Genomic DNA, 115,343 nt, shown 5'->3' on the forward strand with positions numbered 1-115,343 from the left:
TTAATGCTAGTCGTCAACGCTTCCAGGATTTTGCACAAACAGCAAGTGACTGGTTTTGGGAGCTTGATAATGCGTTTCAGCTCACGTATCTATCTTCGCCTAATACAGATATCCATATTGATGCCGAGGCATTGCTGGCGAAAATAAAATCAGATAAAGAATTAAAAGCACGGCTTGAACAGCTTATATCCCGCGAAGAATCTTTTAGTGACATTGAGTGGCATATTGCATCTCGTGCGCATGACTACTGGGTAAGCCTCTCTGGCCGACCTTGCTACAATAAAAAAGGGCAATTGTCAGGCTATCGCGGCACCGCCAAAGATATTACCGCCACCAAGCGTCGCGTTGTCGAGCTGCAACAAGCGCGTCGTCAGGCTGAACTGGCCAATAACGCCAAATCACAGTTTCTTGCTGTAATGAGCCACGAAATACGAACGCCGCTAAATGCGGTATTGGGCTTGATTGATGCACTACAACATTCGCGGCTAACCTTAGAGCAAAAGGAGTGGGTAGGGCAGATGGATAAATCCGCTCAACTGCTATTGACATTAATCAGTGATGTGCTTGATTTATCTAAAATTGAGTCAAATCGTTTTTCCCTCTCTCCCTCCTTAATGAAGCCAAGTGACTGTGTCACTAACGTTTATCAACAGCTCATTGAACGTGCCGATAAAAAACGTATCCATTTATCCGCATCAGTGTCTCCCTCTGTCCCTGATACGCTTTATATGGATGAGAATCGCTTTACTCAGATTTTACTTAACCTAATAGCCAACGCATTAAAGTTTACCGATCAAGGCGGTGTGACAGTGTCACTTAATACGAATGGTGATGTACTGATCCTGAGGGTAAAAGACACGGGAATTGGCATTGATGAAAGCCAGATTGGACGCATTTTCGATCCCTTTACCCAAGCAGACGGCAGCATTACTCGTCGGTTTGGTGGAACAGGCCTTGGTTTATCCATCTGTAAAAAACTGGTTGAGATGATGGGTGGACGTATCGATGTAGACAGTGAGCTTGGCCAGGGCACAGACTTTTGTGTTCGCTTGCCCATTGTTGCGACCCCACAAGATGCCGAAAAACATCAGCCAACGCCGGCGATACCGGCAGGCAATGTGCAACCTATGGTGATTTTAGTCGCTGAAGATAGCCGCGCCAATCAGATGGTTGTGCGTTTGATGTTAGAAAAGCAAGGCCACACTGTGGTGCTTGCAGCAAACGGCGAAGAAGCGCTAGAGCATGTAAAGCAGACTGAATTTGATATTATTTTAATGGATATGTCGATGCCAGTCATGGATGGCATTGCCGCAACAAAAGCGTTACGCGCATCTGGCTTTAAGCAGCCCATTATTGCTTTAACCGCCAATGCCATGGACGAGGACAAGCAACGCTGTGTTCGGGCTGGCATGAACGACTTTGTCACTAAGCCAGTGCGAGCAGCGAGTCTGAGTGCGGTGCTTTACACGCATCAGCCGTTAACGCTTTCTGATCACTAATTACCGCTGAGTTGAATCGAATTAGACCAAACGTGTTGGAATAATGACGATTAAAGGAAGTAGTAATTAGCTATTTTATGGTAAATTGCTAATTACGTTCAATGGCAACCAAAAAGAGCAGTGCGCGATAGCATGACCCCACATGGAAACCTTATCCAATACCATATTTAACATAATATATATAATGCGCACCAAGGCGCGATTTGTTAACACATGCCGGATATTTTGCGCGACATCCTCACCAGCCCCCGAATAATCAGCCTTTCATTGATATTCTTGTTTTTTCTCTGCCTTGGTTTCTGTATCTTTCGCCTGTGCCGCGTTTTTGCCTGTTTTGTCTGGTTTTTCCCTTGCGCGGCCGTTAATCGTTTTTTCCGATTACTTGTGCGCGCATCAATCGAAAAAATCCACAAAAACCGATTTCATTTTGTGAGGTTGATCGATGTTGATTGATTCTTTTCGCGCGCTTTTTTGGCGTGAGTTCGACTCTTTAGAGGCTGGCGCGCAGTATTTCCACGTCAAAGCCGTGACCGTCAAACGCTGGTTAGACGGGACCACGCCGCCCAACCCTATGGCTGAAAAGCTGCTGATTATCAAAGCGCGCGGCTATTTGCCGAATGATAGCCGCTGGGCGGGGTTTCGGGTTGATGAAGAAAACGGGTTTTTAGTGACGCCCGAGGGTCACACATTTAACCCCAAAGACTTGGACGCTTACCCGATTTGGCGTGGTGAGTATTTGGAATTGTTACGGCGTCACGGCCACATCAAAGGCCGCGTTCCGGTGCAGCCGCCGCGCGCGCATCCCGCGCCGTTTCGCGGTGGCCGTCGCGCCAAGGCCGCGCCGTGGATCCCCACCCGCGACAAACTGAAAAAGTGATGTTTGTCACATCTTGGGATATTTCGTGCGAATCGCACTAGACGCGGTGCGAATCGCACGATACAGTTAACACACATTCAGCAACACAAGGTAAACATTATGAAACATCGTAACGCACTATCTATCGAAACCGTTTTTTTAGATGGCGTTAAATACGCACGTATCACGCCAATTCGCCACCCTTACCAGTTTGTAGATATTGAGTGGGATCACGCGCTGGAATGGCTGGACAATTACGACATGATCGAATGTGATGATTTAGCGCAAGTTGTTTCTGACATATAAACAAGGTAACGATTATGAGCGACATTATAAAACGGATTGATTCGCGCATTGCTGCATTAAATGTCGGTTATTCAGCTGATATTTTTGGCTGTGATGACTTTCAACAGCGTATCATTGATGCGTATTACGACGGCGCTATTGATGAATTAAAAAAGTTAAAGTCAGAAATTGAGGCAGACGAGGCAGACAATGCAGCTTTTAACCATGACTGAGATTATCGCGCGGCTGGGCAGCCGCGCCGAGGCCGCCAACATTATTAAAGAGTTGACCGGCTACGCGATTTCGCCAAGCACAATTGGCCGCATCGAGCGCGGCGAATGCAAAGCAGGCATCGACCATTTGACGCGCTACGCATTAACGCGCTTTTTAACTGACGAACGCAAAAAGGTACTTACTATGTCAATCACACCGCTTTTTCAAGTTGACGACCACGATATTGAATCTTTTACTGACGAAAATGACGTTAATTTATATGAAATGGTGACATTTAATTTAATCACTGACATGGGGATCGTGCGGCTTTCGGAAAACCTGAACCGTGACGATGAAGGCAACATCACAGGCGTTGAGCGCGTCGAAAGTAATATCTTAATGAATCAAAGTGATGAATTAGCGTCCGTATTTGATATGCGCGATCATTTAGGCTTACAGCCGATTGATGATTATTTGCCGTTTGATGAAATTATCACCGAAGTTGAGAATATGATTTTCGAACTGCGTAAAAAAAGCGGCCGTGGCCGCTTAAAATAACTTACCTTGCTTTTTTGCGCGTGCGCCTTTCTTTCCGGCGGCGCGCAATTTTTTGCGCATTTGTGCCGCCCAACGCTTATTATTTTTCCATTTTTTCGCCGTTGCTTGGCCGCCTTTGCGGCCTGCCTGGCGAACGGTCATTGACTTACTTGCCACAGCTTACCCCCTCAATCTTTCGCAAACGCTTTTCATGATCTTCCAGCGTGTTTTTCATCCAGCGAATATCGACTTTTAACGCGACCACGGTTGCAACGCTGGTCATTAAGCCCGTTACACCGGACATGATCAAATATTGTGTTAATTCCATAAGCTCCCCCGCTTAGGCCCAGCCGCTTTTAATACAGCAAGCGTCAGCCAAAACAGAAACAGCATTAATAAAAATTCACTGTTTGCCATGCTGCGCGCTCCGGTATTCGTTGCGCGCCACTTCATACGCGCCGATTAAGGTAGGCACGGCCACGCCAAGCACGCCGCCGAACTGTAAGCCGTCATTGGCGACCGACACGGACACTAAATCACCGTACCCGAGCACGCCCGCCGCCGCACTGCCAAGCAGTGCAAGCCCTTTCCACGTGCTGCCCTGGCTAATGTATTCTTTGAAAAATTGCGCAATCACTAGATCACCCCGTTTGCTTTGAGTTGTTTAATGATGATGGTTCCCGCCACCATCGTGATAATACCGACCGCCACGCGCGCGGTTAGCTCTTTGCTTTTCATGCTAGCTGTACCCCTTTGGCTATCGTGTCTGTGTCGTAGTAGCTGGCATACTCCGCGCCGTTTTCAAACGCGACCATTGCCGCGAGCACTGACACCAAATTACTTTCATCAATCACGCTGTTCGGCGTTAAACCGGTTTTATCTGCTACATAGCCGATATAGGCAGCGGTGTTATTTTCGCTTTTGGGTGCCCAGCGGCCGATCACGCCTGCCAAGGTGTCGAGGCCGTATTTTTCGCGGTAATTGGCGATAATCCGCGCCGCTGCGCGAAAGCCGTAAACGGGACTGGAAAAAATGGCAAAACGGCCGTCATGGCCTATTTGTCCGTGCCAATCGTTATGTTTGGAGTATTCGATATTGAGCGGATTTTTATTGCGAATGCCGCGCTCTTTGTCACTTAATACCGTCATTGGGTTTTTTCCTTTGTTAAGCCGCGCCAGCATCAATACAGCGGCGAACGCGGCAATTGTCAGCGTGATTTTAACTTGGTAGTGCATATGTCGGTAATTCTAAATTTTGCTCCGGTCCAGATAGCACAACATCAAAATGGCGGCGCGGGTACTTTATATTCAGGCCACTTATTATATATTTGCCCTCGAACTTTTCCGCCTGCTCGTCGCTTAGCTCCGCCACTGGTGTGATTAGCATTTCTAGCGGCTTCCAGATTGGCTCTGACTCTTGACCTGACGGCAATTCAATTACATTTTCTAAATCAAAGTTGATTAACGCCGACCCCGCGCCACTCAATCGCAAATAATCCGAATAACTGCTAGATTGATTTAAAAACCCTTTGCACGGCAACACTGATAAAATTTCGGTGCTCGACTCATCCTTGCCTTTTAGACGTAAAATCACATAAAGACTTTCCAGCTCTTTTTTCATTGCTCCTATGTCGTCGTCTTTATGAAATTCGAACCCAAACGAAAAATCATAATTCATTAACAAGCGGTATTTTGTAGATATATTATCTATTGCTTCCTCCATCGGGTTCTTAACACTTTTTACATAGTCTTCGACGTCTTTTGCGCTCCAATCGCCAAACCCTAAAAACTTATTGGCTGGATAAAAATTATCTTTTCTTATCAATTGCTCATACTTCGCGCCCATCGCATCCACAATGCTGAATGCGTTCGTCTTTGGATTGGTTACCGGATAAAGCTGCTTAAAGCGCGGCGGCGTTAGGTTGCGCGCGATCCATTCTATCTTGTTACGGTTTGAGCCTTCCGGCATTCCTTCAGGTAACGATTTTTTATTCATTGGCAAAATTCCGTGATTGTGATTTCTGTTTCCGCGTCACCGACAAACACAAGGCCGCCTGTCACGGTGGTTTCAAATTCTTGGTTAATCGGTAGGCCGTTCGTTTTTGCGCTGGCATCGTCGGCGCTCGGGTATGCCGTCACCGCTGCCGCTGTCGTGATGGTCATCGACAAGCGCGCGGCGTTGGCGTCCAACTCTGCGCGTCCGCTCTCGTCGAGCGTGAGCGTTTGCGTTTGCCAGTGGCTTGGCTTCACGGGTCGCACGTTTAGCGGGTTTTTGGCATACACGGCCACGGCTTGTCCGTTTTCAATTTTTACGCGCGGCAATTCGCTCACCTTGACCGGTGGCAAGTCTTCGACACTTACTGCGGGGAGGCTTTCAACTGCCACCCCTGGCAGGCTTTTAACTGCCACCGCTGGCAGGCTTTTAACTGCCACCCCTGGCAGGCTTTCCACTGCTACAGGTGGCATTTCGCGCACTTTAACGCCCATATTTTCCGGCGAGGGCTCAAACTGGCCAAAGCCGTAACGCACACGCACCCAGCCCGCATCGCCAAGGTTTTGCACGGTTACTGAGCCGCGTAAGTTTAAATTGCTGATTTGGTCGCGCGCGTAAAGCGTTTGCACGGTATCGCCTGCTTTTACCAACAGCCCCGACGCTGGCGCTTCCATGATGTATAAAAACGTGCCGGACACTGGAAAATCAAAGGTTTCGCGCGCTTGTACAAATTTCTCAAACATTGTTGATACTCCGAACGGCCATAAATGTTACCGCCGACATCCCGACTACTGACAACGCGACGATCCAAACGAACGTTTGTTGCGCTGACTCGTTGCCGCCGCTTTCTTGATCGCGTTTTTTCTGTGCTAGCTCTTTTAGCGCCTTAATGCTTTTTGCGTTTTGCTCGGCTTGATTGCCTGCTAGACCTTGCAGCATTTGCATTGATTCCGAGCTTTGCACGGCTTGCGCTTGCATCGCGTCTTGCTGTGCCTCGGTTACTGCGTTTAATGATTCCTCGGCAAACTCAAACGATTTACTCATTGAGTTGTCAGCTAAATCAAACGAGCGATTAACCGCATTGTGATCCGTGACCGTGGCGTTAATGGTCGAGCCATTGACGCCGGAAATCGCCACGCCCAGGTTATCGCCTTGTATGGCATTCTGGCCGCTGACATTGGTGTTATAGTTTTTTGCTGCACTGCTACTTGATGAACCGCCCATGTTTAAAGCTCCAATTTATGCAAAGTGAGTGGCGGCAAGCCCTCGCCCTGCTCTATTTGTGACACCGTCACACCTTCAAACACGGCTTGCAGCCGCCGCACGCCGCGCTTTGCCGTCTCCCACACAATCGCCTCAAATCCGGCTTTTTTGGCTTGTGCAATTAGCGCATTAATGCCACGGCGTAGGCCGCGACCGCCAACGGCTAGCAAGTGGTAATCGTTGCCGACGGTCTCCCCGACGATATAAAGCGCGGTTTTGTCGTCGTGCGCGAGATACACCCCCGCCGCGCCGCTTGAGATCATTTTGCAAATATCGGCAAAGTGCTTTTGACCGTTTTCAAGGTGCGAGTAGGCGCGCCGCAACTGCACGGCGGCGGCGCTGGCCTCTGGTGTGTTGGGTGTGATGAAGGTTAGATGTGTTTCCATGCGTACCACCCGCCCAAAGCAATCAAGGCAATCAGGAACCACGCCGGAAACAGCACGTTACCTAAATGGATATTTCCGGCGTTCTGCGTGTTGCTGGTCTGGCCGTAGGCACTCGACGGCCCCGCGCCCCAGTCAAGGCTATTCCCTTTCGCGCCCTTGGCGAGCGCGCCCATCGTTGCTGGATCCATAGCGCCCCCTTATTTTTTCTGGTACAGGTAGTAAAGCGCGGCCAACAGCAAGAAAAGCCAAAGCTTTTTGGACAGTTCAGAGCCAAACCACAGCCCCAAACCGCCCGCCGTGGCGGCCACGGCCGCGTAACCCAACGGAATTGCAAACGGCATCGCTATTACTCCTTTACCAACAGAACGAGGATGATTAGCACCAGCAAGCCAAACCCGCCGCCGATCACGTACGGATTCGACATGCTAAAACCTTGCTTGAGCGGCTGGCCGTTGGGTGTTTGTGCTGGCTCTGGTACGCGGTTATTTTCCGGATTGGCCGATTGGGCCGCCGCTTTTTGGTTATCAAACCAGCTTCCGGCGGCTTCTTTGCCAATATCGGCAGCATCTTCATATATGCCGCCAACCAGTTCGCCCGTCGTTTCTAAAATCCCGTCCAGCCAGCTCACATCGCCTTTCACGTCTGCATCATTGGTGTTTTTTTTCGAGATCGCCATTCATCCCCCCTTAATTTCGGTTTGGTAATGGCTTGACCTGCTTGATGCCTTCCACCAACACGTTAATCGGGCCGATTTCTTCTAAATCCAGCTCAAAGCCGAGTTGGCGCTGTGCTGCTGTATTGAGCTTGCCTTCTGAGCCAAACCCGTGTCGCACAAAGTCCAGCGAGAAATAACCGCTGTTTTGCTCAAGGCCCATCACACGCAAGTCGAATCCGTTATCTTCGCGCGTCACGTTGATTTCTTCGACGTCATCACGCACGACACGAACGCGCGCAATATCATCGGTTTGAAAGTGCATGCGCTTAATCGAGTTAAAGGGGCTGCGCTCGGGGTAATCGAACATCTGTCGGCCAACTTTCGACCCGTTCCAGGTGAACGTTTTCAGCTCGGGCAGAAAATAACGCTCTGCCTGGGCGGCGGTGGTGTGCGCGCGCGCTTCAATCATCGGCGGCGCGGCGTTGCCGTCTTTGTTTTTGAGTTGGATATACAGCATCCATAACTCGCCAGGCAGCGTGACCAATTCGCCATGACGCATGCCCTGTTTCGTCTTCATGGTCAGATCAGCAAATGGGATGGTATAGCGTCCATCTTCGACGTAGTTGCCGCGATGCTCTTGGATGTCTACCAAGTCTTGACCTGTCACATCAACAACGGGCGAGCCGTTAAGCGTGAGCCGTACATAGTCAATATCGGCGGGGTCTTTGATATTCGTCACCAGCTCAATTTGCTGATACGTTGGGCCCGTTACCAAGCGCAAATGCGCTTGGCGTCCCCAATAAACGCCCTCAACCGGATCTAGCTCTTTTGGTCGTGGATTGTAAAACATGCTTTGCGCTCCTTACCCGATCGCGTCTTCAACTGCATCAACGTTATTGGATGCCCAAACGACAACCGCAGCGACAACCGCTGCAATCGTGATAGTGGTCATAGTGGTTTTTTTCATGGTTTCGCCCTTTGTCTAAAAAAAAGCAGTGATTAACGAGCCACTATTGCAACACCCCGCGCCGCCATACTTTCAAGCAAAAAAAAGGGCGGGAGCCTATAGCCCTCGCCCTTTCTACTTTGTGACTTTCATCACGTTTTAGAAGCGGATTTTTCCGCGCGTCCAGTCCTTGCCGTCCTGCTCGATGTATTCGAGCTGGGCAAGTGTCGCGATTTCTTCGGCGGGAATGCCGGTTTTTTGCTGGATGTAGCGCGCCGAGTCCTCGGTTTTTTGCATCAGCACCGCGCAGCGGCGGCAGTTATCTAAAATGGTTTTTGATACTTCTTGGCCGCGCTGAAACAAATTGATCGTGTGAATGTTAAATTTTCGCCCCACGCGCAATATCTGGCCGTGGTAGCCGCTGGCCTTGCCTGCGGTCTCGGAATGCTCCGCGACTTCTTCGAGTAGCACTTTTAACGGCTGTTTGTTGCCGTCGCCAAGCGCCCACGCGAGCTGGCAAAACTTGTCAAAATCGGCGGGTTTGGTGGCGCGTTTGGGGTGCCATGCGATACGAAAGCCGGATTGTTTCGCGCGCGCCGCGTTGGCCGCTTGGTACACATCGGCGAGCTTATCAAACGTGCGCACGCTCAAGCCTGCTAGCTTGCCCTCGTAATCGCCGAACGGGTCAAAAATCAGGACGTGATCGGTTTTTTCGAGCGTATGCTTTTTCGCATAGCTGGTTTTTCCGCTCTCCGACATGCCAGCGATCCAGATATGGCCGTTTCTTAGCGCGTTGTTCGCGTTGATGGGTTGCATTATGCCGCGTCCTCCTTGGTCTCGTCGTCGGTCTCGTCGTCATCGTTGGCCGCTTCATCGGCCTGCATCGCGGCCAGCGCGGCGTTATCTTCGGCCTGTAGGCGTTTCACCTGGCCGACTGATTCAATGGTTAGACCGCCAACGGCTTTAACCGCCATGATTTCGGCCTCGTATTCGGCCAGCCATTGCGGCAAGATTGCGCCGTACTTAATGAGTGCTGGCGCACAATCGCGCGCGACTTGTTCGCGGCGCTCGTCGCTGATTTCAAAGCGCGGATGCACAAACGCTTTGATCGCCTGCTCAATCCCCATCAATGCAAACATGGCCGACATTGGGGCCATTTCGGCGGCGGCCTGTTCGGCCTCGGCTTCGGCCTGCTCGGCCTGCTCTGCCTGCTCGGTTTCGGCCTTAATGTTTGGATCGTTGGCGGCGTCATAGGCCGCGAGTTCTTCTAATAGCGCGTCATGCTGCGCGCTTTCTTGCTCTGTGTTTTCCATACCTAGCCCTATTATTTTTTATGTTTGTGGTGTTTCTTTGAGTTTGGCGGCCAAGGCCAATAGGCCAACAAGGCCGCCCACGATAGCGGCCACAAGGGCGAACGGTGCCGCCCCCGTCTTGCCCTCGGTTTCGGCCTCAGTCGCCATCATTTCGTCATCGTTGGCGGCCTCTACCGCCATGATTTCCGCCCCTGTTTCGCCCCCTGTTTCGGTCTCTTGGCCTAATGCTGGCGCGGCCTCGCTGGCCGCCAAGGCTTCGAGGCTGTCAACGTGATCGGCAAAAAACGCCTGCGGCGCGTCGCCGTTGCGCTGGTCAACGCCGCATTTATCGCAAATGCTATAAAGCGTCCCCGCGCGGGTTCCGGCCGCGCGGTGAATGGTCATCACGTCACCACAGCCGCAGCGTTTAACGCCTATGGCTTCGTTTTTGGTTTTGCGTTTGGGTAGTGTCATTGGCGCGCCTCCAATTCGTCCAACCGTTCTTTGATGTGTTTCAACTCACTCACAACGCCGCGCATCCACACGATTAACAGCCGCAGCGGTGCCGCGACTTTTACGCCGATCATCGGCGCGGTGCTTAGCGTTTGCGTTTCTTTTTCTAGCTCGTTGATTAACTGACGTTGGTTATCCATAACTGCTCTCTGTTGTTTTTAGTTGTTCGACACTCTCAGCAAAGCGCCGCGCGGCGTCTTTGCTGCCTAGCTCTTGTGCCGCTTGCTGGCGTATTGGCTGCCAGTCGAGCGCGCAATAGTGCGCGCCGCTGTCTTTGTCTAATCGCGTTTCGGCCATGCTCCAGCCTTTCGCACCGGCGGCATAGACTAAAAAGCTATTGAGATTCAACTCAGCGTGCGCGCCGTCAAAGTGTACTAACGGATGGTCACGCGAAACAGTCACGCCGCGCGCTTTGATTTCGGCGTTGATAGCGTCTATCTGGCTATCTGCTTGTTTTAGCCGCGCTTTTAATTTTTCTAGCCGTGTATCGATTTGCGCTTGCGTGAGTTTTTTGGACTTTTTCACAATCGAATACGCCCGAGCACTGGCCGCCACCTGCTTTTTGAGCTTGGAACGTGCTTTTAACCTGGGCGCTTTCCAGGCTTCCAACTGATCGCGCAATCCGGCGATAACTGCGCCCATTCTTTCGGCCTCAAAGCTGGCGACCACTTCAAAGGCAGGGGCGCGGCTGGCGCGCGCGATGTTATAGCGGTTGCCGCGTATCAACCCTTGCTCTGCGTTGGCACCTTTCGCCGCATAGCCTACCGCTTTAATGATGTAGGTTCCGGCGGCCATTGGCTGACGGATGCGCTCTAGCTTGGCGAATCCATGGCCCCAAATCCCTTCTAAACGCGCCGCCCAGTTAGAGAAAAACGGCTTTTCGACGTCCCAGCGCATTAAAAGATGCACATGCGGGTTAGGCTCGCCGTCTTCGTTCGCTGGACACTCCGCGACCCACATATAGTGAAAATCGGCGTCACGGCCTGCGCCGTCGATTTTGGTTGGCTGGCTGTCAATCGGACAGTAAAGGCGGCCGCTTTCCGCGTCGCGCGCGGTCTGGTAGGTTGACGTCCAGCCGCGTTGATACATTTTTTTGGCACCATCCAAAAAGCGCGACACTTCGCGGCCGATGGTCGTTTCTGGCTCTGCGTCATCGGCGCAAAAAAGCCGTTGGCGCGTTTGCTCGTCAAAAGTGAGCGTTAAAAACGTGGTAAAACCACCGTGACACGTCGCCACATATGCCGCCGCTTCAAAAATTTTTCTTACCGCGTTAGCGGTCAGGTTTTCAGTAAAGCGCGCGCCGGTTTGCGCGTCTGGCGCGTCCGTTGGCCGTGGCTGCACATGGATTCCGGCGCGCCATTTGCCTGACCACTCTTGATGCGAGACCACAAAGCGGCGGTTTTTCTCCGGTGCGCTGGCGCTGCCGTCGCTCCACTTTTCCGCGTGAACCGGATCCACAAGGTTTTTTCCCGTTTCACGGTCAATCGATTTTTTTAGCATGCGCGATTTGTGCAAAATCGCTTTTTTCTTATTGCTCTGTCCTGTCGGACTTTCGCACCCTTTGACTAGCCTATGCTCTCCGGCACTTCGTGCCGCCGCTGCGCGGGCGGTTTCGCGCTCGTTGTCACTGAGTGCAAAATTTTGGCGGTGATAATACTGGTGACGGTGTAACTCATGATTTTTGGATACAAAAAAAGCCGCTGGCGTGGAGCCTTCGGCTAGTTGCGGATTTAAGATATTTTTTCGCATCTTGGCGGGGTCACTTTTGACGATCCCCGCCGTGGCGAATAGGACGGCGTTTTGGTCTAGCATGACTTCCTTACTGCTGCCTTTTCAACCAGAGAAAAATCCCCGTTTTCATCAAAAACCCTGTTCATCAAATTGGCCTCGACGTGCTCCACCTCTTTGCAAAACTCCGCCCCGAGCGCCGTCGATATTAAAATCTCTGCATTCAACACCTTAAAACCGGATTCAAGCATCTCAGCGATTAAATTTCGGCAATCATTTGTCAATTGCTCAATAGTTCTATTCCTGCGCGCGGCCGTCGCCTCACTGGCTGCCTGTATCGCGTAATCGCTGGCCTCGTCGCGGTCCATTCCACAATCGACGATACAACACGCGATTTCTTCCAAATCTTTTACTGTCAGCTCAAAGCGCATGCTCATAGCTCGCTATCCTCCACGACCAGAACGCCGACTTGCCGAAACGCCCCCAACATCTCAAACATCAAGACGCTTTCCACCATGACGCCGATAGGCTCCAAGCTCTCTGGCGTGTAAATCGCCATCAGCGCGGGTTCGCGGCCTTTATCGCAGTAGAACACCTGACACGGCGCGATAAAAATCACGCCGCCGACGAACTCCGCGACAAAGCGCGCTTGGTCGCCTTGCTCGTAGATTTGGTATTCGTTGCCGGACGCGGCGCAACGCCATGTGAAGTGGCTTTGCGGCTCACAAGGAGCCGCGCCGCCTGACGTTTCCGCGTGAGCGAAACTGTGTGACGTGGTTGCACTCATACCGCCCCCAAAAAGCGCGCGCGCTTCGCCTGTGCGGCACGTTTGGCCGCGATTTGGTATTCGCGCGAGTAGCGGCGGTCAGGACAACCGCGACGGGTATGTTTTGGTTTTGGTAAGTCGAGATCGCGCCGGATTTTATCAATCCATGCTTTGCCGTTGGCTGGTTCCATGCTGTTGATCCTCTTTGCTCGAGTTCACGAAAACGTCACCGAGCATTAAACATCAACTACTATTCGCATATCAACTGCCATTCCACTATGGATATGATCATTTTGTCAGCCTATTATTTAACAAATGGCATCAATTGACGGTTGAGTAATGAGCGTAATCACTGAATTAATGGACAAAGCAAAAGCCAGGCAGAATCTACCCTCGGACTATGCTTTATCGAAAAAACTAAACTTGAAACACTCCACGGTTTCAAAATGGCGAGTTAATAAAAGTATTCCTAACTGGGAAGCAATCTTTTTACTGGTCGATTTGGCGGGGGAAAGCGATCAAAATGTTGTCTATCGCGTACTGGAAGAAAAAGAGGAAAATGCCCGTCTAATCAAGACGTTAGAGGGTGGCGCACGCCCTGCCCATTGATTTACCACCCTATATATAATGCGCACTGATGTTGGGAGTGTAAATGAGTCATTTAGTCATGTCTGGTTTGAGCCATTCACGCCGTATTGCCTCGATGCTCAATGTGTGCATTGTAATTACTTGAATGACTGATGCGGGAACACATTTTTAATTCGTTGCTGAGTACGATGATCAATACTGCGCGACAGCACGACTTTTGCGGGCTTAAACCGATTGCTATATACCTTTACTGTCCCCGTAAACGGATGACGTTTAGCTATATCTTGGCAATCATGTAAAAAACCTTTGGGTACTTTGCCTTTATGACGCACTAATTGGCCATCCTTAAACGCTATCACCAGCAATGGCCGGTCGATCAACATAAATGCGAAAAATATGGCAAAAGAAATCAGTAAAAAGTAGCCCATACTGCATGCTCACTTATTGATAAAAGGTTTTACATATCCAGCAAGTTGCTAAGATCTTGCTTTAGCGTATCCACTTGCTTATTGGCACTTTCTGAGCGGTTAGCCTCAGACAACAAATATTCAATCGTGTCAGACAAGGTCGCATCAAGCTCATGGGCCTTTTGCGACAGCTTTTCCCATACGCGATAGTCTAAATCGATCGACTTTTTACGCGTTTGCTCTTGCTCAGCATTAAAGTGGCGTTTTCGCTTGGCACGAATGGCTTGTTTGAGTTTTTTATCTAATGATGGCGCCATGTGCTTGTCAATCCACTGTTCAACTCGCGTGGGTTCATGCTCAAGGGCCAGCAACGCATTAACGGCAGTATTTGCCTCGTCTGCGTCGATGTATTTTGTGACAGCGTCACCATCTTTCCATTTTTTTACCAAATAGGCCCATTTCCAGCCTGCTTCAAGGTTTTCGAGTTGTTGATATTTCATATGCCAAGCTTCAGTCACGCCAATGAGTGACAGCGTAACACTAACTCGCTGCCTGTTCAATTATCACACACCTAGATACGCACCCTACCCGTTGGTTATTTATCCCTTCGTTATGGCGCCATTTTATTACCGTAGTGTGTTATCCTTTATGCTTTAACCATTCTAATCTTAGTCAGTAATCATAGACATGCATGAAGTTGATTGGCGTGATGCCAAACCACATTATTCTCAGTTTTCCCCAGACATCGCACAGTTTGAGTATTTAGAGGCCGCCACGCTACTGTCGCTGCAGTCACGTTTAACCCAGGCTCTGCAGTGGTTGATGTCATCTTCGTGCCCGACACGTTGCCTGACCGTCATGTCTGCTGATCTTCCACACTATCTTAATGCATATCGGGATGAGCTAGTCGCAAAATGCCCGAGTTCGCCTGTTTTAATTGGTGAGGCCGTTACAGAGTCGACGCTATTCGGGTTTGCTTATGATAATAATAAAAATGTGACAGCGTCACAAAAAAAATCGGGCTTACTCCATCAAGCCAACGGTGGCGTTTTAATTTTAAAAGTTTCCGATATTTTGCAACAACCTCGTGTTTGGGTGCGTCTGAAGCAATTTTTATCGACAGGTAATCTGGCTTGGCAAACAGCGCGTCCCGATCAAATAACCGAATTGCCCGATGAAAGCCTCGATGTTCGACTGGTATTGGTTGGCGATAGGCAGTGGCTGGCCGATTTTGAAACTAACGAGCCTGACCTTTACGATGGCTTATCTGCTTATGCTGAGTATGAACAAGATATTGAGCTCAACGCAAGTAATATCACGCCCTACTTTTCTTGGTTAAAAGGTATTGTCACCACACTGACCGCTTTAAGTGTCTCCGACTCCGCGCTGGTGCGTTTACTCCAAGCGGGTGCACGAGAAAGTGAAGATCAGTTACGTATGCCACTTTGTCCTATTTGGTATCATCAATTATTGGCTGAATCACTGATGACGGTCGATGAGGTATTAGACGGCAATGCGATTGATGCGGCCATTACGCGCCGTTATCAGCGAGCTGCGTATTTGCCAGAGCGTGCCATTGAAGACATACACAAAGGACAAGTTTTTATTGATACGCGTGGTGAACATATTGGTCAAATCAATGGTCTCACTGTGATTGAAGTGCCCGGTCATCCATTGAGCTACGGCGAGCCAGCTCGGATATCATGTGTGGTTCACTCTGGTGACGGTGATATTGCCGATGTTGAGCGCAAAGCGGAATTAGCCGGCAATATTCACGCCAAAGGAATGATGATTATGCAAGCCTTTGTGAGCGTGGCCCTAAATCTTGATGATCCCCTGCCTTATTCGGCATCCATTGTGTTTGAGCAATCTTATAGCGAAGTCGATGGAGACAGTGCATCATTGGCTGAACTGTGTGCTTTTGTAAGCGCCCTTTCTCAACAACCGATTAATCAAGCCATTGCGATAACGGGAGCCGTCGATCAATTTGGTCGCGTTCAGGCCGTTGGCGGAATCAACGAAAAAATTGAGGGATACTATCAAGTTTGCGCACACCGAGGATTAACTGGCCAGCAAGGTGTGGTGTTGCCGAAAACGAATCTATCATCCCTTTGTTTACGCAATGATGTCGTTGAAGCCATTAAAGCTGGACAGTTTCATATTTGGGCGGTAGATGATGTCGAGCAGGCTCTACCTCTTGTGACGGGTCTCCCATTCTCAGGAGAAGAAGACGAGACATTACTAAGAAAAATATCTAATCGAATAAATCATTTTCATACTGATGAAAAACAAAGCTGCAACAGTTTGTTTAAACGCGTAAAAAACTGGTTTGGCCAGTACTGATCCGAGTTGTTTGGCGTACACGTGTACGCTAAACTGCTCGCAATTGAATAAGGAGCAGTTTAGATATAATGAAACGCCAAAATTCCTATAATCGCGATGATCTACTCGCATCGAGCCAAGGTGAGCTTTTTGGTCCAGGACGTCCACAGCTTCCTGCCCCTAACATGTTGATGATGGACCGTATCACCAACATTACCGATCAAGGCGGTGACTTTGATAAAGGCATAATTGTCGCTGAATTGGATATCAATCCCGATCTATGGTTTTTCGATTGTCATTTCCCTGGTGACCCTGTTATGCCTGGTTGTCTGGGTTTGGATGCGATGTGGCAGCTGGTTGGCTTTTTCTTAGGCTGGATCGGTGGCGAAGGCAAAGGCCGAGCCCTCGGGGTTGGCGAAGTAAAATTCACAGGCCAAGTTCTCCCTACTGCTAAACGCGTTCGTTATGAGATTCATATGAAGCGTGTAATTAATCGCAAACTGGTAATGGGTGTTGGTGATGGCCATGTCTTTGTCGATGATAAAGAGATTTACGTCGCTAAAGATTTAAAAGTCGGTCTATTCCAAGACACATCGGCATTCTAAGCGTTTCAGTAAAGCCGGTGCCTTCGCCGGCTTTACTATTATTTGTTCTCCCCCGTTAATTTTCCCTTTCCCTTTCCCTTTCGAGACTTACGTTAATGTGATAATGATTTTCAGAATTTTCATATAGGTAATTAATGAAATAGGATTATACGTATAAAGTTATAGTGCGTTAGGTGGGTATTAAAAAGGCCTTATCTAATGATAAGGCCAAACATATTACGGAAATGGACTACTTCATCATCTCTGATTTACTTGTTCTGCCTTCGCGCCACCCGCCAAGCCAGTAGCTTCTTGCATCAGTTTGTTGGTAAGGACATATCTCAGACGATCGACCGTTTACTCCCGCTTGAAAGCCTTTTGACTGTGCGCGTTCCAAACGATCTCGCTTCTGTCTTTTCATAGGGTCGCCCTCTTCATTCCATCTTGTTCAATGCTGCGCTTGCTATTCGCAAGAATGCTCCCGTCCATGACGTTTTTATGAAGCATCAACTACAGCTTCGATCATGAACATTTTTTAATCAAGCACTATCGCTGCTGTAAAAGACAAACTGTGAGTCATCTCCCCCCAAAAGTGACACCGTCACTCACTCTCTTGTTGCATTGCCTCCAAGGCTTCCCAACGTTCAAACGCTTGCTCAAGCTCGTGTTCCGCCTCTGCCAATCGGGTAAGTTTAGGCTGAGTAATCTCCTGACTTTTCGAGAAAAAATCAGGATCATTCATCTCTGATTGCAAGACTTCAATTTCGTTTTCTAATGCTTCAAGCTGCGCAGGTAAACCTTCCAATTCACGCTGTAATTTGTACGAAAGCTTCCGCGGTTTACTTTTCGGTTTTGCCGTCTTTTGTTCCGTATCAGCGTGACGGTTTGATGGGGTACCTTTATCATTTGGGGTAATCGCTTTGAGGTATTGCTCACGTTGTTGCTGCGCATCGTGATAGCCACCCACAAACTTATTGATCGTGCCGTCCCCTTCAAATATCCAACTGTGGGTCACCGTATTATCAACAAACTGTCGATCGTGACTGACTAACAACAAGGTTCCTTGGAACTGAGAGAGTAAGTCTTCCAGCAGCTCTAACGTCTCAATGTCCAAATCGTTTGTTGGCTCATCAAGCACTAAGAGATTCGCAGGCTTGAGGAAAAGTTTGGCTAACAGTAAGCGATTTTTCTCTCCTCCCGAGAGGGCCTTTACCGGAGTTTGTGCACGTCGTGGATGGAATAAGAAATCTTGCAGATACCCCATCACGTGGCGCTTACGTCCACCGACTTCAACTTCTGTTTTTCCTCCCGCCAAGTTATCAATCACGGTCTTTTCCGGATCGAGTTTTTCGCGGTATTGGTCAAAGTAGGCCACATCCAGCTTGGTGCCAACATGTAAAGAGCCACTGTCGGGCGTCAGCGTCTCTAGCATCAGTTTTAGCAGTGTGCTTTTTCCGCATCCGTTGGGGCCGATTAGCGCGATGCGATCACCACGCATCACCGTAAAGCTCAGCGGTTTAATTAACGGTTCATCTTGATAAGTGAATGTCACGTTTTCAGCTTCAAAAACAATTTTTCCTGAACGCGTTGCATCATCCAGTTGCAAGTTGGCGTTACCTTGTAACTCTACGCGGTTAGCGCGCTCTTGACGTAACGCTTTCAGTTCTCGCACCCTTCCCTCATTACGAGTACGACGTGCTTTAATACCTTGACGAATCCATGATTCTTCTTGGGCCAGTTTTTTATCAAACTCAGCGTTTTGCTCAGCTTCAACCCGTAGTGCCTCTTCTTTACCATCAAGGTAGGCTTGATAATTCCCCGGCCAGGATGTCAGCTTACCGCGATCTAAGTCGACAATGCGTGTTGCCATGGCGCCGATGAACGAACGATCGTGTGAGATAAATACGATCGCGCCCCGAAAGTCTTTCAAAAATTGCTCTAACCACAGAATGGTCGATACATCAAGATGGTTAGTCGGCTCGTCGAGGAGCAATACATCGGGCTCGCAAACCAGAGCCCGGGCTAATGCTGCCTTGCGCTGCCAGCCACCTGACAACGCGTTGAGCGCGGTATTACCATCCAGCCCAAGGGCACCAAGAACCACCATAATTTGGTTATCAAAGCGCCATGCATCGGCATGATCTAGCGCTTCTTGTACCTTTGCCAGCTCGGCGATGTTTCGATCGCTAGGATCGGTTTCGATCGTTGCGATCAGTTGATGGTATTGCTTAAGCTTATCGCCCGCATCGGCAAGCCCTTCCGCGACATAGTCAAACACGGAACCTGGGCTATCTCGAGGTGGATCTTGCTCCAGTCGTGAGACTTTAAGCTCGGATTGACTTTGAATAGTGCCATCATCAAGTTGCACTTGTCCGTCGATGACCTTCATCAACGTAGACTTGCCTGCGCCATTACGTCCAACCAAACAAACACGCTCTCCAGGCTGAAGAATGAAGTCTGTTTTGTCTAACAATGGATTGTCGCCATACGCTAACTGCGCAGCGGTAATTTTAATTAATGCCATGTTGCGATAACCAAGCTTGTAGTTGTATGTGATCAAACGGCCAGCCTAACTCTGCGCTCACCTCTCCTGCTTGATTGCGAATTGCAATCACCGGAATAGTGACGCCGTAACGCTCAAAGAGCGTATCGTCAAAGGCAATATCTTGGGTTGCAAGTGGCGTTTGATAACCGAGTGATTGATAAAGTGACCAGGCTTGCTCACACAGATGACAGCCTTCGGTACTGAATAACACGAGTGTCATGCAACCACGTCCTGATGCTGAATAATCCAACAATTGTGAATATGGGGATTACGTGCAAAGTCTTCTGGGATCGAACGCTTACTCATATTTTCTGCATTAAGTCCGGCATCGGCCAATCGCTCAAGATCCATCTTAAAGTGGCGTTTGTTATTAGAGAAAATAATTTCGCCCCCTTGACGCAACCGTGCTTTGAGAGCCAATAGTAAATCGATGTGATCGCGTTGCACGTCAAAGGTTGTCTGCATCCGCTTCGAGTTAGAGAAAGTCGGTGGATCAACAAAAATAAGATCAAATTGTTGGTCCGATTGCTCTATCCACTGCAAGCAGTCGGCCTGTTCAAACTGATGCTGACGCCCGACCATTCCGTTAAGCTTCATATTGCGCTCAGCCCACGCAAGATACGTTTTCGACATATCCACGGTGGTCGTTGACCGTGCACCACCGACCGCTGCATGTACCGATGCACTTCCCGTATAAGCAAACAGGTTAAGTACATCTTTTCCAGCCGCTTTCTCGCCAATTAGTCGACGTGTGTAGCGATGATCGAGAAACAAGCCGGTATCGAGGTAGTCATAAAGATTAACCTCAAGTGTTACACCGTATTCCTGTACGGTCATAGTATGCGCGGCACCTGACAGCTTTTGGTATTGATTATTACCTTTTTGCTTCTCACGCGTTTTGAGCACAACTTTATTCGCATCAACACCTGTGACAGCAATGGCAGCACGCACCATATCCAGCAATCGCCGACGTGCCTTTTCTGGGGCGATCGTCTTAGGTGCCGCATATTCTTGGATCACTAAAAAGTCGCGATAGCGATCAATCGCGGCTTTGTAATCCGGCAGGTCAGCATCATAGAGTCGATAACACTCGATGGCCTCTTTTTTCGCCCATTTATCCAATTTTGTCATGTTTTTACGGAGCCGATTAGCAAAGTCAGGAGCAACGTCAACCGTCGGGGCTGCATCTCCTGCCTCTTTCACGCCACGTGCGGTAATGGCATACGTTTTCATTACACAATCAAGGGCGCCATTGCGCAGTGCAAACTTGTCATCGGCACGCATCCGCAGACAACTAAGCAGCTCGTCCGAGCCGGAATATAAAGAGACAGTGTTACCTGCAAACGCGAGCTTAAGATGGTCACCCAGCTGCGTGTACAACGCAATCAGTCCAGGCGTCGTGCCTAAACGCTCACCGTAAGGGGGGTTTGAGATAATATGCCCTCCGGTGAAGTCTTCTGGCGGGACCACCTCAGTGGCATCTGCGACATTAAATTCGATCAATTCTGCGACACCCGCGCGTCGGGCGTTTGCCCGGGCCGTCTCAATCATACGTGCATCATTGTCTGTCCCATAAAAACGCGTTTGGCATTGGCTCACCCCGCGTTTAGCTTTAACGCTCGCCTCTGCTTTGATCGTTTTAAAAGCCTCGTCATCAAAACCAAGCAGTGATTCAAAGCCCCAACGTTTGCGCTTAAGCCCAGGAGCGACATTCGCGGCAATCATCGCCCCTTCAATCAGAAGCGTTCCGGAACCACACATGATATCCATCATAGGTTGCCCGCTTTGCCACCCACTGCGTAACACTAACGCTGCTGCATGGGTTTCGCGTAAAGGAGCCGCCCCTGCCTGAGTACGATATCCTCGTTGGTGCAAACCACTGCCAACCATATCAATACCGAGCACACCTTTATCTTTCGACAAGCGCATGTGAATGCGTAAGTCTGGTTGCTCACGATCAATACTTGGCCGTGGCAGATTGGCTTTTTCAAATTTATCGACAATCGCATCTTTGACTTTTAAGGCACCATATTGGCTATTGCGAATCTCTTGGTTAGTACCGTTAAAGTCAACCGCTATGCGCTGGCTGGAATGGAAATGATCCGGCCAATTAATCGCCGTAGCGCCAAGGTATAAATCCATATCATCGCGAACCGCGAACTCACCCAGCACCAGCACAAAACGGGATGCAACCCGACTCCACAAACAACATTGATAAAGCGTGGAATCGTCGGCTTTAAATTTTACACCGGCATGGACTTGCTTAAGGCTGGATGCACCAAGCTGTTCAAGCTCCTGAGCCAACAAATGCTCGAGACCTCGAGCGGTTATAGCGAGATAGTGTTTCATTGAGTCTCTACACCCTCTGGGCGTGGTTGTCATAATGGCGCCGATTATACATCAATCTGACCCGCCCCGTTGACCCAAGGCGAAACAATCTCCGTTGAATGGTGAATTAATCGCCACCCCACTGTTTCTGTAAAGAATCAACCACCCGATGATTATTGTTTCCCTCAGGAATCCTATCTCAGCAAACCCTGACTGACTACGTTTCCTGGTGGAAACACGACCTAATCAAGGCGCGCCACGTCTAGCATGGAGCGTTAGAAAATATAACGTGTAAGCATTCACTTTGCCTTGAGAGGCGAGTTATGGCGGGTTGATAGGCGTGTAGAATTCGATTATTTCCCACTAGGAATTAGGTTAGACCCTAAAAAACTGGTATATACCAGGCGGCAGTTAAGGAAAGAATTGTTGCTGTAAAACAGGAAAAAGCGGTAAAGATTTGCCGTTAAAGCGGATAAAAACGCGACGAAAATACCCAATTTTAGACATTATTGGTGCACGTTTTTTGCTCAAACGTGAAGAGAGATCACAGGTTTTAGACGCACCTGTTTGGTATCAGAAACATTAATCGCGCAAAAAGAAGTGGGAATAGTGACGTCAAATCTAGGGGAAAGGTTGGATAAAAGAAAACGTGAGCTGAGTGAAAGCCACTCAGCCCACTAACGCAAAGCGACCTTTTTGGCTATTAGTTTGGTGTTTAGATTGCGATAGCCGGTCGTTCATTACTTTAATCGCACCACAAAACGCCATGGTTTTATTTGCGCTCAGTTCAAAATCGGCTTCGCGAGCGAGCATGCATAGCGAGGCTGAACCGGCGTTTTCTATAATAATAAATGGCGCCCTGTCCCCGGTTTGGCTCGTGAGTTCGACAATCTGCCCCCACTCGGGTGCGGCGATCGTTTCTTGTTGCGTCTCAAAAAACCAACTTTTGGGTAGCACAGGTTTGTGGAAGCGATGGGCTGCCACTGCGTTCAAAGCAAGCTCTGCCCGGCGCGGCCCGGACAGTGACAGTAATGACAGAGGATCTGTCAGATACTGAAAAAGCGATGCGTCCTCAACTGAAAATGGGGATGTCGAGAACGCATCAGGGATGAGATGTTTGGCATTGATCGCCACGCGAAAAACCATGTCATCACCCAAATCGAGCATCAGTGATGTCGATGCATCATCGAAATACCATCTCCATGCATTGTTAGGTTTTAACATACTTCAGCTCCCGCGAAGACTCAAAAACTGGGGGTCTGGCGATATCAAGACTGCCATTGACTGAAGTGTAATGGGTTGAGGGCAAAAAAAAAGGGAAGAAACCCTCCCCCTTTTCGCCTTAAGACTTTATTTTTTAAATTAAATATGACGAACGATTTGCTTCACTAAGCCTGGACCTTGATAAATAAGTCCTGAATAGAGTTGCACTAAATCAGCTCCAGCCTCCAACTTTTCACGTGCCGCTGTCACTGAGTCAATACCGCCAACGCCAATGATCGGCATTGCTCCATTGAGTGCGCGATGAAGTTGACGAATCACTTCCGTACTTTTCAACTGTACCGGCCGGCCACTTAATCCACCAGCTTCACGGTAGTGCGGCATCCCATCCACCAGCGAACGCTCTAACGTCGTATTGGTCGCAATCACGCCATCAATGTTATGGCGAACCAAACTATCAGCGACGTGTTGGATCTCATCACAACTTAAATCAGGTGCAATCTTCACTGCAAGGGGGACATATTTGCCGTGTGTTTCGGCTAATTGACCTTGTTCCTTTTTTAACGCACTGAGCAACTCGTCAAATATGTTGCCATATTGCAAACTTCGTAACCCGGGAGTGTTCGGTGAGGAAATGTTAACCGCAATATAATCAGCATACGGATATACTTTTTGCATGCAGGCAATGTAGTCATCGGTGCCCTGCTCAATGGGTGTATCTTTATTTTTACCGATATTAATACCGAGCACACCCGTAAAATTTTTCGCCTGTTTCACGTTTTCAATCAGGGCCTCAACACCATGATTGTTAAACCCCATTCGGTTAATAATTCCTTCCGCCGCTTTAAGGCGAAAGAGGCGCGGTTTATCATTACCTGGTTGGGCGCGTGGGGTAACCGTCCCCACTTCCACAAAGCCAAACCCCATGGCGCCAAACGCTTCTATACACTCACCATTTTTATCTAACCCTGCGGCTAAGCCTACTGGATTGGTAAAATGCAGTCCCATGACAGTCACTGGGCGAGGAGGAAGATGCTGAGAGTATAAAAAGCGAAGCGGTGTGTGATGGAAACGGGAAAGCGTTTTGATGGTTAAGTCGTGTGCTTTTTCTGGATCTAACTGAAAGATAGCCGGTCTGGCGAGGCGGTATAGCATTATCCCTCCTAATAAAAAAGCCCCGTTATAAACGGGGCTAGATTATTGCGTTATTGGCGCACTAATTCAATTTAAATTTAGTAACGACAATTCACGCAGCGCGACAGAGAACTTGGCAAACTCATGCATAGAACCGACTTTGAACTCATCGACAATGCTTTGCCAACGGCTCAGGATTACAGCATGATCATCCATCCACTGCGTTAACCCTGTCTCGGCATCGTGTTGTGAATCCATCTCTGAAACGATGCGAGCGGTCAATAAGCGCTGTTGCCAGTCAAGATCTTCACGGAACGAGGCGCGGGCAAGCGCTTGCCAGTGGTTATCAACCGGCTGGTTATTGATTTGCTTCAAGAACCAGTGCAGTGATAAACGATCACCCAGTACATAGTACAAGCGCGCCACTAGCTCGAATGGCTTGTCGAGTTGTTCTGACACTTGGGCAAGATCTAATCCCGAGAACACGCTCGTCAGGCGACAAACCTTGTTCGCAAGCGCATCAGGTACACCCGCTTTTATCAATGCCTCCGCTTGTTGATCATGCTCGGTGATCTCACCCTCAACCAAATACTGATCGAGGTGATCCACCAAGTTTTGCAATGCGGGACGATAAAAGCCAACTTGAGCCTCAATACTCTCTCCTTTGCGTTTGTTACGTAACATCCAACGGGTTGCACGGCGTAACATTCGGCGACAGCGGAATATGATGTCATACTGCACTTTGGCGCTCACATGATTATCGAGCTCGCGCACATCATCAAATAGCTGCTCAAAACCAAACACCTCTCTGGCAATGGCATAAGACTTAGCAATATCACTCACACTGGCGCCGGTCTCATCTTGCATGCGGGTCACAAAGTTAAAACCCATGTCATTCGACATTTGATTCGCCAGTGCGGTGGCAATGATCTCACCACGCAGTGGATGAGATTCCATCTCGCCTCTATAGTGACGTTGTAACTCTTTAGGGAAGTAACTAGGGAGTAGCTGTCCGAAGTGAGCATCTTGCGTGACATCATCAACAACCAGCTGCTCTTTGAGAACCATTTTGCCGTAGGCAACCAATACAGCAATTTCTGGGCGCGTTAAACCGGTGCCACGCAAGTTACGTTCAGACAAGGTTTCATCGTCTGGCAGATATTCAAGCGCCCGATCGAGCTTACCCTCTTTCTCTAAATAGTGAATAAACCGGATTTGCTCTTTTAACAGAGCGGCCTGCTGGTTATGGGTGACAGAGATCGACTCACTTTGACTATAAGCATCCTCGAGCACGATGTCAGACACTTCGTCTTCCATTCGCTCCAGCAACTCATTGCGCTTTTTCATGGTCAGATCACCGGCCGCCACCAGCCCATTAAGCAGGATCTTGATGTTGACCTCGTTATCCGAGCAATCGACACCACCGACATTATCAATAAAGTCGGTATTCACTCGACCGCCGTTAAGCGCATACTCAATTCGCCCTAATTGGGTCATGCCAAGGTTACCGCCCTCACCAATGATACGAGCACCCACTTCATTGCCGTTGACACGCAAACCATCATTAGCACGGTCACCTACCGAGGTATGGGTTTCGCTCGATGACTTAACATAGGTGCCGATACCGCCATTCCAAAGCAGATCAACCTTGGCTTTTACGATCTGTTTAATCAGATCGTTAGGCGCCATCGTCTGCTTACGGGTGCCGAGCAGCTTTTGTATCTCCGGCGTTAAGGTGATTGATTTCGCACGGCGAGAAAACACCCCCCCACCTTTGGCTATCAACTGAGTATCGTAGTCTTCCCAAGTTGACCGCGGCAAATTGAAGAGACGTTGGCGCTCTTCCCAGCTTTTCGCGGCATCTGGATCGGGATCAATAAAGATATGCATGTGGTTAAACGCTGCGACTAAGCGAATATGCTTGGAAAGCAGCATGCCATTACCAAACACATCGCCGCCCATATCGCCAATGCCGACACAGGTAAAGTCCGTGGTTTGACAGTTAATATCAATTTCACGGAAGTGGCGTTTTACCGATTCCCAAGCACCTGCGGCCGTAATCCCCATTTTTTTGTGGTCATACCCATTCGAGCCACCGGACGCAAAAGCATCTCCCAGCCAAAAGTTATATTGCGCTGAGACACTGTTCGCTAAATCAGAGAAAGTTGCCGTTCCCTTATCTGCCGCGACGACTAAATAGGCGTCATCGTCGTCATGACGGACCACATGGTCAGGCGGCGTCAAGGTGCCTTCGACAATGTTATCGGTAATATCAAGTAACCCTTGGATAAAGATTCGATAGCATCGCTTACCCTCAGCAATGATCGCATCCCGCTCAGTTAACTGATGTTGACGCTTGCAGACAAAGCCCCCTTTCGCCCCGACTGGCACAATCACGGTGTTTTTGACCTGCTGCGCTTTCACCAAGCCTAAGACTTCGGTACGGAAGTCTTCTTGGCGATCGGACCAACGAAGTCCACCACGCGCGACTTTACCACCGCGTAAGTGCACCCCTTCTACATCGGGGGAGTAAACAAAGATCTCAAACGCGGGAACCGGCTTAGGCATATCCGGAATATCCGATGCTTGCAGTTTTAGCGATAGATAGGGTTTGTCTTGGCCATTGTCCGGATCTTTCTGGAAAAAGTTTGTGCGCATGGTCGCGAGCATGATTTCCATGTATCGACGAATAATACGGTCATCATCCAAACTCTCAACATTGTCGAGTGCCTCTTCAATCTCGTGAATAATCGCATCTCGTTCTCGCTTGTTTTGCTTACCCGCAGGGTCAAAGCGTCGATTAAACAACCTGACCAAGAACCCAGCAAGATGCGGGTGCGAAGCTAATGTATCCTCGATATACGCCTGACTGAAAGGAAAGCCAATCTGGCGCATATACCGAGCATAGGCGCGTAGAATCGTGACTTCTCGTCCGGATAACCCCGCGTTTAATACCAAGCGGTTAAAACCGTCATTATCCAAGCGGCCATGCCAAATGTCGGCAAATGCATGTTGGAAGCGATCGCGCGCATTACCAAGATCAAACGCTGCTCCCGCACTGTGCAACATAGAGAAGTCGAGAATCCAATACACATCCCCCTGGCTGGTTTCAACCTCATACGGCGATTCGCCGATCACACGCAGCCCTAGATTTTCTAGCATCGGCATTACATCCGATAAATGGATCGGCTCCCCCTTTTGGAAAAGCTTTAGGCTAATGGCATTAGATTGATGGCTAACTTCTTGCGGCCTGTAGAGCAACATATCGAGTTTATTGTCATCACTGAGCCCTTCTAGGCGCTCAATATCCGCCACTGCTGACCCTGGTAACATCGCTTCTTTGTAGGAACGCGGAAACGCACGCAAATACCGTTTCGCGATCGGTGTACCACGATTTTCACCAAAATTAGCAATCACGGCTTCTTGTAAACGATCATCCCACGATGACGCTGCCTCTGTGAGGTTTTGTTCGATTTTTTTCACATCAATATCGAAGTTATTATTTTCCACTCGGACAATATAATGCGTCCGCGCCAGCGGGCTTTCCGAGAAAAAAGTGGTAAATTCAACCGTCTGATCTGATCCAAAGTATTGCTGAAAAATACGCTGGGTTTGACGACGGAACTCGGTGTTATAGCGCTCTCGGGTGATATACACCATGCACGAAAAAAAACGACCAAACGGATCACGACGCACAAATACACGGAGCATGTCGCGGTCTTGCATTTGTACCACGCCCATTCCCACATTGCGCATTTCGTCTTCTGTCGCTTGGAACAGCTCATCACGCGGGTAGTTTTCTAGGATATTAGCCAGCGCTTTCCACGCGTGTGATTCGCGATAAAAACCGCTGTTATCAAGGATACGGCGTACTTTATTACGCAGCACCGGAATGCTAGCGGTAGACTGGTTATAAGCAGACGATGCATAGAGCCCAGTAAACCGGTGCTCGCCGATCACATTACCGTTGCTATCAAACTTTTTGATCCCGATATAATCGACATAAGCCGGACGGTGAACCCGAGATTTCGCATTACTTTTGGTAAGCACTAACAGCTCTTTTTTCAGCGCTTCTGCTCGGGCTGACTCAGGCATTTCGGATAAACGCAGAGCCTGGGGGGATTTGTGCTTTTTAGCTAAACCTAGTGCGTCACAGTCACTGCTTGCGCGAAGCTCGTAATCGCCTTCAACCGGAACCAGGTCAAAGCACTTGTAGCCCATAAAGGTAAAGTTATTGTCCGTGATCCAACTTAGGAACTCGACAGCTTCTTGGCGGCGCTCATCATCAATCGGTAATTGGGTGTCTTTTAATGATGCTAATAGCTCAAGCATTTGCGCGCGCATTGGCTTCCAGTCGTTCACCACCATTACGACATCGGTCAAGGTTTCAGAGAGCTCAGATTCAAGTGCTGCCATCTCTGAGTCATCTGACATCTTGTCGATTTCAATATGGAACGTGCTTTGGAATTGGCCGTCCTCACTGCCAATGCCGACCACATCTCCCTGCTCATTCTTGCGCGCTTTGATCGGGCTATTCAGCATCAAGTGCGTTGTGATACCTAAGCGATTAAGGGCCATACGCACAGAATCGACAAGGAAGGGGGCATCTGGAGCGAGGATTTCAACAATCGTGTGGGTTGATTGCCATCCATTTCCGCTCAGGCTTGGGTTAAAAACTTTAACAAAGACTTTATCTTGTTCAAACGTGTTGAGATGGTGCCATAAGCTCATTACTGCACCATAAAGATCTGACTCATTGCGTTCCTGCAAATCGTCATCAGATACTTGACCCAATATCCTTTTGGCTAACGCATCGACAAGTGGTTGTTGAGGATCATCGAGTTTATCAGCGATGAGTTGATAAACCTTCTCAAGTAACACTGGTACTATAGGGTCACGCGAGGTCATTCTGGCACTCCGTTGTCCTTTTTAGAACATTATCATTGTGAGTCGTCATCAGAGGTAAACATTGCGTTAACAAACGCACTGTCTAGTGTAAGGCTTGGATAGCAAAAACGTTATAGATAAACGGCTGGATTTACGCGATTTTCGCGAGAATGTGACTGGTGTGGCTATTTAATTAGAGATTGGATGAGGCTTTAACCAACGCCTATTAAGCAACGCGCATTAACGATTGAAAGCGGTGGTGCGCGTCCGTCGTCAGTTTAAAACGCCCCCTAATGCCAAGCTGTGAAAGAAAAGGCCGAAAGCGAGACGCCGGGATTTGTAAGCGCAGCCCTTGGTCCGTGGTCACAACCACATTCGCAGCTGCACCACTGTAGTAATGCTGATACTCAGAATAGGCAATATAGACGCTAAAAAAGTACTCCATGGTTCACTTTTTAATCCGCTCATAAGTTTATTCGTTAAAAAGCCGCCCAACCAGGCGGCTTTTGAGGTTCACTTGTCGTACGTCTTGATTTTATCCCAACTTATTGGTTACTGCTCAAGTGTTTTTTCCACTTTTTCATACAAATCGTTCGCCAAGTTATCCATATCGGCGAGCTCTTGCAGTACATTACGCATTTGCTGTTGACGCGCTGAGTCGTAGTACGCCAGTTTCAATAGCGGATCAATCAAGCGCGACGCCACTTGCGGGTTAGACTGGTTTAACGTCACCAAGATCTCTTTTAAGAATCGATACCCTGCACCATCTTTAGCATGAAAACGTGCCGGGTTACGATTACAAAATGCGCCAATTAAACTCCGTATACGGTTAGGGTTTTTCAACGTAAATGCTGGGTGCGACATTTGCGCTTTTACTTGCTCTAACGCATTATCGGCTGGATTGGCGCCTTGCAGCATAAACCATTTATCCATCACCAACCCATCATGCTGCCACTGATCACTGAAGCCTTTCATCAGCGGCTCTCGGCAAGGCAATTGTGCACTGTTTGCTGCGCTCAGGGCTGCCATGGTATCTGTCATATTGTGCGCTTCTTGATAATGCTGCTCAACATAGCCATTGCCATTTTCTGTATGGGCCAAGTAACTCAAACAGGCATTACGCAAGGCACGCTCACCCATCGCTTTGTGTGTGATTTGATAATCCGTTTGTGCATACTGACGATACACAGCAGCAAGCTCATCCACCATATGATCAGCAAACTGCTGTTTAAACGCTGCCATCACTTGGTGAATAGCATCCACGTCGACCGTTTCAAACCAACCTGCTACCTCTGTCTCTGAAGGTAAATTGAGCACTTCAGCAATCAAGGCAGGATCGGTATTGTCACTCAGCAACACACCACGGAAGGCATCAACTACGGATAAGGGCACATCGATCGGTTGGTCATCTTGCACACGCGCTACATTCGCTTTGATATGCTTAGCCAGTAAGCTTTGGCCCGCATCCCAGCGCGCAAAGTCATTCCGAGCGTGCTGCAATAAGAACGCCAACTCATCGTCCTGATAATCATATTCGAGTTTAACCGGTGCTGAGAATTCGCGTAGTAGCGATAGGACCGGTTGCTCATCGACATGATCAAACAGATAGGTTTGCTCTGCTTGTGTGACCGCCAATACGTTAGAAACCGACTCTCCGTGACGCTGTAACTCAATCACACTGCCATCTTGACGGTACATTTCGATATCGAGCGGAATATACAGCGGCTGCTTTTCTTGCTGATCAGCCGTCGCCGGCGTGTGCTGTGTCACATGCAGCGCCAGTTGCTTGGTAGCCGCATCATAGGTGGATGAAACGGTCAGCACCGGTGTACCTGACTGGCTATACCACAGACGGAACTGGGTAAGATCAATGCCTGATGCCTCTTCCATCGCTTGGACGAAATCATCACAGGTCGATGCGGTACCATCATGGCGTTCAAAATACAGCTTCATCCCTTTTTGGAAAGCAGATTCACCGAGAATGGTGTGCATCATACGAATGACTTCACTACCCTTTTCGTACACAGTTAGGGTGTAGAAGTTATTCATCTCAATCACCTTTTCAGGGCGGATTGGATGAGACATGGGGCTTGCATCTTCAGCAAATTGCGGGCCACGCACGATGCGTGCATTGCTGATGCGGTTGACGGAGCGCGACCCCAAGTCAGAGGAGAACTCTTGATCACGGAAAACCGTTAACCCTTCTTTGAGGCTAAGTTGAAACCAATCCCGACAGGTAACACGGTTGCCTGTCCAATTGTGGAAGTATTCGTGGCCAATCACCGCTTCAATCCCCAGGTAATCGGTATCGGTTGCCGTCTCTGCATTGGCAAGCACATACTTGGAGTTAAAGATATTTAGGCCTTTGTTCTCCATCGCGCCCATATTGAAAAAGTCGACGGCAACAATCATGTAGATATCGAGATCGTATTCTAAGTCAAATCGCTCTTCGTCCCACTTCATGGCGTTTTTCAGTGACACCATGGCGTGGTCGGCACGATCTAAATTGCCTTTATCGACGAATATTTCTAACGCGACATTGCGCCCCGAGCGCGTTTCAAACGTGTCTCGCAAGACATCAAAATCACCGCCCACCAAGGCGAATAGATAGCTTGGTTTAGCATGGGGATCGTGCCATTCAACCCAGTGACGGCCGTCATCAAGATCACCCGCCGCCATTTTATTACCGTTACTAAGCAAATAAGGGTACGTCGCTTTATCCGCAATCACTTTGGTGGTAAATCGCGCCAGTACATCAGGACGGTCTAAGTAGTAGGTGATACGACGGAAGCCTTCTGCTTCACACTGGGTACAGTACGCACCGCCAGAAATGTATAACCCTTCTAACGCAGAGTTATTCTCCGGATCTAGCTGGGTTTGAATGGTTAAAGTAAAGGCGGCGGGGACATCGCGAATAATCAATTTACCCGCTTCTTCGCTGTATGCCGTCCAGGTGTCACCATTAATATCCAGGCGCACCAGAGTCAGATCATCACCATCGAGTACGAGATCCGTCGCGCGTTCATTAAGACGTTTTACCTGACTGACTGCTGTCACCAGGGTCTTATTCGGATCAAGATCGAACTCAAGATTGATATCCGTGATAGTAAAGTCCGGTGCGCGGTAGTCATCACGGTATTTGGCGGTAGGTTGTTGAGACATGTTATTTCCTTTTTATCGGGTGTACCTCAGCCAACGAATTGTATTCATTCGCGTTTAGGACGATGTGCATGCCATACCATACCGCGGCTGAGCAAAGATGACTATAGGTTTAACAGTTTGTTATCAAATGTTTGCGTTTACATTTAACGCGATGGCGACAAAGGATTAACGCCCGCTCAATGGGAGACAGACAAAGACACGTCGCTGTACTAAAAACAAACGGTAGTGGTTAAAAGCGCAACAAAATGTCAACGAAGCCTGCCAATCCATGCGGAAATATAATGTGACGACGGTTAAATTTTTTGAAAATTACGGTACTATGAAGCCAATTTCGTTTTGTAACCCGTAAGGCGTTCCTCACGCATGCACAATCCGATCATCACATCGCTTTTGGATACTGATGCTTATAAACTGAATATGCAGCAGGCTGTCTTTCATCATTACCCTGACGTTCATGTCAGTGCGGACTTTTATTGCCGCAGTGATGAAAACCTTGCCTATCTGCGCGAGCAGCTTATCGACCATATTCACCACATGGGGACACTCCGTTTCCAAGCGGACGAGATTGATTATCTCGCCTCGTTAGATTTGTATCAGGCTGATTTTCTCGCCTACCTCTCGCACTTCCAGCTCAACCCTCAACAGGTGACGGTGTCCATTGAAGAGGGACAACTTGCTGTGCATATCGATGGGCCATGGTGTGACGTTATTCTGTGGGAAGTGCCACTGCTTGCGATTATCTGTGAGCTACGCAATCGCGCTTGCTATCCAGAATTGGGAGTCGCGGATGCCTTAGCACGCCTTGACGACAAACTGGCACACTTACCGGTCGATGGCTACTCGGATGACTTCCATCTGGTTGATTTTGGTACGCGCCGTCGTTTTTCGCACGATGTCCATCAGGCTATCGTCACGCGTTTACACGCCGTTTATCCACCGCTAAAGGGGACCTCGAATTGCTGGTTAGCAAAACAGCTAGGGCTTCCTCCGGTTGGCACACAAGCGCATGAGTGGTTTCAAGCCCACCAACAACTGGCGGGCGATCTAGCAGATTCTCAACAGCTCGCGCTTAATGTATGGTTACGCGAGTATCCGAATAGTCTTGGGATCGCCCTTACCGACTGTATCAATATGGATGCCTTTTTGCGCGATCTTGATGCGTCTCTATCTCAGGCATTCAGTGGCTTACGTCACGACAGCGGCGATCCCATCATCTGGGGCGAAAAAGCCATTGCGCACTATCGCCACCACCATATCGATCCCAAAGATAAAACACTCGTTTTTTCAGATAGCTTGACACTGGCTAAAGCCATTCACATTTATCAACACTTTGCAGGTAAGGCGAGTACGTCGTTTGGGATTGGCACACAACTGACTTGTGATCTACCCAATGTGAAAACACTAAATGTGGTGATCAAGCTGACCAGCTGCCAAGGCAAACCGGTTGCCAAAATATCGGATGAACCGAACAAGGCGATTTGTAAGGATGAGGCGCATTTATCGGCACTAAAGGCCGCATTTAATTTGTCGCCGTGAATCACGGCTTTGGCCCGTAAAATGCCGTGACGATAACCGACTTTTACGGGCTGAACGATTCTTGACACTGCTATTCTTGGCGTTGCCGTTGTAATACCGCTTCCATACCAAATACATCATTGGTTAATCGCAAAGTATCAGCGGCCAGTTGGTATTGCGACGAATGACGCCCTTCTTTGTAAATCAACATTAAGTGATCCCCCTCGACCAAATAGACGCCTCGATGGGTCACTGAACGGCCACTATCGCCTCTTACTTGCATCGCAAACAAAAAGTCTGGACGCAACTTTAGCGACACACCGTCTACGTCTTCGCTAACATCATCACCTTCAATACTGTTTGAACGCCACAAACCACTCAGGTTGTCTGGAAGCAACTTCGTAAAGATAGCCCCCTGTAATTGCAACTGGTGATGATTCAGTTGATAAGCATGTACCTGATCCGTGCCATTCTCATCATAAAGCCTCAGTGTTTGCTGAGTAACGCTATATTGGCCGGCCGCTGTTTCCAGCTTTCCGTTACGACGTAACATATCGATACGAAATTCATAGTGGGAGTTAAAGGAGATATTAATTGCTTTATAAGGATGAGGGGTTGATGTTTCGCTTGCTTCACTAAACCAGTACCATTGCCCCAGCAGCAAAGGCACGTCAAAGCGCCCTAAATCCTCGCTATGCACTGGCCATGCCATAAACATGGCAAGTGTGATCCCGTAGAAATAACGCATACCTTCCCCCTACTGATGGTGATGCCTTATTACTAAGATTAGACCTAGTTCTCATTTTGAGTGAAAAAAAGCCCAGGTCGGATGACCCAGGCTTGTAGTGATCACAGTCGTGTCTTTTTCGGGCGCACTACTCGTTAAGAGATGACTTGTTAAGCGATGTCGTGAGATTAACCAGATCTCGCGTAATACTGGCGGCTTCGTCTAGGTAGGCATCGGGCTCTTCATACTCTTTAGGTACATCATCGAGTGACTTGAAGCGAGGCTCACCCATGGCTTCTTGACGTGCATTTAAACGCGCTAAGCGGTCTGCATCTTCGTCATCCATCTCTTGACGTCGTACTTTCTCATTTAAAGACAAGGTATTGTCGTCCTTCTCTTTTTGATAGCGCGCGATATCTTGACGAATAAAACCGAACTCTCGATCGTCAGCAATCCTTGCTTGATGACGTTGCGCGAGGGTATCAATCACTGATTCAGGCAAAGACTGTGCCTGATAATCGGCTTTTTCAATACGATCCCAAGGCAATGCATTGTCTTCCATACTTTCACCGGTTTCATCAGGCGATACAGGCGATGGAAACGCAATGTCAGGTACGACACCTTTATTTTGGGTACTGCCGCCACTGATGCGATAAAACTTTTGGATTGTATATTGCACGTAACCCAGTGGGTTATCGAACAAATCGTAAATATGGTTGAGCGAACGATGCTGTTGCACTGTTCCTTTACCAAACGATTGTTCGCCAATCACTACCGCTCGATCATAATCCTGCATGGCAGCGGCAAAAATTTCCGACGCAGAGGCACTATAGCGATTTATCAGCACGGTCATTGGGCCATCGTAATAGCTTTTGCCATCACTGTCGGCGTTGACTTTCACTCGACCGTAGCTGTCTCTTACTTGCACAATCGGGCCTTTGTCGATGAACAAACCACTGAGCGCCGTTGCTTCACTCAGCGCCCCGCCACCGTTATTACGTAAATCGACAACGATGCCACTGACATCTTTCTCTTGTAAGTTTGCCAGTTCTTTTTTGGTATCGTCGGCTAAGCCGACATAAAACCCCGGTACCGTGAGTACACCAATTTTATCTTCGCCGCGCGCGATCACTTCCGACTTCACCGCACGATCTTCAAGACGAATTTTATCGCGGGTTAACGTGACGTTGTAACTTTTAGCATTAGCGCCTTCAGGAAGAATTTTGAGTTGAACCTCGCTCCCTTTCGGGCCTTTGATCAGTTCCACCACGTCATCCAGACGCCAGCCAATAACGTCGACAACCGATTCGTCTTCCTGGCCAACACCAATAATGCGGTCACCTGGTGACAACTGTTTTGACTTGGACGCAGGACCACCAGCAACCAGAGAACGAATGACGGTATATTCGTTTTTAACCTGTAAAACGGCACCAATCCCTTCAAGAGACAGGTTCATTTCCGATTGAAATTGTTCGGCATTACGGGGAGATAAGTAGCTCGTATGCGGATCAACCTCACGGGCGAAGGCGTTCATGTAGACTTGAAACACATCTTCACTATGGCTTTGTGTGAGACGTTTTAACGCACTGTTATACCGTTTCCCTAGGGTGTCGCGGATCGCATCATCCTCTTTCCCTGCTAGGCGTAAGTTCAATGCGTCATTTTTGACTCGCTTGTCCCAAATCGTATCAAGCTCCGCTTGATTTGCCGCCCATGGTCGCTCAGTACGATCCAGTACCATGCTCTCATCTGCGGAAAAATCAAACGGTTTATCGAGTACTTTTAAAGCGTACTGATAGCGTTCAAAGCGCTTTTTGAGAACCCGGTTATAAATCGCATACGCGGCTTCTGTTTCACCCGCCTTTAATTGGTCATCTAAACGATCTTTCCAACGCGATAGCGTGTCGACATCATCCTGAGTCAAAAAGACACGGTTATAGTCCAGCGTTTCAAGGTAGCGTTTAAAAATAGCCGCTGAGAACGCGTCATCGAGCGTAAACTGCTTGTAGTGCGATCGGGTAAAACGAGAGGTTACCCGCTTAGAAGCGGTTTCATGTTGAGGTTCAGCAGAGAGTGAAGGTAACTCACTGAGTTGAAAATCGGCCTCTATGGCCTGGGCAGATGCTGCCAGCATGAGGCTGGCAGCAATCGCCGAAACGCGGCGTCGACAAAACATGCGTCGAGGAGTCTCCTTTAGGCGCTGAGGTGCTCCGCTTTTACTAACATAGTTAATCCGTTAGTTAGGCGAACCCGCACCTCATCCTTATTAATTTCAACAATGGTCGCAGGTAAATTACCATTGCCCATGTTCACATTTACGTCTTTGCCTACGACAACGTCGTTGGCGCTGAGTTCGCGACGTGGCTCACTCTCTTTCTTAGTCATTTTAGCGGGCTTTGGTTTACTTGTACGGCCTTTTGCCGATTGCGCTGCCGCTTTTTTGCCTTTGACTGGCGCTTTTTCACCGTTTTTCGCCTGAGACTCCGCTTTTTTCGCCTGTTGTTGCTTACGACGCTCAGCGGCCCGTGCTTTACTTTCTGCTAGAGCCTGAGCCGCATGATCAATATGCTCTTGCTCTAACTCGCCGCACGCATTGCCATCTAAATCGACGCGTGACGCACCGGGTTTCACGCTGTGCAGATAACGCCAGGAAGACGTGTACTGACGAAGCGCGGCGCGCAATTGGGTTTTGCTTACCTTGGGATCGCCGTCAAGACGAGTCGCAAGATCTTGAAAAATACCAATTTTTAATGGCTTGGCTTCGCCTTCAACAGTAAAACATTTAGGGAAACGTTCAGCAATATAGGCAATGACTTCTTTGCTGTTCGCGAGCTTTTCAGTATTTTCCATGTTTTTTCCTGGCCTGCTGCAGCAAAACTGCAGCAGCGTATCTACGTGTATTTAAGTATGAAAGTGGTGCGTATTATAGATACCTGATATTAAAAAACTACCAAGATTGGCGAAATCATAAGTGTTTTTGCATTTCTTTGACCAAGGTAGCCAGTCCATGCTCATCTTCTTGGTCAAATCGACCGATACTTGGACTATCAATATCGAGTACCGCATGCCGTTGTCCGTTTACCTGTACTGGCAGAACAATTTCAGCGTTACTGGCGGCATCACAGGCGATATGTCCTTCAAAAGCATGGACATCTTCAACTCGCATGACAATATCTTGTCGATAAGCCGCACCGCATACACCTTTATCAAAAGGAATACGAACACACGCGGGTTGGCCTTGAAATGGTCCAAGCACTAACTCGTCACCGTCATCCAGATAAAATCCTACCCAGTTGATATCGTCAAGTTGGCTATTTAGCAAGGCGCTCACATTAGCAAGCTTAGCGATAAGGTTAGGCTCACCTTCACATAAAGCCACCGCTTGTTGCGTTAACAAACGATAAAAATCCGCTTTGTTTTCCATAAATCACTGCATCTCAATCAACAAGACCATTACAATAGAAAGAATCCAAAGACATTTCAATTGAGTATCTTGATTTATGATCACTTGGCGCTGGCTTCTTGACCAAGCACGACCTCATCGAACGCGGCTAATCTGGGCAAACGTGGTCGCCATTGCTGCCACGCTCATCAGTGTGCCAATTCCGCTATTGATGCCATTGTTGGTCGACGAGGTGCTACTCGACAAACCCGATTGGGGGCTGTCGGTACTTAACACAATACTGCCACAAAGCTGGCAACAGGCTGCGTACTATATCGCTGCTGTCTTAGTGATCGTGATATTAATGCGCACTATCAGCCAAGGGTTGAACATCTTACAAGGTCGCCAATTTACGCTGGTGGGTAAAGCCATCACCTATAAAATCCGTCAGCACCTGATTGCAAAACTCGGCCGTATCAGCATGCGAGAGTACGAACTTCGTGGCAGTGGCGGGCTGACTTCTCACCTTGTCACCGATGTGGAAACCATCGATAAGTTTATCGGGACCACGCTGAGTAAATTTATTATCGGGATCCTCACTGTCACCGGGACAGCGGTGGTTTTGCTTTGGATTGACTGGCGATTAGGCTTGTTTATCTTATTGATTAATCCCATTGTGGTGGCGCTGAGTCGTGCCCTAGGCCAACGCGTAAAACACCTTAAAACGCGCGAAAACCGAGCCTTTGAACAGTTCCAACAGCGACTGGTCGATACCCTAGACGGATTATATCAACTTCGCGCCGCTAACCGAGAGCGGACCTATTTAAAGCAACTTGATGACAGTGCCAATGATATTAAAGTGAGCGCCGATAAATACGCGTGGCAATCTGAGGCGGCGGGTCGTCTTTCGTTCTTAATGTTTTTAGTCGGCTTTGAACTCTTTCGCGCGGTCGCGATGGGCATGGTCTTTTTTAGTGATCTTTCTATCGGCTTGATGTTTGCCGTGTTTGGCTATCTATGGTTTATGCTCGGGCCAGTTCAAGAGCTACTCGGGATACAGTTTGCGTGGTATAGCGCCAAAGCAGCGATGACTCGGATTAACGAGGTCTTGCAATTACCCGAAGAAACTCGGCGTCCAGAGGGGATCGATCCAGGTGAGCTCGTTTCAGGGAGGGAGAACCCGCAAGCAATCGATGTTGAGATAGATAATCTTCACTTTGCGTATGATGATGACAAAGCGGTTCTCGATGGTCTCACCATGCAGATCCCGGCCGGACAACGCGTGGCCCTCGTCGGCGCAAGTGGAGGCGGTAAATCAACCCTCATTCAGCTGTTGTTAGGGCTCTACTCTGTAGAACAGGGGGATATTCGCTTTAATGGCCATTCCATTCATGACATCAAGATGGATGCGCTTCGTCATCAAATTGCCGTGGTATTGCAACAGCCCATACTGTTTAATGATACCTTAAGAAATAATTTAAGTCTGGGGCGTGAGTTTGATGATGCGACGCTCTGGCAAGCGTTGGAGCGCGCACAGCTCGGCGATGTCGTGAATCAGCTGACTCAGGGCTTAGAGACCCCACTGGGACGCCAAGGGGTGCGCTTATCAGGCGGTCAGCGCCAGCGTGTTGCAATTGCGCGTATGCTGCTCGGCGATCCTAAACTGGTGATTTTAGATGAAGCCACGTCGGCACTCGATACTGCCACTGAGCACGCGCTGCATCAAGCAATGCAAACCTTTTTAGCCGGTCGTACGACACTGATTGTTGCGCATCGGCTGTCAGCGGTTAAAGAAGCCGATCTGATTTATGTGCTCGATGAAGGTCAGGTCAGTCAACAAGGGACACACACCGAACTGGTGAATGCACCCGGTGTGTATCAAACCTTATATGGGCAACTTCAACAGGTGGCAGGGAAATAATCGTGATAACGCAACCACCAGATAACACCCTGTCGGTATCTTATCCAAGTCAGATAAGGTGCCCGGGTTGTGATCAGGTGCTACAAGGCTGCCAAACGGGTTACGACCACCTTGCCATTTGCCCACGCTGCGCGACCAAACTCGCACAGGGTCGACGCTTATCATTTAATAGTGAAATCGCGTTAACCTTGACGATACTTATCCTTTTCTTGCCAGCCCATCTCCAACCTTTGCTATCGATAGATTTATTAGGTTCAACGATCAACGCCTCAGTATTGACCGGTGCTGCGCGCCTTTGGTCCGACTTTCCTTTTGTGGCTGCGCTCGTGGTGATTTGTGCCTCTCTAGGGCCACTTATCTTTACCAGCGCTTTACTCACTTTACACCTTGCACGACGACGTCAAGCGATTCGGTGCTTTCGTCTTGCGGTCAAGGTAGTTGACCATAGTCGTCATTGGGTCATGGCGGATGTTTTGATGGTCAGTTTGGCCATCGCTTGTTTTAAAATTCAAGACTATGCCTCCCTGCATTTCTCCATCGGCCTCGCCTGTTACGCGGTTATCCAGATCTTGCTCTCTGTGCTGCTGGTCAGAGTGAATACACAAAGATACTGGGATACTTTTTCTTTAGCTGCGACACCTTCGGACAATGCGTCCACACTCATTCGTTGTGGTCACTGTGGCTTAACACAGACCGCAGACCAAGGCGCGTGCCAGCGCTGCCACCAGCCCCTTTATCGGCGTGTCATTCGCAGTGAGCAAAAGACATGGGCATGTTTGATCACGGCCAGTATTTTTTTGTTTCCAGCCAACGTGTATCCGATCTCAATTTTATTTTCTAACGGTATTCGGCTTGAAGACACCATCTTCTCTGGGGTGGCGAGCTTAATCAATAATGGCATGCCTGGTATTGCCGTGATCATTTTCACCGCCAGCATCATCGTTCCAGTGGCCAAAATCTTGGGGCTAGGATTAATACTAATCAGTTTTCGGCGCCGCACTGCCATTACACCTCGTCAGCATATGTGGCTATATCGTGGGGTTAAGTGGATCGGAAAATGGTCAATGATGGACTTATTCGTCATTGCATTTATGGTGGCATTAATTGATCGTGGCCGCATTATGGACTTTACCCCCGGGCCGGGCGCCATCGCGTTTGGCATTGTCGTGGTATTAACCATGCTCGCCACCGAATTTCTTGATACGCGTTTGATATGGGATCATCATGAGCGACAAACAAGACCTACCCTCACCGATAATTAAAACCACCTATGGCCTGTCTCCACTATGGATACTCCCTATACTGGCGCTAGGTTTAGCCGCATGGTTGGTGTTTCAGTCAATCAATGAAGCCGGGCAACGGATCCAGATTCTTTTTAGTGATGCACAAGGATTAGAGGCTGGGCGGACCATTATCCGCTATCAAGGGCTGGAGGTCGGCAAGGTGCGCAATATTACCTTGGCTGACGATCTTGATGGTATTTATGTCGATGCCAATATCTATCCAGAAGCCACACAGCTTTTAACCTCTGGGACCGAATTTTGGCTGGTCAAGCCTCGCGCCTCCATCACTGGGATCAGTGGCTTAGAAACCTTAGTATCCGGTAACTACATTGCTTTGCAGCCAGGAAAAGGTGAGCCTCGCCTGACATTTACCGCACGCGACGAGCCACCGACAGATATGGCCGAAAAGGCGGGGACGACGGTGAAACTGCGAGCACCAACCCTGGGCTCTCTTAATGTCGGCTCTCCCCTTTATTACCGTAAAATTCAAGTCGGCGAGGTTTATAGCTATCGGCTCGACAGTGACGCGCAAGGCGTGACGCTCTCAGCGTTGATTGAACCCCAATTCGCACACTTACTAAAAGAGCAGACACGTTTCTGGTCGGTCAGTGGGCTTAAAACACGAATCGATGCTTCTGGCGTTGAACTCGAATTAGATAGCGTGGCAAGTTTAATTGCGGGAGGCATTGCGTTCGACTCTCCCAATAACAGCCCTCGTTCGGATGCGAATCAGCCATTTCAATTGTATTCGAGTCTCGCGCATGCCGCGCGGGGGCAAACATTAAACATCGCTTTACCCGCTGATCACGGTCTGCCGGGCCGAGGCACACGGATCACCTACCAAGGATTAGAAGTGGGTGAAATTACGCGTATTGAGATCACAGACAATTATCCTGGTCCTATCGCCACCGCCAAACTCGATCCCAGTATGACCTGGCTACTGAACAAAGACACGCGTATAAAAATCGAGCAACCACAAATTGGCTTTGATGGCTTGAAAAACATCGGTAACCTCGTACTTGGCAATTATTTATCGATTGAGCCAGGTTCTGCGGACGCAGATTCCGTTACATCGGACCATCTATTCACCGCTGCCAACCGCCATCAACAACGTAAACAACAAGACAATGCCTTAACCGTCACCCTGACCGCAGACGATGCCTATGGTCTCTCTCAACATACAAAAGTGTTACACCGCGGCATAGAGGTCGGCTTTATTGACCATATCGGCTTCAATAAAAGTGACAATGTCACGATAGATGTGGTGATCGACCCGCAATATCGTCACCTCGTCAAACAAGCATCGCAATTTTTCATCCTGGGCGGCATTACTGGTGAGCTAACGGGTAAAGGGCTCGACGTGGTTGTGCCTGCAATGGAACAAATTGCCGATCCGGCGCTTAGCTTCACCAGCGAGGGGGCGAAAGGCGCCAACGATACCTATCCGCTTTACACGTCATCCATTCAAGCAAAACATGCCAACCAAAGCGCACAAGGCCAAACGCGCTTTACGCTTGTCGCTGACCGCTTACCCAGTATCAGTGAAGGTAGCCCCGTGATGTATCGTAACTTTATTGTCGGTCAAGTGGAGGGTTACCAATTAAACGGTCAGAGCGTCACCATCGCCATCGCTGTCAATAACCGCTACAAGCACTTAATTCATCGCAATACAGTGTTTTGGAACCAATCCGGACTGGATATCAAAGCCAATTTACGTGGCGTTGAAATTAATACAGGCTCGGTCCGTTCGCTACTCAATGGTGGCATCGCGTTTGGCGACATGCCGGGGATCAGTAATCAACGCAACGGAGAGTGGAAGCTCTACCCTTCCAAACAAGACGCAGCCCAATATGGTGTTGATATTATGCTGACAGTCGACCAAGCCAATGGGGTAAAAGTAGGCAGTGCGATTCGCTATCAAGGCGTCGATGTGGGTGAAGTGATCGACATGTCGCCAGATTTCAGCCAGGAGAAGGTGCGTATACAGGCAAGGGTCTACCCGAAATATAAACGCGCATTGGCGCGTCAAGGGAGTTACTTTTGGTTGACGCAACCCGTACTAAGTCTGACCAAGACCGAAAACTTAGACTCTTTATTTGGAACTTATATCTCCGTCGAGCCCGGCCAAGGTGAGTTTTCCCAGCAGTTTGTCCTGCATGAGACGCCAAAGTATCCGCAAGGACTCACTTTGATATTAGAAAGCGATGCGCGCCATTCAGTGACCCGAGGTACGCCTGTGTTGTATCGAGAAATAGAAGTAGGCACTGTCGCTAAAATAACACTGGGTGAACTCGCTGATCGCGTTTTATTCGAGTTACACATTGCTCCCGACTATGCCTATTTAGTACGCGAGAACTCTGTATTTTGGAATCAATCAGGCGTGGATGTCTCGATAGGATTAACCGGTGCCGATTTAAAAAGCGGAACCATTGATAGTTTGCTAAAAGGCGGGATTGCTTTCTCAACCCCTGAGGAAAAGCCGCTTCAGCCTATCGCTCAGGATCAACAGCATTTTTTACTCCATGATGAAGGGAAAACCGCATGGAAAGCGTGGCGGACAACGATTCCCAAGCCATGATCCCCAGGGTATCGCGCGTCTGTCGCGATACCCTTTTATCTTCATTTCCACGCCCGCATTATTTTCTTCATGCGCTGGAAAATCACTAATGACAAACTACACTATAAGAAACAAAGTTGAATTGGCATCGGGCTCCAATGAGCCTTTTCCCTAAGCCCGGAACAGGACGTACCGGGCATTTTTTTGTCATGTTAATCGAACTTAGTTAAGTAAATGCCATCGTGTTCGATCCGGATTTGTCGCTGCTTATACAAGCCACCCAGTGTCTTTTTAAAGGTTGCCTTGCTCGTACGAAATAAAGCAAAAATAGCATCAGGCGAACTTTTATCATTCAGCGGTAAGAAGCCGTCTTTGTTTTCCAGCGTACGTAAGATTTTATCGCCTAACTCATCGACCCGGGCTTTACCTGGTTTTTGTAGCGATAAATCCATTTTGCCATCGTCGCGTACATGTTTGACGTAGGCGCTGAGTTTTTTGCCAATAAACAACTTACCAAACGCTTCAGCGCGATAAATCAGTCCCCAGTGTTGATTGTCGACCACACACTTATAGCCCAGATCGGTGTTATCCGTGATCAGTACCGTGACTTTATCTCCCTGTTGCATTTTGGGCTGTGCGTCGCTAATAAACTTATTAAATTTACGACTCGCCACAATGCGCCCTGATGCATTGTCGGTATAAACGCGCACAACATACGGTTTGCCCTCTTCCATACGCGTGCGTTGCTCACTAAATGGCACCAGCAAGTCTTTAGTCAGCCCCCAGTCAACAAACGCGCCCACTGAGTTCACCCCAACACAACGCAAGGATGCAAACTCACCCACTTGCACATAAGGCGTTTCGGTGGTCGCTATGATGTCATCTTCAGAATCGAAATAAATAAACACATCAAGGTCGTCGCCAAGCTGAGTATTCTGCGGTACATAACGCTTGGGGAGGAGAATATTGCCGTAGTCATCTCCATCCAGAAACACCCCAAAGTCTACCTGTTTGACCACAGTAAGCGTATTAAATTGGCCTAGTTTAATCATTGTCTCAACACGATAAAAAATAATGCCCCCAAGTATACGCAATTTACACGTAAGATGCGTTGTTGATCCGACGCGTCGCAGAAAAAATACCCTTACTTTCTGTCTCTTGTTAGTCGTCGTAACCCTGTTAGGCTGGCTAAAGCAAATAAGGGGGAAACATGGCAGTATTTAATGGCGAACACATTCGGTTTAGTTTTAGCCAGTTGGGCAGCGCATTCGGTAAGTCCGTTACACCAACGCCGCTAGATAACGGGCGAATTTTAACCTATGACGCCACCTTGGCGGAAAAACTCGGCTTAACCGATGCAGACATCAAAAGCGATACCTTTCGCGCGTTATTATCGGCAGAGCAACCCTTGGCCGGCCGCACGCCTTTTGCCATGAAATACACGGGGCACCAGTTTGGTCAATACAATCCAGCGCTCGGTGATGGGCGTGGCGTATTACTGGGCGAGTGGCGTGATAACAGCGGCACACTGTGGGATTGGCATCTAAAAGGGGCCGGTAAAACACCTTATAGTCGCCATGGTGATGGTCGGGCCGTGTTACGATCAACGCTCCGTGAATACTTAGCCAGTGCAGCAATGCGCGGACTTGGCATCCCAACCACGCACGCCCTCGCCATGGCCACGAGCGACACGCCCGTCATGCGTGAGCGAATGGAAACCGCAGCAACGTTATTGCGGGTGACAGAAAGCCATGTCCGTTTTGGTCATTTTGAGTATTTATTTTTTAGCCAACAACATGACGCGCTGCGTACACTGGCCGACTATGTAATTGCGCGTCATTTCCCTGAACTTGCCAAAGCCGAGCAACCGTATGCGGCATTGCTGCAAGAAATTGTCGAGCGCACCGCTGGAATGATCGCTCAATGGCAAGCCGTTGGTTTTAACCATGGCGTGATGAATACCGACAATATGTCGATCCTGGGCCAAACCTTTGACTATGGCCCCTACGCATTTTTAGATGATTTCAATCCCAGCAATATTTGCAATCATACGGATCACACCGGACGCTACGCCTTCAACCAACAACCCGCCATTGGACTTTGGAACCTCTCCGCATTGGGTTACGCATTCACGCCACTTCTCGACAGCGCGGTGATCAACGACATTCTTGGCGGCTATGAACATCATTTGCAAGTGGCATACAGCAAAGCAATGCGTGATAAATTGGGCTTATCGGACGCACAGCAGGGTGATAGCCATTTATTTAATGCGCTCTTTTCATTGCTTGAGAGCGAAGGGGTCGATTATACCCTTTTCTTTCGCCGGCTCAGCGAGATTGAAAACGACGCCCTACTCACCGCACCAAGCCTCAGTCAGTTTTCAGACATGATTGCCGATACCGACAGCTTGAGTGAATGGCTAAGCGATTACCATCAACGTATCCATCATCTTGATTCGCTTGAACGACTAAACCGTATGCGAGCAACAAACCCTGGATTTATTTTGCGTAACTCTCTGGCTCAGCAAGCCATTGATGCCGCAGAACAAGGTAACATGCAACCTACGCACGATCTTATCACTGTATTAGCCGCTCCCTTTGATGCACATCCGGCATTGGCCCATCTCGCACAACGGCCCGCGGAAGAAGACAAAGATCTCACCTTGAGTTGTTCATCCTAGTGCTGAGTATTAAACACACAGATTGATCAAGGGATTGAGTGACAGGGTCACATAATAACCTTCATTCAATCCGTCAATCATCGTCACGCGTAACCTGTTGGTAGGCGTGACACCTTGCCGCTCTGGAAGAAAAAATCCAACAGATATCACATTGATGCTTTCACAGGCCGCTTTTTTTGCTATCTTACTGGCTTCGCAACAGATAAAAATGTGAGGAAGGCTGTCCTCTATGCCACTGAAAACCGACGAGCTTCGAACCCGTGTGGTCGATACCATGCCTACGCCTGCAGAGGTGGAAGCTGCCCACCCCGTTACTGACAGTGTTGCTCACCACATAACCACCGCACGACGTGCGATTAGCGATATTCTCAATGGCCGAGACCCTAGACTACTCGTGATCGTCGGCCCTTGCTCGATTCACGATCCAGCCGCGGCCCGTGATTACGCAGCAAAGCTCAAAACCCTAGCCGATCAATACACAGATCAATTATTGGTGGTGATGCGCACCTATTTTGAAAAGCCGCGCACCGTTGTCGGTTGGAAAGGCTTGATCAACGATCCCCACCTCGACGGTAGCGGCGACATTCGTGCGGGGCTATTCACCGCGCGTGAGTTACTGCTCGATATCAATAAAATGGGTTTACCGACGGCGACCGAGTTTCTCGATATGATTACCGGTCAGTATATTGCTGACCTAATTAGCTGGGGCGCGATCGGCGCTCGAACGACCGAATCCCAAATTCATCGCGAGATGGCGTCAGCGCTCTCAAGCCCTGTTGGGTTTAAAAATGGCACCGACGGTAATATTACTATTGCCGTCGACGCGATTCGTGCGAGCCGTGAATCGCATTTGTTCTGCTCGCCGGACAAACATGGCGCCATGACAATCTATCGCACTGCCGGCAACCCTGACGGCCATGTTATTTTGCGCGGCGGACACCAGCCGAATTATCACGCGCATGATGTACAGGCAGCCGCGAACACGCTGGCAGGTTTTGGCTTACCTACCAAGCTTGTGGTTGATTTTAGCCATGGTAATTGCCAAAAGCAGCACCGTCGTCAATTAGAGGTGTGTGCAGACATTGCCGCGCAAATCCATGGTGGCGAGCAAGCGATCGCTGGCATTATGGCTGAGAGTTTTTTACAAGAAGGTAATCAAGCAATGGGGAGTGCCGATTCACGCACCTATGGTCAGTCGATTACCGATCCTTGTCTCGGCTGGGAAGATACCGAAAAGGTTTTGGCTCAACTTGCCAACGCTGTCATGGCGCGAAAAAATACATAACCATTGATTGAACATGGGCATGTCCAGAGCATGCCCCTAACTAGGATGAGACTATGCCTTCATTTGATATTGTGTCTGAAATTGACAAAGTGGAACTCAAAAATGCCGTTGATAATGCCAATCGTGAACTGGCAACACGGTTTGATTTTCGTGGTGTGGAAGCCAATTTTGACTTGGATAAAGAAGCGGTAAAAGTGATTGCTGAGGCTGACTTTCAAGTGAATCAAATGATGGATATGCTTCGCAGCAATTTGGCCAAGCGTGGTGTTGATGCCCGCGCGATGGATATTCAGGAAATGGTCCATTCCGGTAAGAGCTTTTCACAGCAGGTGAAGTTCAAAAATGGCATTGAGACGCCAGTGGCGAAAAAGATCACCAAAGCGATCAAAGATGCCAAGATGAAGGTCCAGACGCAAATTCAAGGTGAGCAAGTCCGTGTTACCGGTAAGAAACGCGACGATTTACAGGCTGTAATTCAATTGATCAAAGACAGTGATTTTGAGCAACCTTTTCAGTTTGAGAACTTCCGCGACTAACGGTTTAAGCCTCGAACTATCTAAAAGCGGGCGCCTGAAGCGCCCGTTTTTATTCTTTGTGATGCCCCGCGCTACTTGTAGTTATTTTTTATCTCATCGAGCGTGCCATCCATGATCGCCTGGTCAACGCCTGCTTGCAGTTTTTCAACATAGCTGTCTGGTGTATTGTTACTTAGACTGTAATAAAGCTGTGATTCATTTAACACATGCACCACCTCAAACTGGCTGGTATCGATATTACTCTGGCTCATGATATACGCACTCACATTTTCTTCATAAGCCCACATATCTATCCGCCCAGCGGCTAATTGTTTTGCCAACAAGTCCGGTTTCGGGGATAAACGAATTGATTTCTTGCCAACGCCCATCGTTTCTAATAGGTGTTGACCCACATCATCTCGTACCACGCCAACTTTGTAGTCAGCAAAGTCACTCGCGTTATTGATTGTTATCTCTTTGCTTTTTGGCGCCCAAACCACCACTTTGGTATCGGTAATGGGCCCAACCCATTTAAACTTATCTTCACGCTCTGCGGTGCGTGTGGTTGAAAAAAGGACCGTATTGGGTTCAGACAACGCGGTCGCATAACCACGCGCCCACGGTTGCAATTTCACTTGATCACGGCTAATTGACTCACCCGCCGCCTTAGTCGCAGCCTCTAGAAAATCAACGGCAATCCCTTTTAACTCACCACGCTCTTCATAATTGAACGGGGGATACACCTCTGTAATATAATCTAAATCGCTTAAATTAGCAGCGAGAGTCGTGGTCGAAAAAACCAGCAAGCTGGCGGCAATAAGTGACTTCATTGGACTACCTCTTTTTACCTTCCATTAAATGTGTACAGCCAACATCTTTATTATTAGCTTTCAATCAATTGCTGTCGGTCACCGAGTAGCAAGTTTAAACCGCACTGCGTTGTGGCCTACAGGCAAAGTGTAGACCCCTCGCTCTTCTCTTGCGCAACTTTGCTAATACCCACACCGGACATTGAGGTAAAAAAGTTGAATTAGGTCACCATTCATGCCTAAACTTTACCCTTTATTGCAAATCGCCTGGGGCTATCGCTACCTAACGCACAAAAAGCGTTCGGCAAAGGACATAAAAACGCCACGAAGGCACATGATAACGCCCAACATTCGTCATCGACCCAACGAAAAGAACCATCGAGTCTGATCATTCATGAATAATCAAAAACGTCCTCTTTATATCCCCTACGCGGGGCCAGCTCTGCTAGAAACGCCACTATTAAACAAAGGCAGCGCATTCAGTGTTGAAGAGCGTAAGTTCTTTAACCTTGAAGGATTATTGCCAGACGCGATAGAAAGCATTGAAGAACAAACCGAGCGCGCCTATCAGCAATACCAACGCTTCGAAAACGATATCGATAAGCATATCTATCTTAGAAATATTCAAGATACCAACGAAACGCTGTTTTACCGACTGGTATCGAACCACATCACCGAAATGATGCCTATCATCTATACCCCCACGGTTGGGGCGGCGTGTGAGAACTTTTCCAATATTTATCGCCGCGGACGCGGGTTATTTATTTCTTATCCAAACCGCGATCGTATTGATGATGTTTTAAACAATGCGTCTCGTCACAATGTCAAAGTGATAGTGGTCACCGATGGAGAACGGATTCTGGGATTAGGCGACCAAGGGATCGGTGGCATGGGCATCCCTATCGGAAAGCTATCGCTCTATACCGCGTGCGGTGGGATCAGTCCGGCTTATACGCTTCCCATTGTTCTGGATGTAGGAACTAATAACCCACAACGGCTCTCCGATCCCATGTATATGGGATGGCGCCACACTCGGATTAGCGGCCAAGAGTACGATGCATTTATTGAAGAGTTCATCCAAGCAGTACAGCGCCGCTGGCCTGAAGCATTGATCCAATTTGAAGATTTCGCGCAAAAAAATGCCATGCCAATCCTAGAACGCTATAAAGACAAGGTGTGCTGCTTTAATGATGATATCCAAGGGACGGCAGCAGTCACCGTGGGCTCATTAATTTCCGCGTGTAAAGCGGCTGGCACCAAGTTGTCTGAACAGCGGATCACCTTTTTAGGCGCGGGCTCTGCCGGTTGTGGTATTGCAGAAGCTATCATTGCACAAATGGTCGCGGAGGGCATTTCAGATGCACAAGCTCGCTCACGCGTGTATATGGTCGATCGCTGGGGTCTATTAGTCGATGCAATGCCAAACTTGCTCGACTTCCAACAAAAGCTGGTACAAAAAAGCGAGGCACTAGCGGAGTGGCAGCTAGAAGATAGCAACATCTCACTATTAGACGTGGTTCGAAACGCGAAACCCACCGTGCTCGTCGGCGTATCGGGAGCACCAGGGTTATTCACTGAAGATGTCATTAAACAAATGCATGCCACCTGTCCACGCCCGATTATTTTTCCTTTATCTAACCCCACGAGCCGGGTCGAGGCGACGCCATTTGATATTTTGCGTTGGACCGATGGTCAAGCGCTAGTTGCCACAGGAAGTCCATTTGAGCCCGTCCGTTTAGATAATGGCAAAACCTTCCCCATCGCACAGTGTAACAACAGCTATATTTTTCCAGGCATCGGGCTTGGCGTATTAGCCGTCGGGGCTTCTCGTGTTACCGATGGCATGCTAATGGCCTCATCGCGAGCACTATCCGAATGCTCTCCTCTGGCGAAGCGAGGGATCGGCGCCCTGCTCCCACCGTTGGAGGATATTACCCAAGTATCAAAACGTATTGCGTTTGAGGTGGCTAAAGAAGCGATTGTTGAAGGCGTCGCCGCCGAGCTCTCTGATGAGGCACTGAAAAAGCGCATCGAGGAGAGTTTTTGGTCGCCTGAATACCGAGCTTACAAACGCACCTCATTTTAACCAAAGACTGACAGAAAAAGCGCCTACTCAGGCGCTTTTTTTGCTACCATTCCACCTACTTGCCGCACCCGCTATTATCGAGTGCTGTCCGTCAAAAAAGGGATACAACGCACCATGGCTCTCCGGCGCCTCGTTCGTCAGGCGATAATCACATTGGCTATACTCACAGCCCTTACTGTTATTCTCATGGCGGCTAGCGATATCGCAATCACGCTTAACGCCAAAGGGCGTGTCTATAAAGATGTCGATGTCTTGCCCAAAAGACAAGTGGGGCTCGTACTCGGCACCAGTAAATATATCGGCAAAACCTCAAATCCTTATTACACCTATCGCATTGAAGCGGCTGAGGCGCTTTATCATGCAGGAAAGATTGACCACCTGCTTCTTAGCGGCGACAACGCTCATCGGTCGTATAACGAACCCTGGACGATGAAACGAGATTTACGCGAGAGGGGCATCGCGGAAGAGGCGATCCATCTTGACTATGCCGGCTTTCGGACACTCGATTCCGTTGTTCGCGCCAAGACGGTTTTTAGTCTTGCTCGTTTTACCGTCATCACGCAGCAATTTCATTGTGAACGTGCGCTGTTTCTTGCGGATGTAAACGATATTGATGCCATCTGTTACGCGGTACCAAGCCCCAGAGGCTGGGCCGGTACCAAGATCCGCGCCAGAGAAATACTGGCACGCACTAAAGCGGTACTAGACAGTTTTATTCTCAATGTGAAACCAAAATTTACCGGACCTAAAGCACCGATAGATGGCCTCTCAAACCGATAACTCCCTTCTGACGTTATGACCAAGCGTTCTGCCATCGATGCTGCCCGAATCACAATTTTTACATTGTTTTAATCATTTGTTTAAAAACCTGCCTGCAATCGATTAACACCCTGACCAATAAAGCGTATATTAGCCATCGCTTGGTAATCTGTTATGGCTTGTTTTTGCTTATAAATCCCCGTTATCAAGCGAATCACACAAATATTATAAATGAGTACAATACCTGATAACGTTTGTAAAAGGACGCCCTATGAACCTGCAATCCCTTTATTTACACTCCTGGAAGCTCGATCGAAAAGCCTGGATTTTATTGGCTGATATTGCGTTGTTTTTCGTTTTATATCACAGCTTACCTTTTGCCGCCGACGTAACAACTGGCCTCAGCTTACTGGTCTTTATCGCCGTGCTTTGGCTCACCGAAGCCATCCATGTCAGCATGACAGCGATATTGGTGCCGATCATGGCAGTGGGTCTCGGTGTGTTTGAAACACCGGCGGCGTTGTCAAACTTTGCTAATCCTATTATCTTTCTGTTTCTAGGTGGGTTTGCATTAGCGGCGGCATTGCAAGCTCAAGGGCTCGATCAAGCGATTGCCAATAAAGTATTAACCATCGCCCAAGGAAAAATGTCAGTGGCAGTCATGATGCTCTTTGGTGTCACCGCCGGTCTATCGATGTGGATCAGTAATACAGCCACGACAGCAATGATGCTTCCTTTGGTACTCGGTATCTTACATAAGGTGAATAATCAAAAAGATCATGGCACCTATGTTTTCGTTCTGTTAGGGATTGCTTACTGTGCCAGTATCGGTGGCATCGCGACCATTGTCGGTAGCCCACCAAATGCCATCGCTGCTGCAGAAGCTGGGTTGAGTTTCGCAGACTGGATGAAGCTCGGACTGCCTGTCACGCTTATCCTACTGCCAGTGGCTGTTGTTGTGTTGTATTTTTTAACCAAACCGAATCTTAACTACAGCTTTGATGCCGACAAACGCGGCTTTGAGTGGACCACGCCACGTTTAATCACCATTGCTATCTTTGCGCTTACGGTGTCGGCGTGGATCTTCAGTAAACCCTTAAATGCCATGCTCGGTGGTCTCAGTAAATTTGACTCGATCGTCGCGCTGTCTGCGATCGTACTACTGGGTGCTGCCCGAGTGGTAAAGTGGAAGGAAGTGGAAAAAACCGCAGATTGGGGCGTTCTATTATTGTTCGGTGGCGGTATTTGCTTAAGCAACGTACTCAAAGAAACAGGCACCAGTGTATTCTTGGCGAATCACCTCAGTAGCGCGCTGACCGGCTCCGGGTTGTTCTTTACCATGCTTGGTGTCGTCGCGTTTGTTATATTCCTCACAGAGTTTGCCAGTAACACTGCCAGCGCCGCACTGTTAGTTCCCGTCTTCGCGACCATTGCTGAAGCCTTAGGCGTGTCCCCCGTGGCACTATCGGCGTTAATTGCCATTGCAGCATCCTGTGCCTTTATGCTTCCCGTTGCCACCCCTCCTAACGCCATTGTGTTTGGATCTGGGCATATTGAACAACGTGATATGATGCGGGTTGGCATGTACTTAAACCTTGTTTGTATTGTGGTTCTTGCCATTTTTACCCGTTTATTCTGGTAATCTCGCTCACTACCTGGCATTTGCGCCAGGTAGTGTTTTTCGCGTCTTCTCGTCTATCAAAATTGTTTCAATTGAGTTTCAGGTTTACACTAGCGCAACGCTTAATAACCCGTAAACGACTATGGCATTTGCAGAAATTACTGGCTGGGGTAAATGTCTCCCGCCTGCTGTGTTGAGTAATGATGACCTCAGCACCATCTTAGAAACCAATGATGAATGGATCCGCTCGCGCACTGGCATCGAGGCGCGTCGAGTGAGTCATGTAGAAACCTCGGACTTAGCAACCGTTGCTGCCCATCGAGCCCTGGCGGCTGCAGGTATCGACGCGAGCCAGTTAGACTTATTGATTGTCGCGACATGCTCGCCAGATACCTTAATTCCTAACATCGCTTCAAAGGTTCAAGGAAATATTGGCGCCCTACGTGCAGCCGCTTTCGATATGAATGCCGCCTGTACTGGATTCCTTTATGGATTAGAAACGGCCACCAAAATGTTGCAAGCCGGCCATTACCAGCACGCACTGATTATTGGTGCAGAACACCTTACTTGGTACTTGGATTGGAGCAAACGCGATACCGCCGTGTTATTCGGTGACGGAGCGGGGGCAGTCGTGGTGAGCAAAAGCGATCAAGAAGTAGGCTTGTTGGATGCGCAACTCGGATGTGATTCAGCAGGAAGAGACGTATTAGCCATCCCGGCATTTGGCACCGCGATGGATCGTTTTGATCCCGACAATGGACATTTTTCGTTTGACTTTATCGGTCGCGATATTTTTAAACGCGCGGTGAAAGGTATGGGCTCTGCGGCAAATCAAGTGCTTGCCCGCAATCAACTTAACGCCGACGACATCGATCTTGTTGTTCCTCATCAGGCGAATAAACGGATTATTGAAACCTTGTGTGAGCATGCCGGTATTGAACTGGATAAAGCATTTATCAATATCCAGCATTACGGTAATACGTCTGCCGCAACAATTCCTATCGCCTTGTGCGAAGCGGTAGAACAAGGCGTCGTCAAGCCGCACAGTCAATTGCTCACCGCGGCATTTGGCGCTGGGCTTACCTGGGGCGCAGGACTGATTCGCTGGGGTGAGCGAACCACACCTATCGCGCAATCAAATGTAGACCTACCACCCACCGATAAAACGGCACTCGAGCTATTAGACGACGCAATTAATCACTGTCAAAAGTCGAATAAGTAGCAACGCGAGAAAGCTAAGATCCAAAAAGCCGACAATCAAGATGTCGGCTTTTTCTTAGCAGGGTTTCATTGAGGCATTAGGTTAAATGCAAGAATGCCGCGCCACGCACTCCGCCCGCATCGCCATGCTGTGCTTTGACGATATCAGGCGCATTTGCCGCTGACAGTAAATGCTGAGGTAAGCGCTCGGAAATGGCGTCATAAAGCTCATCAAAATTAGATAAGCCGCCGCCAAGCACAACCATGTCAGGATCGAACGCAGTTAAAATACCGCCTAAAGACATTGCCAACACATCAAAAAAGCACGCGACAAATGCCACTGCATCGGATTCACCCGCTCGGTAGTTTTCGATAATCTCAATCGCTGATAGAGGTTGATAAAAGTGGCCATACAATTGTTCGAATCCGCGCCCTGATAGGTAATTATCTAAGCATCCTTTGTTGCCACATCCACAATCAAACATCGGTGGGTGATCACCAAGACGCAACCAAGCATCAATCGGCATCCGCATATGACCAACCTCGCCAGCCATCTGGTTTTTACCATTGATCACCTTACCGTTAATGACTAAACCACCACCAAAGCCAGTGCCAAGAATTAAACCCAAGACTGTTTTCGCCGACTGCGCTTGCTCATCCCAGGCTTCCGATAACGCGAAACAGTTAGCATCATTACTGATACGGACTTCTCTACCAAGGCGTGCTTCTAAATCTGCACGTAGCGATTGTCCATTGGCTGCAGGCACATTGACGGTTAGAACCGTTCCATCTTCTGCTTGTGAGCCAGGAATACCAATACCAATGGTTCCCTGCCCTCCCCATTTAACATCGTGTTTTTCTACCAATTGGACGATGGTTTCAATCAACGCCGCATAATCCTGCGTGGGGGTTGGATGACGCTCGGTCGCAATACGATTGAGTTGCTTGTCAAACGCGCCGAACTCAATTTTTGTGCCGCCCACATCAAAGCCGTAATACATGGCTAAGTCACCTTTGTGTTTGTTTGTCGTTATATAACCAGATTATCCACCAAAAATAGCCTCAAGTCCGTGATTCTGGCCAAGTTTCGTTGTTTTTTAACCAAACGTTAGCCATCGGCATTTTTGTGTCTCTTACATTGAGCCTGGCGATGAAGAAGCAGGGACAACGCGTCTCGCTCTGGCAACGCTTYTTGTCGTTTACCCGCCATATAGCGCTCGCTAAACACATCAAACCACTGATTCAAATATGCGGCTGCCATTTGCTCTTGATTTGCGATCAGTGCCTCTGCAGCCACTTCTGCCGTTGCAAGCTGATTCTCGCCGTGAGCATCACGCACTTGATAGCGTGATAATGCCTGAGGTTGAATACTTAAAACCGGAAAACGATCAAGCCAAGGGCTCTTTCTGAAAATCTTTTTCGCTTCTCGCCAGGTTCCATCGATAATAATCAACAGCGGACGTTTACCTGACACGCTCACAGTCGGGGCACTCACGACACGCTCAGGCGTCGTGTACTGAGACGGGAAAACCACAAAAGGTTGATAATCGGGATGGGACAGAAGCGCTAACATCTCAGGGTCCGGCTCTGTTCGTGACCAAATAAACGCATAGGTATCGGCGATACAGTCAGCAATCAGCCGGCCGGTATTGCTTGGCTTCAAGACCTCATCGTCATACATCAGCAGCATAAAAGCGGCGTGTGTCTTGTGAGCCGTTCGGTGGGCGCAGATACAATAATGACGAACTAGCATGCACTGCTGACAACGATCAACCCCGGCACCACGGGCTAGATAAGGGCGGGTAGCACGCGAGAGGCGTGCTTTATAAAGGCGCTGAATCGCGTGATTCTGCTCTATTTTTGACATCTCTATTTTTGACATCTCTATTTTTGACATCAAAGTATCTAGGTTATTAGTGGCTGAGTACTAACGAAATTCAACCATGGCGCCATCAAATAAATTTTTGACTAGCGCCACATACTCTTCTAAAAAGCCCACTTGCTCTGCCGTGACAGGTTGCTCCCATCGCCCGGCTAAGACTTCTTCCATATCTTCAACCACACGATCGGCTTCACGGAGTATGGTAAACCTTAACGCGGATGAGAGCCCAGGGTTTTGCTCACAAATGGTCATGATGTTAGAGGCGACGAGATCGTGCACGATATCTGCAATGGTTTCATCGCCAATGGCTTCACCGGGTTGCTCAAACACGGTGAGATTGAACGCAAAGTGCTCGATCAGTGCCTGATACCCGTCTGAATCTACTACCATGGTTACTTGTCCTTAGACTGTTCATATATCGCTATTGTATCGCGAACATCCGCGATGTGCGCCCCCAGAGGACGAAATTAGAAAGCGAGTCACGCTTCACAGCACATCACGTGCTTTATACTGTTTCCATGCACCTTATACGATTCGATGCATCTTGTACTATTCGATGCACCTTACATACGATTCCACACGCCTTATAGTATAAGATAGCATGCGCAATAACACGTACTGGCTTATTGCTCGTGTACATACAGTGGCAAAACTGTGAACGGTAAGCCTTTCTTGCTTATCCATGCCACACTTTACTCATGCAAACTGCTGACCCACTCTTCTTTGCAGTATAGCTTTGGTTTGCAGTGATGAAAATAAACCACACACTGAGCTGTTTTCACGGATACGCCCGAATCAATCGCTCACAAGGATGTAGGAAAAAACCATGAAGGTAAACCGTCCGCGCCCATTTAGTAAGAGCATTGTCAGCAAAATCGGATTAATCATGACGTTTATCACGCTGATGGTGCTCGGATTATCGGTTTCAAGCTATATCATGCAAGAGCGTGTCAATCGTGATGTAGAGCGCGCTACCCATCACGAAATTCCCAGCGCCATTATTACGATGCAGATGCTACGTTCGGTGAGCGACATGAATGCTAGCATGCTTAAATATGTCATGGGACGGCACGAATCGCTATCGGTGTTTCTAGAGAATCAACAAGACTTTGAAAACGCGCTAAAAGAACTAAAAACCATCAAACCCGATGAAAAAAAACAACTCGAAAAAGTCAGTCAACTCTACGAACGCTTTCAACGCATCGCACATCAAAAAGTATTAACCGAGTTTGATCCGGTGGCTGAGCAATGGGCACGCAAGCAATTGATGCGATTATCCATTGATGTCGCTCGCCCAATTGATAACCTCGTTGCCGAACTCAAAGCCACCCAGGAGTTAAAGCAACCCGACAACTTAGCGGTATTACAATACCTCGACGAGCTCGTCGATGAAAACGGCGATATGCTTACCGAGCTAAATCAGTATTTAGAAGGTCGCACGAGTAGCCGTCAATACTTTATGGAAGATATGGTTACCTTTGAGCAATATTTGTCATTAACACAGTTCGAGCTTAATGACCCTGCCTCACTCAAAAAAATTGCGCGATTAAACAATCACTTTACTAGCTTTAAGCGCAGCGGTATTGCCATTTTTAACAATTACCAACCGAACGCCAAAGTCGCTGCCATGAAGGCAGTTCGCACGCTCAGCGATCATGAGTATCATGCGCTAGAGAATGCACTTTCCCGTTTTGCACAAGGCACTGGTAATGAAGTTACCCGCTCAATGACCGACTTACAATCTATTCTTCATTCCAATCAATTGAATCTTGGCTATTTATTGTTATTTATTTTGTTTGTCAGTAGCGGCATGTATTGTTATATTTATCAGTCTTTTACTCAGCCAATCGCCGCGCTGGCAGATTCGACGCAGCGACTGGTCGCGGGTGACATGACACCACCGTCTAGTCATTTTCMAGATAGAACCGATGAAGTCGGAAAGATTGCGCAGAGCTTAGTGATATTCCGAGCCCACATTATCTCGCGCAACCAAGCACGTGAGCAGTTGATAGCAGAAAAGGAACGAGCTGAAAGTGCATCTCGGGTTAAAGCGCAGTTTCTTGCCACCATGAGCCATGAAATACGCACCCCCATGAACGGGGTCATCGGGATGTTGGATCTACTGCGTCGCTCTTCGCTAACCCAATCCCAACACGGGTTGCTGAGCACAGTAAGAGAATCAGCCCTTTCATTGCTTTCGATTATTAACGATATTCTTGATTTCTCCCGCACCGAATCAGGAAAACTGCAGCTGGAGCAGGTTACCTTTTCTCTCTCTGAAACGGTTGATCAAGTGATGGACACGGTGAGCCACAATGCCAAAAAACAAAATGTGACATTGTCACTATTTATTGATCCTGAACTGCCTGACTCACTGATTGGCGATCCTAACCGGCTTAAACAGGTCCTTTATAACCTTGTGGGCAATGCAATTAAGTTTTCTGGCAGTCACCGTGACAAGCTGGGAAAAGTCGATGTCAAAATCACACCGTTCGACACAGGCACACCGGAAAAAACAGGATTGAACGTCACAATAGCGGATAATGGTATAGGCATCAGCCCCGACAAATTAGACACCATATTTCAACCCTTTAACCAAGCAGAATCATCCACTACGCGTGAGTATGGTGGGTCCGGACTCGGCTTAGCGATTTGTAAAAATATTATCGATTTACTCGATGGTGAGATAACGGTTGAGAGTGAACAGGATAAAGGAACCGAATTTCAAGTTCGCTTAAGTTACACCACTGACAGATTGGGTGCACCTTATCCTGTGCCACTTAGTCGTGACGATATCGACACACTGTTTATTTACCTTGATTTACCCGATGGCGAGCTAAAACACGCCATCAACCTCTATCTCAATCATTTAGGTATTGCACATGCGACAGCCAATCCAAACGAGACGCTTACCCTGCAACAGGAGGCATCAAGTACGCCTGCGCTTGTCGCTGCCAGACATGTTCTCTTGATCACTCAGGACACAAGTGACGAGACGCGTTTTGATGCGCTTGGGGTGAAACACATCATTGCGCTACGAGAGAAGCTGTCACTGAATACCCATCCTAACAAATACCTGGTCGAGCTTTTTGCCTCACCGCTCACTTATCGCCGCTTAGTGCATGGGATCCGTGTGTGTTTAGGCTTAGACAGCCCAGAGGTTAGCATGTTGGGGGAATCTCTCGAGCTAAATGTTCTCCCTGATATGCAAGCAAGAGAGCGCCATGGCAAATCGATACGTGGACATATACTGGTTGCCGAAGACAACCCCACTAATCAACGCGTTTTGACACAACAACTCCATTATCTCGGTTATCACGTTGTGATGGTTGATGATGGTGAACAAGCATTGCAGGCTTACCAAAGCACGCGCTTTGATCTGGTCTTAACAGACTGCCATATGCCCAATAAAGATGGTTATGCACTCACAGCCGCATTGAGAGAGCAGCAGTCATCCACGGGATACGTCCCTATTATCGCTATTACTGCCAATGCACTCAGTGGTGAAGACGCACGTTGTTTTGCAGCGGGTATGGATGATTATATCACCAAGCCCATTGAGTTAGAGCAGCTCGAAAGCCGCTTAAGTCACTGGCTTCACCAAGGTTCTCATTCAACCGCCGACAAGGCGCAAGAGGAAACGTCTACCCTCTCTGTGCAACACGAGAGCTCGCCAACCGTTTTAGATTTAAGTGTTATCGAACGACTCTATGCCGGCCAGAAACACGCTTATCTTGATATCATTGCGATATTTCGCCGGCGCAGTTTGCCGAGCATCAACACGCTGAGCCAGTTAGCGCCGCCGTTTACAGATTGGCAAGATATCAAAGACACAGCACATAAACAGAAGTCCGCGACAGGCAGTATTGGCGCAACAGAATTGCATCAAGCGTGCCTTGACGCCGAACATGCTGCCAACACACAGGACACACAAGCACTTGTCAAAGCGTTAGCGCAGATGCAAACGGCGATCATACGTCTAACTCGTGCGCTCGACACGCTTGAGACTTAATGTGTCCAACATCAAAAATAGTGAATCGGTGTGATCCCTTATCCGAATATCTAGAAAATCGGTGTACAAACCTCGCGTTCCGGTGCCACACTCAAGGTAAGTATCAGCAACCAAAACGGTAGTGAATAATGAGAAAAACCAAAGTTGTCACCTCCGAGGACATCCTGCTCAAACTGTGTCAATCTGCCACAGCAGTGTTAACCAAAGCCACGGACTCTCCCGTGCATCATGCCGCAATGGTGCAAAAAATAGTCAAAACCAGTCTTAAGCCGGATATCGGGTGTTTTGTATTATTTGATGGCGGCTTTTCGGGACTCGTCGTGATTAACTTCTCCTCACAAGCGGCATTAGAGATTTATCGCAACTATATGCAGCATATGGGGATCCCCGAAGAAGAGCTTGCCACTCAACATACAGCGGATGAAGTCGGTGATGTACTTGGCGAACTGATGAACCAAATCATCGGTGACTTCACAGGCAAGATTAAGCGCTCAATTCAGACGTCTATCACGCAAAACCAGCCGAAGATGATGGCGGTGAACAAAAATATCTCCGTGTCTGTCGACAGCAATATTGATAAACCTCAAGCGCGCCGGGTCAGCTTTACCACCGAAAATAATCATATTTTTTATCTAGAACTCGCGATGGAACGCACTGAATTCATTCAGCTGCAAGATTTTGAAGAAGGCGAAGAAGTCGACCCGGATTCTATTTTAGAGGCAGAAACCGTGCGTCAGCTGGAAGGAAAACCTAACGATAAAAATGAAAAGAAAGACAATGGCAGTAACGACTTGTTAGATGAACTCGGGATCTGAGCACGAACGCCCATATAAATTAACATCGAACTTAAAAATCAGCGAGTTACGCCTCAATTCGTGAACAAGTAGCCATTATTGTTGCTTGTTCGCGACTTTTTGTGTTTTACCCACTTAATTTTCGACAAAAAACAAAATAACATTTCATCTTTTCCCGCTAACAATAATATTGAATTTATCGCTTTTGTTTCATATAAGTTACAACATTGATCACAACCTCCCCGCTCTATTACTCGTTCTTAATCGTCTATGAGTGGTTGAATTTTAGGACTTATTTTTCGTAGGTGAATAATTCTGGGTCATTTAGACTGCGCAACAAAATAATAAGGCTGGCAATGATCAGTCCATTACCCTACTGGGCACCCTGCCCACCCACAATCATTCGTGAAAAGGTCGATTCATGAGTCCAGAACACTACCTACTCGACTGGCAAACCAGTCAAACTCACTCTGAAACCATGTATCCGCTGTTGAGCCAGCTCTATCGCCAAAAAGGCGTAGAGATTCAACTCTTTGGCCGTCAGCTTATCAACGCTAGTACCATTGATATTATTAAAGCTCACCGCGTCGCACGTCGTTACACTGGCGACACATTAGCCCCGAGCCAAACTCTCCCTTTAATCGAAGCGATGGCTGAGCTCGACCTGGCCCCGAGTAAAATTGATATTGGCCAGCTGGCGTGGACGTACTGGCAATCACATGACAGTGAGCATGGGGTTACTGATTTTCTTCATAGCCAATTGAATCACTTAATCGGCACTGGCAACAGCGTAGAGCCCAAAGATGTGGTGCTTTATGGTTTTGGCCGTATTGGCCGGTTACTCGCACGTCTACTGGTTGAGAAAAGTGGGCCAGGCTATCCATTACGTTTACGTGCGATAGTGGTCCGTGGTGGCAAAGAAGGCGATTTGGAAAAACGCGCCAGCTTATTGCGTCGCGATTCGGTACACGGTCCATTTAATGGCAGCATTACTGTGGATGAGACCCGTAATGCTCTGATCGCCAATGGTAATTTCATTCAAGTCATTTATGCCAATAACCCCACTGAGGTCGACTATACCCAGTATGGCATTCACCATGCCTTAGTGGTCGATAATACGGGAATGTGGCGTGATGAAGAAGGACTCGGTCAGCATCTTGATAGCAAAGGGACAGACAAAGTCTTGCTAACCGCCCCAGGTAAGGGCGCGCTTAAAAATGTGGTGTTCGGTGTCAATCATGATGTCATTGGTCACGATGACAAAATTATCTCCGCCGCCAGTTGCACCACCAATGCGATTACCCCAGTGCTCAAAGCCATGCAGGATAAATTTGGCATTGATAGTGGTCATATTGAAACCGTCCATTCGTTTACCAATGATCAAAACTTAATAGACAACTACCACAAAGGCGATCGACGTGGTCGTTCAGCGTCACTCAACATGGTACTGACGTCGACGGGCGCAGCAAGCGCGGTAGCAAAAGCATTGCCGGCACTAAAAGGAAAACTCACTGGCAACTCAGTGCGTGTCCCAACCCCGAATGTCTCGATGGCGATTGCAAACCTCAACCTCAATCACGCCACCAACAAAGATGAAATCAACGCGTACCTGCAAGACGTCGCGCTCTACTCGCCGCTTTCAGGCCAAATCGATTATACCCAATCCACCGAACTCGTCTCGAGTGATTTGATTGGGTCTCGCTTTGCCGGCGTGGTAGATAGCCAAGCGACGATTGCCGAGGGTAACCGCTGCGTACTGTACATTTGGTATGACAACGAGTTTGGATACAGCTGTCAGGTCATCCATTGTATGGAGCAAATGATGGGGGTTCGCTATCCTGTGGTCCCTCAGCCGGAATCGTTATCATAAACAACACAGCGTTATCATAAACAACAAAAGGCCCATCAAGGGCCTTTTTTACGTGCGCGTTTTAGGTTTGACTAAGACGACTGGGTTGCCGTCAATGGTGATGCTTGGCTCACCGGCTTAATGAACGCATAGACTAAACCTGTCACCAAGGTACCGGCCGTAATGGCGGCGAGATAAAGCAAGACAGGGCTAATCGCATTTGGGATGAGCAAGACAAACAAGCCACCGTGCGGCGCCATTAATTTCGCGCCAATCAACATTGAGATCGCCCCCGTTAATGCGCCACCGGCAATACACGATGGAATAACACGCATCGGGTCTTTCGCTGCAAACGGAATCGCGCCTTCTGAAATAAAGCACAGTCCTAAAACGAATGACGCTTTACCTGCTTCTTGTTCGGCATCGTTAAACTTGCGTTTGGCAAGGAAAGTCGATAAACCCATTCCTAATGCCGGCACCATGCCTGCAGCCATAATGGCAGCCATTGGCATGTAGGTACCACTTTCAATCAATCCAACGCCAAACGTATACGCGGCTTTATTCACCGGGCCACCGAGATCAAAGCACATCATGGCGCCGAGTAACACGCCCAAGATGACGGCATTGGTTGAATTCATGCTTTGCAAGAAGGTTGTTAAACTTTCCATCGCCACCGAAACGGGGCCACCTACCACATAGATCATCACCAAACCGGTAAATAAACTGGCCAATAACGGGATCACCAATATGGGTTTGAGCGCCTCCATTGAAGCCGGTAAGCTGACTTTGTCCGCAACGAATTTAGCGCTGTAACCGGCAATGAAACCAGCCAGAATACCCCCTAAGAAACCCGCGCCTGTTGAGGCTGCAAGCATACCACCGATAAGCCCGGGTGCCAGGCCCGGACGATCCGCGATAGAAAAGGCAATAAAGCCCGCCAGTACCGGGACCATCAGCGCAAACGCGCTACCACCGCCAATTTCCATTAAGGCCGCTGCAAGCGTCCCTTCTTCTTTAAACGCCTCAATACCAAACACAAACGAGAGCGCAATGGCTAGCCCCCCGGCCACAACCAAAGGCAACATGTGTGACACCCCGGTCATAAGGTGTTTATAAACGCCATTCCGTTCACCTTGGTTTGCAGTGCTATTCGCGGTATTGGTTTGTCCGGCTTGGTGAACATGGGCGTTCGCCAAAGCATCATCCAAACTTTGTGCCGCTTTTTTCAACGCGCTCCCAGTACTGGTTTTATATAAACGTTTACCGGCAAAGCGACTGAGATCGACCTCAATATCCGCCGCGATAAAGACAAGATCCGCTTGTTCAATGTCTTGGTCAGTTAAGTTATTTTTTGCCCCCACCGAGCCACGTGTCWCGATCTTAACCTGATACCCTCTCGCCTTCGCGGCTTCTTCAATCGCTTCAGCGGCCATGAAGGTATGGGCAACGCCCGTCGGACAAGCCGTGATCCCGACAATACGAACCGGCTGTTTGTCACCACTTTCACTGGATACGGAAGCCTCATAAGGCTGGGCCTGATTCGATACCGCCGTCAACACGGCCTGTGCGTCCACCATGACTTCATCAAGGCTTGCCTGGTAAACAGGTTTACCATTAAAGCGCGCCGTCTCTTTCGGATCGCCAACGAGCAGCACGCGATCGGCGTGTTCTATCTCTGCGGCTGACAATACTTTTGTCGATTGGACACTCGACTGACACTCTATTTGTGCCGTCCATCCTTTTGCATCGACGGCTTGCTCGAGAAGCCCCGCCGCAATAACGGTATTGGCGACACCACTAGGGCATGCCGTAACAATGACCAGATTCATACCTTCTACCCCACTTATGGATTGGTTTTTATTGCGCATGCACTGACAACTCAACAGGCGACACGCTGATTTGTTCGGATAATTGATTCACGTTTTCATGATTGTTCACCCCCACTCCCACTTGAGTGACGGCAAGCGCCGATATGGCAACGGCTTGGCGAAGTGCCGTTTCTTTACTCAGCCCAGCTTGACAGCCAGAGACCAGACCCGCGACCAAGGAGTCCCCCGCACCAACGGTACTCACCACCTGCTGGGCCGGCGCTACGGCTTTTAACCAGCCTTGATGATCGCGCCACAATACCCCATCGACCCCACGCGAAATGACCACGTTAGCGATCCCTTGGTTAAAGAGCTGTTCACCACGCGCTAATAAAACAGATTGCTCATTACTGATAGATTCATTAAGACACTGTGCTAACTCCGCTTCATTGGGCTTAACCAACCAAGGCGTTGCATCAATGGCAGCACGAAGCGCGTGTTGACTGGTGTCGACGACCACTTTTTTGCCCGCTTCTCGCAAGGTGCTAATCCACATTACCAGCTGTTCAGTGGTAACACCTGGCGGTAAACTGCCCGCCAATACGATCCATTCATGGCTTGCTGCCAGTGCGTGCAAGGTCTCGGTCAACGCATCAATATGGGTCGGGTCTACCGCCATGCCGGGAAAATTTAAATCCGTTACCCGGCCTGTATTTTCTACCAGCTTGACATTGGTACGGCTTACCCCTGGCACGCGCAAAAAGTGATCGGCAACGCCCTGTTCAGCAAAAAGCTGGGAAAATGGGTCTTGATTGTCTGCACCGAGAAAGCCAGAGACCGACACAGTGGCCCCTAAATCGCTTAACACACGTGCAACATTGACGCCTTTTCCTGCAGGATGCAGGGTATAGTTTTGCACCAAGTTGACATCACCCGGTTGCAATACCCCGACACTTCCTGTCATATCGAGAGCTGGATTAAAGGTGACGGTTAAGATGGCACTCATGCGTGTTCTCCTAATCCGTCTTTAATGGCATTCCCGAGTGCAGAAATCGCCTGCGCTGCATCCGAACCTTGCGCGGTAAAGTGCAATTGATGACCATGTTTTACCCCTAGAGCAATCACTTTCATCAAGCTCTTCGCATTGACCGAATCTGATTGGGTCGACGCATTGGCAACTTGAATATCCGCATCAAATTTTTTCGCGGTGTTGACCAACATTGCCCCTGGACGTGCATGCAAACCATGCGTATTGGTGATGGTAAACGTACCGTTTTCACCTTCTTGATTCGCTTTATCGGTCGCTTTTTGACGTTCATCGGTCGACGCCATCTCTGGCGCTGGCGATGCCCCTGTTGACGTCTGGGGAATGCATGCGTTGACCAGCGCCTGTGGCGAGAGGTCAATACAGGTCGCCAATTGATCGTCGGTTTTCCACTGCGTTAAGGTTTTCAAGACAGGAAGATGGGCCGCATTATTCGCTGCTATACACCAAAGTGCATTGACAGACTGCGCGTGATGCGTCAATGACGTTGCTGGCATCACAACGGATACGCCTGTTTGTTCAACGCCTTGATTAATCCCAAGCAGCCAATGCCCTTGACCCAAATGAATAGGATTGCCTGCCACTAACTGGCTCACGCCCTCGTGATTGATACAATGATGGTTTTTGAGCAGGCCGGCTCCCACCGCTTGGAGGGTAGTCATGTCTGAAGCTGGAAAGCCGCTCAGTATCATCTCTGGTTTAAAGGTTAGGCTTTGTGCACCGGTTGTTTCACCATTGAGTATCGCAACGACCTCTTCAGCACGCTCAACCTTTTGCAATGCTTCCTCAACGCCCTCTTGAGATAGCACACGGGTTAACTGGCGTAGAATACTTAGGTGCTCATCAGACTTAGCGGCAATACCAATGGCCACATATGCAAGATTTCCGTCTCCCCAATCCACACCATCAGGGAAATGAAATACCTGCACCCCCGTTTGTTTAACCTGATCACGGGTATCGGTTGTGCCGTGTGGAATGGCAATCCCACTGCCCAAATAGGTACTGGTTTGTGCTTCTCGCGCTAACATGCCGTCTTGATAGCCGGCCTCTACCAGTCCTTTTTGCGTCAGCAAACCGGCAATGGCTTTAATCGCGTCTTGCTTGGAGGCAGCATGTTGCTGCATATGAATATCTTGTGCGTTAAGTGCCAGCATGAGGGCTTTCCTCTTATTTTAATGCCAAGTGCAAAGGGTCAATGCCAAGTGCAAAGGGTCAGTGCCAAGTGCACGGGTTAATCGTTGTTTGTCACGCCAGACCACGCTGTCATGACAGTATATCGGGATCAGGGATTGGTCTTCATTCACGTTACGTCAGACCCTGATAATGTTTTTTTGTGTACAGTCTTTCGCTGTACCATTTGGCTGAATCGTTTCAGCTTTTGGCGGCAATTACCCGCGTTATCGATGAAATGAATCTCATCGTTACTGTCGATTCATTCTAGCTACGATTATCGAAACACGACGCAATAAATAACATTCGTGTGATGGTGACGCGATTTACATCCAAAGCTGAAACCTTTCAGCTTTAAGGCTGAATCGTTTTAGCTTATAATGCAAGCCTATTATTGATCGGGTATGTGCAAACTTTGATCGCATTCACAAAGCCATCAATAACGATCGGCGCACTAAGGATTCGTTTATGAAGCTAGATGAAATAGCCCGCCTTGCTGGGGTGTCACGCACAACAGCCAGTTATGTGATTAATGGTAAAGCCGACCGTTACCGGATCAGCGAGCAAACACGTCAACGCGTGATGGCGGTGGTCGAGCAACATAATTATCAACCTAACCGCGCAGCGACGGCATTACGAGCAGGCACGACCCATACACTGGGCTTAGTGGTTCCGGATCTTGCTAATACCAGCTATGCAACGTTAGCCAAACTCTTTGAACGCAAAGCGCATGATCAGGGTTATCAGGTGATTATTACGGGATCAGACGACGATCCTGAGCGAGAAAAAACGGTTGCACAGACGCTAGTATCCAGAAAGATTGATGCCTTAATTGTGGCCTCTTGTTTACCGGCCGATAATGCCTTTTATCCGAAACTACAGCAGCAAGGCACCCCGATTATCGCGATTGACCGTGGCTTAGATGCCACACAATTTGCGAACGTTTTAACGGACGATGCGAAAGGGGCTTATCAGCTGACGGATCGCTTGATCAGCCCAACCGATGTCTATCAAGCTGGGTTAATCGGTGCAGTACCGGCTCTGGCGATATCTCAAGATCGTGAGCAAGGTTTTTTTCAGGCATTACACGCACAGCACGTCGAGGGACAAGTACGCTATGGCAATGCCTTTAGCCGTTCAGAAGGACAGCGATTAATGACCGAATGGATAGACGCTGGGGATTTACCCGATGCGCTTTTAACGACATCGTTTACCCTTTGCGAGGGTGTGCTGGATGCGATTCGTCAGACCGGCATCGCCCCCACAGCCCTGTATTTTGCCACTTTTGGTGATAGCCGTATTTTAGACTTTCTGCCTTTTGGTGTGCAGTCTTTGCCGCAGCAATTTGAAGCGATCAGTGATGCTGCCTTAAGCCTTGCGGTGTCTGCCGCTCAAGGCGATAACCAGCCTGGCGTGATTACCGTCGAGCGTCAGCCAATATGGCGCCCACATCAAACCCAGGCCTGGGTTGGCCTCAATTAATAGCCCGTCGCTTCCATAAACCCGCGGCCTGTTGCGCTTCCTTGCACGCGCACTGGCCCTTCCCAATACGGCACACTCAGCGCCATCCAACTTTGCGCATTGAGTGGCTGGGTAGTGATGTTAATTCCTTCGTCTGGCACTTGTATCTGCCAGGCTATCGGCAAACTGATCCCCTCGCGCATTTTGGCATGGCTAATAGGTAGCATCCGAATATCCGATTGCGCTAAGGCCACAATGCGCCCATTTGGATACGTTAATGAGCCAAACATAAAGGGCTGACTGCCTCGGATTTGGGTGACCATTAACGCGCGACCATCGTCTAAATTAAGCCCGAACCAATCCCACCCGCTTTGATCCGATGCCATCGCACCGCTAGACCATTCTTTATCGAACCACCCTTTTCCCGAAACGGGTATTGTCTCACCGTCGATGATAAGCTGACCTTCAATGGTCAATTGTGGCAGAGAAAAGTAATAAGACGCTGACGGCTCATTGGCATGGCGAATACTGTATCCTTGCTCGCCCTGTTTCACGCGCAAGCCACCGTCAGCCACCTGGAGTGCGAACCCCAATGTTGCATCCTTATCGGACCATGATGCACGGACTTGCGCCGGTAAAGGTTGATCGCCCCCCTGCCATTGCCAATCATCCAGCCAAGCCTGAAATGGTGACAGTGTCACGCCAGTCTGACCAATACCACCACGGGCAAAACGCTCGGCTTCCCACTGTTGATCGGCACGCGTAATAGCAACATGCGCCATATAAAGCTGCTGGTTTGCCCATCCTGTTTGGTGGCGAGGACTCAGCGCACGGCGAAATAGGGTCCATTGCACACCGTATTCTTGTCCCGCATTATCCGTCAGTGTGGCTGTCAAATACCACCATTCTGTGGCAAATGCAGGATGAGAGGCCATATCCTGCGGATAAAGAGGTGTATAATCAGGCGTAACAGCGGCAAAGCCATCTTGTTGGCCAAACACATCAAAGCCATCCGCTAAGTCGGTCGACGATGAAGACTGTTTTCCCAACCCAATCAATACCCCCAACACCATCACTCCGATTAAGCCAAACACTACACGGCCAATAGGGCTTAACTTTCGCTGACTTGATCTCACGGCGACTCTCCTATTGCGCATCACGTAACGACGCGGCGGCTGTCCGCTTAAGCATACGGTAAACCGGCCACGCCCCGGCCACCATCAAGGCGAGCATTGAAAGGCTAATGGTCGTTGCATACGTCATTGGGAAAAAATTCATAGTCATTGTCCAACCAAAGGACGCTTTGAGAACAACATGAATTAACATGCTCGCTAACACCAAGCCAAGCGGGATCGCGATAAGGGCACTGACTAACCCAAGGATCACCAATTGCCCGCCCCCAAGAGCAATGAGCTCTCGCCCTGATAGGCCCAAATAACGCAACAAGCTGTACTGGCGTTGCCGCGATAGCTCCGTGGCTAACGTTGCGAAAAACAAGCCGCTAATCGCCACGATCAACATCAACACACACAAGCTTTCGGTGACAGTAAACGTTCGATCAAAAATGCGCATGGCATAACGCATAATGTCGGCTTGATTTTGCACCTGACCATTGCTCAGGCTAAACCGTGTATTCATTTGATCAACAAAATGATCACTTGGAGCTTCTTTATCGAGTACCACCGCCAACGATGGGCGTCCTTGTGCTAGCCATTCGCCCGCCTCACTATGCGTTGAAACCACCAACTGTCCGTAAGGATTACCGTAATCGTAATAGATCCCTGCCACGTGCCAGCGTTCGCCCATCGGTGCGGGCAGATTAACCATTTCACCAACACTTACGTCAAATTTAGCGGCGAGTGATTCACTTAACAGTACCGCACGTTGCTGGTGTAATTGTGACCAATATTGGGGTTGGGCCGATTTGACGGCTAACGATTGCTTTTCTAGCGCTCGATCACCAACCGATAACACCTCAAGGCGTCCTTGGGGCGCGACCAACTCACGTCGATAAGTGGCCCAAAATTGCGACACGTCTTCTTGTTGTTCAAGCCAGGATTCGATTCTGGGTAGCAAAGCATTGCCGGGTCGAACATACACATCCGCGGCTAACCGTTGCTGCAGCCAAGTTTCGGTGCTGGTGCGAAAGCTCCCCACCATGGTTTCCATACCTATATGCGCAGAAACAGCAAGCATAAAGGCCATCGCGGCAACACCTCGGTAGCTTAAACTGGCCGCCGCATCGGTAAAGAACCAACGCCAACGTGCGCCCGCATAGCCGCGCGCCAAGGTATGAAACAACCAGCCACAGGCATAGGGCAACGCTAGGGCGGCACTTAACATGGTTAATGCGATCAGCGTAAAGCCTTGCCATTGGCTACTTTCCCAGTAAGACACGCCCCAAGCTGTTACGCCCAATAGTATCGCGATGATCGCTTGCACCGCATACTCTTGGTGTGTCCCTCGAATTAGTGTCATTCTTTGGGATAAGCGCCCCGGCGATGTGTTAAGTAAGCGCACCAGCGGCCAGGCTGATGCCATCATCGCCCCTAAGATCGCGAGCAACAGACTCGCCAATCCCCATTGCCATTGCCAATGCATCACCAAGTCAATATCAGCGCCATACAAGTCAGACAAGGTGGTAGCGACGGCAGGGAGTAATTGATTGGCGAGCATCAAGCCCAGCACATTGCCACTCATCACGCCAAGTACAACCCATGCGAGAATCTCAGCAAGCATAACCCCAGAGAGTTGACGTCCATCAACACCGAGTTGGCGTAGCGCCCCCACCAGCGGTTGCCGTTGTGTCATTGAAAGCGAAATCGCTTGGTAGAAAATAAACAGGCCCACCACAAAAGCCAGTAATCCCATGGCAAGCAAATTAAGATGGAAAGCACGGGTGAGCGGCCCTAACTGTGTGGCCTGTGTTTTGGTCAATGTCAGTGCAGGTGGTAAGACATTGCGAATCTGCTGGCGCTCCGCTTGCGTTAAAGACCCACACAGGATGTCGGCGATACCGGCGTGTGGGGACAAGGTACGTAGCAACGCCATATCGGCAACTAAATACGTCCCCATACTCAGGGCATCGTTGTCGAGTACTCGCAAGGGACCAATAGCTGGATAATCAAGCAGATCAATCATTTGCCCATCTTTCCAGCCTTTATGGTTCGCCATCGCCTCACCAACATAAACCGGATAAGGCGACGTGATTGCATTGACCGGTGATATCCCCTTGTTTTCACGGCCGTTATCACCGCCACGTTCAGCTAACAGCGGCAACATGGCAATGGTATCAACGCCCATAAGATTGAGATCATCAAGTGACGGTGTCACGACTTGCAAGCGATCAACAGGAACACACTGCGTTAAGCCTGCCCGGCGTAAATCAATATAAAACGCCTGCGGCACACGTTGGGTCCGCTGGGTATGATGAATGCTAAACGGGTAAGGATTACTAAACAGCTTGGCACCTTCCCGATAGCTTTGCTGGGCGTGTTGGTTAATCGATAACACGCCAACAAGCAGAGCGACCCCAAGGGTTAGCCCTAGCCATACCAGCAAAATCTGAAAAGGATGGCGGCGATAGTGCCCCCATAGTGCATTAGCGACGGGCCCGAACACTGAGCACGCCTCCTTGCAGCCCAATGCTGCCCTGTAAGTAGCTGGCAACCGTATCACTGTGCGTGACCAATAAAAGGCTCGAGCCTTGCTGACGTGTCAACGTGGTTAGCAAACGCATGACCGCATCCGCGTTGCGCTCGTCCAAGCTACCGGTAGGTTCGTCGGCCAACAATAATTTGGGGGCCATGTATAAAGCACGGGCGATCGCGGCACGCTGTTGCTGCCCGCCTGACACTTCTTCCGGGTATCGATTTAATAGCGGCATTAAATCAAGCTGAGAGACAATTTGCCGCCACAAATTCGCATCGTCTTTGAGCCCTTTTAACTGGCGACAAAAGCGGATGTTGTCGGCAATCGATAGCGTAGGAAGCAAGTTGAACTGCTGAAAGATAAGACCAATGTTCTGACGACGGAACTGAGTACGCGCTCGTTCGGTTAACGCGTGTAAAGGGGTATCATCCAGCCAGATCTCACCGCTGTCGGGTTTATCCAACCCAGCAATTAAGTTCAGTAAGGTACTCTTGCCTGAGCCGCTCTCTCCCATCAGCGCAAGCTGGCTGGTGGAAGACAGCGACATCGCCGCGCCTTGAAGCACAGGATGAAAATCGCCCCCGTCCTGATATCCCTTGCACAGCGCTTTAATTGCTAACATGCCAATGCACACCCTCATAGTGTTTTAAAACAGCAATAAACGAGAACTAGGTCACACTGTTTGACTAATTTGGCAATGTACCCCAATTAAGAGGCTGAGAAAAGGGCAAAACTAGGTAGACAGCTTCCCATTGCGTCTTCTTTTCAATCAACGGGCATCATCGACAAGATAGTTTAGCCATACGCCCGATTTAACTCGAATGACAGAGCCGACCCATTTAACGACTTCTTCTGTCGCCAATAACGCATAGACCCAATAAACCGGCCATTCAAACACCACGGCAGCAGCGAGCACCACGGGAATACCGATCAACCACTGCGCAACAAAGTCTTGCCCCAGACAGTAGCGCACATCACCACCGGCACGCAGCACACCGACGATCATCGCCATTGGGATGGTTTTAACCACAATCAGCGCACACATTGCCCAATAGAAATATTCAGTAATTTGTGCCGTTTCACCAGTCAATGCGGGGAAAAACCCCAAGACCCAAGGTTTAATCAGCAGCATCACTGCGGCAATAAAGACGCCTGCAATCAAATTAAACACCGCCACTTGCCATGCTTGATGATAGGCGGTGTCGGTTTGTTTAGCACCCAGGTTGTTCCCCACTAACACAGCGGCAGCATTGGCTGTGCCAATCAGAAAAGAGAGCGATAACGACTCAACCGGAGTGATCACCGCTATCGCGGCTAGCCCTGCTTCGTTCACATGACCAATAATGGCGTGGTAAATGAACAAGCCGGACGACCACATTAAAAAGTTAAACGCAGTCGGCAAAGAAAGCGCCAAGAAGCGTTTTACCGCCACCAATGAGAGCGAGGTGCGCCATTCAGCAAGGGAGAAGGCAACAAGGTGTTGGCGACGGTACAAATAGGTATACAAGGCGACAACTTCCACAATACCGCTAAGCACCGTTGCCACTGCGGCCCCTTTTGAGCCAAGCTCTGGYGCGCCGAAGTGACCAAAGATAAACACCCAGTTGAGTAGGATATTCACACTGATCCCCACGCCACTAAAAAAAGTGCTGATCCCCGGTTTATGCATGGCACGCAGCCCCGCCGCCAGCCCTGACACACTGGCCAAGCAAAACAGCGATAACCCCGCGATCTGCAAGTAGTCTTGCCCCAAGGCAATCACCGTTGGGTTATCACTGGCAAAGCCAATAATGACGTCCGCATAGACCCAAAAAACAAAGGCACTTAACGCCGCAGTGGCATTAGTTAGGGTCACGGTCAGCGCAATTTTTTCTCGAAACCCTTGCCTGTCGCCCGCGCCCCAGTATTGCGCGACCAACATAGAGCCACCGGTCATCGCCCCAAAAATTAACAGGGTGGAAACAAACATTGCTTTCCCTGCAATCCCAATCGCAGCGACATCAGCCTCACTTAACTGACCGACCATCAGGATGTCGACCAAACTGCGGCTGGAAAACATCATGGTTTGGAGGGCAATGGGAATGGCAATTAACAGTAAGCGTTTTAAAAACACCACATCAAAAAAAGGACGAGAAACAGCGCTCACAACAGACTCCAACCGATAAGGCAACGCGCCTAGTTTACGTGGCTTTCAAACAAGAAAAAACCGCCCTCAGACGGTTTCTCAATGCTCATCAGCGGTATTCTTTCACCATAGATTGCCGCGGCATCACCATTAAGCAATCCGCATGATTGTCGGGCCAAAGTCGATATTCAGCATGATATTTAACGATCGACTTATAGGCCGTGACTTTCGTGGGTGCCAGTTTGGCTTGATGCGCCCAATTCATTACATCAATTTCTGGTCCACGCACATAAATGCTAAGAGGATGAGCTAAGTGCCCTTCTGCATTGAATGCCGCCTGAGTTGCCTCAGGACATACCACCAGTGAATGCTGTCCTTCAGAGACAATCTTGACCTTTCGATCAATCGGCGTCTGGGTGTGCAGCATCCAACCCGCCTCGCGGGCACTATCAATCATCTGTTGTAATTGGGCGTGCTGGACCGGGCTTGCCGGCTCATCGACCGGAAACCACTGCGTATAGAGTTGCTGAATGTGTCGAAATTCGGCCTCTAATCCGGCTTGAGTGCCGGCACTACGGGCACGCTGCGTCCAACGTTGCAAATCCGCTTTTACGCTGTGGTGAAAACGCTGTTTCTTAATCGCTTGCGCCACCCAACGGCCTAAAAACACCTCGCGAGCGGCTGGCGCATCAACCACTTTTTTAGCATCGATGGCGGCAGCTAACTCATCGAAGGCTGCAGCCATAACGGTTTGGATGGTGATGACATAACTCATGGTTCTTTACGTGCTAGCGTCCAGTAGAAAACGGCAGAGAGTATCGCACAAATCGCGATGGCGCCAATCATCCCCCAAGGTGTTCCATCAGAGACCACGGCAACGCCTGCACCGACTAGGGATCCAATACCAAAACGCATGGTACCCGCCAATGATGATGCAGTACCTGCCATTTGTGGATAGCACGCCAGCAAGCACGCCATACTATTACTGCCGATGGTTGAAATCACACCGACATACGTCATCACCGGGATCACCGTGCCCCAAAGCCCCATGTCTAACCATTGAAAAACAGCAATGGCAATGCCCGCCACCAGCTGGATACCCAACCCGAGCCGCAGCATCCAATGTGATCCCATTTTGCGGACCAAGCGCCCATTGATAAACGTCATCACAATCAAGCAAACGATATTAAGCGCAAAAAGATAGCCAAACATCTGGGCGCTGACGCCATAGTAGTCGATATAGACGAACGAGCCCGCGGTTAAAAACGAGAACATCCCAGCAAACGAGAACCCAGAACAAAAGATCATCCCTACCGCAAAGGGGGTTTTTAGCATGCGGGCATAGTTACGCAACGAGGCACCAATCCGCATGGGCGGACGGTTTTCTCGCGGTAACGTTTCGGGGATCCGAAAAATAATGCACAAGGTCACAAAGCAGGCCCATCCTGCCAGGACCCAAAAAATCGCACGCCAGTCAAACCAAGTCAGCAGATAACCGCCAATCATTGGCGCTGCCAAAGGTGCAATCGTCATCACCAACGTAATAAACGACATGGTACGCGCAAACTCTTCGCGCTCGAACATATCGCGCACCAAGGCTTGAATGATCACCGCCGCCGCTGCACCGGCAAAGCCTTGTGTGGTACGCGCAATCATTAATACATCAATATCTTGGGCCATCGCACTGACCACAGCGCAGATAAAAAAGAGCGCAACGCCACCAAGCATCACAGGTTTACGGCCATAACTGTCCGAAATTGGGCCGTGGAAAAGCTGTCCAATCGCAAAGCCAGCGGTATAGGCCACCAGCGTCGACTTTACCGCGCTACTGGGCGCGTTTAAATCCGCGGCAATGGCCGGCATGGCGGGCAAATACATATCGATCGCCAATGGGGTCAATGCAGCAATGGCCCCAAGCACCAGGATTAACAGCCAACTTAACTGCGCTGGGGACGACGTAACAGCCGATGATTGCGACATAACACTCCTTAACGTAAAAGACAGGAAAAAGGGAAATAACGTGAGATTGGTCAAAGTGTAACAATTTATTATTGCGTAGTGGGAAAGAATGTCTTTCTTTTCATCACCAATCTTTAACACCAGTCTTTAAAATCAATGTTCAAAACCCGCTTAAAAAATGACCTCGCTCACATTGAAAAAGCACAGCGAGAACTGTGCTTTCGGGTCGATCGTTGCCCTAGGTGAGATCTAAGGTGTCACACTTAATTATGCCAACAAGGCAATTTCTTCATCGGTGAGAGGGCGATATTCGCCAGGCTCGAGCGTGTCATCGAGCTCAAGCGCACCCACAGATTCGCGATGCAAAGCGTCTACTTTGTTACCGACTGCGGCAAACATACGTTTCACTTGATGATATTTACCCTCTTGAATCGTCAATAAGGCTTCATACTCACCCACCTGCTCGAGCTTAGCGGGCAATGTCGCTTGCTGCTCACTGCGTAACATCACACCCTGCTCAAACTGACTCGCCGTATCTTCACTGATCGGATCGGCTAACCACACCCGGTACGTTTTTGTACACTGATGCTTGGGTGACGTGATACGGTGAGACCATTGGCCGTCGTCGGTCAGTAACAATAAGCCTGTTGTGTCTGCATCCAGGCGACCCGCTATATGCAGCTTTTCTGCGTTCACTTCATCGAGCAAAACAAATATCGTGGGATTAAAGGCATCTTCGTGTGAACACACCACGCCCGCAGGTTTATGCATCATAAAGTAGCGTGGGCCAGACAAGGTTAACGATCGTCCCTCAAATTGCACATCCGCGGTTTTACCGACTTTGATGGCGCCAGATTTTACGATCTCACCATCGATGGTGACGCTTTCACTTTTCAGCACTCGGCCAGCTTGCTTTCGTGTTACCCCTAGGGTTTCACATAAAAATTTATCTATCCGCATATTACCATTCATTACACCTATATTTGCGACGATTATACGTCACATCGCCACGAAGACACAGATCAAGTTTCGCTAGATTTGGCGGCAAAACTGAAAGCAATAAGATACACTCACTCTCATTGTCGGTGACATGCGTTAGTCATAATGCAAGCACTACCAAACGCTTTTTGTTGAGACGCCGAGTCTGTCACATCGTGCTAATCGAAAAACGCACCGAGATTGAGCCTACCGGCTTGGCGAGTATGATACGGTCGTCTTGACCAATCAGTGATAAAAAGGAAACACCATGATTGTCTCTCTTCGCCGCCCCGACGTCGATACCCTGGAAACCTTATTCACACTCTCGCGCGAACAACATGAGCATGAGGCCTTGCCGTTTGATCGCGAGCCGGTGGTTTCTACCTTTAACACACTATTGTCACAACCCGAGCGTGGCGATGTATTTCTGATTGATGTTGAGCACGAAGGAAGAACGGATACGATCGGGTTTATCGTCTTAGCCTATAGTTTTAGTGTCGAAAATGGCGGCAGCGTCGGTGTGATCGATCAGTTTTTCATTCAACAAACCTGGCGCCGTCAAGGCGTGGGTTCGCAAGTGATCCCTGAGGTAGAAAAGCAAGCCAAAACAAGGCAGTGTGTGGCCGTGATTTTAGAAATGAACATTGGTAACAAAGGCGCTCGCCTGTTTTACGAGCAGTTTGATTACCAACCACGCCGTCAGCATTGTATTTTCACGAAACGGCTATAATGGACCGTGATTTATCGGTTAGGGATAAATTTATCGGTTGGGTATAAATAGTCTGTACCTGAGCGAACAAGTCAGTAAACTAAACGGCCTCACTTAGGCCGTTTTTTGATTATGTATACCTTACGTCCGTACCAGTCTGACGCTGTTAAAGCCGTCCTGCACTATTTTCGCCGTCATACATCGCCTGCCGTTGCCGTTCTGCCCACGGGCGCCGGGAAAAGTTTGGTAATCGCCGAATTAGCGCGTATTGCCAAAGGCCGAGTTCTGGTCTTAGCGCATGTTAAAGAGCTTGTCGAGCAGAACCACGCCAAGTATGAAGGCTATGGGCTCACCGGCGGTATTTTCTCCGCTGGTTTAGGACGTAAGGAATCAAATGAAAAGGTCGTGTTCGCCTCGGTACAATCGGTCGTGCGCAACCTCGACGCCTTTGCCGACCAATTCTCGCTACTGGTGATCGACGAGTGCCACCGCGTTCCTGACAACGAAGACAGCAGTTATCGTCGTGTTATTCAGCACCTACAACATGTCAATCCCGGCCTAAAAGTACTCGGGTTAACCGCTACGCCGTATCGGTTGGGGCAAGGTTGGATTTATCAGTACCACACCAGTGGTAAGGTCCGCACCACTGACACCCGTTTTTTTCGCGATTGCGTTTTCGAACTGCCCATAAGCCATCTTTTGGATGAAGGGTTTTTAACCCCGGCCCATGTTCTGGATGCACCGCTTCTTAGCTATGATTTTTCACAAGTCTCACGCACTGCCAGCGGCTACTACCGTGACGCGGATCTCGATAAGGTCGTCGCCAATGCCCCGCGTGCCACCCCGCAAATTGTCGAACAAATCCTTGAGTATGCGCGCCCGCGCCAAGGGGTGATGATTTTCGCTGCGACTGTCAACCATGCCAAAGAAATCATCACCTATCTTCCTAAAGACAGCGCCGCGCTGATCATCGGCGACACCCCTGGTCTTGAACGAGATCGTCTTATAGAGGCGTTTAAACGAAAAGCACTGAAATACTTGGTCAATGTCTCCGTTCTCACCACGGGGTTTGATGCCCCTCATGTGGACTTAATTGCAATATTACGTCCCACGGAATCAGTGAGCCTTTATCAGCAAATAGCCGGTCGTGGATTGCGATTAGCGCCCGGAAAAAAAGACTGTCTTATCCTTGATTATGCCGGCAATGTTTACGACCTGTATCAGCCCGAAATTGGTATGCCTAAACCCGATAGCGACAGCGAGTTAGTCACCATTCCTTGCCCTGCGTGCGGGTTTAACAATAGCTTTTGGGGCAAACTGGATGACAACGGCTTTTTGCTTGAGCATTACGGTCGCCAATGCCAAGGGTATTTTGAAGACGAGACCGGGGAGCGTGAAATCTGCGGCTATCGGTTTCGCGCTAAATTTTGCGATGAATGCGGCACCGATAACGATATTGCCGCCCGCCGCTGCCACCAATGCGACGCGCCGTTAATCGATCCAGATAAAAAACTGCGTGAGGCACTCAAACTCAAAGACGCGCTTGTGGTGGCGTGTGCCGATATGACCCTCACAGCGGGCAAAAACCGCTACCAAAAACCGCAGTTAAAAGTGACCTATCACACCAACGATGGCAACGATTTACACGAAGTCTGGCCACTTGCGACCAAGAAACAGAAACACGACTTTTTAGCGCGGTTTGTTCGCCCACATTTAGTCGATCGCCATCGTCCCTTCACCGATACCGCGCCCACTAAAGTGACAGCGTCACAACATCGATTTCGTCCGCCTGATTTTGTCATTGCACGCAAACAAGGCCGTTTTTGGCATCTGCGCCAGAAGATCTTTGATGTCGATAGTTTTATTAGCCAAGACAGATTGCAGGCGATGTTGGCACAAAGTCGTGGGCAAGCCTTTGCAGAAGCCGACTAACACGCGCAAGCAGGCCTTCTGCGCACCGATGACGCTTGTTTTCGCGCGCAACCAGTGCTACTATCCGCGCTCGTTTTTGGGTACTGAGTTAGGTCGCTACGCTCAGTGCTATTTTTTCACTCTAAAGAGAGTTATTAATTATGTTTAAATTCGAAGCTGAAGTACGTACAGAAAAGGGTAAAGGTGCGAGCCGCCGCCTACGTCATCAGAAAAAATTCCCTGCGATTGTTTACGGTGGCAACCAAGAGCCTGTATCTATCGCACTGAACCACCCTGTTGTGGTTAACCAAATGGATAAGCCTGAATTCTACGAAGGCATCATCCTGGTTATTGATGGCCAAGAAGTAAAAGTGAAGCCACAAGACATCCAACGTCACCCGTTCAAGCCAAAAGTTGAACACATGGACTTCATCCGCATCTAATCGCTGTGTCGATAAAGATGGAATGAGATCAGGCGTCCTCAGGGGCGCCTTTTTTGTGTTTAAACATTATAAGTAGCACGCTTTGCGTAACAAGCACTCCGGCCGAAGTCTTCGCTGGGATATTAGCTGTCATCAAACAGCGAAGGCTGATGTGGAAGAGTTTCCGGCTCTAAGGCGGTTTCCTGTGTCTGTTGGCGTTTGGCACGCATAATGCGCAAATAACGCTGGTGGCATAAGCGAACCACATTGCGCTTTTGCTCGTTGGTAAAGTCATACCAATAAAAGCGCTCATCGCGACTGCGAAAGCACCCTTTGCAGTAACCTTTGTTATTGACCTGACAGATGCCTTTGCACGGACTCGGCACCTCGAAGAAATCGAGCTGTTCCACGTCATCCTCCCTGCTGATTCTTTCATTCAAGCGGGTGGCAGACACAATTGCAAGTCGCGCGTTAAAAACTGCCCGAACAAGACAAACGATCAAGCGTGCTTAGAACAACCCCAGTTGCGGTAGCGCCAAGGTGTCGAACTCTTTATCAATAAACGGCAGGATGCCATCAGCAATCGGTTTAAGCTGTTTATCAATATAATGTTGATAATCCATCGGGCTACGCCGATACATACACGGCTCAGGCCCATTAACCGTGATCACATACTCAATCCATCCCCCCCGTTGGTACTGTTCAGGGCGGCCACGTTTTTGATTTTCACTGTCAGCCAGCCGCGCGGCACGCACGTGTGGTGGCACATTTTTCTGATACTCCGCAATCGGGCGTCGTAACCGTTTACGATACACCAGCTCTGCATCACGCTCCCCTTGTTGCGTACAGGCGACCACATCGCGAATAAAAGCATCGACATCATCACCATCAAACACACGTTGATAAAGCTGTTGCTGGAACTGTTGCGCCAATGGTGTCCAATCCGTTCTTACCGTTTCCAACCCTTTAAAGACCAAATGTGACTCACCGGTATCAGGATTAACGATTCGTCCTGCATAACGCTTTTTACTCCCGGTTTCTTGCCCACGAATGGTGGGCATTAAAAAGCGTTGATAATGGGTTTCGTATTCAATTTCCAGCAAGGATTCGAGACCATAGGTTTCCTGCAAGTGCTGAGACCACCACTGATTCACATGGCTAACAAGCTTTCGCCCGATGGCATCGGCGTCCTCGCTTGCTTTTTCTCCCCCCAATGACACAAAGGTAGAGTCTGTGTCACCGTAGATCACCTCAAAGCCTTGTGCTTCAATCAACTCACGAGTGGTCTTCATAATCTCATGGCCGCGCATGGTAATCGATGATGCCAAGCGATGATCAAAAAAACGGCACCCCGATGAGCCCAACACGCCATAGAAGGAATTCATGATAATTTTAATTGCCTGCGAAAACGCTTTTTCACCGGCTTTTTTCGCCCGATCACGCGCTTGCCACAACTCATCAATCAATGCCGGTAAGTAGTGCTTTTCTCGATGAAAAACACCGCCTCGAAACCCAGGAACCGTGTCGGCTTCCTGACCGGCCTCTTGTGCTTTTAACCCCTCGATAAGTCCAAGCGGATCAATAAGAAAGGTACGAATAATCGAGGGATACAGCGATTTAAAATCCAACACCAGCACTGAGTGATATAAGCCGGGTTTGGAGTCCATCACATAACCACCAGGGCTCGCGATCCACCCTTCGCTAGCTAGATTAGGCGCGACATAACCGGAACGATGCAAACGCGGTAAAAACAAGTTAGTGAATGCCGCTACCGAGCCGCCCACGCGATCGAGCTCTACCCCGGTTAAGCGCGAGCGCTCGATTAAAAAGTCGAGTAAGTGAGTGTGATCAAAGATTCGGTTTACCAAACGGCAATCTTGTAAATTATAAGTCGCAAGCGCGATTTTATCCTGATGAAACATGCGATTAATCGAGGCCATACGATCATGCGGATCATCAATCGCTTTCCCCTCGCCTAATAACGTTTGTGCAACCGCCTCTAGCGCCCAAGATCGGAACCCATACGTCGCGGTTTTTAGCGCATCAATCCCATCAATCACCACCCGCCCGGCTAAACTGATAAAGCCCGGCTTATTGCTACCACCATCACGCCAAAAAGCGCGTTCCCCGCCGCGACCAAGGCGTAAATCACGCTGGTAGCGTTGCGCGCGTTTAACCAATAGGCGAAAGTCAAAATCAATCACATTCCAGCCCACCACTACGTCGGGATCGTATTGTGCGAACCAACGCTCCAGGGCGACCAATAAAGCCTCTTCGTTATCCACCCACTCTATCCACGCCGGGGCATCGTTCTGAGGCGCACCGACCATGATCACGCGACTGTCTTTTTCACTGTCTAACCCCACCGAATAAAGCTGACCTTTTTGTGAACACTCGATATCCAACGAGACATGATGAAGCGTGGGCGTATAATCCGCTTGCTTCGCTTTGCCTTGCGTCACTTCTAGGTAGCCCTGACGTTGACGGGCCTGACCGGTGAACAACAAGCTGCCACAAATATAGCGCTCCATCAGATAACGATCGGCCAAGCGTAAATCCCCTTCATAAAGCGCAATAGCGGCCCCCGTTATCACCTTCTGGCCTTCTCGGGCACGTTTAACACTGGTGAAATAACAGGCTGCAACAGGCGTATGTTGGAAGGTTGTTAGCGGTACCGGTTTGCAATAGGCATTGGGATCGATAGCAGGTAATAACGCCTCCACCCGCGCTTTTTCTTCCAACGGCACAAAAAACACACTGTGCTGATCGTCAATACAAAGTTTGATCGGGCCTTCTGGCGTGGAAAGCCATAAAACAATGGTTGAGGTATGGCCCCAATCACGCTGCTGGCGCGTGATCACAAACCCTTGCTGCATATAGGGCGCGGTCGATGAAGTCACAGGCGTTATCGATATGGATCGTGTGAATGATAAGGACAGTGTAACAAACGTGGCTAATTACTGTGTAGATAAACAGTTTTGGCCCTCTTTTTACACACGTGACAGCCAAACAACGTGCTCCGCCGAGACGCCCATTATAATCTCGCCTTTGTTGTCGCTTGCGGACGCGATACAATGCGCGTTTGTTCGTTATCGGGAAGTATGAATGTCAGATCCGAAAAGCAAAGCGCTCAAAAAAATTGCTAAATGTCTAGAGCTCAGCAATTCCGCCAATGTCAACGAGGCGGCGCAAGCGATTAAAATGGCCGAGCGGCTGATGCGGAAGCATGGTCTCGATCAGGACGACATTGACTTCATCAGTATGGGTAAAACGCGCTCTGAGAAGCTGTTGCCAGCGTCTATTAACCAATCGATCTTAAAAATTATCCGCGGCATCAATAGTCGCTTTGGCGTCGAGTGCGTATTGGTCAACCATAAAGGGCTCAAGCAGGCTGAATTTATCGGTGATGCCGACCGGGCTATTTTCGCGGCGTTTGCATTTGATGTGGTGTATCGCGATATGAATGAACATATTGGCCAGTTTCGTAACAGCTTCGCAGGCTCAGGCACCAGCACCCAACAAGTCACCCGCCGTGTTCAGTCTTTCACGACGGGCTGGCTTGAGGGGGCACTCGACAAATTGCCACAGCTTGATGCCCGAGACAGCGACGATAAGATCAAAAGCTATATTGATAAAGAGTTCGCCAATATTGACCGCGAGACATTTAAGCAGCAACTCAAAGACGCCATGGCAGCGATGACCGATGACTACGAGCGTGGCATGAAAAAGGGCCGCGAAATTTCAGTTAGTCGCCCTGTAAGCGGTCAAGGCCAACAAAAGCGCCTAACAGATAACACAAAATCATAACCACAATTATGTAATAACCAACGCCCCTTTAATACTCTCTCATCACGTGAAAACGGCCGGCGATTTGTCCGGCCTCTGTCAGTATTTTCCCACCAATAAGACACTTGTGTTAAACACGTCAAATCATGGTCAAATCGCTTGTCGCCTATTGTGTTACACGCCTCTCAGGTCTAGCCTAGGATCCATGTCACATTATCTATGTTCCGTCTGCCCGACTCGCTGGCAGTTGCGATCGCATGGTCTAAGGTGACTAAATAACAAGCATTCACAATGCGTAAAATAAGATACTTCATATCCTTAATTAGGAGAGTGGCATGAAAAAAGTCGTGACAGGTCTCGGCCTCTTACTGGCCGTCGCACCCGCAGCTTATGCACAGCAAGACAGTGGTCTTTACATGGGGGGTCGTATTGGGCCGTCGTTTTTAGAAGATAGCTGTGTGTCTGACACCGACTGTGGTGATCAAGAGCTCGGGGCGGGTATCATTACTGGTTATGATTTCAATGACTGGTTTGCGCTTGAAGGCACCTATGATTATCTAGGTCGCTTTGACACTGAATTCGATACCTTTGGTAAAGCATCGGGCGATCTCACCGCGCTGACACTTGCCCCCAAATTGTCGTATCACGTTAAACCCGATACCGCACTGTACGGGAAAGTGGGCGGCGCGATGTGGAACTTTAACAGCAATGCCGGTGATCGCGACGATGTGTCGTTGATGGGCGCGATCGGTGTTGATCACCAAGCCACCGATAAACTCAACCTTCGCCTAGAATACCAACACATCAATGATATGGATGATGGCTATTTCTCAAGCGTTGATAATAACCTCTTCACCGTCGGGATGACCTATCACTTTGGCCGCACCGCCAGTGAGCCAATGACTGAAGCAATGGTTGAAGAGCCAGTTATGGCAGAGCCAGAGCCCGTTCAAGAGCCAGAGCCGGTTGCCGAGCCGCAATCAATTGTGCTCTCAGAGGCCGGCGAAACCGAAATGTTCGGCTTTGATAAAGCAACGTTATCTGAGCAAGCAGTCGCCTCCTTGCAGCCATTAGTTGACCGGTTGCTTAAACATGAAGAAGCCACAGCGACGATTGTGGGTCATACCGACAGCCAAGGGCCTGCCGCTTATAACCAAACACTCTCTGAAGAGCGTGCACAAGTCGTTGCGGATGTCTTCTTAGACGCGGGCATTGCGGCTGAGCGCTTAACCGTGATGGGCAAAGGCGAGTCCGCGCCAACCGCCAGTAACGAGACTGCCGACGGTCGTGCGAAAAACCGCCGCGTGGAAGTCACTTCGCCAGAGTTCGTTTATGTGGACGTGAATTAATCACATCGACGATCGCATCATATAAATATGCAAAGGCCACCGCATTGTCGGTGGCCTTTTCTTATCATGAACAATCAATGACTGATTAACCGCGCGCTGTAAAAGCGGTCAAGTGCGCCTGCATCAACCGATCGATGTCTACTCTATCTTGATCGCTCACTCCTGCCACCCGTGGATACCTTGGCTCGGCGCGATCGTTATGATAAGCGCCTTCCCATCCCTGAGTGGTGGTTAAAAACGCGCGGGCAAAATCCGCTGAGTAGCGTAAACAGCCTGCCATGACCGTATCGACATAGGATTGGGCAATCGGCTTGTCTACGTCTGGGGTACGCTGCGTATCGGCAACATACACGTACACGGGGCCATCAAGCGTCACGTCTTCGGGCAGAGTGATGTTTGATTCAGCTAACTGTAACCGCTGATAGCCTGCCTCTCGGCGATCAAAGTCGGGCAATGACTGTGGATCGATGCTGACCAGCACCCCATTACATTGACCTTCACCTTGTAACACCACCAAAGGTGAAATAAACGCCTCACTGACATTGCTCCAATGACGACTAAGCCCGGTCACGGTAACCGGGCACGTCCATCCAGATTCACCGGTCAGCGCCCGTGACGCCGGATTCATTAAACTCCCGTATCCAAATAGATACATGACGTTGCAAACTCCTTTATTGCATAACCTGACAGAACGGTGGTGGCTGCCTTGCTTTTTTCATACAAATTGCCAGAATATCCGGCAATGTTGTTAACAAGGAAGTCATCATGGAACCACTCAATAAGCTCGAAGCCCACTTCAAACGGCTGTCACATTTTCAGCACCTTGCCGCAATCTGCGGTTGGGATCAAGCCACCATGATGCCAGATGGAGGGAATCAAGCCCGTGCCGACGCGATGGCAGAGCTCGCGCTTTATTGCCATCAACAAAGCACCCAACCTGAGCTTAGTGACTGGTTAGCAGAGCTGGACGATAAATTGGAGCAACTGACACCGACGCAAAAAGCGAGCGTGGCAGAGATGAAGCGCGAGTGGCAGCAGGCCAGCGTATTGCCTGACACCCTGGTCAAAGCCAAATCTTTAGCGGGTGCCAAATGCGAGCATGCTTGGCGCCAACAACGTCAAGATAACGATTGGGCAGGCTTTGCCAAAAATTTAAAAGAAGTGGTGGCCTTGGCGCGCGAAGAAGCCCATATTCGTGCGGACCAAAAAGGTTGTGCGCCTTACGATGCCCTGCTCGACCTCTACGAGCCAGGAATGACCGCTGATCGTGTCGATGAGGTATTTGGTGCGCTTAAAGCATGGCTACCGGAGACCATCCAGGCGGTAGTCGACAAGCAAGCGCAACAGCCACCCCTTATGCCCAAAGGGCCATTTACCCAAGCACAACAAAAGGCCTTAGGTGAGCAGGTGATGCAGCAGTTGGGCTTTAACTTTGCACAGGGTCGTCTGGATGTCAGCACCCACCCATTTTGTGGCGGCGTGCCCACTGATGTGCGCATTACCACCCGCTACGACGAGCAAGATTTTACCTCGGCATTAATGGGCGTGATCCACGAAACCGGCCATGCGCGCTATGAACAAGGGTTGCCTAAGGACCTGGCAGGCTTACCCGTGGGCCAAGCGCGCTCGATGGGCGTGCACGAAAGCCAAAGCCTGTTTTTTGAAATGCAGCTGGCCCGCAGTGAAGCATTTGCTACCTTGATTTGTCAGCGTGCTAAATCTGCCTTTAACCGCCAAAACGATCCCGCCTTTCATGTCGAGAATTTCCACCGCGTGTTAACTCAAGTCGCGCCCGGTTATATTCGTGTCGATGCCGACGAGGTCACCTATCCGGCACACATCATGCTGCGCTATGACATCGAGCGCGATCTGATCAGTGGCAACATGGAAGTTGATCATATTCCTGAGCGTTGGGACAACGCCATGCAGCAATACCTTGGCCTCAGCACCGCCGGCAACTATAAAAACGGCTGCATGCAAGACATTCACTGGACCGATGGCAGCTTTGGCTACTTCCCCACCTATACCTTGGGTGCCCTGTATGCCGCGCAATTGATGCAAGCAATGCGCCAGCAACTGGATGTCGATGGCATTATCGCCAGCGGTAACCTGTCGCCCATTTTTGATTGGTTATCCCAACATATCTGGCAACGCGCCAGCACTACCTCAACCGACAACATACTCAAGGATGCCACCGGCGAAACCCTCAACCCCGCCCACTTCCGCGAGTATATTCAAGGGCGGTATTTGTAATCCGTGTCCCCAAGGCCAGCGATATTGGCCTTGGTTTTTTCAGGTTAATCTGTTAATTCCATCACACTTCTGTACAATGCGCGCTCAGCCATATTTATCTTTACACCCTCTCGCTTGGCCGTGAGTCAGATGCTTTGTTGGCATGACTACACGCCCTGGTTGAGCACATTCGCTAGGAACGTCTTTTGATTTCAATCGCCAATATCACCATGCAGTTTGGTGCCGAACCGCTATTCGAAAACATCTCTGCCAAATTTGGTAACGGTAACCGCTACGGATTGATCGGAGCCAACGGCTGTGGCAAATCCACCTTGATGAAAATCATGAGTGGCGCGCTCACGCCTACCGCAGGCAATGTGTCCATCACGCCAGGACAAACCTTGGGCGAGCTTAGCCAAGATCAATTTGCCTATGAGCAATACTCAGTGATTGATGCGGTGATGATGGGCGATCGCAAGCTGTGGGAAATCAAACAAGAGCGTGAGCGCATTTATTCTTTGCCGGAAATGAGCGAAGAAGATGGCATGGCCGTCGCAGAGCTAGAAAGCCAGTTCGCGGAAATGGACGGTTATACCGCCGAGAGCCGTGCTGGCGATATTCTGCTGCAAGCGGGGATTGAAGAAGAGCTGCACTTTGGCCTGATGTCGCAAGTGGCACCGGGTTGGAAATTACGGGTGCTGCTTGCCCAGGCTTTGTTTGCGAATCCTGATATTTTGCTGTTGGATGAACCGACCAACAACTTGGATATTCATACCATCAACTGGTTGGCCGGTGAGCTGCAACAGCGCCAGTGCACCATGATTATCATTTCTCACGATCGTCACTTCTTGAACGCCACGTGCACCCACATGGCCGATATCGACTTTGGCGAGCTACGTGTATATCCAGGCAACTACGATGACTTTGTCGCCGCATCTAGCTTGGCACGCGAGCAACTGTTGTCGAGCAACGCGAAAAAAGAAGCGGAGCTTAGTGAGCTGCAAGACTTCGTGAATCGCTTTGGTGCCAATGCCTCTAAAGCTAAGCAAGCCAGTTCACGCGCCAAACGCATGGAAAAGATCCAGCTTGATGAAGTCAAAGCGTCTAGCCGTGTGCATCCTTACATTCAATTTACCGAAAGCAAAAAACTCCACCGTCAAGCGGTCGAATTACGCGAGGTTGGCCATACCTTTGACGAGACAGCTTTATTTAAAAACGGTCACTTTTTGCTTGAAGCGGGCTCGCGCCTGGCGATCATTGGCGAAAATGGTGTGGGTAAAACCACCCTGTTACGTTGTTTAGTGGGCGAGCTTGCGCAAAGCGAAGGCACAATTAAATGGTCAGAAAACGCCGCAATTGGTTACTGTGCGCAAGATAACAGTGCCGAGTTTGATAACGATCTCACCGTGTTTGAGTGGATGTCGCAATGGCGTACGGCCAAGCATGATGATTTGATTGTTCGTGGCATTTTGGGTCGCTTGTTGTTCTCAGCCGATGATGTGAACAAAAAGGCCAAAAGCTGCTCAGGGGGCGAGAAAAACCGCCTGATGTTCGGCAAGCTGATGATGCAAGATATCAATGTGATTGTGATGGACGAGCCGACCAACCACATGGATATGGAAGCCATCGAATCACTCAATAAAGGCCTAGAGCAATTCCCAGGCACTTTGATTTTTGTCAGCCACGACCGTGAATTTGTTTCCTCATTGGCGACCGATATCATTGAGATCAAAGACCAGCAATTGATCCACTTTAACGGCAGTTACGATGAATACCTCGCCCACTTAGAAAAAGTACGTGCGGTGGCTTGATCATAAGACTGAGCCTGAATTTGCCGCTGATTGGCTTCCATTCAGCGGCAAGTCCCGCTATACCTAGAGTAACGTGCTTATTCTTTATAACGAGCGAGGGATCATGAAATACGCGGCCACACTGTTAACGCTTTCCAGTCTTCTTCTTACCACTCCGAGCTATGCCCTTTTCGGCCAAGGCGATAAAACCACTGATGTGATGACGCAAATGGCAACCCAATTTGCCGGTGATGAGGTGAGCCAATCTCCGCTCGTTAAATCGATCACTGAACAAGTGGATGTGAGCCCAGCTCAAGCAACAGGTGGCGCCGGGGCCTTACTCGCCATGGCAGCGAATGGCCTCACCGGCAGCGATCAACAAGAGCTTGCAAGTTTACGCCCTGATTTATCGTCGCTTTCGTCATTACTCGGAGACAATGCGAGTGCGGGTGGCATCGGTTCAATGGGTGATGTGTATCGTGCAGCAGAAAAACTTGGTATCGACGCGGCCACGTTAAAGCAGTTTGTGCCGGTTGTGCTCGACTATTTGGGCCAACAAGGTGCGAGCGATGGATTGCTAAGCTCGCTAACCCAACTTTGGCCATAGCGCGACGCGACTTAAACACCGATTAAATTACTCCGTCGCCGCATGCCTCGGCAGTTTAAACAACGACAACGCGCGGCAACCGCTGACGCGCGTTTATTTATCGAATCATCAAGCAAAGCGCACCGAGACGCGTTATCATAGTCGCCCTGTTGTTTAAGTTTGTATGATTATGCCTGCCTTCTCTTTCTCTGCGATCCCCGTTGGGATCCGCTTTATGCTTCTGTCTGCGCTTGGCTTTGCCTTGATGTCCGCCTGTGTGAAATACGTGGCTGTCAATGGTATCCCGGTATTTGAGATTGTCGCCGCCCGAGCACTGGTGTCGCTCATCATCAGCTACACCGATGTGAAACGTAAAGGCCTGTCGGTATGGGGTAACAATAAGCAACTCCTGTTGCTGCGTGGTGTACTCGGTACAGCCGCGCTGATGTGTGTGTATTATGCGGTCACGACTTTACCCTTAGCCGAAGCCACTGTTTTGCAATACACTCACCCGGTGTTTACTGCTGTGCTTGGGTTGGTGTTACTCAAAGAGCGATTACAAGGCGCCACGTTGGTGTGTATTGCGCTTTGTTTAATCGGGCTTTACGTGATGGTGCAACCTAACCTTAACGGTAATATTGCGGAGGCCTTGCCCACGTTTAGCGTGATTATTGCGCTTCTGGGGGCATTAGGTAGCTCAATGGCTTATGTGATTGTGCGTAAACTCAGCCGCACCGAAGACAGCTCGGTAATTATTTTGTACTTTCCCATGGTTGCCCTGCCTGTCGCGACCGTGCTGATGTGGCCACAATTCGTGATGCCAAGTTTATCGCTCACATTGCTATTGGTTTTAGTCGGTGTATTTACCCAGGTTGGCCAGTATGGACTCACCAAAGCCATGCAAACCCAACAAGCCGGTGAAGCGTCTGCTTATGCCTATATACAAATTGTGTTCTCAACCTTGCTTGGGGTATGGATCTTTAATGAAGTGCCCTCAATTTGGACCTATCTCGGTGGTGGGTTAATTGTGGCAGGCGCATTATTCAATGCCGTTGGTCATCGCATCTTTCGGCGACGTATCGTATAACACTCGCACATTCAAAGGTTTAATACGAGCAAAACTGGCCTCATTTGAGGCCAGTTTTGGTTTGCTGATCAGGCAAAAACGCGTTAAAGAAGGCTGAATAATTACCAAGTAGAAAAAAGGCTGTCGTGAGAATGTACGAGTGTGTCAGTGTTTGTCGGTAGATCTCGTTGCAATGAGAGAACGTATGAGCGTTTGGACAAAACCGGATTGCTCACTCGAGCAATCCGGTTAATAGTCATCGCCTGTCAATTAGGTACGAATATCCTGAATAGCACCGTTCAATGCGTTAACGTTATCTTTTAAATCAGACACAATCGGGCCCAGTTGATCAATCGCTTCATGCATATCGCTTGATAAGGTTTTTATGTTTGATAAATTGCTCGAGATTTCATCACTGACAGAAAGCTGTTCTTCCGTGGCCGATGCAATCGATGAATTCAGTCGATGGATTTCTATGGCCGATTCTTTGATCGTGCCAAGCGATTCGTTTGCGGTGGTCATATTGTCACGTGTCGATGCAATCTTATCTGCGTTAACACGAATAGTCTGTGTTGATTGTTCCGCCTTACCTTGCAAACCACCGATCATTTCTTCAATCTCTCCAGCAGATTTTTGTGTCCGTTGCGCTAAAGATCTCACCTCGTCGGCCACAACCGCAAACCCACGACCTTGATCGCCTGCACGCGCCGCTTCGATGGCTGCGTTTAGCGCTAAGAGGTTGGTTTGCTCTGCAATGCCTTTAATCACATCAAGTACATTACCTACATTAGTGGATTCATCGGCAAGCTCTTGGATCACCTCCGATGTCTTTTTGAATTCAGTTTCTAAACTGCCAAACTCGACCATGGTTTTATCGAACACATCTTTACTGGTGGTGGTTTCTTTCTCGGTACTACCTGCGTACTTTTCTGCCATGGAGGTGTTCTCCGCCACCGTGGCAAGGGCGGAGGTCATTTCTTCCATGGCCGTGGCACCCATCTCGAGCTCTTGGTTTTGCTGGTTAGATATTTTGGCATTTTTACTGGTAATATCGACCAAACTATCCGTAATCTGAGCGATCATATGATTAACGTCATTAATTTTATTAATCGTCGATGAGTAACTCCCGATAACTTTATTAACAGTATTACCAATGGTTCCAATTTCATTCTTTTTACTATCGTCGACTCGCAACGTAAGATCTGAATTATCATCTACTTTTTTTAGCGTGGATGCCATCTTATCGATTGGATTAACAACCGTTCGTTTCGTGATGATGTATCCCAAAATCGCAATTACGATCACCACTGCTAACGAGATATTGCCGATGAGCACCGTTTTTTTGACACTAGATGCTGCCTCGTTAAACTGTGTATCCGTTCGCTGTTCCAACGCAATAAAAAAGCTTTCGATGGGTTTCATGATTTTTGCTTTTTCTTGGTGATACTGCGAGCTATGCAATAGCTCAATCGCCATTTGTTTGTCGGGCTCTCCTCGAACGGTATAATTACCGCTGCTGTCCGGATATAGTCCTTTAACCGCGTTCATGGCTTTGACTTCCATATTCACCAGCCCATCAGAATTGGCCTGAGCCTTTTTGAGTAAATCAAACTCTTTCTCGGTAAAGCCTAAATCTCTCATCCGTTGATTTAACGAAATAGCTTGGCCATCTGGTTTAGGTTTTTGACCATGTTCTAACACTAAGTCCCAGTAGATCGTATGATAGTTAACAGGCCGAGGTTTCTCTCCATTACGAATAGCGAGGATATCCATGTACATCTTTTCGTACTTTTCATTGCCGGTAACTGTGTAAGTTCTGCCCAGACGCGTTAAGTCATCAGAGCTTTGTCTTAATTCATCGGCCGTTTGATAAGACTCGTATCGGATCTGGGCCATTTCATCTACTTTATTCATCAAGCCATTAAGCTGAATGATCGTAAAAAAACTCACCACAATACCTGCACCAATAATAAAAAATACTAATTTCATGGTGTTATTGATGTTCATACCCACTCCTACCACCTCTATCACATTTATATCTACTTAAAATTGTTCAATTTCAGCGTAGGACAGAATCATTTCATCGACTTTGAAAAATAAAAGAAAAAGACAAAAAAACCTCAAGCATCTGATTAATATAAAATTAAAGCATGATCTTCGTTGTCACAGGCATTGTTCTATCCCTGATATTGTTGAAAGCGTGCAACATCTCATAAAAATGTAACCCACTGATATTAACAATCCAAAAGAATGACGCCAGTCACTCTATGTAGTGCTCATTTCCCTTAAGGTTCGCCTAACTTTTTAAACAGGTACTCTCTGATGAAAAAAAAACGCACTCGCTAGTCTGATCATGCTCTCACTCTCGTTCTCCACTCTTGCCGCTGATGGGGATATGCATAATGTCACTATCCTTGGCACATCAGATTTACATGGCCATTTCATGCCATGGGATTACGCGGCAGACAAACTCAATATGCGTGGCAGTTTGAGCCAGATCGCGACCAAGGTAGCGGATATTCGTAGCACCAACAAAAACGTCATCATGGTCGATGCGGGTGACACCATTCAAGGTAACTTTGTCGAGACGTTTAAGGATGAAGCGACAAGTCCAATGATGCTTGGTTTTAACCAAATGGATTATGATGTATGGGTCATGGGTAACCACGAGTTTGATTTTGGCTTGGATGTTTTGCAGCGCTCGCTCGATCAATTTGAGGGACAATCACTCGGCGGCAATATTAAACGACCTGACGGCAACCCTTTTTTACCCGCTCATACCATCATCGAGCGAAATGGCATCAAAGTGGGTGTAATTGGTATGGATACACCGATGACACAAGTTTTTGCCGAAGGCACCGGGCGACTCGAAGGCGTGACCTTTACCAACCCTTCACTGGAAGTTAAAAAAGTGGTCGAGACACTCAAAAATGATGTCGACGCTCTTATCTTAGTCGCCCACATGGGCCTGGATAATGAAAACGACATTGCGAATACCGGGGTCACAGATATTGCCAATGCCAATCCAGAACTTGATGCGATTGTCGCCGGCCATATGCATACTCGCATTGATAAAGCAGTTGTTAATGGTGTGATCGTGACTGAGCCGGATAAATACGGTCGTGCTCTATCTCGTATTGATCTCTCGTTTGAGGAAAAAAACGGTCAATACACATTGGTTAACAAAGATAGTTTTACTTATAAAATTAAAGGCACAGCGTCAGATCCAGAAATGGAAACCTTGTACCAGCCTTACCACCAACGCCTTCGTGCGATGGCAAACCGCGAAGTCGCGGAATTAAGAGGGGTGGATTTGGTCCCCCAGAATGAGATCCGAGGGATCCCGCAAGTTCACATTCAAGATACTGGCATTAGTGCACTGTTCCAAGAAGCCAGTTTTTTCTATGCACCAAAAGCCAACGTGATTGCTCTGCAAATTGATAATGACAATGCCGAGCTAAACGTCGGTCCGATTAAAGCAAAAGATATCGCCTATAACTATCAATATGCTGGCGGCGAAATTACTGTCTATCAAATGACCGGAGCAGATCTACGCAAATATATGGAATGGTCCGCTGACTATTTCAACTCAGTCAAACCGGGTGATGTCACCTATAGCTTTAACCCTGAACGTCGCGCATCGAAATACTCAACCAATGACTTTTTTGCGGGAGTCACCTATACCATTGATCTTACTCAACCGGCAGGAAAACGCATAACAGATTTAGCCTTTGCTGATGGACAGCCAATTACCGATACAACCGAGATAAACCTCGGGATGAATAGTTATCGAATGGGGCACCTGACCAAAGCAGGTGGCGCGTTAGAAGGAAAAGATTTTCCGGTGCTGTTCGACTCAGAACAAGCTTATGGTGAAGAAGAAGGTACCATCAGAAATATGACTATTCGCTATCTAACAGAGGAAAAAGGTGGCGTTTATACCGGCAAACCTATGGCTCGCTGGCAGTTAAAAGGTCTAGATATTGACACTAACACACGCAATATCATTAAAGATTTGGTCAACAGCAAGCAAATTGATGTACCAAGTAGCGACGACGGGCGTTATACCAACGTTGCTGCGATCAACGTAAAAGGCTTACGTTTTAACACCAAAGAAGAAAAAGCCGAAGCACTGGCCGTTCGTGAAGCAAAACTCGCTACGGCAACAGGCACAGAGAAAGAAAACCTTGAACGAGAAATCGTCATCATCAACGCGCTGAACTAGGCTCGCTGGTATAGCTTATGCGGTCGGTAACACCCCGGCCGCATACACCCCTGCCCATGATCAAGAATTATCACGATATAAGCCGTGCGCAGTGCAACTGGCGCAGTGCAACTGGCGCAGTGCAACTGGCGCATTACGCCAGGCACGCAGCCTTAAACAAATTGCAAGGCGCGACATTTTGTCGCATAATGACTTGTACAGACATATAAGCGAGGTAATGAATCATGCCAACCAGTGTACGGTTAGATGATGAGTTTGTGTCAGATGTAAAAGTGCATGCAGAAGCTGAAATGCGCTCTGTGCCCAAGCAAATTGAGTATTGGGCAAAAATTGGGAAAATCATGACTGAGAACCCTGATTTACCCTATAGCTTTGTGCAAGAAGCCCTGATTGCATCTGAAGAAGTCAAACTTGGTAAGGTAAAACGTTATGAGCGACGGACCCCACGACAATCAGATTGATGTTTTCGTCTCTCGTGTTTTTGAAAAGCAGATGAACAAGCTGTCCGACGCGCAATGTGAAGTGGTCGAGGACGAGATAGACAGAATCATTGAAGAGCCCACGCTCGGCACCCAGAAAAAAGGCGATCTCTCTTATCTTTGGGTGCACAAGTTCAAGCTCGACAGGCAAGAGGTGTTGCTTGGCTACGCTTGGGTTGAAAACAAACTCGAGCTCTACCTGCTTAATATTAGCTCGCACGAGAATTTCTACGCGACGATGAAAAAGCGCAGAAAAGCGGATTTAAAGATCATTGGTGAACCGCCAAATCGACGTTAGTGACAGTGAATGAAAATCCGAAACCCAACGAGATCACTTTCCCTTTCTATGCCGTCTATAAGTAACTCGGCATAAGCGCCAGCTCGATCGTGACAGGCCCCCCGTTGGCAATGTGCACCTATCCAACACCGTGCTGGGGCTTGTGTCATCGACGCTGCCTATGCGGCAGTGAACAAGAAAGATCGCAGTCTGCTGTCTGTGTGATTGTTATGCGAATCAGATAACACTAATCGCCCAAGATTACTCGGTATGATGAGTGGATTTTGACCCACAGAAACTTATCATATATGATAACAATAAGTAAAAGATGAACTGGAGCATCGTTTTTTACCAAGGCGTGGAGGAGAGTATTCTCAACATGCCTCCTAAGATCCAAGCGCGAATGCTCAAGCTGCTTGAACTAATAGAAAAACATGGCGCAAACTTGGGGCCTCCTCACACAAAATCAATAGGTAACGGCCTGTTTGAAGTTCGCGCCAAAGCAAAAGAAGGGATCGGACGAAGTCTATTCTGCTATTTAGACGGCCCCAACATCTATATCCTTCATGCATTTGTGAAGAAAAGTCAAAAGACACCAATGAAAGACTTAGCATTGGCAACAAGGCGTATGAAAGAGGTGAAAAGTGAATAGCTTACAAGCATTAAAAGCGAAAGCACTACAAAACCCAGACGTGAAACAAGCATACGATGAATTGGCGCCTGAGTTTGAATTGATCGATATGTTACTCAGCATGCGTAAGCAGGCCGGGCTAACTCAACAGCAGGTTGCAGTACGTATGGGGACGAAAGAAGGCAATATTTCTCGACTTGAAAAAGGGAAAGGTAATCCAACCCTTAAAACCCTGCTTAGCTATGCAAAAGCATGCAACTGCAAGCTTAACTTTGGCTATAAACATGCGTCAAATTGACGTGTATGGTCATTGCTAGTCATACGCTTTTATTGATCTTGAACCATCCCCTACTCCCTCGATGCCACGACACACTAACAATGAACTGACATCAAAAAAACAATTATTTTCAGTGTCTAAACTGCCTGTGCGTAGGTCGGCATAAGCGCCAACTCAATCGTGCAAACTTGGTACGATTTGCGCCGCGCGCAGTGCAACTGGCGCCTCCGACATCGGAGCCAACGATTAACCCCTGATCGTGACAGGCGCCCGTTGGCAATTTGCACATATCAACACCGTGCCGGGGCTTGTGTCACCTACGCCAATGGTATCATCGGGCCAAAACTGGCTATTCCGATAACCAATGTACGCCAATAACATCACCGACGTTAAAGTTCGCGTAGGTCGGCATAAGCGCCAACTCGATCGTACAAACTTGGTGTGATTTACGCCGCGCGCCATCCGACATTGAGGCCAACGATTAACCTCGATCGTGGCAGACGGCCAGGTCGTTAATCTTTTCTAAGCTGCCTGTGCGGCAGTGAACGTTAGCCGCTCATTAATGGACTTCTCTATATCTTTCTAAGCTGCCTGTGCGGCAGTGAACCGAAGCACAAGCCCTTATTGGTGCCACCTCTGTTTCTAAGCTGCCTGTGCGGCAGTGAACGTTGTTATAATCAAATTCGAGCTTGTCGGATATTTCTAAGCTGCCTGTGCGGCAGTGAACAACGAGTACGGACGCGCCTATCAGAACTTGAAATTTCTAAGCTGCCTGTGCGGCAGTGAACTATAGAATAACGAAATAATAGCCTGTGACAACAGGCCGTTAGGATAAAAATCGTTTTTTACCCTTATTAAAAACGCCCAGTCGTAACTGACTGTATTCGCTATTTATTTCTAAATATCCCAAAAACAAGGGTAAAAGCATTGCTCAGTCTGAGGGCTCACGCTGATCGGTCTTTCATGCTCTACGCGTACTGTTTGCCATTAGCGCAAGGAGACCGATATGGCATTGAACGAGCAACCGGGAGACATTGACCGGATCATTGAAATGGCGTGGGAAGATAGAACCCCCTTTGAGGCGATTGAGACGCTGTATGGCTTGCGTCAGGATGACGTCATCGCTTTGATGCGGCGCGAGTTAAAACCACGCAGCTTTAAGGTATGGCGTGAGCGGACGCGCGGGCGTAGAACCAAGCATCAGGCCCTACGGTCAGAGCACGTCTTACGTAGCCATTGCAAGACGCAATACAAAATAAAATCCGCCAAAAAGTGATAGGTTTAGCGATAGATCGTGTTTTGTGAATAACGTGGATGCGTTAATTGGGCGTCTCCGAAACGTTACGGGAAGGTGACAGCCAATTTGTCACTTTCTTATACCACGAGGCCTGCGTGCCAAAACTCATAAAGCACTAAGTTAACCTATTAAATATCAAATAGTTAAAAAGTTAAACACCGACTAATCCAACCAGTTATCCACAGTTTCTGTTGATAGTAAATGCACAACATAAAACTTATTTAAAACATATAAATCATGCATTTACCGATGTAAAAAGGTTTTTTATAGAAATTTCTTGACGAAGCTGAGGATAAGGAAGCAATCCATCCTTTAGTTTAACCATCGACGCGCAACTTCCATCAACAACTTATCTTTATAGGGATGAGCAAGTAACGTTATCCCATAGGGCACGTTATCGTGAGTGAATAAAGGCATTGTTAGTTGTGGTAATCCACAAACATCGGCTAACGCCATAAGGCGGCGCTGGGCGAGATTAAAGGTATCACTGGCGGGTTGGTCTGCATCACGGGGCAAAATCGCGCCTGGTGTTGAGGGAATAATCAATACCTTATCACTCGGCCACATGGCGGTAATGGTATCGCGTAGCTGCTTGCGCGTTTTCTTGGCCTGATAATGGGCTTTGTAATCCACTTCCCGCAGCCGTTCAAGGTAGCTTTGGGTTGAGGTAGGTAAGTCAAGTTCGGCGCTGTCTAGCCAAGCTTGATACATCAGTAAAAATTCTTGACTGGCAATCGCAACTTGGGTTTTCTCTACCCGAGTAAGCACTAATTTATTCATCGCTAAGGTGGTTTCTTGGGGAAGGTGAAGCTGTTCGAGGTGTTGATAGACCTGCTTCATTGCTTCATCCGAGTAAAACAAGGCAAAAATTGGCTCAGCAATGACCACGCCTTGAATATTGGTGACCGCGGTTGAGGGCTTTGCCACCAGCTCTTGAAACTGGCTTAAATGTCCGAGACTCGCACTGCACACGCCAATATTATCAAAGGTATCAGCCATGGCGATTATCCCGGTAGTATCGACCAAACCAGGCGTGGGCCGATAGCCATAAAGGCCGCAATGCGCGGCGGGGATCCGCACGCCCCCGAACGCATCATTGCCTAAACCCAGATCCGCCAGTTTTTTCGCCACTGCGACTGCGATACCGGCATTGGCACCACCCACACGGTATTGACGATAGTGGGGGTTGCGAAGTTCGGCGTAAAAAGGATTAAATCCGGTGATACTAAAGCCGAGCGGATCGATTTGCACCTGGCCGATCACACTGGCACCCTGCGCCATCATCGTTTTCACCACGCCCGCATCTTGGCTTGCGGCTGTGCGCGTTTCCGACCAAGCCGGAATGCCTATCCCTGACACACACGCTTCGAGCGATACCGAATGCGACACCGCTATCTTGTGGCGCCGAAATACGCCGCTTGCACTGTCTTGCCGCGGTGGCTCAAATTGGTGCGCGAACATCGCTTGATCGAGCATAGTGACTGGCCTCAAATAAGTGTTATTGCTTACTGATCAGTGTAATACATTCAGGCGATACTGAGTTGAAATTCCTTCTATCTGACGGTTGCCATCTTTAACCGAGAACACTCGCGGTAACGCTGCCTACTCACGGTTCACCGCAGTAAGATCCGATGTTTGTCGGCACGATTGTTCAAACGCCCTTAACTTCGGGGTCAGATCAGCACTCACAAAGGTGTCATCGAATATTTGTACCTTACGTGCTAATTGCCAACTATCGATAGATGCCCCTTGGCCATAAGGAATCGCATACACATGAAAATGCTGCCGCTGTGCGACGTAATCGAGATTAGGTGGCACGCGCAACGGTTGATAACTGCGGTTCAAATAGATGTAAAAATCGCCCACGCAATTTGCCACGATGTATGAGCCTTGTTGACTACGCAGCGCGAGATACGGCTGGGCGATATCAGTATATTGATTGATATGCCATTTTTCTGCCGTCGGGTTGAGTTCAATCATCGGTGCGGCCGGTAAACTCGGTGGCGGTGCTGCGGGCGACTGAGTGGCGGCAACAGTATCAACCGGCTCAGAGGCTGGTGGCTTGGGATTAATGATACGTACACGTTGCGCGGTATCAGGCTGGCTGTCACCGATAAGTGGAGCAAGCCACCGTTGCCATTGCCCAATAGGCACCATTACCAGCGCAATGGCGCACCATGAGGCCAATACCCAACGCCAAGCCAGCCCAGGTTTGGCCGGTTTTAAAGTGACTGGAGTGGCTTTATGCGTCAGCTCCGTTTCTAGCTGTTCCACGCGCGTTAACGCGTCTTTAAGCTCGCGGTTGCGTTGTGTGGCCTCTTTTTTTTCTTTGTCGTGCTCACGTGTCAGGCGCGCATGTTGTCCGTCTAATGATTGGTGCTGACGCTCAAGTTTTTGGTACTGCTCTCGCCACTGACGATTATCAAACTCAAGTTTGGCAATTTTAGCCGTGAGGTGTGCCGGAATTTGTTGGCCGGCCTGACGAGATTTGAGAGTGCGGTTTTCTTGCTGCAACACCGCTAACTCTTTTTGCAGGCGTGCAACCTGGCTGCGTAACGCCGCCTGACTTCCCTCGTTTTGCGTTTGCCCTAAAGCGCTATCGTCGCCCTTCCCTAATTTAACGGCCTGGTATGCTTCACTGACCAGCTGCATCAACCCAGTGCTGCCACCTTTATCCGGATGCACACGGCTAGAAAGTCGCTTATAGCGTTGTTTAACCTGCGCGGCCGTTTCGCCGGCATTCACGCCTAAAAGTTCGTTCCAAGTGGTCATGCTAGGGCTCGTTGAGTCAGTGGTTACCGATTAATGGTAATAATAATATCGGCCAATGTCTTATAACATTGAGCCATCTCGTTTAAAAACGGGCGTTAATCAGTGCAAGACACACTTAGGCAACTGACACATATCACGCGGCATCTATAGCTAGTAGAACCTTCTATAAAGCGATATTTTTTACCTTTTCAGAAGAACAATGCCCTGTTCACTTAATTTTGCATTGCATTCATATTTCTGTGATCTATCATACTTTCCGTCATAACGACGTTCCTATGAAGACAGCAGGAGAGAGATGGCAAATGCCATCCGCCGAAGAAGTAAATCTTTCAGGCACTTAATTGTATGGACTGCTGTTGGAGGAAACTCTGGAGAGACCCGTTAATTCGGGCGCCGAAGGAGCAAGCTTGTTTTCAAGTGAAACTCTCAGGCAAAAGGACAGAGGAGATACCCACCCCAATATGTAGCACTTTTGTTAATATTAGTGTGGTCTATCTTCTCCTTTGATGTTTAAAGGGGGATTAATGCCATTTTTTTCACAACTACCCGATATACCCGCGCTTCTCGCCACCATTGACGACTGGATTTGGGGCCCACCGCTTTTATTGTTATTAACCGGTACCGGGCTCTTTTTTACCGTTCGCTTGGGCTTGCTCCAATTCCGCCGTTTGCCCTTTGCGCTCAAGCAAATATTTAAACCTTCTGATGCCACCAGCCAAGGCGATGTCTCTGGTTTTGCCGCGCTATGTACCGCATTATCTGCCACCATTGGTACCGGTAATATTATCGGGGTTGCCACAGCAATTTCGTTAGGGGGCCCAGGCGCACTATTTTGGATGTGGTTAGCCGCTTTTTTAGGGATGGCGACCAAATACGCTGAGTGTTTACTGGCGGTGAAATACCGCGAAACCGATCATAAAGGTAATATGCTTGGCGGGCCGATGATGTACCTATCCAAAGGCGCCGGCAAGCCGATATTAGCCAAATTATTTGCCCTATTCGGCATCGGCGTGGCTTGTTTTGGTATTGGCACTTTCCCACAGGTGAACGCCATTAGTAGCGCCGCGACCCATTTGTTTAATATTCCCACCGTTGCCGTCGCTGCTATCCTTACGGTGCTAGTGGCGTTAGTGACTATCGGGGGCGTGAAATCTATCTCGGCCGTCGCCGCCAAAATCGTTCCTGTGATGGCCGTATTATACGTCGCTGCCTGCTTGTGGGTACTCGGCGCCAATATATCCCAATTACCCCATGCGGTTGGCCTGGTGTTTGAGTCCGCGTTTAACGGCATGGCAGCCACCGGCGGCTTTGCTGGGGCAGGTATGATGCTCGCCATTCAATCAGGGATTGCTCGTGGTGTGTTCTCTAACGAGTCTGGCCTAGGGAGTGCCCCCATTGCCGCGGCGGCCGCTAAAACCGACTCGTGCGTTGAGCAAGGGTTGGTATCAATGACAGGCACCTTTATCGATACCTTGGTGATTTGTACCATGACAGGGTTAACGTTAATTTTAACGCAATCATGGTCAGGCGAATTAGCGGGAGCAGCAATGACATCGCATGCCTTTGCCGTGGGCATGGAGAGCAGCATTGGCCCTATGTTAGTAAATATCGGCCTACTCTTTTTCGCCTTCACGACGATTTTAGGCTGGCACTACTATGGCGAGCGCTGCGTCGCGTACTTGTTTGGCAAAAAAGCGATTTATATCTATAAACTATTCTTTATCGGCTTGATCGCATCCGGTGCCTTTATTCAACTGAATACGATCTGGATTCTTGCCGATATTGTTAATGGCTTAATGGCGGTCCCCAACCTCATCGGTTTGTTACTGCTGCGTAAAGTCGTGATTGAAGAGACCCAAGCGTATTTTTCGTCACAAGACAGTGACCAGGCCAGCGAGATAGCGCAACCCTGTTCACAATCATCATGATCGCGTGACAGTTACTTTGTACAAAAAAGCCGGTTCATAGACTGAACCGGCTTGTTGTGCATATGTGGGGCGAGAGGGATTAAGCGTATTGACGCTCAGCTTCCTCAATCCCTAACTTACCAAGAATTGCTTGAGGATTGATAAAGTGATTCACCCGCACCTCGTGCTCTACCTTGTCACCCACCGCGACGAATTCATAGTTCAGTGATTGCGTGGCTTGCTTATCCCATACACCATCACCGAAATAGATTCGACGATCAAAATACACACCGTAATCTTGTTTGGCTCGAAATGCCGCCAACGCCATGACTTCACTCCGGCTCATGGCATCGGAGCAAGATGAAAATACAATGCCGTCGATATTAAAACCTGCCGCTTTTAACTTCATCCGTGCGGTTTCTTCCCACCCGCCGGTGGCAATGGCTAATTCAACCGAGGGCACATGGCGCATGTGTTCTACAAATTCCACCGCGCCGGGAATTGGCGCTAAGCCTTTCTCTGCAATCCTAACCGCCAATTTTTGCCTAAACACCCGTTTGATCTCTCTAAACAGCCTGATCTTGTCATGGTTGAGTCCATGGGTGTCGATTAACTCTTCGATGATCCCCGCATCGGTCACATTGGTGTAGCTTCCCCAATTATCTGGAACCGCTAAACCTGTGACTTCATCAATCGCCTGGCTGAAACACTCGTGGTCCATTTGGCAGCTGTCTACCAGCGTACCGTCCACGTCTAACATAAATAAGTTTTTCACGCACATTTCCTCAAATCCCGTTGTGTCCCACAAGTGACCGACTTGTGATTTGATCGGGCGCTTTGCCGTTCTTGATCTTCGTTTTTTATCAACACAACGAGCATTATAACATTATTTTTACATTCTGGACGACTATCGGGCGACATCATACGCCCCTATTCACTCAGCGCAACGCTACCGTGAGAAATAACCGGGCCCAACAAAAATTTTGAACAAGTTTAACGAATTTATACGCTGGTTTTACCGTGTCGTTTCTCTACACTCTAACGTGTGCTGAATCACGCCAACCCATTTTAAGGAGAAATATATGAAAGCGCTGGTCTTAAAATCAAGCATTCTCGGCCCCTACTCTAGCTCAAACGCAGTCATTGACAGTGTAGTGGATTCCCTGTCTCCAGAGACGCTGATTGAGCGCGATCTGGCGGCGACTCCTTTGCCTACGCTAACAGGAAATAACGTCGGTGGTTTGCGTGGTGCAGACGAGCTCACCGAGCCGCAACAACAGGTGCAACAAGCATCGGACCAACTGATTGAAGAAATACAACAAAGCGATACCCTAGTGATCGCGGCACCTATGTATAACTTTACCATCCCCGTGCAGTTAAAAGCATGGATTGATCTGGTTGCCCGTGCAGGGGTAACGTTCCGCTATACCGAAAACGGGCCTGAAGGCCTGCTAACCGGTAAGCGCGCCATTGTGGTCACCACACGAGGGGGGATGCATAAAGGAGGAGACACGGATCATGTCACCGGATATATGCAAACGGTGCTTGGCTTTATTGGGATCACAGATGTTGAGTTTGTCTATGCAGAAGGCCTCGCTATGGGCGAAGAAAGCGCGACAAAAGCCATCGACGAGGCGAAGCAAACACTGAAGCGCCTTACCTCTTAATGCGTCTTTGTTTGTAAATGATTGATCAGAGCCTGCCTCGTTGCAGGCTTTGATGCATTTGATCTTATCACCGACAGGATTGGTGATACGTCCTGCCAGTGTTACCATGAGCACTTATCGCAGGGTATTGACTCTGCTTTCTTTTGTTTGATCAAATTGGATTCGATTGTGACAGACGCGGACCAGCCAACCTTTTTTATTTACGACTTTGAGACGTTCGGTACCCATCCGGGTAAAGACAGGCCTTGCCAATTTGCTGGCGTTCGCACCGACAGTGATTTTAATATTATTGGCGAGCCTCTGGTGCTATTTTGTCAGCCCCCCAATGATTACTTGCCGGCCCCAGAAGCTTGTTTGGTCACAGGCATTACCCCGCAACTCGCACTGAAAAAAGGGCTGCCCGAACCCGAGTTTATTGCCCAAATCCATGCGGCTCTGTCCCAACCGAACACCTGTGTAATTGGCTATAACAATGTTCGGTTTGATGACGAAGTGACACGTTATACCTTATATCGTAACTTTTTTGACCCATATGGGTGGAGCTGGCAAAACGGAAACTCGCGCTGGGATTTACTCGATGTGATGCGCGCTTGTTATGCGTTGCGGCCGGAAGGGATTGAATGGCCACATGACGAAAACGGTAAGCCCAGTTTTAAGTTAGAAAACTTGTCCGTCGCCAATGGCATTGAACACAGTGATGCGCATGACGCCATGGCGGATGTGCACGCGACCATTGAGTTAGCGAAAAAAGTGAAAGCCGCGCAACCCCGGTTGTTTGATTACCTTCTCACTCACCGCCATAAGAATAAAATTAAGCACCTGATTGACGTGGTCAACATGACACCACTGGTACATGTCTCAGGTATGTTTGGCACCGAGCGAGGCAACACCAGTTGGGTTGTGCCAGTGGCATGGCATCCTGACAACCCCAATGCCGTGATCACCGTTGATCTTGCCCGCGATCCTTCACCTTTATTCGCGCTTGATGCCGATGCCCTCCGTGAGCGTTTATATACTCCTCGTCAAGCATTGAGTGACGACCAATTGCCGGCACCATTAAAGCTTATCCATATCAATAAATGCCCGGTCTTAGCCGATGCCAAAGTACTTCGTCCTGACGATGCCGCGCGTCTTGGCGTGGATAGAGAAGCATGTCTTCAACATCTTAAAGCACTAAAGGCGGCGCCCGAAATCCGAGAGAAGCTGGTGGCTGTCTTCGCGCAATCCAAGCCCTTTGACAATCAAGATGTTGATAACGCACTGTATGCTGGCTTTTTTTCAAAAAGTGATCGCAGCGCGATGGACATTATCCGCGCGCAAGATCCAGAAAACCTTGCCGGGATTGACTTGAGTGTCGACGATTGGCGCATCAAACCTCTGTTGTTTCGTTATCGTGCCCGCAACTATCCGTGGACACTTACTGACGATGAACAAAAAAAATGGTTTATGCACCGCCGCGATTATTTTGAAACACACCTTCCCACGTACATGGACAACCTACAGCAACTGGCGGATCATCATCAGGCGGATGAGCACAAGGTCCGTATCTTAAAAGCGGTTTACCATTACGTCGAATCATTAGTCGGTTAGCCTCGATATACGATGTCGTGTTTTTCGATAGGTTCAACAACCGTTATGGCGCCATAGCGGTTGTGCTTTTTTTAATCTATTGTTATTCCTTATAAAATCAGAAAATTCAACATCATGCCTGCATAACTAGACCCAAAAAAGACATGCTAACGAGTTGCAGTTCTGTGATTTGAGTCCACACTTTTATAAAAGCTGTCGTTTGGAGTGGGCTTGATGATGACAACAAAAGTAAATACACGCTGTTACCGTTTTCCTGAAGTAGATTTTGAGCCAGAGAGCCGCACACTGTATTGGACGGATCAGGCAATCACGGTTTTGTCGTATGAAGAATCACGAATGCTCGAAATGCTTTGTTATTACGCAGGCGAGGTGTTGTCAAGTCGCACCTTGTTTAAACAAGTCGCATTACCCGACAGTTCTTTTGCACAACACCAAAGTGTGGTCACTTCGCTCATGGCTAAGTCTTACCGCAACGGTAAAAAGTGCTTGCCCTTTGACGTGGTTGGCGAGTTTGGTTTTCGTGTTGCTTTACCCCAACAAACCTTTGCGCAACGGCCAACCACACCGGCGGAAAATCAACCTGATCTCACCCCACCTCCGGCAACGCAATCACCGGCATTAGGGGATCCCTCTTTTAGCATTACAAAACCGCTTATTGTGTTGATTGCGACCGCAAGCCTCATTATTGGCATTACTGCGTTACTCACCTAGTGCACAGCTTTGATGTTTTTTGGGCGCTGAAATACACAAGCTAAGTCACGTGCCTATTCGAGTCAGTAAGGAAGGTTCATGCTCGCCAGATCAATTGTTATTGCCGCCATGATATCTATATTTATTAGTTTATCGGCTGTTGCTAGAAGCGAGTCCAACCACGTCATCAAGCTATATATGGGAGAGCTTCCAGGCCTGATCAACCTTGACCAATCAGGCCCTTTCGTCGATTTTGTTCACTTTCTTGATGACCAAGACCCGAATACTCACATTGAGATCGAGGTATTTCCCATTCATCGTGCGATTAATGGCATCGTACAAGGCCGTGCAGATATGATGTTACCTGCCGTTCGCCCTCCGAGTACTGTTACCGATCTACCGTTTGCGTTTAGTCGCGAATCATTTGGTGATGTTACCCATGTTTTATACACAAATAAGAATAATCCGTTACCTGTCGATGAGCTTTGGGCCGAACCGGAACGCTATAACATAGAAGCCGTGCCTTATTACATGCCGTTTAACGTTGCACGCTCTCATGGTATCAAACAGTCATTGCTTCGGCTGGCAGCAGGTCGTATTGATGGCTTTGTTTGGGCTCAGGAAGAGGCCGACATGATACTTAAACAATTGGGATTAACACATATTCATCGTGCGCACTTTGCCGACTTACAAGATGTATTTGTGATTCCCAAAGGCGAGCAAGGAAAGCCAATTGATGCTTACCTAACGACATTGATTACTCGCCTTCGCAACAGTGGGCAATTGGAGAAAGCTTATCGAAAAGTTCATCGCCCTTACGTGGACTGGCAACCTGAATAATCCCTGCCACCACCGCCTATCAAAGCGTTCATAGCGTTCATAGCGTTCATAGCGACTGCATTTTAAGCATAAAAATATTGATGTCACTCTAACTTTCAGCAACGAAATCGGTCTTGCATATTATGCGTGACTCTAATCACATAATTATCAGAGGTGCTTCCCTACACTGAGCCTCCGTTAATGACTAAGAAGTGATGCTATGCGAACTGCACTAACCGATGCACTGACACAATTGCCCGACGCATTACAACGCGTTGTCTCTGATTGGATAACTGACACACACTTTGGTGCGACATTTTCACCAGAGCAAGTGGCGCAAATGGAAGCCGAAAGTGGCCTATCTGGCGCCGCATTGCGTCTTACTCTATTGCCAATAGCGGCGGCTTATGCGGTGACTCCGATATCAACGTTTAACGTTGGCGCCATCGTTCGTGGCGAAGATGGCACCCTATACTTGGGAGCCAATATTGAGTTCACAGGGGTGCAACTAGGCCAAACCATTCACGCCGAGCAATGCGCGATTGCCCATGCGTGGACCAAAGGGGCAACTCGCTTAACCGATATCACGATCAACTACAGCCCATGTGGTCATTGCCGTCAGTTTATGAATGAGCTAAACGGTGCAGAATCACTCACCATTCAGCTACCAAAAACGGATCCCAAACCGTTACATACGTATTTACCAGAGTCCTTTGGTCCTGCCGATTTGGGAGTGGAATCACGTTTATTAACTGACGCGCCACACCAGTTATTCACAGACGATATTGATATCCCACTACTCAAAGCTGCCGCCGATGCAGCGAACCGAAGTCATGCACCGTATTCGGGTAACTACAGCGGCGTGGCCGTTGAAACATCTGATGGGGCTTTTTTCTCTGGGATGTATGCCGAAAATGCAGCGTTTAACCCGAGTTTACCCCCGCTTCAAGTGGCGCTCATTGCGACCAATATGGCCGGCTATCACTGGGACGACATTCGGGCGGTGGCGCTAGCCGAGATGACAAACAGTACGGTGAGTCATCTGACCGATACCCAAGCCACATTGGACGCGATGGATCCTGATATTCCTTTCGTCTATTCGACCCTTTCAACTTAACCACATGATGCGTTTGGCCTCAGCGGGGATTTCTGATCGCTCTGAGGCCTAATTTGCGCTACTATCCGTACGTCTTTTTTCGGATTGTCACGGTAATGAAACAAGTTCATCATCCCCTCCAAGGCGCGGCCTGGATGCTCACGGCAGGCTTATGCTTCGCATTAGTCAACAGCCTTTCTCAATATGTTAGCTTCAAGTTGGGCTTGCCTTCGACGACCGTTGCTTTTATTCAATATGCCATTGCCTTAGTGGCCATGATCCCCTGGTTAAAGCAACTGGGGATTCGTCAATCTTTAAAAACCCAGCACCTTGGGCAACATTGTTTGCGGGTGTTTATTTCTGTTATTGGGATCCAACTTTGGCTATGGGCGCTCGCTTATCCGGTTCCCATTTGGCAAGGCATAGCCCTACTAATGACATCACCGCTGTTTGCAACCATAGGATCAGGGCTATTTCTTCGTGAACGGGTTGGTATTGCACGTAGCTTGGCCACACTTGCGGGTTTTTGTGGCGCGATGATTATCCTAGAACCTTGGTCAAATGGTTTTACATGGGCAACGTTACTGCCGATAGGCGCCGCTTTCTTTTGGGCGACCTATTCATTAATGGTGAAACGGTTATCAGCCTACGATCCACCGACCACGATGGTCGTTTACCTCCTTTTGTTGATCACCCCCTTTAATCTACTCTTGGCCGTGCCTGACTGGACACTGCCATCATCTGCAACGGCATGGTGGATGTTGTTCGGTGCCGGAATGCTCACCGCACTCGCACAGTGGGCAATAGCCAAAGCCTATGCCGTATCAGATGCCTCGTTTGTTCAGCCGTTTGATCACGCTAAACTGCCGCTGAACGTCCTCTTTGGTTGGCTGGTATTCAGCTGGGTTCCACCTGGTCGGCTATGGCTCGGCGCAGGCATTATTATCGCAGCCGTTTTCTTTATTACCCACTGGGAATCACGACAGTCTAATCAACCTCGAGTCAAAACCGTCTAGCGCAAAGCGGCGCTATCCGAGCATGGCTCTAGCAAACCGAGCACTAAGCGTTGGCTTTTATCAACCAGACTTGCTCACCTCGGTCACCCTCTGGCTCGGTTTGCGTCTCTAACAACCTAATATCGAGCCCTGAAAACGCCTCTTCCACTATTGACGTATCGATGGAAAACGGCGGATTATCATCGGCCTGCGGATAAAACAAGGTGATCAGTAATAGGCGGCCTCCCGGCGCTAAAAGATCACGCACACGATGCACATACTGATCCCGCATCGACGGTGGCATCGCCACCAAAGCGGCACGATCGTAGATCAGCGCAGCCGGGCTCAAACGTGCAGTAAAAAAGTCACCACTGATCAACTCCAACTCATCGAAACAATAATGTGTATGACCCGACGGCGCACGGTGAACTTGCGGGGTATACAGGTTTTCTGAAAAAAAGGCCCGTACCGCGATATCACTCAGTTCTACACCAATCACATGTTCGTGTTTTTCCGCAAGCCAGTTTAAATCGATGGATTTGCCACACAAAGGCACCAGTACTGTCTCATCGGGCATTGGACAAAGTGTTGACCAGTAACGCATAAGCATTGGGTGCACACTGTCCCGATGAAACCCTATTTGATTTTCAGCCCAACGCTGATGCCAAAATTCTTGTTCCATGGTTTCTCCGAGAAGATGAAAAGCGGCCAGTTTAGCAAGTTATTAAATCAATCTCATTAGCAATTGCTTAAAAACGGGTGGAAATTGTTCACGATCTTGATCACAAATTAGTCAACGAGTAACTTGCGAGGCAGTCCACAAACAAGTACTGTTTATACATACAGTAATGATCATACATACAGGTGCTTTATGTACGCGATGTCTAATGAGTCAAATCAAGCAACGACGCAAACGTCAGTACAGATGCGTGACGGTAGCTATTATTCCTCTGCGTTGAACGCACAGACACCCATCAATGCCCATTGGCTGTCGATGTTACAGGCGTTAGCATTCAAAGCACGACAGCAAAAGTGGATCACGATCATTAATCCACCCCGCTCATTGAACGCTGAGCAGCTTAGCCATTGGGGAATTAATACCAATCAGGTAAGGATGATTTATCGTCGCCATGGATTTGACGATGAAGCACTGATTGACGCCGCAATGGCTGCAGATACGTCATGTGCGATCATTGCGTTTACACCCACACTGACACGTTTAACCTGTTACGAACACAATCAGCAGTGGATCGCACGCGTCGATCCAACATTGGCACAACGTCATTAGTACGCGCTTCAGTGCAGGCAGGCATCTACGTCAGAGATGAAAGTAAATCTAACCCACTCGCGGTTTTCATTACTGTACTCAAGCTGTGCGCCTGTTTGGTGGCTTATCGACTCCATTTGCCGATACTCTAAAGCATAAGGCATCAATACAGTGAGTTCTTTAATTCCTTGCGCACGAGCCAAACCGGCCAGTTGAACCAAATTGGATGTATCGGTATGACGCACTGACATCACACGCGCGGCGTCTTGCTGTAGGCGCTCTTGAGCGGTTAGTGGTGATTGATCGCCACCCGCTTGATACTCAAGCACAGTATTAAACATGGGCAACAAGCTTCGAAAAATATCGAAAAAAGTCCAATTGGGCTGCTGACTTTCACACAAAAAATGTGTGTAATCGAAAACAACCTCTGTGGGTGTTTTCAGCTGGGTTGACAGCGCATCCATGGCTTACCTCCAGACTAAAACCTAAGCGGATACACCCACTATAAGCAGTTTTAAACAGATGTCTGGAAGATTATACAGTATTTTGCACTCGATCATGCTTTATACACGTAACACGATTATTTCGAAAAGCTTTTTTAACACAAAGAAAACAAATAGTTGAAAAGAAACCGATTTTCTTAGCATGGGCAAAATGAAGTAACTGAGAGGCGGTGTTATCGAACACCCGCTTAAGTACAAAGACAAATCATACGACTTAAGCGGATGAGCAAACACTGATCAAGATGCTTTGTAAATCACCTTGTTGGCGGCCATTTGAACACGCTCGACTGCGCCCTCTTCGGTCAGTTTTTTCAACGCACCTGTCGCCCAAGAAGCGGCTTTGCTGTCTTCTTGTCCTGCAGCCAGACCAATGCCTTTCGGGTTGATCCCTTCAGGATTGGCTTTAACGATGTCTAATACTTGCTGCTGCTTAGGGGTGAATGACGAAACGGTATCCACAACGGGCGCTTTTGCTGCAGAGTCTACCGCCGGTTTAGCCGCTACCGCGGGTTTCGCTTTTACGGGACGTTGACGCGCTGGCGACGATGCCTTAACACGCTTGTTGAGTTTACCTTGTACTTTACGTTTGTGAGAAATTTTCATTCGATCATCCTACTCCGACGCACTACGTTCAGGCTCGCTGAAAGCAGCGGGTGAAAAACAAAGCGCGTGTTATACCAAATTTCAGCTCACTTTTGTAGGTAAGCGTCCCTTAGTCGGTGCAAAGTTCGTGACATTCAGCGACAAATGTTTACCTATTCGGTGTTTTTTAGGCAAACTAATCAGACACTTTCATCGTACACTTACAAGGTAAATCGTGGCTAAACGCTTGTACTCGCCGCTTTATCTATGGCGTGGAATGGAAGATTATGGATGCACTCAAGACAATAAAAATCTACCCGCCCCAATTTGAAGCGGCGCGATGGAGCATGCTAATCGCAATGGTTGTCGCATTTGCATTGGTATGCTTTTTTTTAATCCAACCCTCCTTGTCACTTGGGCAAGGCATTATCGGCCTGATCGCTATCGGCGCAATTTTATATGCCATACATAAACTTCTGCAGCGCGTACAACTGTCGTTTTCGCTCTCATTTATGCATATACAGCATCACAGCTTTCGTGGCGGTTGGGCACTCAAATGGCGCCATATTGACACGATAGGGATCCCTCAAATCTATCCGCAAGGCCTTGGCGAGCCACTGCCTTGGATGGGGATTAAAATCAAACACTATGATGCATTATTAGATGGTATTAGCTTGAGAATGGTGACTCATATCATCATGACTCAACGGGCATTACTGATTACAGCTTTCCGTCGTGCGGGAAGCAAACCCAGTAAGCCATTGGAAGATATGATGTTTGATGACACCCCATATCGTGGTGCCAATGGTGTGCTTTATAAAGGTCTGATGGCGATGTTGGCCAATCGTATGCGATATATGCGCGAATTGTTAGGTTATGACATTTTTATCAGCGAAGACTTACTCGATCGCCCCCTAGAAGACTTTATCGGGGTGACAAGACGGTATCTGGCTGCTGCCAGCACGCAATAATGGTCTTGGGACAAATAGGCTCTTCTAAACAAAACAAACAGGCTCTAAACAAACAGGCTCTAAAACAAACAAGCTGGCCCGTACTCTGAGTACAAGCCAGTTGAGTGAAAAGGGTTAGAAAGCACCGGTAAGAAAAGGATTGGTTTTACGCTCATGGCCCAGCGTTGAGGTGGGACCGTGGCCGGGAATAAAAGTCACATCATCTCCCACCGGAAGCAGCGTGTTCTTGATGGCGTCAATCAAGGTCGCGTGATCGCCTTTTGGAAAGTCGGTACGGCCAATACCACCGTTAAATAACACATCGCCTACCCATGCGGTACGGCTTTCTTCATCCACAAAGACAATATGTCCTGGCGTATGCCCGGGGGTAAATAAGACCGACAAAGTATGCTTGCCGACGGTGACCGTATCACCTTGCACTAACCACTGATCCGGCTCGAACGGCTCGGCGTGGGCAAAACCAAACATTTGTGCCTGTGCCGGTAAGGCTTGTAACCAAAATGCATCTTCTTTGTGCGGACCAATCACCGGAATATCAAGCGCGTTAGCCAATTCTACTGTGCCACCCACGTGATCTAAATGGCCGTGAGTAAGAAGGATTTTTGTCACGGTGACATTGAGTGAATGAATCACTTGGCGAATTTTAGCCACGTCACCACCTGGGTCGACGATCGCTGCGTCTTGAGTTTGGTCGCACCAAATAATCGAGCAGTTTTGTTGAAATGCCGTGACCGGCACAATCTCATAATGCAACGCCATACAGTTAGCCTTCCTTTTGTATAAGTGCGGTAGCCGCCGATAACGACGTAAATACGGGCCTCACTATGCCATGCTGTCATCAGTTTGCAACTGTGCTGCCAAGGAGATGTCACCTTCACGCTCTAGGCTGAGATAAGGATACCTGGATACCTTTCAGGTACGCTTTATTGTATGCAGGGCTGCTTATGTTAGATATTGATAAAGTATTATCGTCGCATTACCCCCGGTTAGAACAGCGCGGTTGGCTCATGCGCCCCGTCAGTAAAACGCTAAAGCGTTTACTTCATGAGCAAGAGTTTCAAGCGTTTGCTGAACGCTACCCGCATCTGCAAGGATTCGAGTTTGTTGAACAGGTACTAGATTATTTTAACTTTAGCTATCGGGTCAGCGACAGAGAAAAAGAGCGGATCCCGGAATCTGGACGGGTGGTGATTATCGCCAATCATCCAATCGGATCACTGGATGGCTTGGCGCTGCTTAAACTCGTACGTTCAGTGCGTCCAGACGTTAAAGTTATTGCCAATGAATTACTCATGCAAGTCGGCCCACTTCACAGTTGTCTGTTGCCAGTCAACAATATGGGTGGCCGAACGCCTAAACAAAATCTACAACAAATCACACAGTGGCTAGAGCGTGATGGCGCTTTAATTATCTTTCCAGCCGGTGAGGTTTCGCGCGTCGCACCAACAGGAATTCGAGACGGTGTTTGGCACTCTGGCTTCTTACGTATGGCGAGTAAATCAAACGCCCCTATTTTGCCGATTCATGTCGACGGGCGAAATTCTGCCCGTTTTTATGGTGCGTCAATGGTCTATAAACCTTTGTCGACTTTGTTACTGGTTGAAGAGATGTTTCGACAAGAGAACAACACCATCGCCTTCACCGTGGGCGAAATGATCCCACACCACAGTTACAGTGCCAGCGCGAACCTTCCGGTAAAAACACGGGTTAAACTCTTTCGTAAACACCTCTACCGGATCGCCAAGCGTAAGCAAGGCTTATTTCCCACCGAAACTGCGATTGCCTCACCGGAGCCACGACTGGCGCTCAAGCATGCACTTGCACTCGGCGAGCAACTCGGACAGACACCCGATGGTAAACTCATTTATTTACTCGACTATCAAGCCGATTCGCCGGTGATGCGCGAAATAGGTCGTTTACGTGAGGTCGCGTTCCGCGCTGTTGGGGAAGGCACCGGACAGCGGCGTGATCTTGATAAATACGACCAATACTATTGGCATTTGGTCTTGTGGGATCCGATTGAGCTCGATATCGTCGGTGCATACCGCTTATGTGATACCCAAGCCACTCTCGCTCATCAAGGGCTTGGAGGGATCTATAGCGCAAGCTTGTTCGATTATGAACAAGGGATGCAGCCTTTTCTTGACCAAGGATTAGAACTAGGCCGTAGTTTTGTTCAGCCCAAATATTGGGGAAAACGAAGCCTGGATTATTTATGGTTAGGCATTGGCGCCCTGCTCGCTAATCGCCCACAGTACCGTTAT

109 protein-coding genes, 1 CRISPR repeat array and 2 riboswitches (2 of these 112 cut by a window edge) are annotated in these 115,343 nt (G+C 48.8%); of the genes, 48 read left to right on the plus strand and 61 right to left on the minus strand.

Going from position 1 to position 115,343, the window contains the following annotated elements; all coding sequences use genetic code 11:
- The 5 genes from BZG76_RS05985 to BZG76_RS06005 all read left to right on the plus strand — a co-directional run.
- Positions 1 to 1,499 carry the 3' portion of an ATP-binding protein gene (locus BZG76_RS05985; RefSeq protein WP_077460529.1) on the plus strand. It extends 613 nt beyond the left edge of the window, so the window shows 1,499 of its 2,112 coding nt (coding positions 614-2,112); its start codon lies beyond the left edge, outside the window; the stop codon is at positions 1,497 to 1,499.
- A gap of 442 nt (positions 1,500 to 1,941) precedes the next feature.
- Complete coding sequence (locus BZG76_RS05990) at positions 1,942 to 2,376, plus strand: DUF3653 domain-containing protein (RefSeq protein ID WP_077460530.1); 435 nt, start codon at positions 1,942 to 1,944, stop codon at positions 2,374 to 2,376.
- 99 nt (positions 2,377 to 2,475) lie between these two features.
- Positions 2,476 to 2,661 (plus strand): hypothetical protein, encoded by a 186-nt coding sequence (locus BZG76_RS05995; RefSeq protein ID WP_077460531.1) that lies wholly within the window; start codon positions 2,476 to 2,478, stop codon positions 2,659 to 2,661.
- 14 nt (positions 2,662 to 2,675) lie between these two features.
- Entirely contained in the window at positions 2,676 to 2,873 is a 198-nt protein-coding gene (locus BZG76_RS06000; protein WP_077460532.1) for a hypothetical protein, read from the plus strand.
- Positions 2,866 to 3,411: an AcrF10 family anti-CRISPR protein gene (locus BZG76_RS06005; protein WP_131825313.1), complete on the plus strand. Its 546-nt coding sequence runs from the start codon at positions 2,866 to 2,868 to the stop codon at positions 3,409 to 3,411. Before BZG76_RS06000 ends, BZG76_RS06005 begins: the two co-directional genes overlap by 8 nt.
- Here BZG76_RS06005 and BZG76_RS15335 read toward each other — a convergent pair.
- From BZG76_RS15335 to BZG76_RS15350, 20 genes are all read right to left on the minus strand, one after another.
- Complete coding sequence (locus BZG76_RS15335; RefSeq protein WP_158011326.1) at positions 3,403 to 3,567, minus strand: hypothetical protein; 165 nt, start codon at positions 3,565 to 3,567, stop codon at positions 3,403 to 3,405. The two genes, BZG76_RS06005 and BZG76_RS15335, sit on opposite strands and share 9 nt — an antisense overlap.
- Positions 3,557 to 3,718 (minus strand): hypothetical protein, encoded by a 162-nt coding sequence (locus tag BZG76_RS15340; protein WP_158011327.1) that lies wholly within the window; start codon positions 3,716 to 3,718, stop codon positions 3,557 to 3,559. Before BZG76_RS15340 ends, BZG76_RS15335 begins: the two co-directional genes overlap by 11 nt.
- 75 nt (positions 3,719 to 3,793) lie before the next feature.
- Positions 3,794 to 4,027, minus strand: a complete 234-nt coding sequence (locus BZG76_RS06010) for a hypothetical protein (RefSeq protein WP_241824052.1) — start codon at positions 4,025 to 4,027, stop codon at positions 3,794 to 3,796.
- A 97-nt stretch (positions 4,028 to 4,124) separates the two neighbouring features.
- A complete protein-coding gene (locus tag BZG76_RS06015; RefSeq protein ID WP_077460534.1) occupies positions 4,125 to 4,625 on the minus strand; it encodes a hypothetical protein in 501 nt (166 codons plus the stop codon).
- On the minus strand, positions 4,609 to 5,385 hold the full coding sequence (locus BZG76_RS06020; protein WP_077460535.1) for a hypothetical protein: 777 nt from the start codon (positions 5,383 to 5,385) through the stop codon (positions 4,609 to 4,611). The genes BZG76_RS06015 and BZG76_RS06020 overlap by 17 nt, the downstream gene beginning before the upstream one ends.
- The gene (locus tag BZG76_RS06025) at positions 5,382 to 6,125 is read right to left on the minus strand and encodes a hypothetical protein (protein WP_077460536.1); all 744 of its coding nucleotides are present in this window, start codon (positions 6,123 to 6,125) and stop codon (positions 5,382 to 5,384) included. Before BZG76_RS06025 ends, BZG76_RS06020 begins: the two co-directional genes overlap by 4 nt.
- Positions 6,118 to 6,606, minus strand: coding sequence for a hypothetical protein (locus BZG76_RS06030; protein ID WP_077460537.1), 489 nt, complete (start codon positions 6,604 to 6,606; stop codon positions 6,118 to 6,120). Before BZG76_RS06030 ends, BZG76_RS06025 begins: the two co-directional genes overlap by 8 nt.
- A 2-nt stretch (positions 6,607 to 6,608) precedes the next feature.
- Positions 6,609 to 7,031, minus strand: a complete 423-nt coding sequence (locus tag BZG76_RS06035) for a hypothetical protein (RefSeq protein WP_077460538.1) — start codon at positions 7,029 to 7,031, stop codon at positions 6,609 to 6,611.
- Entirely contained in the window at positions 7,016 to 7,219 is a 204-nt protein-coding gene (locus tag BZG76_RS06040; RefSeq protein WP_077460539.1) for a hypothetical protein, read from the minus strand. Before BZG76_RS06040 ends, BZG76_RS06035 begins: the two co-directional genes overlap by 16 nt.
- A gap of 9 nt (positions 7,220 to 7,228) precedes the next feature.
- A complete protein-coding gene (locus tag BZG76_RS15345) occupies positions 7,229 to 7,372 on the minus strand; it encodes a hypothetical protein (protein ID WP_158011328.1) in 144 nt (47 codons plus the stop codon).
- Positions 7,373 to 7,377: 5 nt separating this feature from the next.
- Positions 7,378 to 7,707, minus strand: coding sequence for a hypothetical protein (locus tag BZG76_RS06045; protein ID WP_077460540.1), 330 nt, complete (start codon positions 7,705 to 7,707; stop codon positions 7,378 to 7,380).
- 10 nt (positions 7,708 to 7,717) lie between these two features.
- Positions 7,718 to 8,536 carry a major capsid protein P2 gene (locus tag BZG76_RS06050; RefSeq protein ID WP_077460541.1) on the minus strand — a complete coding sequence of 273 codons (819 nt, stop codon included), beginning with the start codon at positions 8,534 to 8,536 and terminating at the stop codon, positions 7,718 to 7,720.
- Between the two features lie 255 nt (positions 8,537 to 8,791).
- Positions 8,792 to 9,448, minus strand: a complete 657-nt coding sequence (locus BZG76_RS06055; protein ID WP_077460542.1) for an ATP-binding protein — start codon at positions 9,446 to 9,448, stop codon at positions 8,792 to 8,794.
- Positions 9,448 to 9,945: a hypothetical protein gene (locus BZG76_RS06060; RefSeq protein WP_077460543.1), complete on the minus strand. Its 498-nt coding sequence runs from the start codon at positions 9,943 to 9,945 to the stop codon at positions 9,448 to 9,450. Before BZG76_RS06060 ends, BZG76_RS06055 begins: the two co-directional genes overlap by 1 nt.
- Positions 9,946 to 9,963: 18 nt before the next feature.
- Positions 9,964 to 10,398: a hypothetical protein gene (locus BZG76_RS06065; protein ID WP_077460544.1), complete on the minus strand. Its 435-nt coding sequence runs from the start codon at positions 10,396 to 10,398 to the stop codon at positions 9,964 to 9,966.
- The gene (locus BZG76_RS06070; RefSeq protein ID WP_077460545.1) at positions 10,395 to 10,577 is read right to left on the minus strand and encodes a hypothetical protein; all 183 of its coding nucleotides are present in this window, start codon (positions 10,575 to 10,577) and stop codon (positions 10,395 to 10,397) included. Before BZG76_RS06070 ends, BZG76_RS06065 begins: the two co-directional genes overlap by 4 nt.
- Positions 10,570 to 12,249: a rolling circle replication-associated protein gene (locus BZG76_RS06075; RefSeq protein WP_077460546.1), complete on the minus strand. Its 1,680-nt coding sequence runs from the start codon at positions 12,247 to 12,249 to the stop codon at positions 10,570 to 10,572. The genes BZG76_RS06070 and BZG76_RS06075 overlap by 8 nt, the downstream gene beginning before the upstream one ends.
- Positions 12,243 to 12,602, minus strand: coding sequence for a hypothetical protein (locus BZG76_RS06080; protein WP_077460547.1), 360 nt, complete (start codon positions 12,600 to 12,602; stop codon positions 12,243 to 12,245). Before BZG76_RS06080 ends, BZG76_RS06075 begins: the two co-directional genes overlap by 7 nt.
- The gene (locus BZG76_RS06085) at positions 12,599 to 12,952 is read right to left on the minus strand and encodes a hypothetical protein (protein ID WP_077460548.1); all 354 of its coding nucleotides are present in this window, start codon (positions 12,950 to 12,952) and stop codon (positions 12,599 to 12,601) included. Before BZG76_RS06085 ends, BZG76_RS06080 begins: the two co-directional genes overlap by 4 nt.
- Positions 12,949 to 13,122 carry a hypothetical protein gene (locus tag BZG76_RS15350; RefSeq protein WP_158011329.1) on the minus strand — a complete coding sequence of 58 codons (174 nt, stop codon included), beginning with the start codon at positions 13,120 to 13,122 and terminating at the stop codon, positions 12,949 to 12,951. The genes BZG76_RS06085 and BZG76_RS15350 overlap by 4 nt, the downstream gene beginning before the upstream one ends.
- A 148-nt stretch (positions 13,123 to 13,270) precedes the next feature.
- Here BZG76_RS15350 and BZG76_RS06090 point away from each other — a divergent pair, with 148 nt between their 5' ends.
- Positions 13,271 to 13,540: a transcriptional regulator gene (locus tag BZG76_RS06090; RefSeq protein WP_131825314.1), complete on the plus strand. Its 270-nt coding sequence runs from the start codon at positions 13,271 to 13,273 to the stop codon at positions 13,538 to 13,540.
- 116 nt (positions 13,541 to 13,656) lie between these two features.
- On the opposite strand, the gene BZG76_RS06095 is transcribed toward BZG76_RS06090, so the two are convergent.
- Both BZG76_RS06095 and matP read right to left on the minus strand, forming a co-directional pair.
- Positions 13,657 to 13,947 (minus strand): DUF3634 family protein, encoded by a 291-nt coding sequence (locus BZG76_RS06095; protein ID WP_077460550.1) that lies wholly within the window; start codon positions 13,945 to 13,947, stop codon positions 13,657 to 13,659.
- Positions 13,948 to 13,976: 29 nt separating this feature from the next.
- On the minus strand, positions 13,977 to 14,426 hold the full coding sequence (gene matP / locus BZG76_RS06100) for a macrodomain Ter protein MatP (RefSeq protein ID WP_077460551.1): 450 nt from the start codon (positions 14,424 to 14,426) through the stop codon (positions 13,977 to 13,979).
- Positions 14,427 to 14,613: 187 nt separating this feature from the next.
- On the opposite strand from matP, the gene BZG76_RS06105 reads away from it, so the two are divergent.
- Both BZG76_RS06105 and fabA read left to right on the plus strand, forming a co-directional pair.
- Positions 14,614 to 16,269, plus strand: a complete 1,656-nt coding sequence (locus tag BZG76_RS06105; RefSeq protein WP_077460552.1) for an AAA family ATPase — start codon at positions 14,614 to 14,616, stop codon at positions 16,267 to 16,269.
- A gap of 68 nt (positions 16,270 to 16,337) precedes the next feature.
- Complete coding sequence (gene fabA / locus BZG76_RS06110) at positions 16,338 to 16,853, plus strand: bifunctional 3-hydroxydecanoyl-ACP dehydratase/trans-2-decenoyl-ACP isomerase (protein WP_077460553.1); 516 nt, start codon at positions 16,338 to 16,340, stop codon at positions 16,851 to 16,853.
- Positions 16,854 to 17,082: 229 nt separating this feature from the next.
- On the opposite strand, the gene rmf is transcribed toward fabA, so the two are convergent.
- From rmf to pepN, 9 genes are all read right to left on the minus strand, one after another.
- On the minus strand, positions 17,083 to 17,253 hold the full coding sequence (rmf, locus tag BZG76_RS06115; RefSeq protein ID WP_077460554.1) for a ribosome modulation factor: 171 nt from the start codon (positions 17,251 to 17,253) through the stop codon (positions 17,083 to 17,085).
- 180 nt (positions 17,254 to 17,433) lie between these two features.
- On the minus strand, positions 17,434 to 19,356 hold the full coding sequence (gene uup, locus BZG76_RS06120; protein ID WP_021023219.1) for an ATP-binding cassette ATPase Uup: 1,923 nt from the start codon (positions 19,354 to 19,356) through the stop codon (positions 17,434 to 17,436).
- Positions 19,343 to 19,597: a glutaredoxin family protein gene (locus tag BZG76_RS06125; protein WP_077460555.1), complete on the minus strand. Its 255-nt coding sequence runs from the start codon at positions 19,595 to 19,597 to the stop codon at positions 19,343 to 19,345. The genes uup and BZG76_RS06125 overlap by 14 nt, the downstream gene beginning before the upstream one ends.
- Positions 19,594 to 21,726: a bifunctional 23S rRNA (guanine(2069)-N(7))-methyltransferase RlmK/23S rRNA (guanine(2445)-N(2))-methyltransferase RlmL gene (gene rlmKL / locus BZG76_RS06130; protein ID WP_077460556.1), complete on the minus strand. Its 2,133-nt coding sequence runs from the start codon at positions 21,724 to 21,726 to the stop codon at positions 19,594 to 19,596. The genes BZG76_RS06125 and rlmKL overlap by 4 nt, the downstream gene beginning before the upstream one ends.
- Positions 21,727 to 22,374: 648 nt before the next feature.
- The gene (locus BZG76_RS06135; RefSeq protein ID WP_021023222.1) at positions 22,375 to 22,929 is read right to left on the minus strand and encodes a cell division protein ZapC; all 555 of its coding nucleotides are present in this window, start codon (positions 22,927 to 22,929) and stop codon (positions 22,375 to 22,377) included.
- Between the two features lie 138 nt (positions 22,930 to 23,067).
- Positions 23,068 to 24,081 carry a quinone-dependent dihydroorotate dehydrogenase gene (gene pyrD, locus BZG76_RS06140; RefSeq protein WP_077460557.1) on the minus strand — a complete coding sequence of 338 codons (1,014 nt, stop codon included), beginning with the start codon at positions 24,079 to 24,081 and terminating at the stop codon, positions 23,068 to 23,070.
- 66 nt (positions 24,082 to 24,147) lie between these two features.
- Positions 24,148 to 28,968, minus strand: a complete 4,821-nt coding sequence (locus BZG76_RS06145; RefSeq protein ID WP_077460558.1) for an NAD-glutamate dehydrogenase — start codon at positions 28,966 to 28,968, stop codon at positions 24,148 to 24,150.
- A 205-nt stretch (positions 28,969 to 29,173) separates the two neighbouring features.
- Positions 29,174 to 29,392, minus strand: a complete 219-nt coding sequence (locus BZG76_RS06150) for a DUF2835 domain-containing protein (RefSeq protein WP_021023225.1) — start codon at positions 29,390 to 29,392, stop codon at positions 29,174 to 29,176.
- 107 nt (positions 29,393 to 29,499) lie between these two features.
- Positions 29,500 to 32,109 (minus strand): aminopeptidase N, encoded by a 2,610-nt coding sequence (gene pepN / locus BZG76_RS06155; protein ID WP_077460559.1) that lies wholly within the window; start codon positions 32,107 to 32,109, stop codon positions 29,500 to 29,502.
- Between the two features lie 363 nt (positions 32,110 to 32,472).
- Between pepN and pncB the strand changes: the two genes are divergently transcribed.
- Complete coding sequence (gene pncB / locus BZG76_RS06160) at positions 32,473 to 33,645, plus strand: nicotinate phosphoribosyltransferase (protein WP_077460560.1); 1,173 nt, start codon at positions 32,473 to 32,475, stop codon at positions 33,643 to 33,645.
- A gap of 70 nt (positions 33,646 to 33,715) precedes the next feature.
- Here pncB and BZG76_RS06165 read toward each other — a convergent pair whose 3' ends face one another.
- The 4 genes from BZG76_RS06165 to BZG76_RS06180 all read right to left on the minus strand — a co-directional run bounded on the left by BZG76_RS06165 (position 33,716) and on the right by BZG76_RS06180 (position 37,775).
- Positions 33,716 to 34,372, minus strand: coding sequence for a hypothetical protein (locus tag BZG76_RS06165; RefSeq protein WP_077460561.1), 657 nt, complete (start codon positions 34,370 to 34,372; stop codon positions 33,716 to 33,718).
- Between the two features lie 127 nt (positions 34,373 to 34,499).
- On the minus strand, positions 34,500 to 36,527 hold the full coding sequence (gene prc / locus BZG76_RS06170) for a carboxy terminal-processing peptidase (RefSeq protein WP_077460562.1): 2,028 nt from the start codon (positions 36,525 to 36,527) through the stop codon (positions 34,500 to 34,502).
- Between the two features lie 17 nt (positions 36,528 to 36,544).
- Entirely contained in the window at positions 36,545 to 37,201 is a 657-nt protein-coding gene (gene proQ / locus BZG76_RS06175; protein ID WP_077460563.1) for an RNA chaperone ProQ, read from the minus strand.
- A 115-nt stretch (positions 37,202 to 37,316) separates the two neighbouring features.
- Positions 37,317 to 37,775, minus strand: a complete 459-nt coding sequence (locus BZG76_RS06180; RefSeq protein ID WP_077460564.1) for a GAF domain-containing protein — start codon at positions 37,773 to 37,775, stop codon at positions 37,317 to 37,319.
- 76 nt (positions 37,776 to 37,851) lie between these two features.
- Between BZG76_RS06180 and BZG76_RS06185 the strand changes: the two genes are divergently transcribed.
- The 3 genes from BZG76_RS06185 to BZG76_RS06195 are packed head-to-tail and all read left to right on the plus strand — an operon-like array spanning position 37,852 to position 43,515.
- Complete coding sequence (locus BZG76_RS06185; RefSeq protein WP_077460565.1) at positions 37,852 to 39,654, plus strand: ABC transporter ATP-binding protein; 1,803 nt, start codon at positions 37,852 to 37,854, stop codon at positions 39,652 to 39,654.
- A 2-nt stretch (positions 39,655 to 39,656) separates the two neighbouring features.
- A complete protein-coding gene (locus tag BZG76_RS06190) occupies positions 39,657 to 40,916 on the plus strand; it encodes a paraquat-inducible protein A (RefSeq protein ID WP_158011330.1) in 1,260 nt (419 codons plus the stop codon).
- The gene (locus BZG76_RS06195; RefSeq protein WP_077460566.1) at positions 40,879 to 43,515 is read left to right on the plus strand and encodes a PqiB family protein; all 2,637 of its coding nucleotides are present in this window, start codon (positions 40,879 to 40,881) and stop codon (positions 43,513 to 43,515) included. The genes BZG76_RS06190 and BZG76_RS06195 overlap by 38 nt, the downstream gene beginning before the upstream one ends.
- A gap of 191 nt (positions 43,516 to 43,706) precedes the next feature.
- Here BZG76_RS06195 and BZG76_RS06200 read toward each other — a convergent pair whose 3' ends face one another.
- Positions 43,707 to 44,546 carry a CvfB family protein gene (locus BZG76_RS06200; RefSeq protein WP_077460567.1) on the minus strand — a complete coding sequence of 280 codons (840 nt, stop codon included), beginning with the start codon at positions 44,544 to 44,546 and terminating at the stop codon, positions 43,707 to 43,709.
- A 158-nt stretch (positions 44,547 to 44,704) separates the two neighbouring features.
- Between BZG76_RS06200 and BZG76_RS06205 the strand changes: the two genes are divergently transcribed.
- From BZG76_RS06205 to BZG76_RS06215, 3 genes are all read left to right on the plus strand, one after another.
- A complete protein-coding gene (locus BZG76_RS06205; protein ID WP_077460568.1) occupies positions 44,705 to 46,174 on the plus strand; it encodes a protein adenylyltransferase SelO in 1,470 nt (489 codons plus the stop codon).
- Positions 46,175 to 46,403: 229 nt separating this feature from the next.
- Positions 46,404 to 47,459, plus strand: a complete 1,056-nt coding sequence (locus BZG76_RS06210; protein ID WP_021023237.1) for a 3-deoxy-7-phosphoheptulonate synthase — start codon at positions 46,404 to 46,406, stop codon at positions 47,457 to 47,459.
- Between the two features lie 53 nt (positions 47,460 to 47,512).
- The gene (locus tag BZG76_RS06215) at positions 47,513 to 47,995 is read left to right on the plus strand and encodes a YajQ family cyclic di-GMP-binding protein (protein WP_021023238.1); all 483 of its coding nucleotides are present in this window, start codon (positions 47,513 to 47,515) and stop codon (positions 47,993 to 47,995) included.
- A 71-nt stretch (positions 47,996 to 48,066) separates the two neighbouring features.
- On the opposite strand, the gene BZG76_RS06220 is transcribed toward BZG76_RS06215, so the two are convergent.
- Positions 48,067 to 48,804 carry a substrate-binding periplasmic protein gene (locus BZG76_RS06220; protein WP_077460569.1) on the minus strand — a complete coding sequence of 246 codons (738 nt, stop codon included), beginning with the start codon at positions 48,802 to 48,804 and terminating at the stop codon, positions 48,067 to 48,069.
- A gap of 373 nt (positions 48,805 to 49,177) precedes the next feature.
- On the opposite strand from BZG76_RS06220, the gene BZG76_RS06225 reads away from it, so the two are divergent.
- From BZG76_RS06225 to BZG76_RS06240, 4 genes are all read left to right on the plus strand, one after another.
- Entirely contained in the window at positions 49,178 to 50,869 is a 1,692-nt protein-coding gene (locus BZG76_RS06225; protein ID WP_021023240.1) for an NAD-dependent malic enzyme, read from the plus strand.
- Positions 50,870 to 50,983: 114 nt separating this feature from the next.
- Complete coding sequence (locus BZG76_RS06230; RefSeq protein ID WP_077460570.1) at positions 50,984 to 51,649, plus strand: SanA/YdcF family protein; 666 nt, start codon at positions 50,984 to 50,986, stop codon at positions 51,647 to 51,649.
- Positions 51,650 to 51,899: 250 nt separating this feature from the next.
- Positions 51,900 to 53,270 carry an SLC13 family permease gene (locus BZG76_RS06235; RefSeq protein WP_021023242.1) on the plus strand — a complete coding sequence of 457 codons (1,371 nt, stop codon included), beginning with the start codon at positions 51,900 to 51,902 and terminating at the stop codon, positions 53,268 to 53,270.
- 121 nt (positions 53,271 to 53,391) lie between these two features.
- Positions 53,392 to 54,471 carry a ketoacyl-ACP synthase III gene (locus BZG76_RS06240; protein WP_077460571.1) on the plus strand — a complete coding sequence of 360 codons (1,080 nt, stop codon included), beginning with the start codon at positions 53,392 to 53,394 and terminating at the stop codon, positions 54,469 to 54,471.
- A gap of 76 nt (positions 54,472 to 54,547) precedes the next feature.
- Here the strand turns inward: BZG76_RS06240 and nagK are convergent, their stop codons facing one another.
- From nagK to BZG76_RS06255, 3 genes are all read right to left on the minus strand, one after another.
- Entirely contained in the window at positions 54,548 to 55,450 is a 903-nt protein-coding gene (gene nagK, locus BZG76_RS06245; RefSeq protein WP_077460572.1) for an N-acetylglucosamine kinase, read from the minus strand.
- 107 nt (positions 55,451 to 55,557) lie between these two features.
- Entirely contained in the window at positions 55,558 to 56,346 is a 789-nt protein-coding gene (locus tag BZG76_RS06250; RefSeq protein ID WP_241824053.1) for a tRNA-uridine aminocarboxypropyltransferase, read from the minus strand.
- 30 nt (positions 56,347 to 56,376) lie between these two features.
- Positions 56,377 to 56,721, minus strand: a complete 345-nt coding sequence (locus BZG76_RS06255) for a DUF3802 family protein (RefSeq protein WP_021023245.1) — start codon at positions 56,719 to 56,721, stop codon at positions 56,377 to 56,379.
- A gap of 436 nt (positions 56,722 to 57,157) precedes the next feature.
- On the opposite strand from BZG76_RS06255, the gene BZG76_RS06260 reads away from it, so the two are divergent.
- The 3 genes from BZG76_RS06260 to BZG76_RS06270 all read left to right on the plus strand — a co-directional run bounded on the left by BZG76_RS06260 (position 57,158) and on the right by BZG76_RS06270 (position 63,007).
- The gene (locus BZG76_RS06260) at positions 57,158 to 60,343 is read left to right on the plus strand and encodes a hybrid sensor histidine kinase/response regulator (RefSeq protein ID WP_077460574.1); all 3,186 of its coding nucleotides are present in this window, start codon (positions 57,158 to 57,160) and stop codon (positions 60,341 to 60,343) included.
- A gap of 128 nt (positions 60,344 to 60,471) precedes the next feature.
- The gene (locus BZG76_RS06265) at positions 60,472 to 61,158 is read left to right on the plus strand and encodes a DUF3334 family protein (RefSeq protein ID WP_077460575.1); all 687 of its coding nucleotides are present in this window, start codon (positions 60,472 to 60,474) and stop codon (positions 61,156 to 61,158) included.
- Positions 61,159 to 61,558: 400 nt separating this feature from the next.
- Positions 61,559 to 63,007, plus strand: coding sequence for a glyceraldehyde-3-phosphate dehydrogenase (locus BZG76_RS06270; protein ID WP_077460576.1), 1,449 nt, complete (start codon positions 61,559 to 61,561; stop codon positions 63,005 to 63,007).
- Between the two features lie 71 nt (positions 63,008 to 63,078).
- Here the strand turns inward: BZG76_RS06270 and fruA are convergent, their stop codons facing one another.
- The 3 genes from fruA to fruB are packed head-to-tail and all read right to left on the minus strand — an operon-like array spanning position 63,079 to position 66,993.
- Positions 63,079 to 64,815 carry a PTS fructose transporter subunit IIBC gene (fruA, locus tag BZG76_RS06275; RefSeq protein ID WP_083733041.1) on the minus strand — a complete coding sequence of 579 codons (1,737 nt, stop codon included), beginning with the start codon at positions 64,813 to 64,815 and terminating at the stop codon, positions 63,079 to 63,081.
- 28 nt (positions 64,816 to 64,843) lie between these two features.
- Positions 64,844 to 65,800: a 1-phosphofructokinase gene (gene pfkB, locus BZG76_RS06280; protein WP_077460578.1), complete on the minus strand. Its 957-nt coding sequence runs from the start codon at positions 65,798 to 65,800 to the stop codon at positions 64,844 to 64,846.
- Entirely contained in the window at positions 65,797 to 66,993 is a 1,197-nt protein-coding gene (fruB, locus tag BZG76_RS06285) for a fused PTS fructose transporter subunit IIA/HPr protein (RefSeq protein ID WP_077460579.1), read from the minus strand. The genes pfkB and fruB overlap by 4 nt, the downstream gene beginning before the upstream one ends.
- Before the next feature lie 484 nt (positions 66,994 to 67,477).
- Between fruB and cra the strand changes: the two genes are divergently transcribed.
- Positions 67,478 to 68,491 (plus strand): catabolite repressor/activator, encoded by a 1,014-nt coding sequence (gene cra / locus BZG76_RS06290; protein ID WP_077460580.1) that lies wholly within the window; start codon positions 67,478 to 67,480, stop codon positions 68,489 to 68,491.
- Here the strand turns inward: cra and BZG76_RS06295 are convergent.
- The 7 genes from BZG76_RS06295 to rsuA form a co-directional block, all read right to left on the minus strand.
- Complete coding sequence (locus BZG76_RS06295; RefSeq protein ID WP_198532302.1) at positions 68,488 to 69,606, minus strand: lipocalin-like domain-containing protein; 1,119 nt, start codon at positions 69,604 to 69,606, stop codon at positions 68,488 to 68,490. The two genes, cra and BZG76_RS06295, sit on opposite strands and share 4 nt — an antisense overlap.
- A gap of 10 nt (positions 69,607 to 69,616) precedes the next feature.
- The gene (locus BZG76_RS06300) at positions 69,617 to 72,091 is read right to left on the minus strand and encodes an FtsX-like permease family protein (protein ID WP_077460582.1); all 2,475 of its coding nucleotides are present in this window, start codon (positions 72,089 to 72,091) and stop codon (positions 69,617 to 69,619) included.
- Positions 72,072 to 72,743 carry an ABC transporter ATP-binding protein gene (locus BZG76_RS06305; protein WP_021023255.1) on the minus strand — a complete coding sequence of 224 codons (672 nt, stop codon included), beginning with the start codon at positions 72,741 to 72,743 and terminating at the stop codon, positions 72,072 to 72,074. The genes BZG76_RS06300 and BZG76_RS06305 overlap by 20 nt, the downstream gene beginning before the upstream one ends.
- 147 nt (positions 72,744 to 72,890) lie before the next feature.
- Positions 72,891 to 74,267, minus strand: a complete 1,377-nt coding sequence (locus BZG76_RS06310) for an MATE family efflux transporter (protein ID WP_021023256.1) — start codon at positions 74,265 to 74,267, stop codon at positions 72,891 to 72,893.
- An 88-nt stretch (positions 74,268 to 74,355) separates the two neighbouring features.
- On the minus strand, positions 74,356 to 75,021 hold the full coding sequence (locus BZG76_RS06315) for a DUF2913 family protein (RefSeq protein ID WP_077460583.1): 666 nt from the start codon (positions 75,019 to 75,021) through the stop codon (positions 74,356 to 74,358).
- On the minus strand, positions 75,018 to 76,226 hold the full coding sequence (locus tag BZG76_RS06320) for a Bcr/CflA family multidrug efflux MFS transporter (RefSeq protein WP_077460584.1): 1,209 nt from the start codon (positions 76,224 to 76,226) through the stop codon (positions 75,018 to 75,020). Before BZG76_RS06320 ends, BZG76_RS06315 begins: the two co-directional genes overlap by 4 nt.
- A 246-nt stretch (positions 76,227 to 76,472) precedes the next feature.
- Positions 76,473 to 77,165, minus strand: coding sequence for a 16S rRNA pseudouridine(516) synthase RsuA (rsuA, locus tag BZG76_RS06325; RefSeq protein ID WP_077460585.1), 693 nt, complete (start codon positions 77,163 to 77,165; stop codon positions 76,473 to 76,475).
- Between the two features lie 286 nt (positions 77,166 to 77,451).
- Here rsuA and BZG76_RS06330 point away from each other — a divergent pair, with 286 nt between their 5' ends.
- The 3 genes from BZG76_RS06330 to rplY all read left to right on the plus strand — a co-directional run bounded on the left by BZG76_RS06330 (position 77,452) and on the right by rplY (position 80,246).
- Positions 77,452 to 77,913 carry a GNAT family N-acetyltransferase gene (locus tag BZG76_RS06330; RefSeq protein ID WP_077460586.1) on the plus strand — a complete coding sequence of 154 codons (462 nt, stop codon included), beginning with the start codon at positions 77,452 to 77,454 and terminating at the stop codon, positions 77,911 to 77,913.
- Positions 77,914 to 78,024: 111 nt separating this feature from the next.
- On the plus strand, positions 78,025 to 79,824 hold the full coding sequence (locus BZG76_RS06335) for a DEAD/DEAH box helicase (protein ID WP_077460587.1): 1,800 nt from the start codon (positions 78,025 to 78,027) through the stop codon (positions 79,822 to 79,824).
- A 140-nt stretch (positions 79,825 to 79,964) separates the two neighbouring features.
- Positions 79,965 to 80,246, plus strand: coding sequence for a 50S ribosomal protein L25 (gene rplY / locus BZG76_RS06340; protein ID WP_021023262.1), 282 nt, complete (start codon positions 79,965 to 79,967; stop codon positions 80,244 to 80,246).
- A 122-nt stretch (positions 80,247 to 80,368) separates the two neighbouring features.
- On the opposite strand, the gene BZG76_RS06345 is transcribed toward rplY, so the two are convergent.
- The gene (locus BZG76_RS06345) at positions 80,369 to 80,635 is read right to left on the minus strand and encodes a DUF1289 domain-containing protein (protein ID WP_021023263.1); all 267 of its coding nucleotides are present in this window, start codon (positions 80,633 to 80,635) and stop codon (positions 80,369 to 80,371) included.
- 99 nt (positions 80,636 to 80,734) lie between these two features.
- Positions 80,735 to 83,101, minus strand: coding sequence for a DNA polymerase II (locus BZG76_RS06350; RefSeq protein ID WP_077460588.1), 2,367 nt, complete (start codon positions 83,099 to 83,101; stop codon positions 80,735 to 80,737).
- A gap of 229 nt (positions 83,102 to 83,330) precedes the next feature.
- Here BZG76_RS06350 and BZG76_RS06355 point away from each other — a divergent pair, with 229 nt between their 5' ends.
- Together BZG76_RS06355 and BZG76_RS06360 are read left to right on the plus strand one after the other, a co-directional pair.
- A complete protein-coding gene (locus BZG76_RS06355) occupies positions 83,331 to 84,032 on the plus strand; it encodes a DUF2786 domain-containing protein (RefSeq protein ID WP_077460589.1) in 702 nt (233 codons plus the stop codon).
- Positions 84,033 to 84,346: 314 nt separating this feature from the next.
- Positions 84,347 to 85,360 carry an outer membrane beta-barrel protein gene (locus BZG76_RS06360; protein ID WP_077460590.1) on the plus strand — a complete coding sequence of 338 codons (1,014 nt, stop codon included), beginning with the start codon at positions 84,347 to 84,349 and terminating at the stop codon, positions 85,358 to 85,360.
- A gap of 85 nt (positions 85,361 to 85,445) precedes the next feature.
- Here BZG76_RS06360 and BZG76_RS06365 read toward each other — a convergent pair whose 3' ends face one another.
- On the minus strand, positions 85,446 to 86,015 hold the full coding sequence (locus tag BZG76_RS06365; RefSeq protein ID WP_077460591.1) for a gamma-glutamylcyclotransferase family protein: 570 nt from the start codon (positions 86,013 to 86,015) through the stop codon (positions 85,446 to 85,448).
- Between the two features lie 110 nt (positions 86,016 to 86,125).
- Between BZG76_RS06365 and BZG76_RS06370 the strand changes: the two genes are divergently transcribed.
- The 4 genes from BZG76_RS06370 (at position 86,126) to BZG76_RS06385 (ending at position 91,055) form a co-directional block, all read left to right on the plus strand.
- Positions 86,126 to 87,613: a carboxypeptidase M32 gene (locus tag BZG76_RS06370; protein WP_077460592.1), complete on the plus strand. Its 1,488-nt coding sequence runs from the start codon at positions 86,126 to 86,128 to the stop codon at positions 87,611 to 87,613.
- 185 nt (positions 87,614 to 87,798) lie between these two features.
- Positions 87,799 to 89,403 carry an ABC-F family ATPase gene (locus tag BZG76_RS06375; RefSeq protein WP_077460593.1) on the plus strand — a complete coding sequence of 535 codons (1,605 nt, stop codon included), beginning with the start codon at positions 87,799 to 87,801 and terminating at the stop codon, positions 89,401 to 89,403.
- Positions 89,404 to 89,506: 103 nt separating this feature from the next.
- Complete coding sequence (locus tag BZG76_RS06380) at positions 89,507 to 89,989, plus strand: DUF2780 domain-containing protein (protein ID WP_077460594.1); 483 nt, start codon at positions 89,507 to 89,509, stop codon at positions 89,987 to 89,989.
- A 169-nt stretch (positions 89,990 to 90,158) separates the two neighbouring features.
- The gene (locus BZG76_RS06385) at positions 90,159 to 91,055 is read left to right on the plus strand and encodes a DMT family transporter (protein ID WP_025744670.1); all 897 of its coding nucleotides are present in this window, start codon (positions 90,159 to 90,161) and stop codon (positions 91,053 to 91,055) included.
- Positions 91,056 to 91,304: 249 nt separating this feature from the next.
- Here BZG76_RS06385 and BZG76_RS06390 read toward each other — a convergent pair whose 3' ends face one another.
- Positions 91,305 to 93,041: a methyl-accepting chemotaxis protein gene (locus BZG76_RS06390; protein ID WP_077460595.1), complete on the minus strand. Its 1,737-nt coding sequence runs from the start codon at positions 93,039 to 93,041 to the stop codon at positions 91,305 to 91,307.
- Between the two features lie 346 nt (positions 93,042 to 93,387).
- Between BZG76_RS06390 and BZG76_RS06395 the strand changes: the two genes are divergently transcribed.
- The 6 genes from BZG76_RS06395 to BZG76_RS06420 all read left to right on the plus strand — a co-directional run bounded on the left by BZG76_RS06395 (position 93,388) and on the right by BZG76_RS06420 (position 98,199).
- Positions 93,388 to 95,259, plus strand: coding sequence for a bifunctional metallophosphatase/5'-nucleotidase (locus BZG76_RS06395; protein ID WP_077460596.1), 1,872 nt, complete (start codon positions 93,388 to 93,390; stop codon positions 95,257 to 95,259).
- 224 nt (positions 95,260 to 95,483) lie between these two features.
- Positions 95,484 to 95,720 (plus strand): TA system antitoxin ParD family protein, encoded by a 237-nt coding sequence (locus BZG76_RS06400; RefSeq protein ID WP_021023597.1) that lies wholly within the window; start codon positions 95,484 to 95,486, stop codon positions 95,718 to 95,720.
- Positions 95,689 to 96,036: a type II toxin-antitoxin system RelE/ParE family toxin gene (locus BZG76_RS06405; RefSeq protein ID WP_077460597.1), complete on the plus strand. Its 348-nt coding sequence runs from the start codon at positions 95,689 to 95,691 to the stop codon at positions 96,034 to 96,036. Before BZG76_RS06400 ends, BZG76_RS06405 begins: the two co-directional genes overlap by 32 nt.
- Positions 96,037 to 96,343: 307 nt before the next feature.
- Entirely contained in the window at positions 96,344 to 96,667 is a 324-nt protein-coding gene (locus BZG76_RS06410; RefSeq protein ID WP_077460598.1) for a type II toxin-antitoxin system RelE/ParE family toxin, read from the plus strand.
- The gene (locus tag BZG76_RS06415) at positions 96,660 to 96,944 is read left to right on the plus strand and encodes a helix-turn-helix domain-containing protein (protein ID WP_077460599.1); all 285 of its coding nucleotides are present in this window, start codon (positions 96,660 to 96,662) and stop codon (positions 96,942 to 96,944) included. Before BZG76_RS06410 ends, BZG76_RS06415 begins: the two co-directional genes overlap by 8 nt.
- Before the next feature lie 498 nt (positions 96,945 to 97,442).
- Positions 97,443 to 97,711: a CRISPR direct-repeat array (repeat unit 28 nt; unit sequence TTTCTAAGCTGCCTGTGCGGCAGTGAAC).
- 218 nt (positions 97,712 to 97,929) lie between these two features.
- On the plus strand, positions 97,930 to 98,199 hold the full coding sequence (locus tag BZG76_RS06420; protein ID WP_077460600.1) for a TIGR03643 family protein: 270 nt from the start codon (positions 97,930 to 97,932) through the stop codon (positions 98,197 to 98,199).
- Positions 98,200 to 98,532: 333 nt separating this feature from the next.
- Here BZG76_RS06420 and BZG76_RS06425 read toward each other — a convergent pair whose 3' ends face one another.
- Together BZG76_RS06425 and BZG76_RS06430 are read right to left on the minus strand one after the other, a co-directional pair.
- On the minus strand, positions 98,533 to 99,696 hold the full coding sequence (locus tag BZG76_RS06425) for an amidase family protein (RefSeq protein ID WP_077460601.1): 1,164 nt from the start codon (positions 99,694 to 99,696) through the stop codon (positions 98,533 to 98,535).
- Positions 99,697 to 99,822: 126 nt separating this feature from the next.
- The gene (locus BZG76_RS06430) at positions 99,823 to 100,992 is read right to left on the minus strand and encodes a J domain-containing protein (protein ID WP_077460602.1); all 1,170 of its coding nucleotides are present in this window, start codon (positions 100,990 to 100,992) and stop codon (positions 99,823 to 99,825) included.
- A gap of 275 nt (positions 100,993 to 101,267) precedes the next feature.
- Positions 101,268 to 101,355, plus strand: a riboswitch (glycine riboswitch).
- A gap of 3 nt (positions 101,356 to 101,358) precedes the next feature.
- A riboswitch (glycine riboswitch) is annotated at positions 101,359 to 101,436 on the plus strand.
- An 80-nt stretch (positions 101,437 to 101,516) separates the two neighbouring features.
- Here BZG76_RS06430 and BZG76_RS06435 point away from each other — a divergent pair.
- Complete coding sequence (locus BZG76_RS06435) at positions 101,517 to 102,920, plus strand: alanine/glycine:cation symporter family protein (protein ID WP_077460603.1); 1,404 nt, start codon at positions 101,517 to 101,519, stop codon at positions 102,918 to 102,920.
- A gap of 79 nt (positions 102,921 to 102,999) precedes the next feature.
- On the opposite strand, the gene BZG76_RS06440 is transcribed toward BZG76_RS06435, so the two are convergent.
- Positions 103,000 to 103,674, minus strand: coding sequence for an HAD family hydrolase (locus BZG76_RS06440; protein WP_236719564.1), 675 nt, complete (start codon positions 103,672 to 103,674; stop codon positions 103,000 to 103,002).
- A gap of 307 nt (positions 103,675 to 103,981) precedes the next feature.
- Between BZG76_RS06440 and BZG76_RS06445 the strand changes: the two genes are divergently transcribed.
- The 6 genes from BZG76_RS06445 (at position 103,982) to BZG76_RS06470 (ending at position 109,777) form a co-directional block, all read left to right on the plus strand.
- Entirely contained in the window at positions 103,982 to 104,566 is a 585-nt protein-coding gene (locus BZG76_RS06445) for an FMN-dependent NADH-azoreductase (RefSeq protein WP_077460605.1), read from the plus strand.
- A gap of 168 nt (positions 104,567 to 104,734) precedes the next feature.
- A complete protein-coding gene (gene sbcB, locus BZG76_RS06450; RefSeq protein WP_077460666.1) occupies positions 104,735 to 106,156 on the plus strand; it encodes an exodeoxyribonuclease I in 1,422 nt (473 codons plus the stop codon).
- Between the two features lie 213 nt (positions 106,157 to 106,369).
- On the plus strand, positions 106,370 to 106,867 hold the full coding sequence (locus tag BZG76_RS06455; RefSeq protein WP_241824054.1) for a hypothetical protein: 498 nt from the start codon (positions 106,370 to 106,372) through the stop codon (positions 106,865 to 106,867).
- Positions 106,868 to 106,945: 78 nt separating this feature from the next.
- Entirely contained in the window at positions 106,946 to 107,686 is a 741-nt protein-coding gene (locus BZG76_RS06460) for an ABC transporter substrate-binding protein (RefSeq protein WP_077460606.1), read from the plus strand.
- Positions 107,687 to 107,885: 199 nt separating this feature from the next.
- Positions 107,886 to 108,782 carry a cytidine deaminase gene (gene cdd / locus BZG76_RS06465; protein WP_077460607.1) on the plus strand — a complete coding sequence of 299 codons (897 nt, stop codon included), beginning with the start codon at positions 107,886 to 107,888 and terminating at the stop codon, positions 108,780 to 108,782.
- Between the two features lie 95 nt (positions 108,783 to 108,877).
- Entirely contained in the window at positions 108,878 to 109,777 is a 900-nt protein-coding gene (locus BZG76_RS06470) for a DMT family transporter (RefSeq protein ID WP_198532303.1), read from the plus strand.
- A 43-nt stretch (positions 109,778 to 109,820) separates the two neighbouring features.
- On the opposite strand, the gene BZG76_RS06475 is transcribed toward BZG76_RS06470, so the two are convergent.
- Entirely contained in the window at positions 109,821 to 110,438 is a 618-nt protein-coding gene (locus BZG76_RS06475; protein ID WP_077460609.1) for a thiopurine S-methyltransferase, read from the minus strand.
- A 198-nt stretch (positions 110,439 to 110,636) separates the two neighbouring features.
- Between BZG76_RS06475 and BZG76_RS06480 the strand changes: the two genes are divergently transcribed.
- A complete protein-coding gene (locus tag BZG76_RS06480) occupies positions 110,637 to 111,044 on the plus strand; it encodes a hypothetical protein (protein WP_131825315.1) in 408 nt (135 codons plus the stop codon).
- A gap of 8 nt (positions 111,045 to 111,052) precedes the next feature.
- Here the strand turns inward: BZG76_RS06480 and BZG76_RS06485 are convergent, their stop codons facing one another.
- Together BZG76_RS06485 and BZG76_RS06490 are read right to left on the minus strand one after the other, a co-directional pair.
- Positions 111,053 to 111,487: a hypothetical protein gene (locus BZG76_RS06485; RefSeq protein ID WP_077460611.1), complete on the minus strand. Its 435-nt coding sequence runs from the start codon at positions 111,485 to 111,487 to the stop codon at positions 111,053 to 111,055.
- 276 nt (positions 111,488 to 111,763) lie between these two features.
- Complete coding sequence (locus BZG76_RS06490) at positions 111,764 to 112,129, minus strand: hypothetical protein (protein ID WP_021023613.1); 366 nt, start codon at positions 112,127 to 112,129, stop codon at positions 111,764 to 111,766.
- Between the two features lie 266 nt (positions 112,130 to 112,395).
- On the opposite strand from BZG76_RS06490, the gene BZG76_RS06495 reads away from it, so the two are divergent.
- On the plus strand, positions 112,396 to 113,079 hold the full coding sequence (locus tag BZG76_RS06495) for a DUF2982 domain-containing protein (protein ID WP_077460612.1): 684 nt from the start codon (positions 112,396 to 112,398) through the stop codon (positions 113,077 to 113,079).
- Positions 113,080 to 113,193: 114 nt separating this feature from the next.
- On the opposite strand, the gene BZG76_RS06500 is transcribed toward BZG76_RS06495, so the two are convergent.
- Positions 113,194 to 113,838: an MBL fold metallo-hydrolase gene (locus tag BZG76_RS06500; protein ID WP_077460613.1), complete on the minus strand. Its 645-nt coding sequence runs from the start codon at positions 113,836 to 113,838 to the stop codon at positions 113,194 to 113,196.
- Positions 113,839 to 114,023: 185 nt separating this feature from the next.
- Here BZG76_RS06500 and BZG76_RS06505 point away from each other — a divergent pair, with 185 nt between their 5' ends.
- Positions 114,024 to 115,343, plus strand: the 5' portion of a protein-coding gene (locus tag BZG76_RS06505; protein ID WP_077460614.1) for a GNAT family N-acyltransferase. Its footprint extends 426 nt past the window's final position; 1,320 of the gene's 1,746 nt are visible here — the first part of the coding sequence; it begins with the start codon at positions 114,024 to 114,026; its stop codon lies beyond the right edge, outside the window.

Source organism: Salinivibrio sp. AR647 (genome assembly GCF_001995415.1).
Lineage (GTDB): Bacteria > Pseudomonadota > Gammaproteobacteria > Enterobacterales > Vibrionaceae > Salinivibrio > Salinivibrio costicola.

Excerpts from the sequence above, each read along its gene's own strand:
- BZG76_RS06195 (WP_077460566.1), top strand. The coding sequence starts at position 40,879 with ATGAGCGACAAACAAGACCTACCCTCACCGATAATTAAAACCACCTAT.
- BZG76_RS06395 (WP_077460596.1), top strand. The coding sequence starts at position 93,388 with ATGCTCTCACTCTCGTTCTCCACTCTTGCCGCTGATGGGGATATGCAT.
- BZG76_RS06040 (WP_077460539.1), bottom strand. The coding sequence starts at position 7,219 with ATGGATCCAGCAACGATGGGCGCGCTCGCCAAGGGCGCGAAAGGGAAT.
- BZG76_RS06020 (WP_077460535.1), bottom strand. The coding sequence starts at position 5,385 with ATGAATAAAAAATCGTTACCTGAAGGAATGCCGGAAGGCTCAAACCGT.
- BZG76_RS06150 (WP_021023225.1), bottom strand. The coding sequence starts at position 29,392 with ATGGAGTACTTTTTTAGCGTCTATATTGCCTATTCTGAGTATCAGCAT.
- BZG76_RS06425 (WP_077460601.1), bottom strand. The coding sequence starts at position 99,696 with ATGCTCGATCAAGCGATGTTCGCGCACCAATTTGAGCCACCGCGGCAA.
- rplY (WP_021023262.1), top strand. The coding sequence starts at position 79,965 with ATGTTTAAATTCGAAGCTGAAGTACGTACAGAAAAGGGTAAAGGTGCG.
- BZG76_RS06070 (WP_077460545.1), bottom strand. The coding sequence starts at position 10,577 with ATGGATAACCAACGTCAGTTAATCAACGAGCTAGAAAAAGAAACGCAA.
- BZG76_RS06495 (WP_077460612.1), top strand. The coding sequence starts at position 112,396 with ATGGATGCACTCAAGACAATAAAAATCTACCCGCCCCAATTTGAAGCG.
- BZG76_RS06500 (WP_077460613.1), bottom strand. The coding sequence starts at position 113,838 with ATGGCGTTGCATTATGAGATTGTGCCGGTCACGGCATTTCAACAAAAC.
- BZG76_RS05995 (WP_077460531.1), top strand. The coding sequence starts at position 2,476 with ATGAAACATCGTAACGCACTATCTATCGAAACCGTTTTTTTAGATGGC.
- BZG76_RS06235 (WP_021023242.1), top strand. The coding sequence starts at position 51,900 with ATGAACCTGCAATCCCTTTATTTACACTCCTGGAAGCTCGATCGAAAA.
- BZG76_RS06185 (WP_077460565.1), top strand. The coding sequence starts at position 37,852 with ATGATCACTTGGCGCTGGCTTCTTGACCAAGCACGACCTCATCGAACG.
- BZG76_RS06335 (WP_077460587.1), top strand. The coding sequence starts at position 78,025 with ATGTATACCTTACGTCCGTACCAGTCTGACGCTGTTAAAGCCGTCCTG.
- rlmKL (WP_077460556.1), bottom strand. The coding sequence starts at position 21,726 with ATGAAACACTATCTCGCTATAACCGCTCGAGGTCTCGAGCATTTGTTG.
- proQ (WP_077460563.1), bottom strand. The coding sequence starts at position 37,201 with ATGGAAAATACTGAAAAGCTCGCGAACAGCAAAGAAGTCATTGCCTAT.
- BZG76_RS06220 (WP_077460569.1), bottom strand. The coding sequence starts at position 48,804 with ATGAAGTCACTTATTGCCGCCAGCTTGCTGGTTTTTTCGACCACGACT.
- BZG76_RS06165 (WP_077460561.1), bottom strand. The coding sequence starts at position 34,372 with ATGCGTTATTTCTACGGGATCACACTTGCCATGTTTATGGCATGGCCA.
- BZG76_RS06445 (WP_077460605.1), top strand. The coding sequence starts at position 103,982 with ATGAAAGCGCTGGTCTTAAAATCAAGCATTCTCGGCCCCTACTCTAGC.
- BZG76_RS06430 (WP_077460602.1), bottom strand. The coding sequence starts at position 100,992 with ATGACCACTTGGAACGAACTTTTAGGCGTGAATGCCGGCGAAACGGCC.
- BZG76_RS06475 (WP_077460609.1), bottom strand. The coding sequence starts at position 110,438 with ATGGAACAAGAATTTTGGCATCAGCGTTGGGCTGAAAATCAAATAGGG.
- BZG76_RS06090 (WP_131825314.1), top strand. The coding sequence starts at position 13,271 with ATGAGCGTAATCACTGAATTAATGGACAAAGCAAAAGCCAGGCAGAAT.
- BZG76_RS06435 (WP_077460603.1), top strand. The coding sequence starts at position 101,517 with ATGCCATTTTTTTCACAACTACCCGATATACCCGCGCTTCTCGCCACC.
- BZG76_RS06410 (WP_077460598.1), top strand. The coding sequence starts at position 96,344 with ATGAACTGGAGCATCGTTTTTTACCAAGGCGTGGAGGAGAGTATTCTC.
- BZG76_RS06025 (WP_077460536.1), bottom strand. The coding sequence starts at position 6,125 with ATGTTTGAGAAATTTGTACAAGCGCGCGAAACCTTTGATTTTCCAGTG.
- BZG76_RS06200 (WP_077460567.1), bottom strand. The coding sequence starts at position 44,546 with ATGATTAAACTAGGCCAATTTAATACGCTTACTGTGGTCAAACAGGTA.
- BZG76_RS15345 (WP_158011328.1), bottom strand. The coding sequence starts at position 7,372 with ATGCCGTTTGCAATTCCGTTGGGTTACGCGGCCGTGGCCGCCACGGCG.
- pepN (WP_077460559.1), bottom strand. The coding sequence starts at position 32,109 with ATGTCTCAACAACCTACCGCCAAATACCGTGATGACTACCGCGCACCG.
- BZG76_RS06050 (WP_077460541.1), bottom strand. The coding sequence starts at position 8,536 with ATGTTTTACAATCCACGACCAAAAGAGCTAGATCCGGTTGAGGGCGTT.
- BZG76_RS06015 (WP_077460534.1), bottom strand. The coding sequence starts at position 4,625 with ATGCACTACCAAGTTAAAATCACGCTGACAATTGCCGCGTTCGCCGCT.
- BZG76_RS06045 (WP_077460540.1), bottom strand. The coding sequence starts at position 7,707 with ATGGCGATCTCGAAAAAAAACACCAATGATGCAGACGTGAAAGGCGAT.
- BZG76_RS06320 (WP_077460584.1), bottom strand. The coding sequence starts at position 76,226 with ATGTCGCAATCATCGGCTGTTACGTCGTCCCCAGCGCAGTTAAGTTGG.
- BZG76_RS06065 (WP_077460544.1), bottom strand. The coding sequence starts at position 10,398 with ATGACACTACCCAAACGCAAAACCAAAAACGAAGCCATAGGCGTTAAA.
- pyrD (WP_077460557.1), bottom strand. The coding sequence starts at position 24,081 with ATGCTATACCGCCTCGCCAGACCGGCTATCTTTCAGTTAGATCCAGAA.
- BZG76_RS15340 (WP_158011327.1), bottom strand. The coding sequence starts at position 3,718 with ATGGAATTAACACAATATTTGATCATGTCCGGTGTAACGGGCTTAATG.
- BZG76_RS06135 (WP_021023222.1), bottom strand. The coding sequence starts at position 22,929 with ATGTTAAAACCTAACAATGCATGGAGATGGTATTTCGATGATGCATCG.
- BZG76_RS06330 (WP_077460586.1), top strand. The coding sequence starts at position 77,452 with ATGATTGTCTCTCTTCGCCGCCCCGACGTCGATACCCTGGAAACCTTA.
- BZG76_RS06365 (WP_077460591.1), bottom strand. The coding sequence starts at position 86,015 with ATGTATCTATTTGGATACGGGAGTTTAATGAATCCGGCGTCACGGGCG.
- BZG76_RS06380 (WP_077460594.1), top strand. The coding sequence starts at position 89,507 with ATGAAATACGCGGCCACACTGTTAACGCTTTCCAGTCTTCTTCTTACC.
- BZG76_RS06480 (WP_131825315.1), top strand. The coding sequence starts at position 110,637 with ATGTCTAATGAGTCAAATCAAGCAACGACGCAAACGTCAGTACAGATG.
- BZG76_RS06000 (WP_077460532.1), top strand. The coding sequence starts at position 2,676 with ATGAGCGACATTATAAAACGGATTGATTCGCGCATTGCTGCATTAAAT.
- BZG76_RS15350 (WP_158011329.1), bottom strand. The coding sequence starts at position 13,122 with ATGGAACCAGCCAACGGCAAAGCATGGATTGATAAAATCCGGCGCGAT.
- BZG76_RS06405 (WP_077460597.1), top strand. The coding sequence starts at position 95,689 with ATGAGCGACGGACCCCACGACAATCAGATTGATGTTTTCGTCTCTCGT.
- BZG76_RS06080 (WP_077460547.1), bottom strand. The coding sequence starts at position 12,602 with ATGAGCATGCGCTTTGAGCTGACAGTAAAAGATTTGGAAGAAATCGCG.
- BZG76_RS06460 (WP_077460606.1), top strand. The coding sequence starts at position 106,946 with ATGCTCGCCAGATCAATTGTTATTGCCGCCATGATATCTATATTTATT.
- BZG76_RS06230 (WP_077460570.1), top strand. The coding sequence starts at position 50,984 with ATGGCTCTCCGGCGCCTCGTTCGTCAGGCGATAATCACATTGGCTATA.
- prc (WP_077460562.1), bottom strand. The coding sequence starts at position 36,527 with ATGTTTTGTCGACGCCGCGTTTCGGCGATTGCTGCCAGCCTCATGCTG.
- BZG76_RS06350 (WP_077460588.1), bottom strand. The coding sequence starts at position 83,101 with ATGCAGCAAGGGTTTGTGATCACGCGCCAGCAGCGTGATTGGGGCCAT.
- BZG76_RS06060 (WP_077460543.1), bottom strand. The coding sequence starts at position 9,945 with ATGGAAAACACAGAGCAAGAAAGCGCGCAGCATGACGCGCTATTAGAA.
- BZG76_RS06240 (WP_077460571.1), top strand. The coding sequence starts at position 53,392 with ATGGCATTTGCAGAAATTACTGGCTGGGGTAAATGTCTCCCGCCTGCT.
- BZG76_RS06005 (WP_131825313.1), top strand. The coding sequence starts at position 2,866 with ATGACTGAGATTATCGCGCGGCTGGGCAGCCGCGCCGAGGCCGCCAAC.
- BZG76_RS06225 (WP_021023240.1), top strand. The coding sequence starts at position 49,178 with ATGAATAATCAAAAACGTCCTCTTTATATCCCCTACGCGGGGCCAGCT.
- BZG76_RS06215 (WP_021023238.1), top strand. The coding sequence starts at position 47,513 with ATGCCTTCATTTGATATTGTGTCTGAAATTGACAAAGTGGAACTCAAA.
- BZG76_RS06400 (WP_021023597.1), top strand. The coding sequence starts at position 95,484 with ATGCCAACCAGTGTACGGTTAGATGATGAGTTTGTGTCAGATGTAAAA.
- BZG76_RS06315 (WP_077460583.1), bottom strand. The coding sequence starts at position 75,021 with ATGAGTTATGTCATCACCATCCAAACCGTTATGGCTGCAGCCTTCGAT.
- fabA (WP_077460553.1), top strand. The coding sequence starts at position 16,338 with ATGAAACGCCAAAATTCCTATAATCGCGATGATCTACTCGCATCGAGC.
- BZG76_RS06385 (WP_025744670.1), top strand. The coding sequence starts at position 90,159 with ATGCCTGCCTTCTCTTTCTCTGCGATCCCCGTTGGGATCCGCTTTATG.
- BZG76_RS05990 (WP_077460530.1), top strand. The coding sequence starts at position 1,942 with ATGTTGATTGATTCTTTTCGCGCGCTTTTTTGGCGTGAGTTCGACTCT.
- BZG76_RS06205 (WP_077460568.1), top strand. The coding sequence starts at position 44,705 with ATGGCAGTATTTAATGGCGAACACATTCGGTTTAGTTTTAGCCAGTTG.
- BZG76_RS06265 (WP_077460575.1), top strand. The coding sequence starts at position 60,472 with ATGAGAAAAACCAAAGTTGTCACCTCCGAGGACATCCTGCTCAAACTG.
- BZG76_RS06105 (WP_077460552.1), top strand. The coding sequence starts at position 14,614 with ATGCATGAAGTTGATTGGCGTGATGCCAAACCACATTATTCTCAGTTT.
- BZG76_RS06210 (WP_021023237.1), top strand. The coding sequence starts at position 46,404 with ATGCCACTGAAAACCGACGAGCTTCGAACCCGTGTGGTCGATACCATG.
- BZG76_RS06055 (WP_077460542.1), bottom strand. The coding sequence starts at position 9,448 with ATGCAACCCATCAACGCGAACAACGCGCTAAGAAACGGCCATATCTGG.
- BZG76_RS06470 (WP_198532303.1), top strand. The coding sequence starts at position 108,878 with ATGAAACAAGTTCATCATCCCCTCCAAGGCGCGGCCTGGATGCTCACG.
- pncB (WP_077460560.1), top strand. The coding sequence starts at position 32,473 with ATGCACAATCCGATCATCACATCGCTTTTGGATACTGATGCTTATAAA.
- BZG76_RS06180 (WP_077460564.1), bottom strand. The coding sequence starts at position 37,775 with ATGGAAAACAAAGCGGATTTTTATCGTTTGTTAACGCAACAAGCGGTG.
- pfkB (WP_077460578.1), bottom strand. The coding sequence starts at position 65,800 with ATGAGTGCCATCTTAACCGTCACCTTTAATCCAGCTCTCGATATGACA.
- nagK (WP_077460572.1), bottom strand. The coding sequence starts at position 55,450 with ATGTATTACGGCTTTGATGTGGGCGGCACAAAAATTGAGTTCGGCGCG.
- BZG76_RS06355 (WP_077460589.1), top strand. The coding sequence starts at position 83,331 with ATGTCAGATCCGAAAAGCAAAGCGCTCAAAAAAATTGCTAAATGTCTA.
- BZG76_RS06455 (WP_241824054.1), top strand. The coding sequence starts at position 106,370 with ATGATGACAACAAAAGTAAATACACGCTGTTACCGTTTTCCTGAAGTA.
- rsuA (WP_077460585.1), bottom strand. The coding sequence starts at position 77,165 with ATGCGGATAGATAAATTTTTATGTGAAACCCTAGGGGTAACACGAAAG.
- BZG76_RS06390 (WP_077460595.1), bottom strand. The coding sequence starts at position 93,041 with ATGAACATCAATAACACCATGAAATTAGTATTTTTTATTATTGGTGCA.
- uup (WP_021023219.1), bottom strand. The coding sequence starts at position 19,356 with ATGGCATTAATTAAAATTACCGCTGCGCAGTTAGCGTATGGCGACAAT.
- BZG76_RS06035 (WP_077460538.1), bottom strand. The coding sequence starts at position 7,031 with ATGGAAACACATCTAACCTTCATCACACCCAACACACCAGAGGCCAGC.
- BZG76_RS06485 (WP_077460611.1), bottom strand. The coding sequence starts at position 111,487 with ATGGATGCGCTGTCAACCCAGCTGAAAACACCCACAGAGGTTGTTTTC.
- BZG76_RS06030 (WP_077460537.1), bottom strand. The coding sequence starts at position 6,606 with ATGGGCGGTTCATCAAGTAGCAGTGCAGCAAAAAACTATAACACCAAT.
- BZG76_RS06490 (WP_021023613.1), bottom strand. The coding sequence starts at position 112,129 with ATGAAAATTTCTCACAAACGTAAAGTACAAGGTAAACTCAACAAGCGT.
- BZG76_RS06360 (WP_077460590.1), top strand. The coding sequence starts at position 84,347 with ATGAAAAAAGTCGTGACAGGTCTCGGCCTCTTACTGGCCGTCGCACCC.
- BZG76_RS06370 (WP_077460592.1), top strand. The coding sequence starts at position 86,126 with ATGGAACCACTCAATAAGCTCGAAGCCCACTTCAAACGGCTGTCACAT.
- BZG76_RS06125 (WP_077460555.1), bottom strand. The coding sequence starts at position 19,597 with ATGACACTCGTGTTATTCAGTACCGAAGGCTGTCATCTGTGTGAGCAA.
- BZG76_RS06145 (WP_077460558.1), bottom strand. The coding sequence starts at position 28,968 with ATGACCTCGCGTGACCCTATAGTACCAGTGTTACTTGAGAAGGTTTAT.
- BZG76_RS06420 (WP_077460600.1), top strand. The coding sequence starts at position 97,930 with ATGGCATTGAACGAGCAACCGGGAGACATTGACCGGATCATTGAAATG.
- BZG76_RS06305 (WP_021023255.1), bottom strand. The coding sequence starts at position 72,743 with ATGTTAGCAATTAAAGCGCTGTGCAAGGGATATCAGGACGGGGGCGAT.
- matP (WP_077460551.1), bottom strand. The coding sequence starts at position 14,426 with ATGAAATATCAACAACTCGAAAACCTTGAAGCAGGCTGGAAATGGGCC.
- BZG76_RS06255 (WP_021023245.1), bottom strand. The coding sequence starts at position 56,721 with ATGGTAGTAGATTCAGACGGGTATCAGGCACTGATCGAGCACTTTGCG.
- BZG76_RS06075 (WP_077460546.1), bottom strand. The coding sequence starts at position 12,249 with ATGCTAGACCAAAACGCCGTCCTATTCGCCACGGCGGGGATCGTCAAA.
- cra (WP_077460580.1), top strand. The coding sequence starts at position 67,478 with ATGAAGCTAGATGAAATAGCCCGCCTTGCTGGGGTGTCACGCACAACA.
- fruB (WP_077460579.1), bottom strand. The coding sequence starts at position 66,993 with ATGCTGGCACTTAACGCACAAGATATTCATATGCAGCAACATGCTGCC.
- BZG76_RS06095 (WP_077460550.1), bottom strand. The coding sequence starts at position 13,947 with ATGGGCTACTTTTTACTGATTTCTTTTGCCATATTTTTCGCATTTATG.
- rmf (WP_077460554.1), bottom strand. The coding sequence starts at position 17,253 with ATGAAAAGACAGAAGCGAGATCGTTTGGAACGCGCACAGTCAAAAGGC.
- BZG76_RS06270 (WP_077460576.1), top strand. The coding sequence starts at position 61,559 with ATGAGTCCAGAACACTACCTACTCGACTGGCAAACCAGTCAAACTCAC.
- BZG76_RS06085 (WP_077460548.1), bottom strand. The coding sequence starts at position 12,952 with ATGAGTGCAACCACGTCACACAGTTTCGCTCACGCGGAAACGTCAGGC.
- cdd (WP_077460607.1), top strand. The coding sequence starts at position 107,886 with ATGCGAACTGCACTAACCGATGCACTGACACAATTGCCCGACGCATTA.